This is a genomic window from Pseudomonas sp. C321 (assembly GCF_055407105.1).
Genome location: NZ_JBUZRB010000002.1, coordinates 394,208 through 506,814 on the forward strand (window position 1 = coordinate 394,208; position 112,607 = coordinate 506,814).

At 60.5% G+C, this 112,607-nt stretch carries 105 protein-coding genes and 3 pseudogenes (1 of these 108 cut by a window edge); 56 read left to right on the top strand and 52 right to left on the bottom strand.

Features of this window, described 5'->3' with window-relative positions:
- From rsd to ACZRJ6_RS07820, 5 genes are all read right to left on the bottom strand, one after another.
- Position 1: a 1-nt sliver of a sigma D regulator gene (gene rsd, locus ACZRJ6_RS07800; RefSeq protein ID WP_133100813.1), read on the bottom strand. 458 nt of this gene lie to the left of the window's left edge; just 1 of its 459 coding nucleotides falls inside the window; its start codon straddles the left edge of the window (only 1 of its three bases is visible, at position 1); its stop codon lies off the left edge, out of view.
- A gap of 208 nt (positions 2 to 209) precedes the next feature.
- A complete protein-coding gene (locus tag ACZRJ6_RS07805) occupies positions 210 to 731 on the bottom strand; it encodes a disulfide bond formation protein B (RefSeq protein WP_463967659.1) in 522 nt (173 codons plus the stop codon).
- Between the two features lie 236 nt (positions 732 to 967).
- Positions 968 to 2,209 carry a heme biosynthesis HemY N-terminal domain-containing protein gene (locus ACZRJ6_RS07810; protein WP_463967658.1) on the bottom strand — a complete coding sequence of 414 codons (1,242 nt, stop codon included), beginning with the start codon at positions 2,207 to 2,209 and terminating at the stop codon, positions 968 to 970.
- Positions 2,210 to 2,214: 5 nt separating this feature from the next.
- Complete coding sequence (locus tag ACZRJ6_RS07815; RefSeq protein WP_463967657.1) at positions 2,215 to 3,327, bottom strand: uroporphyrinogen-III C-methyltransferase; 1,113 nt, start codon at positions 3,325 to 3,327, stop codon at positions 2,215 to 2,217.
- A 17-nt stretch (positions 3,328 to 3,344) separates the two neighbouring features.
- Positions 3,345 to 4,094 carry a uroporphyrinogen-III synthase gene (locus ACZRJ6_RS07820; protein WP_463967924.1) on the bottom strand — a complete coding sequence of 250 codons (750 nt, stop codon included), beginning with the start codon at positions 4,092 to 4,094 and terminating at the stop codon, positions 3,345 to 3,347.
- On the opposite strand from ACZRJ6_RS07820, the pseudogene ACZRJ6_RS07825 reads away from it, so the two are divergent.
- Positions 4,033 to 4,161 (top strand): annotated as a pseudogene (locus tag ACZRJ6_RS07825) (hypothetical protein); the annotation flags it as partial. The gene ACZRJ6_RS07820 and the pseudogene ACZRJ6_RS07825 overlap by 62 nt on opposite strands.
- On the opposite strand, the gene hemC reads toward ACZRJ6_RS07825, so the two are convergent.
- Both hemC and ACZRJ6_RS07835 read right to left on the bottom strand, forming a co-directional pair.
- Positions 4,109 to 5,050: a hydroxymethylbilane synthase gene (gene hemC, locus ACZRJ6_RS07830; RefSeq protein WP_463967656.1), complete on the bottom strand. Its 942-nt coding sequence runs from the start codon at positions 5,048 to 5,050 to the stop codon at positions 4,109 to 4,111. The pseudogene ACZRJ6_RS07825 and the gene hemC overlap by 53 nt on opposite strands.
- 138 nt (positions 5,051 to 5,188) lie before the next feature.
- Positions 5,189 to 5,935: a LytR/AlgR family response regulator transcription factor gene (locus ACZRJ6_RS07835; RefSeq protein ID WP_463967655.1), complete on the bottom strand. Its 747-nt coding sequence runs from the start codon at positions 5,933 to 5,935 to the stop codon at positions 5,189 to 5,191.
- Between the two features lie 609 nt (positions 5,936 to 6,544).
- Between ACZRJ6_RS07835 and argH the strand changes: the two genes are divergently transcribed.
- The gene (gene argH / locus ACZRJ6_RS07840; RefSeq protein WP_149412341.1) at positions 6,545 to 7,939 is read left to right on the top strand and encodes an argininosuccinate lyase; all 1,395 of its coding nucleotides are present in this window, start codon (positions 6,545 to 6,547) and stop codon (positions 7,937 to 7,939) included.
- Between the two features lie 95 nt (positions 7,940 to 8,034).
- On the opposite strand, the gene ACZRJ6_RS07845 is transcribed toward argH, so the two are convergent.
- Positions 8,035 to 8,694 carry a glutathione S-transferase family protein gene (locus ACZRJ6_RS07845; protein WP_463967654.1) on the bottom strand — a complete coding sequence of 220 codons (660 nt, stop codon included), beginning with the start codon at positions 8,692 to 8,694 and terminating at the stop codon, positions 8,035 to 8,037.
- Between the two features lie 125 nt (positions 8,695 to 8,819).
- Between ACZRJ6_RS07845 and ACZRJ6_RS07850 the strand changes: the two genes are divergently transcribed.
- The 3 genes from ACZRJ6_RS07850 to ACZRJ6_RS07860 all read left to right on the top strand — a co-directional run bounded on the left by ACZRJ6_RS07850 (position 8,820) and on the right by ACZRJ6_RS07860 (position 12,510).
- A complete protein-coding gene (locus tag ACZRJ6_RS07850) occupies positions 8,820 to 9,104 on the top strand; it encodes a hypothetical protein (protein ID WP_003208814.1) in 285 nt (94 codons plus the stop codon).
- Positions 9,105 to 9,253: 149 nt separating this feature from the next.
- Positions 9,254 to 9,502, top strand: coding sequence for a TIGR02647 family protein (locus ACZRJ6_RS07855; RefSeq protein ID WP_133100804.1), 249 nt, complete (start codon positions 9,254 to 9,256; stop codon positions 9,500 to 9,502).
- Positions 9,503 to 9,669: 167 nt separating this feature from the next.
- Complete coding sequence (locus ACZRJ6_RS07860; RefSeq protein WP_463967653.1) at positions 9,670 to 12,510, top strand: class I adenylate cyclase; 2,841 nt, start codon at positions 9,670 to 9,672, stop codon at positions 12,508 to 12,510.
- On the opposite strand, the gene rnk is transcribed toward ACZRJ6_RS07860, so the two are convergent.
- From rnk to cyaY, 3 genes are all read right to left on the bottom strand, one after another.
- Positions 12,507 to 12,917, bottom strand: coding sequence for a nucleoside diphosphate kinase regulator (rnk, locus tag ACZRJ6_RS07865; protein ID WP_178114369.1), 411 nt, complete (start codon positions 12,915 to 12,917; stop codon positions 12,507 to 12,509). The two genes, ACZRJ6_RS07860 and rnk, sit on opposite strands and share 4 nt — an antisense overlap.
- Before the next feature lie 142 nt (positions 12,918 to 13,059).
- Positions 13,060 to 13,278: a DUF1289 domain-containing protein gene (locus ACZRJ6_RS07870; protein ID WP_149412344.1), complete on the bottom strand. Its 219-nt coding sequence runs from the start codon at positions 13,276 to 13,278 to the stop codon at positions 13,060 to 13,062.
- 2 nt (positions 13,279 to 13,280) lie between these two features.
- Positions 13,281 to 13,613, bottom strand: coding sequence for an iron donor protein CyaY (gene cyaY, locus ACZRJ6_RS07875; protein WP_463967652.1), 333 nt, complete (start codon positions 13,611 to 13,613; stop codon positions 13,281 to 13,283).
- A 239-nt stretch (positions 13,614 to 13,852) separates the two neighbouring features.
- Between cyaY and lptM the strand changes: the two genes are divergently transcribed.
- From lptM to ACZRJ6_RS07905, 6 genes are read left to right on the top strand one after another with little or no spacing between them, the layout of a single operon-like run.
- Positions 13,853 to 14,014 (top strand): LPS translocon maturation chaperone LptM, encoded by a 162-nt coding sequence (lptM, locus tag ACZRJ6_RS07880; RefSeq protein WP_003208801.1) that lies wholly within the window; start codon positions 13,853 to 13,855, stop codon positions 14,012 to 14,014.
- A 9-nt stretch (positions 14,015 to 14,023) separates the two neighbouring features.
- Positions 14,024 to 15,271, top strand: coding sequence for a diaminopimelate decarboxylase (gene lysA / locus ACZRJ6_RS07885; protein ID WP_463967651.1), 1,248 nt, complete (start codon positions 14,024 to 14,026; stop codon positions 15,269 to 15,271).
- 4 nt (positions 15,272 to 15,275) lie between these two features.
- Positions 15,276 to 16,106 carry a diaminopimelate epimerase gene (dapF, locus tag ACZRJ6_RS07890; protein WP_463967650.1) on the top strand — a complete coding sequence of 277 codons (831 nt, stop codon included), beginning with the start codon at positions 15,276 to 15,278 and terminating at the stop codon, positions 16,104 to 16,106.
- Positions 16,107 to 16,119: 13 nt separating this feature from the next.
- On the top strand, positions 16,120 to 16,845 hold the full coding sequence (locus ACZRJ6_RS07895) for a DUF484 family protein (protein ID WP_463967649.1): 726 nt from the start codon (positions 16,120 to 16,122) through the stop codon (positions 16,843 to 16,845).
- 2 nt (positions 16,846 to 16,847) lie between these two features.
- A complete protein-coding gene (gene xerC, locus ACZRJ6_RS07900) occupies positions 16,848 to 17,747 on the top strand; it encodes a tyrosine recombinase XerC (RefSeq protein ID WP_463967648.1) in 900 nt (299 codons plus the stop codon).
- On the top strand, positions 17,744 to 18,442 hold the full coding sequence (locus tag ACZRJ6_RS07905; protein WP_463967647.1) for an HAD family hydrolase: 699 nt from the start codon (positions 17,744 to 17,746) through the stop codon (positions 18,440 to 18,442). The genes xerC and ACZRJ6_RS07905 overlap by 4 nt, the downstream gene beginning before the upstream one ends.
- Positions 18,443 to 18,524: 82 nt before the next feature.
- On the opposite strand, the gene sutA is transcribed toward ACZRJ6_RS07905, so the two are convergent.
- From sutA to glnK, 4 genes are all read right to left on the bottom strand, one after another.
- Positions 18,525 to 18,851, bottom strand: coding sequence for a transcriptional regulator SutA (sutA, locus tag ACZRJ6_RS07910; protein ID WP_463967646.1), 327 nt, complete (start codon positions 18,849 to 18,851; stop codon positions 18,525 to 18,527).
- A 103-nt stretch (positions 18,852 to 18,954) separates the two neighbouring features.
- Positions 18,955 to 19,380 (bottom strand): secondary thiamine-phosphate synthase enzyme YjbQ, encoded by a 426-nt coding sequence (locus ACZRJ6_RS07915; RefSeq protein ID WP_463967645.1) that lies wholly within the window; start codon positions 19,378 to 19,380, stop codon positions 18,955 to 18,957.
- A 211-nt stretch (positions 19,381 to 19,591) separates the two neighbouring features.
- Positions 19,592 to 20,929, bottom strand: coding sequence for an ammonium transporter (locus ACZRJ6_RS07920; RefSeq protein ID WP_463967644.1), 1,338 nt, complete (start codon positions 20,927 to 20,929; stop codon positions 19,592 to 19,594).
- Between the two features lie 34 nt (positions 20,930 to 20,963).
- A complete protein-coding gene (gene glnK / locus ACZRJ6_RS07925) occupies positions 20,964 to 21,302 on the bottom strand; it encodes a P-II family nitrogen regulator (RefSeq protein ID WP_002555808.1) in 339 nt (112 codons plus the stop codon).
- Between the two features lie 421 nt (positions 21,303 to 21,723).
- Here glnK and ACZRJ6_RS07930 point away from each other — a divergent pair, with 421 nt between their 5' ends.
- Together ACZRJ6_RS07930 and ACZRJ6_RS07935 are read left to right on the top strand one after the other, a co-directional pair.
- Positions 21,724 to 21,984 (top strand): accessory factor UbiK family protein, encoded by a 261-nt coding sequence (locus ACZRJ6_RS07930; protein WP_463967643.1) that lies wholly within the window; start codon positions 21,724 to 21,726, stop codon positions 21,982 to 21,984.
- A gap of 209 nt (positions 21,985 to 22,193) precedes the next feature.
- On the top strand, positions 22,194 to 23,690 hold the full coding sequence (locus ACZRJ6_RS07935) for a YifB family Mg chelatase-like AAA ATPase (protein ID WP_463967642.1): 1,497 nt from the start codon (positions 22,194 to 22,196) through the stop codon (positions 23,688 to 23,690).
- 22 nt (positions 23,691 to 23,712) lie between these two features.
- On the opposite strand, the gene ACZRJ6_RS07940 is transcribed toward ACZRJ6_RS07935, so the two are convergent.
- Both ACZRJ6_RS07940 and ACZRJ6_RS07945 read right to left on the bottom strand, forming a co-directional pair.
- Complete coding sequence (locus ACZRJ6_RS07940; RefSeq protein WP_463993532.1) at positions 23,713 to 25,689, bottom strand: methyl-accepting chemotaxis protein; 1,977 nt, start codon at positions 25,687 to 25,689, stop codon at positions 23,713 to 23,715.
- A 189-nt stretch (positions 25,690 to 25,878) separates the two neighbouring features.
- Positions 25,879 to 26,799 (bottom strand): LysR substrate-binding domain-containing protein, encoded by a 921-nt coding sequence (locus tag ACZRJ6_RS07945; protein WP_463967640.1) that lies wholly within the window; start codon positions 26,797 to 26,799, stop codon positions 25,879 to 25,881.
- A gap of 152 nt (positions 26,800 to 26,951) precedes the next feature.
- Between ACZRJ6_RS07945 and ACZRJ6_RS07950 the strand changes: the two genes are divergently transcribed.
- Positions 26,952 to 28,364, top strand: a complete 1,413-nt coding sequence (locus ACZRJ6_RS07950; protein WP_463967639.1) for a NorM family multidrug efflux MATE transporter — start codon at positions 26,952 to 26,954, stop codon at positions 28,362 to 28,364.
- Here ACZRJ6_RS07950 and ACZRJ6_RS07955 read toward each other — a convergent pair.
- On the bottom strand, positions 28,361 to 30,034 hold the full coding sequence (locus tag ACZRJ6_RS07955) for a putative bifunctional diguanylate cyclase/phosphodiesterase (RefSeq protein ID WP_463967638.1): 1,674 nt from the start codon (positions 30,032 to 30,034) through the stop codon (positions 28,361 to 28,363). The genes ACZRJ6_RS07950 and ACZRJ6_RS07955 overlap by 4 nt on opposite strands.
- A gap of 268 nt (positions 30,035 to 30,302) precedes the next feature.
- Between ACZRJ6_RS07955 and rep the strand changes: the two genes are divergently transcribed.
- Both rep and ACZRJ6_RS07965 read left to right on the top strand, forming a co-directional pair.
- Positions 30,303 to 32,312: a DNA helicase Rep gene (gene rep, locus ACZRJ6_RS07960; RefSeq protein ID WP_350615157.1), complete on the top strand. Its 2,010-nt coding sequence runs from the start codon at positions 30,303 to 30,305 to the stop codon at positions 32,310 to 32,312.
- A gap of 57 nt (positions 32,313 to 32,369) precedes the next feature.
- Positions 32,370 to 32,942 (top strand): xanthine phosphoribosyltransferase, encoded by a 573-nt coding sequence (locus ACZRJ6_RS07965; protein ID WP_463967637.1) that lies wholly within the window; start codon positions 32,370 to 32,372, stop codon positions 32,940 to 32,942.
- Positions 32,943 to 32,982: 40 nt separating this feature from the next.
- Here ACZRJ6_RS07965 and ACZRJ6_RS07970 read toward each other — a convergent pair whose 3' ends face one another.
- From ACZRJ6_RS07970 to dadA, 6 genes are all read right to left on the bottom strand, one after another.
- Positions 32,983 to 34,905, bottom strand: a complete 1,923-nt coding sequence (locus ACZRJ6_RS07970) for an acetyl-CoA hydrolase/transferase C-terminal domain-containing protein (RefSeq protein ID WP_463967636.1) — start codon at positions 34,903 to 34,905, stop codon at positions 32,983 to 32,985.
- Between the two features lie 138 nt (positions 34,906 to 35,043).
- Complete coding sequence (locus ACZRJ6_RS07975) at positions 35,044 to 35,454, bottom strand: c-type cytochrome (RefSeq protein WP_463967635.1); 411 nt, start codon at positions 35,452 to 35,454, stop codon at positions 35,044 to 35,046.
- Between the two features lie 181 nt (positions 35,455 to 35,635).
- Positions 35,636 to 36,184, bottom strand: coding sequence for a cupin domain-containing protein (locus ACZRJ6_RS07980; protein WP_017135864.1), 549 nt, complete (start codon positions 36,182 to 36,184; stop codon positions 35,636 to 35,638).
- A gap of 115 nt (positions 36,185 to 36,299) precedes the next feature.
- Complete coding sequence (gene alr / locus ACZRJ6_RS07985; protein ID WP_463967634.1) at positions 36,300 to 37,373, bottom strand: alanine racemase; 1,074 nt, start codon at positions 37,371 to 37,373, stop codon at positions 36,300 to 36,302.
- A 78-nt stretch (positions 37,374 to 37,451) separates the two neighbouring features.
- Positions 37,452 to 37,805, bottom strand: coding sequence for a RidA family protein (locus tag ACZRJ6_RS07990; protein WP_463967633.1), 354 nt, complete (start codon positions 37,803 to 37,805; stop codon positions 37,452 to 37,454).
- On the bottom strand, positions 37,777 to 39,081 hold the full coding sequence (gene dadA / locus ACZRJ6_RS07995) for a D-amino acid dehydrogenase (protein WP_463967632.1): 1,305 nt from the start codon (positions 39,079 to 39,081) through the stop codon (positions 37,777 to 37,779). The genes ACZRJ6_RS07990 and dadA overlap by 29 nt, the downstream gene beginning before the upstream one ends.
- Before the next feature lie 156 nt (positions 39,082 to 39,237).
- Between dadA and ACZRJ6_RS08000 the strand changes: the two genes are divergently transcribed.
- Positions 39,238 to 39,726: an Lrp/AsnC ligand binding domain-containing protein gene (locus ACZRJ6_RS08000; protein WP_003177284.1), complete on the top strand. Its 489-nt coding sequence runs from the start codon at positions 39,238 to 39,240 to the stop codon at positions 39,724 to 39,726.
- Positions 39,727 to 39,734: 8 nt separating this feature from the next.
- On the opposite strand, the gene ACZRJ6_RS08005 is transcribed toward ACZRJ6_RS08000, so the two are convergent.
- Positions 39,735 to 40,088 (bottom strand): YkgJ family cysteine cluster protein, encoded by a 354-nt coding sequence (locus ACZRJ6_RS08005; RefSeq protein ID WP_149412596.1) that lies wholly within the window; start codon positions 40,086 to 40,088, stop codon positions 39,735 to 39,737.
- Between the two features lie 115 nt (positions 40,089 to 40,203).
- Between ACZRJ6_RS08005 and ACZRJ6_RS08010 the strand changes: the two genes are divergently transcribed.
- The gene (locus ACZRJ6_RS08010) at positions 40,204 to 41,496 is read left to right on the top strand and encodes an NAD(P)/FAD-dependent oxidoreductase (protein ID WP_463967631.1); all 1,293 of its coding nucleotides are present in this window, start codon (positions 40,204 to 40,206) and stop codon (positions 41,494 to 41,496) included.
- Positions 41,497 to 41,499: 3 nt separating this feature from the next.
- On the opposite strand, the gene ACZRJ6_RS08015 is transcribed toward ACZRJ6_RS08010, so the two are convergent.
- On the bottom strand, positions 41,500 to 41,745 hold the full coding sequence (locus ACZRJ6_RS08015; protein WP_463967630.1) for a DUF1127 domain-containing protein: 246 nt from the start codon (positions 41,743 to 41,745) through the stop codon (positions 41,500 to 41,502).
- A 166-nt stretch (positions 41,746 to 41,911) separates the two neighbouring features.
- On the opposite strand from ACZRJ6_RS08015, the gene ACZRJ6_RS08020 reads away from it, so the two are divergent.
- On the top strand, positions 41,912 to 43,345 hold the full coding sequence (locus tag ACZRJ6_RS08020) for an aminotransferase-like domain-containing protein (protein ID WP_463967629.1): 1,434 nt from the start codon (positions 41,912 to 41,914) through the stop codon (positions 43,343 to 43,345).
- 62 nt (positions 43,346 to 43,407) lie between these two features.
- Positions 43,408 to 44,973 (top strand): phospholipase D family protein, encoded by a 1,566-nt coding sequence (locus ACZRJ6_RS08025; protein ID WP_463967628.1) that lies wholly within the window; start codon positions 43,408 to 43,410, stop codon positions 44,971 to 44,973.
- A 90-nt stretch (positions 44,974 to 45,063) separates the two neighbouring features.
- Here the strand turns inward: ACZRJ6_RS08025 and ACZRJ6_RS08030 are convergent, their stop codons facing one another.
- The 3 genes and pseudogenes from ACZRJ6_RS08030 to ACZRJ6_RS08040 form a co-directional block, all read right to left on the bottom strand.
- Entirely contained in the window at positions 45,064 to 46,206 is a 1,143-nt protein-coding gene (locus ACZRJ6_RS08030; protein ID WP_463967627.1) for an MFS transporter, read from the bottom strand.
- A gap of 41 nt (positions 46,207 to 46,247) precedes the next feature.
- Positions 46,248 to 46,328: pseudogene (locus ACZRJ6_RS08035) on the bottom strand (outer membrane lipoprotein carrier protein LolA); the annotation flags it as partial.
- Positions 46,329 to 46,368: 40 nt separating this feature from the next.
- Positions 46,369 to 47,862 carry an aldehyde dehydrogenase gene (locus ACZRJ6_RS08040; protein ID WP_463967626.1) on the bottom strand — a complete coding sequence of 498 codons (1,494 nt, stop codon included), beginning with the start codon at positions 47,860 to 47,862 and terminating at the stop codon, positions 46,369 to 46,371.
- Between the two features lie 230 nt (positions 47,863 to 48,092).
- Here ACZRJ6_RS08040 and ACZRJ6_RS08045 point away from each other — a divergent pair, with 230 nt between their 5' ends.
- Positions 48,093 to 48,455 carry a cupin domain-containing protein gene (locus tag ACZRJ6_RS08045; RefSeq protein ID WP_463967625.1) on the top strand — a complete coding sequence of 121 codons (363 nt, stop codon included), beginning with the start codon at positions 48,093 to 48,095 and terminating at the stop codon, positions 48,453 to 48,455.
- Between the two features lie 168 nt (positions 48,456 to 48,623).
- Here ACZRJ6_RS08045 and rpmG read toward each other — a convergent pair whose 3' ends face one another.
- Both rpmG and rpmB read right to left on the bottom strand, forming a co-directional pair.
- Positions 48,624 to 48,779: a 50S ribosomal protein L33 gene (gene rpmG, locus ACZRJ6_RS08050; RefSeq protein WP_003176906.1), complete on the bottom strand. Its 156-nt coding sequence runs from the start codon at positions 48,777 to 48,779 to the stop codon at positions 48,624 to 48,626.
- Between the two features lie 11 nt (positions 48,780 to 48,790).
- Positions 48,791 to 49,024, bottom strand: a complete 234-nt coding sequence (rpmB, locus tag ACZRJ6_RS08055; protein ID WP_019410280.1) for a 50S ribosomal protein L28 — start codon at positions 49,022 to 49,024, stop codon at positions 48,791 to 48,793.
- Positions 49,025 to 49,482: 458 nt separating this feature from the next.
- Between rpmB and ACZRJ6_RS08060 the strand changes: the two genes are divergently transcribed.
- A complete protein-coding gene (locus tag ACZRJ6_RS08060) occupies positions 49,483 to 51,075 on the top strand; it encodes an ABC transporter substrate-binding protein (RefSeq protein ID WP_463967624.1) in 1,593 nt (530 codons plus the stop codon).
- Positions 51,076 to 51,123: 48 nt separating this feature from the next.
- On the opposite strand, the gene radC is transcribed toward ACZRJ6_RS08060, so the two are convergent.
- A complete protein-coding gene (gene radC / locus ACZRJ6_RS08065; RefSeq protein ID WP_149412571.1) occupies positions 51,124 to 51,798 on the bottom strand; it encodes a RadC family protein in 675 nt (224 codons plus the stop codon).
- Positions 51,799 to 51,928: 130 nt separating this feature from the next.
- On the opposite strand from radC, the gene coaBC reads away from it, so the two are divergent.
- The 5 genes and pseudogenes from coaBC (at position 51,929) to argB (ending at position 56,184) form a co-directional block, all read left to right on the top strand.
- Positions 51,929 to 53,137: a bifunctional phosphopantothenoylcysteine decarboxylase/phosphopantothenate--cysteine ligase CoaBC gene (coaBC, locus tag ACZRJ6_RS08070; protein WP_133100771.1), complete on the top strand. Its 1,209-nt coding sequence runs from the start codon at positions 51,929 to 51,931 to the stop codon at positions 53,135 to 53,137.
- Between the two features lie 5 nt (positions 53,138 to 53,142).
- A complete protein-coding gene (dut, locus tag ACZRJ6_RS08075) occupies positions 53,143 to 53,598 on the top strand; it encodes a dUTP diphosphatase (RefSeq protein WP_463967623.1) in 456 nt (151 codons plus the stop codon).
- Positions 53,599 to 53,663: 65 nt separating this feature from the next.
- On the top strand, positions 53,664 to 53,822 hold the full coding sequence (locus tag ACZRJ6_RS08080; protein WP_463967622.1) for a hypothetical protein: 159 nt from the start codon (positions 53,664 to 53,666) through the stop codon (positions 53,820 to 53,822).
- A gap of 30 nt (positions 53,823 to 53,852) precedes the next feature.
- Positions 53,853 to 55,256, top strand: a pseudogene (locus ACZRJ6_RS08085) (phosphomannomutase/phosphoglucomutase); the annotation flags it as partial.
- Between the two features lie 22 nt (positions 55,257 to 55,278).
- Complete coding sequence (argB, locus tag ACZRJ6_RS08090) at positions 55,279 to 56,184, top strand: acetylglutamate kinase (RefSeq protein ID WP_463967621.1); 906 nt, start codon at positions 55,279 to 55,281, stop codon at positions 56,182 to 56,184.
- A gap of 68 nt (positions 56,185 to 56,252) precedes the next feature.
- Here the strand turns inward: argB and pyrE are convergent, their stop codons facing one another.
- Positions 56,253 to 56,897, bottom strand: a complete 645-nt coding sequence (gene pyrE, locus ACZRJ6_RS08095) for an orotate phosphoribosyltransferase (RefSeq protein WP_133100767.1) — start codon at positions 56,895 to 56,897, stop codon at positions 56,253 to 56,255.
- An 82-nt stretch (positions 56,898 to 56,979) separates the two neighbouring features.
- On the opposite strand from pyrE, the gene ACZRJ6_RS08100 reads away from it, so the two are divergent.
- A complete protein-coding gene (locus tag ACZRJ6_RS08100) occupies positions 56,980 to 57,759 on the top strand; it encodes an exodeoxyribonuclease III (RefSeq protein ID WP_003176915.1) in 780 nt (259 codons plus the stop codon).
- 63 nt (positions 57,760 to 57,822) lie between these two features.
- Here the strand turns inward: ACZRJ6_RS08100 and ACZRJ6_RS08105 are convergent, their stop codons facing one another.
- Together ACZRJ6_RS08105 and rph are read right to left on the bottom strand one after the other, a co-directional pair.
- Positions 57,823 to 58,191, bottom strand: coding sequence for a DUF4870 domain-containing protein (locus ACZRJ6_RS08105; RefSeq protein ID WP_149412567.1), 369 nt, complete (start codon positions 58,189 to 58,191; stop codon positions 57,823 to 57,825).
- A 22-nt stretch (positions 58,192 to 58,213) separates the two neighbouring features.
- Complete coding sequence (rph, locus tag ACZRJ6_RS08110) at positions 58,214 to 58,936, bottom strand: ribonuclease PH (RefSeq protein WP_463967620.1); 723 nt, start codon at positions 58,934 to 58,936, stop codon at positions 58,214 to 58,216.
- Between the two features lie 252 nt (positions 58,937 to 59,188).
- Here rph and ACZRJ6_RS08115 point away from each other — a divergent pair, with 252 nt between their 5' ends.
- The 6 genes from ACZRJ6_RS08115 (at position 59,189) to ACZRJ6_RS08140 (ending at position 64,496) form a co-directional block, all read left to right on the top strand.
- Positions 59,189 to 60,052 carry a YicC/YloC family endoribonuclease gene (locus tag ACZRJ6_RS08115; protein ID WP_463967619.1) on the top strand — a complete coding sequence of 288 codons (864 nt, stop codon included), beginning with the start codon at positions 59,189 to 59,191 and terminating at the stop codon, positions 60,050 to 60,052.
- A 12-nt stretch (positions 60,053 to 60,064) separates the two neighbouring features.
- On the top strand, positions 60,065 to 60,685 hold the full coding sequence (gene gmk, locus ACZRJ6_RS08120) for a guanylate kinase (RefSeq protein ID WP_463967618.1): 621 nt from the start codon (positions 60,065 to 60,067) through the stop codon (positions 60,683 to 60,685).
- Positions 60,686 to 60,851: 166 nt separating this feature from the next.
- Entirely contained in the window at positions 60,852 to 61,112 is a 261-nt protein-coding gene (rpoZ, locus tag ACZRJ6_RS08125; RefSeq protein ID WP_133100762.1) for a DNA-directed RNA polymerase subunit omega, read from the top strand.
- A 60-nt stretch (positions 61,113 to 61,172) separates the two neighbouring features.
- Positions 61,173 to 63,278 carry a bifunctional GTP diphosphokinase/guanosine-3',5'-bis pyrophosphate 3'-pyrophosphohydrolase gene (spoT, locus tag ACZRJ6_RS08130; protein WP_149412564.1) on the top strand — a complete coding sequence of 702 codons (2,106 nt, stop codon included), beginning with the start codon at positions 61,173 to 61,175 and terminating at the stop codon, positions 63,276 to 63,278.
- A 24-nt stretch (positions 63,279 to 63,302) separates the two neighbouring features.
- Positions 63,303 to 63,683, top strand: a complete 381-nt coding sequence (locus ACZRJ6_RS08135) for a RidA family protein (protein WP_003176922.1) — start codon at positions 63,303 to 63,305, stop codon at positions 63,681 to 63,683.
- Positions 63,684 to 63,752: 69 nt separating this feature from the next.
- Positions 63,753 to 64,496 (top strand): hypothetical protein, encoded by a 744-nt coding sequence (locus tag ACZRJ6_RS08140; RefSeq protein WP_463967617.1) that lies wholly within the window; start codon positions 63,753 to 63,755, stop codon positions 64,494 to 64,496.
- Between the two features lie 40 nt (positions 64,497 to 64,536).
- Here the strand turns inward: ACZRJ6_RS08140 and ACZRJ6_RS08145 are convergent, their stop codons facing one another.
- Positions 64,537 to 65,394, bottom strand: coding sequence for an SDR family oxidoreductase (locus tag ACZRJ6_RS08145; protein WP_350615136.1), 858 nt, complete (start codon positions 65,392 to 65,394; stop codon positions 64,537 to 64,539).
- 188 nt (positions 65,395 to 65,582) lie between these two features.
- Here ACZRJ6_RS08145 and exbB point away from each other — a divergent pair, with 188 nt between their 5' ends.
- From exbB to ACZRJ6_RS08175, 6 genes are all read left to right on the top strand, one after another.
- Positions 65,583 to 66,590, top strand: coding sequence for a tonB-system energizer ExbB (gene exbB / locus ACZRJ6_RS08150; protein WP_463967616.1), 1,008 nt, complete (start codon positions 65,583 to 65,585; stop codon positions 66,588 to 66,590).
- 6 nt (positions 66,591 to 66,596) lie between these two features.
- Positions 66,597 to 67,022, top strand: a complete 426-nt coding sequence (exbD, locus tag ACZRJ6_RS08155; protein WP_133100757.1) for a TonB system transport protein ExbD — start codon at positions 66,597 to 66,599, stop codon at positions 67,020 to 67,022.
- Positions 67,019 to 67,765, top strand: coding sequence for an energy transducer TonB family protein (locus tag ACZRJ6_RS08160; RefSeq protein ID WP_133100756.1), 747 nt, complete (start codon positions 67,019 to 67,021; stop codon positions 67,763 to 67,765). Before exbD ends, ACZRJ6_RS08160 begins: the two co-directional genes overlap by 4 nt.
- A 127-nt stretch (positions 67,766 to 67,892) precedes the next feature.
- Positions 67,893 to 68,813: a hydrogen peroxide-inducible genes activator gene (locus ACZRJ6_RS08165; RefSeq protein ID WP_149412560.1), complete on the top strand. Its 921-nt coding sequence runs from the start codon at positions 67,893 to 67,895 to the stop codon at positions 68,811 to 68,813.
- Positions 68,814 to 68,820: 7 nt separating this feature from the next.
- On the top strand, positions 68,821 to 70,896 hold the full coding sequence (recG, locus tag ACZRJ6_RS08170; protein ID WP_463967615.1) for an ATP-dependent DNA helicase RecG: 2,076 nt from the start codon (positions 68,821 to 68,823) through the stop codon (positions 70,894 to 70,896).
- A 77-nt stretch (positions 70,897 to 70,973) separates the two neighbouring features.
- On the top strand, positions 70,974 to 72,374 hold the full coding sequence (locus ACZRJ6_RS08175; protein WP_463967614.1) for an aminoacyl-tRNA deacylase and HDOD domain-containing protein: 1,401 nt from the start codon (positions 70,974 to 70,976) through the stop codon (positions 72,372 to 72,374).
- Positions 72,375 to 72,449: 75 nt separating this feature from the next.
- Here the strand turns inward: ACZRJ6_RS08175 and ACZRJ6_RS08180 are convergent, their stop codons facing one another.
- The 13 genes from ACZRJ6_RS08180 to tagH form a co-directional block, all read right to left on the bottom strand.
- A complete protein-coding gene (locus ACZRJ6_RS08180) occupies positions 72,450 to 72,830 on the bottom strand; it encodes a helicase (protein ID WP_350615131.1) in 381 nt (126 codons plus the stop codon).
- A 125-nt stretch (positions 72,831 to 72,955) separates the two neighbouring features.
- Positions 72,956 to 73,882 (bottom strand): type VI secretion system-associated lipoprotein TagQ, encoded by a 927-nt coding sequence (tagQ, locus tag ACZRJ6_RS08185; RefSeq protein ID WP_463967613.1) that lies wholly within the window; start codon positions 73,880 to 73,882, stop codon positions 72,956 to 72,958.
- Positions 73,883 to 73,966: 84 nt separating this feature from the next.
- Positions 73,967 to 75,679 (bottom strand): formylglycine-generating enzyme family protein, encoded by a 1,713-nt coding sequence (locus ACZRJ6_RS08190; RefSeq protein WP_463967612.1) that lies wholly within the window; start codon positions 75,677 to 75,679, stop codon positions 73,967 to 73,969.
- The gene (locus ACZRJ6_RS08195; protein ID WP_463967611.1) at positions 75,672 to 76,859 is read right to left on the bottom strand and encodes an ABC transporter permease; all 1,188 of its coding nucleotides are present in this window, start codon (positions 76,857 to 76,859) and stop codon (positions 75,672 to 75,674) included. Before ACZRJ6_RS08195 ends, ACZRJ6_RS08190 begins: the two co-directional genes overlap by 8 nt.
- Positions 76,859 to 77,563, bottom strand: coding sequence for an ABC transporter ATP-binding protein (locus tag ACZRJ6_RS08200; RefSeq protein ID WP_463967610.1), 705 nt, complete (start codon positions 77,561 to 77,563; stop codon positions 76,859 to 76,861). The genes ACZRJ6_RS08195 and ACZRJ6_RS08200 overlap by 1 nt, the downstream gene beginning before the upstream one ends.
- The gene (locus ACZRJ6_RS08205) at positions 77,563 to 80,568 is read right to left on the bottom strand and encodes a serine/threonine-protein kinase (protein ID WP_463967609.1); all 3,006 of its coding nucleotides are present in this window, start codon (positions 80,566 to 80,568) and stop codon (positions 77,563 to 77,565) included. The genes ACZRJ6_RS08200 and ACZRJ6_RS08205 overlap by 1 nt, the downstream gene beginning before the upstream one ends.
- The gene (locus ACZRJ6_RS08210; RefSeq protein WP_463967608.1) at positions 80,565 to 81,296 is read right to left on the bottom strand and encodes a PP2C family protein-serine/threonine phosphatase; all 732 of its coding nucleotides are present in this window, start codon (positions 81,294 to 81,296) and stop codon (positions 80,565 to 80,567) included. The genes ACZRJ6_RS08205 and ACZRJ6_RS08210 overlap by 4 nt, the downstream gene beginning before the upstream one ends.
- Positions 81,297 to 81,950 carry a type VI secretion system-associated protein TagF gene (gene tagF, locus ACZRJ6_RS08215; RefSeq protein WP_463967607.1) on the bottom strand — a complete coding sequence of 218 codons (654 nt, stop codon included), beginning with the start codon at positions 81,948 to 81,950 and terminating at the stop codon, positions 81,297 to 81,299.
- The gene (gene tssM / locus ACZRJ6_RS08220; RefSeq protein WP_463967606.1) at positions 81,947 to 85,447 is read right to left on the bottom strand and encodes a type VI secretion system membrane subunit TssM; all 3,501 of its coding nucleotides are present in this window, start codon (positions 85,445 to 85,447) and stop codon (positions 81,947 to 81,949) included. Before tssM ends, tagF begins: the two co-directional genes overlap by 4 nt.
- The gene (locus tag ACZRJ6_RS08225; RefSeq protein ID WP_463967605.1) at positions 85,444 to 86,739 is read right to left on the bottom strand and encodes a DotU family type VI secretion system protein; all 1,296 of its coding nucleotides are present in this window, start codon (positions 86,737 to 86,739) and stop codon (positions 85,444 to 85,446) included. Before ACZRJ6_RS08225 ends, tssM begins: the two co-directional genes overlap by 4 nt.
- 6 nt (positions 86,740 to 86,745) lie before the next feature.
- On the bottom strand, positions 86,746 to 88,080 hold the full coding sequence (gene tssK, locus ACZRJ6_RS08230) for a type VI secretion system baseplate subunit TssK (protein WP_463967604.1): 1,335 nt from the start codon (positions 88,078 to 88,080) through the stop codon (positions 86,746 to 86,748).
- Between the two features lie 15 nt (positions 88,081 to 88,095).
- The gene (gene tssJ / locus ACZRJ6_RS08235) at positions 88,096 to 88,602 is read right to left on the bottom strand and encodes a type VI secretion system lipoprotein TssJ (protein WP_463967603.1); all 507 of its coding nucleotides are present in this window, start codon (positions 88,600 to 88,602) and stop codon (positions 88,096 to 88,098) included.
- Positions 88,603 to 88,666: 64 nt separating this feature from the next.
- Positions 88,667 to 90,025, bottom strand: a complete 1,359-nt coding sequence (tagH, locus tag ACZRJ6_RS08240; protein ID WP_463967602.1) for a type VI secretion system-associated FHA domain protein TagH — start codon at positions 90,023 to 90,025, stop codon at positions 88,667 to 88,669.
- Between the two features lie 402 nt (positions 90,026 to 90,427).
- On the opposite strand from tagH, the gene tssA reads away from it, so the two are divergent.
- The 14 genes from tssA (at position 90,428) to ACZRJ6_RS08310 (ending at position 108,760) form a co-directional block, all read left to right on the top strand.
- On the top strand, positions 90,428 to 91,438 hold the full coding sequence (gene tssA / locus ACZRJ6_RS08245; RefSeq protein WP_463967601.1) for a type VI secretion system protein TssA: 1,011 nt from the start codon (positions 90,428 to 90,430) through the stop codon (positions 91,436 to 91,438).
- A 54-nt stretch (positions 91,439 to 91,492) separates the two neighbouring features.
- Positions 91,493 to 92,017 (top strand): type VI secretion system contractile sheath small subunit, encoded by a 525-nt coding sequence (gene tssB, locus ACZRJ6_RS08250; RefSeq protein ID WP_133100738.1) that lies wholly within the window; start codon positions 91,493 to 91,495, stop codon positions 92,015 to 92,017.
- Positions 92,018 to 92,032: 15 nt separating this feature from the next.
- Complete coding sequence (tssC, locus tag ACZRJ6_RS08255; RefSeq protein WP_463967600.1) at positions 92,033 to 93,526, top strand: type VI secretion system contractile sheath large subunit; 1,494 nt, start codon at positions 92,033 to 92,035, stop codon at positions 93,524 to 93,526.
- A 175-nt stretch (positions 93,527 to 93,701) separates the two neighbouring features.
- A complete protein-coding gene (locus ACZRJ6_RS08260; RefSeq protein ID WP_463967599.1) occupies positions 93,702 to 94,190 on the top strand; it encodes an Hcp family type VI secretion system effector in 489 nt (162 codons plus the stop codon).
- Between the two features lie 79 nt (positions 94,191 to 94,269).
- Complete coding sequence (locus ACZRJ6_RS08265) at positions 94,270 to 94,719, top strand: type VI secretion system amidase effector protein Tae4 (protein ID WP_463967598.1); 450 nt, start codon at positions 94,270 to 94,272, stop codon at positions 94,717 to 94,719.
- Positions 94,716 to 95,156 (top strand): hypothetical protein, encoded by a 441-nt coding sequence (locus ACZRJ6_RS08270; protein ID WP_463967597.1) that lies wholly within the window; start codon positions 94,716 to 94,718, stop codon positions 95,154 to 95,156. The genes ACZRJ6_RS08265 and ACZRJ6_RS08270 overlap by 4 nt, the downstream gene beginning before the upstream one ends.
- On the top strand, positions 95,150 to 95,665 hold the full coding sequence (gene tssE, locus ACZRJ6_RS08275) for a type VI secretion system baseplate subunit TssE (protein WP_463967596.1): 516 nt from the start codon (positions 95,150 to 95,152) through the stop codon (positions 95,663 to 95,665). The genes ACZRJ6_RS08270 and tssE overlap by 7 nt, the downstream gene beginning before the upstream one ends.
- A complete protein-coding gene (gene tssF / locus ACZRJ6_RS08280) occupies positions 95,662 to 97,521 on the top strand; it encodes a type VI secretion system baseplate subunit TssF (RefSeq protein ID WP_463967595.1) in 1,860 nt (619 codons plus the stop codon). The genes tssE and tssF overlap by 4 nt, the downstream gene beginning before the upstream one ends.
- Complete coding sequence (gene tssG / locus ACZRJ6_RS08285; protein WP_463967594.1) at positions 97,485 to 98,528, top strand: type VI secretion system baseplate subunit TssG; 1,044 nt, start codon at positions 97,485 to 97,487, stop codon at positions 98,526 to 98,528. Before tssF ends, tssG begins: the two co-directional genes overlap by 37 nt.
- Complete coding sequence (tssH, locus tag ACZRJ6_RS08290) at positions 98,521 to 101,199, top strand: type VI secretion system ATPase TssH (RefSeq protein ID WP_463967593.1); 2,679 nt, start codon at positions 98,521 to 98,523, stop codon at positions 101,197 to 101,199. Before tssG ends, tssH begins: the two co-directional genes overlap by 8 nt.
- A gap of 132 nt (positions 101,200 to 101,331) precedes the next feature.
- A complete protein-coding gene (locus ACZRJ6_RS08295; protein ID WP_463967592.1) occupies positions 101,332 to 103,272 on the top strand; it encodes a type VI secretion system Vgr family protein in 1,941 nt (646 codons plus the stop codon).
- A 15-nt stretch (positions 103,273 to 103,287) separates the two neighbouring features.
- Complete coding sequence (locus ACZRJ6_RS08300) at positions 103,288 to 103,722, top strand: DcrB-related protein (RefSeq protein WP_463967591.1); 435 nt, start codon at positions 103,288 to 103,290, stop codon at positions 103,720 to 103,722.
- Between the two features lie 12 nt (positions 103,723 to 103,734).
- Positions 103,735 to 108,129, top strand: coding sequence for an RHS repeat-associated core domain-containing protein (locus ACZRJ6_RS08305; protein ID WP_463967590.1), 4,395 nt, complete (start codon positions 103,735 to 103,737; stop codon positions 108,127 to 108,129).
- A gap of 16 nt (positions 108,130 to 108,145) precedes the next feature.
- Positions 108,146 to 108,760: a DUF6707 family protein gene (locus tag ACZRJ6_RS08310; protein WP_463967589.1), complete on the top strand. Its 615-nt coding sequence runs from the start codon at positions 108,146 to 108,148 to the stop codon at positions 108,758 to 108,760.
- A 327-nt stretch (positions 108,761 to 109,087) separates the two neighbouring features.
- Here the strand turns inward: ACZRJ6_RS08310 and ACZRJ6_RS08315 are convergent, their stop codons facing one another.
- From ACZRJ6_RS08315 to ACZRJ6_RS08325, 3 genes are all read right to left on the bottom strand, one after another.
- Positions 109,088 to 109,363, bottom strand: coding sequence for an HU family DNA-binding protein (locus ACZRJ6_RS08315; RefSeq protein WP_003177201.1), 276 nt, complete (start codon positions 109,361 to 109,363; stop codon positions 109,088 to 109,090).
- Positions 109,364 to 109,554: 191 nt separating this feature from the next.
- The gene (locus ACZRJ6_RS08320; RefSeq protein WP_463967588.1) at positions 109,555 to 110,703 is read right to left on the bottom strand and encodes an NAD(P)/FAD-dependent oxidoreductase; all 1,149 of its coding nucleotides are present in this window, start codon (positions 110,701 to 110,703) and stop codon (positions 109,555 to 109,557) included.
- A 51-nt stretch (positions 110,704 to 110,754) separates the two neighbouring features.
- Positions 110,755 to 110,922 carry a rubredoxin gene (locus ACZRJ6_RS08325; protein WP_032856748.1) on the bottom strand — a complete coding sequence of 56 codons (168 nt, stop codon included), beginning with the start codon at positions 110,920 to 110,922 and terminating at the stop codon, positions 110,755 to 110,757.
- A gap of 196 nt (positions 110,923 to 111,118) precedes the next feature.
- On the opposite strand from ACZRJ6_RS08325, the gene ACZRJ6_RS08330 reads away from it, so the two are divergent.
- Both ACZRJ6_RS08330 and ubiA read left to right on the top strand, forming a co-directional pair.
- Entirely contained in the window at positions 111,119 to 111,682 is a 564-nt protein-coding gene (locus ACZRJ6_RS08330) for a chorismate--pyruvate lyase family protein (RefSeq protein WP_463967587.1), read from the top strand.
- The gene (gene ubiA, locus ACZRJ6_RS08335; protein WP_463967586.1) at positions 111,682 to 112,572 is read left to right on the top strand and encodes a 4-hydroxybenzoate octaprenyltransferase; all 891 of its coding nucleotides are present in this window, start codon (positions 111,682 to 111,684) and stop codon (positions 112,570 to 112,572) included. Before ACZRJ6_RS08330 ends, ubiA begins: the two co-directional genes overlap by 1 nt.
- The last annotated feature ends 35 nt before the right edge of the window (positions 112,573 to 112,607 follow it).

Genomic DNA, 112,607 nt, shown 5'->3' on the forward strand with positions numbered 1-112,607 from the left:
TGATGATCTCTCTTCCCTTATGGGCGGTGCCGTCCTTTGCCCGCGCAACACTTCAAGATTAAAGCGGCAACCGGACAAAGCCGCATCGAACAAACTGTTTCAATAACGCGTGCGGGCCAGATTATGCCCGCAAGACTATGGCTTCAAGGTACGCAGGAGAGAAAGTTCATACAAGTGTTTAATCCCGCCTACAGACCTATGGTGCTCAATCAGTGCTGCGCCATCCTTAGACGCAGACTGAATACCAGCCGGAAAAACTGCGTACTTCCCAGAATCAGCATCGCGACGAAGAACAACAGGCTCCACTCCGCAATGCTCAAGTCGAACAGCGTCCAGTTGATTTCCACGCAATCGACGGTGCCCTTGAATGTCAGCTTCAGCGCCTGCCAGAGCGACAGGTTTTCAATCATGTATTGCAGGCTGGGCCAGCAGTTGGGCAATTGCTCTGGAGGGGTGTTTTGCAACAGCACCTGACGCACCGCCGTGATGGCGCCCAGCAATGCACACCCCATGCTCGCCAACCAATACAGATAGATGCCGGAGCGCTTGGGGCCATGAATCGCAGCCACAAGGTTGATCAGCGTGAAAGCTGCCAGCGAAATTCGTTGGACCATGCACAAGAAACAAGGGCGCAAAAGAGCACCGTATTCCAGGTAAAAGGACGCGCCCAAGGTCAGCGAACCAGCCAAAAACGCCAGGAAGAACAAGGAGCGTGAGGGGGCCAAAGACATTGTTTATCCGCAACGCAAGAGATAGGTAGTTACGGTAGAGGAAAGGCCTTACCCCTTTCAATATGCGCTGGAGCAGACGATTCCGCGAGAACGTAGGGATATCCCATCAGCATCAGGGTGATTAAACGTAAGCCTGCGTAGGTATTTACCTGCAAGCCGTTTTATTCACACCTATCAGGCGGTATTGAGGGTTGGTCACCAGACAGTTCTGAGCCAACCCTGCGCTACTTCCTACTTCAAACCCGCGCGGGCACCGGTATCGGTGACGCCAGCAGGCGATTGTCCAACAGGCCCAGGCCTTCCTGAAATAATTGGTTGCTGCGCTCGGTGTCGCCCAGCTGCGCTAACAGCCGTGCCAATTCGGCGCAGGCCTCGGGATTGCGCTGAACCTGCAAACTGCTTTCCAGATAGTCCCGAGCCTTGCCCCACAGGCTGTTTTGCAAGCACAGGCGGCCCAGGGTCAGTAACAAGCTGGCATCTCCTGGATGGTCCTTGAGCCAGCCTTCGGCAAACTTCAATTGCCGCGCCGGATCACCGCCGCGCAACAAACCATAAAGCCTGATCAGATGACTGTCATAGGCGCGCTTGAGCGTCCCACGCAGCACCTCTTCGGCCTTTGCGTCAGCGCCCAGCTGGCGCAGTTGCTCGGCATAGGCCAGCACCAGTTGCGGTTCCTGGCGCTGCGCCGAGGTCAACTGCTGCCAGGCACGTTCGAGGGATTGCAGACTGGCCTCGCCTTGTTCTTCACGCTGGGCTGCCAGGGTCAGGTTCTCGCCCCATGCCCGACGCTCCAGGTCTGCCAGTTCAGCCGACGGCAACACCTTGTCCTTGCGCAACTGCGGCAACAACCGAATCACCGACGACCATTCACCACGCTGCTGGTAAAGCCGCTGCAACTGACGCAACACCTGAGCATTGTGGGGATGGCGTTCATGCATGGCCTGCAGAGTCACCAGGGCAGCTTCGGTGTCGCCACGGTCCACCTGCAATTGCGCGTGACTCAAGGCCACCGCCAGCTCGGCCTGGGGCTGACGCTCAAGCGCACGCTCCAGCAAGCCATCCGACTCTTCGTAGCGGCCCTGCTCATTGGCCGCCCGCGCGGCGCCGAGGTAGTAAAGCAGAGGTTGGCGCTCGGCCTCGGCGGCACGCTGCAAATGACGTTCGGCGCTGGCCCAGCGCCCTTCTGCCAAGTCCATCTGCCCCTGCTCGATGGCGATCTGAACCCGACGACTGCGGTTACGCCGCGACCACGGGTTGACCACCCCACCGGAGGTGGTCATCAGGCTCAGGAGCACCCTGATCAAATAGATCGCCAAACCGATGACGAACACCGCCACTAACGTCGACCACAGCCCGGACTCGTAATGCAGCACGTGGGGATAAGTAATCAGCACATAACCGGTGTGTTTCGAAATGCCCACAGCCAGCGCCAGGGCAACTGCAATCGCAAGCACCAGGATCACGTAGAAACGCTTCATCGGCTTTACTCCTGGGTCGCCGGCGTGCCAGCGGAAGCCTTGGCTTCATCGGCAGACAGATGACGACGTTCAAGGTAAGCCTGCACCGCAGACAGGCTCGCGGCCAAGTCCGGCGTCACTACCGAAACAGCTTTGGGCTCAAGCTCGGCAAGGCGTGCCAGCATTGCCTGGCTTTGCGGGTTGTTCTGATTGAAGTTGTCCTGCAAGACGCTTCGGGCCTCGCCCAACGAACGGGTGTAGACCGCCGGCTCGCCATTCAAGGCAGCCCATTGCGCCTGCTCCAGCGCCAGGCTAAGGGCCAGGCGAACCTGGTTCAGGCCTTGGCCGGCGAGCAGTGGACGAATGTTGTCATCAGGGTTGAAGTCGATACGGAAATAGCGGGATATCTGCTCCCACCATTGGCTCCAACGGTTTTCATCATCGGTGGTTGGGCGTCCTTGGGGGGCGTCCTGAAGCTGATATTCCGGAGAAGTGGCGGCCAGTTGCACTACTTGGTCACGCAGGGCCGCCAGTTGCAGATAGAGCCCGGTGCGATCCGGCTGCTCGACGCTGCGCAGGGCCGCCAGGCTCTTGGCCAACTGCTCACGGGCAGCATAGGAACCCGGATCGCTCTGTTCACGAAGGATTTCATCAGCGCCCTGGACCAGCGCCTGGGCACTGTTGATATCTTGCAAGGCGGACAGCCGCAGGCTGGCCAGGCGCAACAGATGCTCGGCCTCGGCCAGGCGCCAGTCCTTGCGGCTCGCGCCCAGCACGGTTTCCAGGCGCTGGCTCAAACGCTGCTGATCACCCTGCAGTTGCGCTACCAGACGGCGACGCTCTTCCAGCTCATCAGCTCCCGGCAACTGCGCCAAGCGTGCGGCCAACTGCTGCTGGCTCTGCTTAAGGCCTTGGGATTGTTCATCCAGGGTTTGCACCTGGCCCAGCTGTTGCTGGCTGCTCGCTTGCAGGGCCCGGACCTGCCAGATCCCCCAGCCACCGGCCGCAACGCCTGCGGCACCGAGCAACAAGGCCAGGATCGCCAGGCCGTTACCACGGCGGGGCGCAGTGACTGGGGTCTCAACAGGCGCATCAAGCGCGGGCTGAGCTTCATCTTTAGGCAAGGCTGTTTCGCTCACGTATCCATCCTTTGCGTTTAGAGAGTGGGAACGGGTTGGCTCCGTAGCGCCACTAGCAAAGCCGCGGCACTCGCACCGCGACAATCCACAACTTTTTCTGCACCAGCGGCACGGGCCATTTCGGCGACACGCGGGCTGGGCACGAACAACGGCATCTGTGCCACGCGCGGCCAGTCGGCGCCCGCCAGAGCTTGCAGATGTAAAAAACCCTGCCCACTGCTGACCACCAGGCCGTTCAAGCGTTCCGCGCCGATGCGTTGCGTCAGCACGCCAGTGTCGTAAGCCGCAAGGAAACGGCGATACAACTCCAGATAATCGACACTAGCACCTTGGTCACGTAAACGCTCAGCCAGTAGCTCGCGCCCACCCTCGCCCCGCAGGATCAACACGCGCGGATCGGGCCCTGCAATAGCCTCGCGCAACCTGGGCAATTCAAGCAAGGCCTCGCTGTCATCGCCGCTCTCGGGGTAGCTGACGTCCAGGCCATGGCCGGCCAATACTTGCGCCGTCGCGGCACCGACGCTGAACCAGGGTTGAGCCGGTGTCCGTGGCCCGTATTGGGCCAGCAATCCCAGTGCGAACCGTGCAGCCGGCTTGCTGACAACGATCACCGCACAATAGCGGTCAAGGTTGCGAAAAACTGTCTGTTGTTCGGCCGTGGTGGGTAGGCCTTCGATTTCCAGCAAGGGCAAGCTGCTGCTGAAGATCCCCTGCTCGGACAGTGTTGCAGCGAGGGCGACAGACTCATCTGCCGGCCGGGTCAGCAGCACACGCCAAGCTGTCACTGCGGACCGGCCTCGCCATAGACTGCTTGCAGAATGGCGCCGGCACCTTTTTCCAGCAGTTCCTCGGCCACTTTTACCCCCAGGCTGGCAGCCTCACTTTGCGGCCCGCGAATCTGGGCAGTCAGCAGCAAGCCGCCACTCGGATCACCCACTAGGCCTCGCAACCAGAGGTTTTCACCTTCCAGAACGGCGTAGCAGGCAATCGGCACTTGGCAGCCACCGTTAAGGTGCTTGTTCAGGGCACGCTCTGCAGTCACCCGGATCTCGGTATCGCGGTGATCCAGGGGCTTGAGCAACGCGTGAATTTCGCTGTCAGCCGTGCGGCATTCAATGCCCACGGCGCCCTGCCCGCCGGCTGGCAAGCTGTCTTCAACGCTGATGGCCGAGGTGATGCGGTTTTCGAAGCCCAAGCGAATCAGGCCGGCGGCGGCCAGGATGATTGCGTCATATTCACCAGCATCCAGCTTGGCCAGGCGGGTGTTGACGTTGCCACGCAGGAAGCGGATTTGCAGGTCTGGACGGCGGGTCAGCAACTGGGCCTGGCGGCGCAGGCTAGAGGTGCCGACGATGCTGCCCAATGGCAATTCATCAAGGGAGGCGTAGGTATTGGAAACAAAAGCATCGCGAGGATCTTCGCGCTCGCAGATGCAGAACAGGCCCAGGCCTTCGGGGAAGTCCATCGGCACGTCTTTCATCGAGTGCACGGCGATGTCGGCCTCGTTCTCCAGCAGAGCAGTTTCCAGCTCCTTGACGAACAGCCCCTTGCCACCGATTTTCGACAGCGGCGAGTCAAGCAGCTTGTCGCCGCGACTGACCATGGGCACCAGGGATACCTTCAGGTCGGGATGGGCCTGCTCAAGGCGTGCTTTGACGTATTCGGCCTGCCACAAGGCCAGGGCGCTTTTACGGGTGGCGATGCGGATTTCGCGAGAGGACATGGATCAATCCGTACTGAATAGATACGGCAGATAATAACAGCTCAGGCAGACTCGCCTTGATTTGAATCAGCAGGAGCGGGGCCTCCCTGGCCTCAACGCACCGGGATAGAGGATGTGAAGGTCGCCGCAACCCTCGGGTTAAAGCTGCTGCATCATCTTGCGCACACCCGCGACGTGGCGCCGGCTGACGATCAAGGCGTCGCCGTTAAGCCCCTTCAGAAATAACTGAAAGTGTCCCAGCGGCGTGCGTTGCAGGCGCTCGATGCGTTCGCGGGCTACCAGCGCATTGCGGTGGATACGCACGAAGCGCTCACCAAACTCGTCTTCCAGGGCCTTGAGCGGCTCATCGAGCAGCACTTCCCCGGCCTCGTGACGCAAGGTCACGTACTTATGATCGGCGATGAAGTAGACCACCTGGTCAAGGGGGATCAGTTCTATGCCCTTGCGGGTCCGTGCACTGATATGGCTGCGTGGCCCGTTGCCGCTTTGCGCTGCGGGCTGGGTCAGGGCGGCGAGCTGGACGCGACTGGGGCGCTCTGCCTTTTTCAAGGCTTTGAGCAGGTCTTCGGCGCGCACCGGCTTGGCCAGAAAACTCACCTCGCTGGTTTGTAGGGCCTCAAGGGGGAACTCATCCTCGGCCGCACAAAACACCACATTGGGCGCTGACTCGCGCTCGCTCAATCGGGCCGCAACCTGCAGGCCATCAAGGCCCGGCATGCGGATATCAAGCAAGACGACATCCGGTTTCAGGCTGTCAATCAAGACCAATGCCTCGTCGCCGTTGGAGGCGCTCGGCTCAAGGACACTGTATCCCTCGATCTCACTGACCATACGGCTCAGTCGCTCGCGGGCTTGGGGTTCGTCATCAACGATCAGGACATTCATATTGCGCTGGATTCCTGCGTGAGTCTCGCACAAGGATAGCGTAGACAGGTGCGGTGACTTCCGTCACGGCGATCCACGCTAAGACTAGCGGGAGCGGCAAAAAGTGCCCCAAGAGCGGCACCAATATTTACCCGGTCCTGTTCAATCGCGCCCAAAGCCTGCTGCCTTCGGGCATCGTCGTAGGGTTTGCTGATACACAATACGAACACCCCCCTCTCATTATGGATAGCTTGAACTTCGACCCCGCCGACCGTCATTGGTGCAAGATGGATCAAATCAACGCATAGGCGACGCCCCGGGCCCTGAGCGCCACGGATACGAATACTTGCTTCTTCACAGTCCAACTGTAGACGTTCGCAGAGACGATATTGCTCAATCGTCAAATATCGTCTCAATAAACACCCTTTGTTTACCTCAAGGTGCGGGCGGCTTTAAACCCTTGATTCAATCCTGCCTCCAGTCTCTTCCCGGACGAGGCCGGGGGCAAGGCACTTAGCCATCCTCCTCGTAAATAAAAATGCCGCCGCGCTGTATCAACGCCTCTAGGGCAACCCTGTTATTATCGGCGGAACACTTCATGCCCTCTTTCAGCAGATCACGAGCGAATCCATGAGCACCGACAAGACCAACCAGTCCTGGGGCGGCCGCTTCAGTGAACCCGTCGACGCCTTCGTCGCGCGCTTCACCGCCTCCGTCACGTTCGACCAGCGCCTCTACCGCCACGACATCATGGGTTCCATCGCCCACGCCACCATGCTGGCCAAGGTCGGCGTGCTGACCGACGCCGAGCGCGACAGCATCATCGATGGCCTGAACATCATCCGTGGTGAAATCGAAGCCGGCACCTTTGACTGGCGCGTCGACCTGGAAGACGTGCACATGAATATCGAGGCCCGCCTCACCGACCGCATCGGTGTGACCGGCAAGAAACTGCACACCGGTCGCAGCCGTAACGACCAGGTGGCCACCGATATTCGCCTGTGGCTGCGGGACGAGATCGACCTGATCCTCGCTGAAATCACCCGCCTGCAAAAAGGCCTGCTGGAGCAGGCCGAGCGTGAGTCCGACACCATCATGCCCGGCTTCACCCACTTGCAGACCGCGCAGCCTGTGACATTCGGTCACCACTTGCTGGCCTGGTTCGAAATGCTCAGCCGCGATTACGAGCGCCTGGTGGACTGCCGCAAGCGCGCCAACCGCATGCCCCTGGGCAGTGCCGCGCTGGCCGGCACCACCTACCCGATCGACCGCGAATACACTGCACAACTGCTGGGTTTCGACGCCGTCGGCGGCAACTCCCTGGACGGCGTGTCAGACCGTGACTTCGCCATCGAATTCTGCGCCGCGGCCAGCATCGCGATGATGCACCTGTCGCGTTTCTCCGAAGAACTGGTGCTGTGGACCAGCGCGCAATTTCAGTTCATCGACCTGCCGGATCGCTTCTGCACCGGCAGTTCGATCATGCCGCAAAAGAAAAACCCTGACGTTCCGGAACTGGTGCGTGGCAAGAGCGGCCGTGTATTCGGCGCGTTGATGGGCCTGTTGACCCTGATGAAAGGCCAGCCGTTGGCCTACAACAAGGACAACCAGGAAGACAAGGAACCGCTGTTCGACGCCGCCGACACCTTGCGCGACTCTCTGCGGGCCTTTGCCGACATGATCCCGGCGATCAAGCCCAAGCACGCCATCATGCGTGAAGCGGCGCTGCGCGGTTTCTCCACCGCCACTGACCTGGCCGACTATCTGGTACGCCGTGGCCTGCCGTTTCGCGACTGCCACGAAATCGTTGGCCATGCCGTGAAATACGGCGTGGAAAACAGCAAGGACCTGGCGGAAATGAGCCTGGAAGAGCTGCGCCGGTTCAGTGACCAGATCGAGCAGGACGTGTTTGCGGTATTGACCCTGGAAGGTTCGGTGAATGCCCGTAACCATATCGGCGGTACTGCACCGGCGCAGGTGAAGGCAGCGGTGGTACGCGGTCAAGCATTGCTCGCCAGCCGCTAACCCGAAACTGTGGCAAGGAGCTAGTTGTGGCGAGGGGGCTTGTCCCCTTGCCACAACAGCCCGCTCACCACAAAGTTACTCAACAGACTGATCCGCTACTTCTTGGCAGCAATCATCGCCATGAACGCCGGCATCGCCGCTTCCCTATCCGCCGCCACCCGCAAGGCATTGGGCAATGCGTGCAAACGCTCCAGCAACGCCTTGGCTGTGGGCAACTCAGCCAACAAGTCCAGGCCAAACAGCTTCTCGCCCACCGCACAGGCGAGGTTCACGCTGTACATGAAGTACAAATCCGCAATGCTGAAACTATCGCCCGCCACATAGGGCGCGAACTTTGCGTGCCGCCCCAACGCGGCGATCCCCAGCAACAACTCTGCCTTGGATTTTTCCTTGATCGCCTCCGCTACCGGCATGCCAAAGAAGGCTTCGGCAAAGCAGGCACGAGCCGGCAGCTCGATGTACAACTCGATTTCCCTACACAACGCCAGCACCTGGGCACGCTGGAACGGGTCGCTGGGCAGCAGCGAAGGCCCACCCTGGGTCTGTTCGATGTATTCGAGGATGACGCTGGTTTCGTTGATAAATCCTTGCTCGACACCCAGCACCGGCACCTTGCCCCTCGGGCTTATCCCTAGGGCTTGCGCGGTTTGCCCGGCGTAGAAAGGCACCTCTTCAAAGGGCAATCCTTTTTCCAGGAGCGCCAGTTTGACCATGTTGTAGTAGTTGCTGACCGAAAATCCGTAAAGCTTGAGCATCACAAAGCCTCCAGGCCATGCAGGGGGTTGGCTGCGTTGGTTATAGAACGTCATGCCTGATCTGACCAGCAGCATCACCTCCCTGAATGGGGGTAGACTGGCGCCCTTTCCTTCAGGAGCCTGCCATGAGCGAGCCAACCGATATCGACAACGACGAAGAAGAGTTCGCCGAGACCACCTTAATTGAAGCGATCGAAAACCAGATCGAAAGCGACAACCCGCCTGCCGCCAAAGCCACGTTCAACAAGCTGACCCTGGTGGGCTACGAGCGCGAAGACATCCTGCAAATGATGGCCCATGTACTCGCCATCGAAATCGACGCCTTGCTCGAAGAAGACCGCGCCTTCAATACCGAATGGTATGAAACTGCCTTGCGCGCGCTGCCAGAGTTGCCGCCAGAGAAGCAGTAAGCAGAACATCTTCCTGGCCAGCAAACTCTTGCTGGCCACAATCCTGTCCCATATCAAGACCTCACGACTTCTGACTGGACAGCTTGGCAAAGTACGTTCACCTTATGGACTGCTAACGCCTAAAAATTCCTAGAAAGTCTGGAGTCCTTATGTCGTATACCCCTGAGTTGGTTGCCGAACTGGAAATCCTTGCACTCTTCAACCTGGACAGCTCCCAGGAAGGTCTGAAAGTTCATCAAACTGCAGCACCTGCTGCTATCGCTGCTGCCCGGCGACTGTTTGAAAAAGACTTGATCGACCAGCCAGACGGCGGCTATCTGACTAGCCTCGGCCGGGACGCGGCTCAACATGCCCAAAGCCTTCTGACCATACTGACCACCGCCACAGAAGCAGCCTGACACATCGTATCGCCCACGGAATCCCTTCTGACGGATTCCGCGGGCACTTCTGCGCCCGGGATAAAATTCTGACGCCAAAAACAAATTCCCCTTAAGCCTCCTACGCTTCTGTCTGTAAACTCCTATACGGCTGCCCACGCCGGGCCCTGCGAGCCACCGAGTTCGACATGACCCGCACCCACGAAATCCGCCCCAACCTGGACGAAGGCATCGACCGCAAGGTGCTGGCCCAGTTGCGCACACGATTTCTGACCCTCAATGAAGGGCGCATGACCAGGGCCATGGAAGGTTTGACGCCGCGCCAGCAAAGCGTACTAACCCTGCTACCGCTGTTTTTTCACGTCAATCACCCGCTGTTGCCCGGCTATGTCTCGGGCAGCACTCCGGCCGGGCTGTCGAACTTCGAACCTGACGACCAGGCATTGGCCGAAGCCCAGCGCCTGACCCGCTCTTTTTCCTACAAGCCCCGTCACGGCAACCCTCCGCGCCCTATTCATGGTCTGTTTCTGATGGGCAGCCTCGGCACCCTGGCTCAGGCAGATCAGAGTGATATGGACGTTTGGGTCTGCCACGCCGCTGATTTAAGCGAGAGCGAGCTGACCGAACTGCGCAAGAAATGCCAGTTGCTGGAAGCCTGGGCCTTGACCATGGGCGCCGAAGCGCACTTCTTCCTTATCGAACCGAACCGCTTTGTCCAGGGTGAGCGCGACACCCAGCTCAGTTCCGACGATTGCGGGACGACCCAGCACTATCTGTTGCTGGACGAGTTCTACCGCACCGCCATCTGGCTGGCCGGACGTACGCCCATCTGGTGGCTGGTGCCGGTCTACGAAGAAACCCGCTATGCCCAATTCACTCACGCGCTGATCTCAAAACGCTTTATACGCGCCGATGAAACCCTCGACCTCGGCCACCTGGCGCACATCCCGCCCGGTGAGTTTATCGGCGCAGGCCTGTGGCAGCTGTTCAAGGGCATTGAGTCACCCTACAAATCGGTGCTCAAGCTGCTGTTGACCGAGGTCTACGCCAGCGAACACCCCAAGGTGCACTGCCTGAGCCTTCGCTTCAAACGTGCGGTGTTCGCCAACCAGGTCGATCTGGATGAGTTGGACCCGTACATCGTGGTCTATCGCCGCATCGAGGAATACCTCCAGGGCCGCAACGAACCGGAGCGCCTGGAACTGGTGCGGCGCAGCCTGTACCTGAAGGTCAATCGCAAACTCAGCAGTGGGCAGCGTACCTCTGGCTGGCAACGATTGCTGCTGGAGCGGCTGGCCAACGAATGGGGCTGGGATCAACGACAACTGGCCTTGCTCGATAGCCGCAGCCAGTGGAAAGTCCGCCAGGTTGCGTCCGAACGCCGGGCCCTGGTCAACGAACTCAATTACAGCTATCGCTTCCTGACCCAGTTCGCCCGCACCGAACAGACCGTCAGCCTGATCAACAAGCGCGACCTCAATGTGCTCGGCCGGCGCCTGTATGCCGCCTTCGAGCGCAAGGCCGGCAAGGTCGAGTTCATCAACCCTGGTATTGCCCCCGACTTGGCCGAAGACACCCTGACGCTGGTGCAGTCGCCCAACCGCAAGGAGCCGGGCCAGCACCATTGGGGACTGTACAACGGCAACCTGACGGCTCTGGAGTGGGAACACTTTGCGCCAATCAAGCGCAGCCGTGACCTGCTGGAAATACTCACCTGGTGCCACCGCAACGGGGTGATCGACAGCAGCACCCGCCTGGCGCTACATCCAGGCACCAGCGACCTGACCGAGTTCGAACTATTCAACCTGCTGGGCAGCCTGCAGCAGACCATAACCCTGCCTCTGGTCAGCGTTGATGAGGATCAGCTGCTGCGTACGGCGATACCCGATGAAGTGCTGTTGCTGGTCAATGTCGGCGTCGATCCGCTCAAGCATCACCGCGACCTGAATATCCTGATGACCACCGAGCGTACCGACTCCCTGAGCTACGCAGGAGTGCGGGAAAACCTGGTGCTGACCCTGGACCAGGTCACGCTCAACAGCTGGAACGAGGTGATGGTCAGCCGCTACGACGGCCCCCACGCCCTACTCGATTGCCTGCGCGACTACCTCAACCAACTGCCGCGCAATCATCTGCCGCGGCTGCGGGTGCGCTGTTTCTGTCACAACCGCGCGCAATTCATTGCCCAACGGGTGGAAGAGATTTTCGACACCGCGCAAAACCTGCTGCTCGGCCAGCTCAACCATCGCTACTTGATTCAGGTACAACAGCACTATCACGTGATGGAGTTGGCGCCAGGCCAGGCCAACCATGTGTCACTGGCTAGCCAGCAGGCGCTGGTCGACTACCTTAGCGAGGAATTGGCCAGCTACAGCCCGCTGCACCTGGACGCCATGGCCTTGGAAGACCACGACCTGGCGCTGCTGCTGCCCATGGGCCTGCCGGACTGTGTCCAGGTGTTCTACCGGATCAACGACACCTTCGCCGAGCTGTACGTGCTCGACGAGTTCAACGCGCTCTGGCAGCAACGCCTGCCGTTTCACGACGAGCAAAGCCTGTTGGTGCCCTTGCAGCGGTTCCTGCAATCGGTCATCTATCGCCGTGACGCGCTGTCACCGCTGGACCTCCAGCAACCGCTGGACGCGGTGCAGACTCTGTATTATCAGCTATCACCTTCGGGCAGCGGCCGCGCACGCAGGGCCGAGCCTCGTCCGGCGCCGCAAAACCCGACCAACAAGCCGTTCTACGACGTGCAGGCGATTATCGGCAAAGCCGCACCCGGCCAGGTCGGCATCACCTTGTACTGCAATCAACGGGAGTTTTCCGAGCTGGAATTTGGCGACCAACTGTTTGCAGTGGTCGCCCAGGAAATCGTCGGGCAACGCCGGGAGACCGAGCGTTACCGTTGCTACATCACCGATCTGGACCTGTCCGGCCTGCTCGGTGATGTTCAAAGCCCGAGCAATCTGTACCTGCGCTACAAGGCCGAGTTGGAACAGGCGCTCAACGAGGCACTGGGCCAGGTTTAGAGAGAAAAGGCGCCGCCGTCTTTGGGCTGAACTTCGACACTGAGCAATTCAAGCTTGAGGGTCTTGCCGCCCGGTGCAGGCCAATCAATGTGCTGGCCGACTTGCAAGCCCAGCAAGGCGCTGCCGACCGGAGCCAGGATCGAGATTTTGCCTTCGTCGGCATTCGCGTCCTTGGGGTACACCAGGGTCAGGTGATAGTCCTTGCCACTGCCTTGCTCACGGCAATGCACGCTGGAGTTCATGGTGACAACACCGGCAGGCACTTCATCGTGGCCAACCACTTCTTCGGCGCGGTCGAGCTCATGTTGCAGGGCCTCGACGCCCGGCGAGGCTTCGCCTACGCGGTCGATCAGTTGCTCAAGACGCTGCACGTCAAGACGGGTGAGGATGATGGAAGGTGCGGTCATGATTCAGGCAGACTCCTTTTTTCTGCACAAAAAAGCAAAACCCCGCCAGGAAAAGGCGGGGTTCTCACGGACCTCGATGAGTTGAGGTGTATCCGGACACTACCACAGCACAATAAATAAACAAGACAGGCTGACCTGAGGGTCAGGCGCCAGCCTTGCGCTGCTCGGCCTGGGCGACGATTACCCGTCGGCGCTGATCGTCAGCAGAGCGCCATTCACGGATGTCTTCCACATGCCGGAAGCAGCCGAGGCAGACTTTCTGCTCATCTAGCCGACATAAACTGATACAAGGTGACGGCACCGCCGGGCTGGCATTGCTGAACAGCGGCTTGGGCGGGCGTACCGAAACAGGCTGTGTCACGATCAGATCTCGTCGAAGTCCAGCTCGACGCCGGCTTGTTCCAGGGTGATGCGCGCGAGCATTTCGCTGAGCAGCTCATCGCTGGTGTCATGCGCCCAGCGCTTTTCCTCTTCATCGTAGTCAAAGTGAAAGCCACCGGAGCGCGCAGCCAGCCATAACTGACGCAGAGGCTCCTGACGACTGAAGATCAACTGGCTACCGTTCTCGAACTTGACGGTCAGTACGCCCGCCGAGTTCTCCAGATCCACGTCCAGGCCACTCTCGTCGAAAATATCTTCCAGCGCTTGCTGGGTGGCATCCACCAGATCGTGAAAACGGGCTTCGGTCAAACTCATTGTGGGAACCTCGAAAAGTGTCTACTCACGCTCAAGCGCCGCACGATACGGGCGAGCCCCGCCGATTGCAAAGGATACCGATTTCATTGCCGAGAGCTGCATGAAATATCCTCGCTTGAGGTAGGCCACTTCCCGAGAAACTCGGCAAAGCCCCGCCGGACGGGTGTCCCGGCGCATAGGCAAGCTGGCGGGTGGTCGGTATACTCGGGCGCAATTAATGCATATTCAAGGATTTCGCCATGAAGCGCCTGATCTCTTCCCTTGCTGCGCTCGTCGCGGTCGCTTGCCTCGTTAGTGCCTGTGGTCAAAAAGGCCCGCTGTATCTGCCCGATGACAGCAAAGACCCGAATGAACAGGCGCAATCATCGCAAACCAAAGCGCACAAGCACGACACCTACTAAGGGAACACCATGGACGCTTTTAACTACCGGGACGGCGAGCTGTTCGCGGAAGGCGTGGCGCTGTCTGCAATTGCCGAGCGCTTTGGCACCCCGACCTACGTTTATTCTCGTGCCCACATCGAAGCACAATACCGTACCTTCGCCGATGCGCTGGACGGTACGCCACACCTGGTGTGCTACGCGGTCAAGGCCAACTCCAACCTGGCCGTGCTCAATGTCCTGGCCCGCCTGGGCGCCGGTTTCGACATCGTGTCCCGAGGCGAGCTGGAGCGTGTGCTCGCGGCTGGCGGCAAGGCTGACAAGATCGTGTTCTCTGGCGTCGGCAAGTCCCGTGAAGACATGCGCCGCGCCCTGGAAGTGGGCGTGCATTGCTTCAACGTCGAATCCACCGACGAGTTGGAGCGCCTGCAAGTGATCGCCGCCGAGATGGGCGTTCGCGCGCCTATCTCCCTGCGGGTCAACCCGGATGTTGATGCAGGTACTCACCCATACATTTCTACCGGTCTTAAAGAAAACAAGTTTGGCATCGCCATTGCTGACGCGGAGGATGTGTACATCCGCGCCGCCCAACTGCCGAACCTGGAAGTACTGGGTGTCGACTGCCACATTGGCTCGCAACTGACCAGCCTGCCTCCCTTCCTCGATGCCCTCGACCGCCTGCTGGCGCTGATCGACCGCCTCGGCGAGTGCGGCATTTACCTGCACCACATCGACCTCGGTGGCGGTGTCGGCGTGCGTTATCGCGATGAAGAGCCGCCGCTGGTGGCCGACTACATCAAGGCCGTGCGTGAGCGCACCAAAGGCCGCGACCTGACACTGATGTTCGAGCCGGGCCGTTATATCGTCGCCAATGCCGGCGTACTGCTGACCCAGATCGAGTACCTCAAGCACACCGAACACAAGGACTTCGCCATCGTCGATGCGGCGATGAACGACCTGATCCGCCCCGCGCTGTACCAGGCCTGGATGAATGTCACTGCTGTTCGCCCACGCGATGGCGCAAGCCGCACCTATGACATCGTCGGCCCGATCTGCGAAACCGGCGACTTCCTGGCCAAGGAACGTCAGTTGGCCCTGGAAGAAGGCGATCTGCTGGCCGTGCATTCGGCCGGTGCCTACGGATTTGTCATGAGCTCCAACTACAACACCCGCGGGCGTACCGCCGAAGTGTTGGTGGACGGTGATCAAGCGTTTGAAGTGCGTCGCCGCGAGACGGTAGCCGAGTTGTTTGCTGGCGAAAGCCTGCTGCCGGAGTAAGACCATGCTGCTGCGTTTTACCAAGATGCACGGCCTGGGCAATGACTTCATGGTCCTCGACCTAGTCAGCCAGCACGCGCACATCCTGCCCAAGCATGCCAAGCAATGGGGCGACCGACACACCGGTGTCGGCTTCGACCAGTTGCTGCTCGTCGAGGCGCCGAGTAATCCGGACGTGGATTTCCGTTACCGGATCTTCAACTCCGACGGTTCCGAAGTAGAACAGTGTGGCAACGGCGCACGCTGTTTCGCCCGTTTTGTCCTGGACAAGCGCCTGACCGCCAAGCGGCAGATTCGCGTCGAGACTAAAAGCGGCATTATCGAGCTGGATATTCGCAGCGACGGCCAGATCAGCGTCGACATGGGCGCGCCTCGGCTGGTTCCGGCGGATATTCCGTTCCAGGCTGTCGAACAGGCCCTGAGCTATTGCGTCGATGTCGACGGCGAGAGCGTAGAACTGGCCGCCGTGTCCATGGGCAACCCCCATGCGGTACTGCGGGTCAACGACATCAACAGCGCGCCTGTCCATGAGCTGGGGCCGAAGATAGAACATCACCCGCGTTTTCCGGCACGGGTAAACGTCGGTTTCCTGCAGGTCATCGACCGCTCCCGCGCGCAATTACGCGTCTGGGAGCGCGGTGCCGGAGAAACCCAGGCCTGCGGCACCGGTGCTTGCGCCGCTGCCGTGGCCGCGATCAGCCAGGGGTGGATGGATTCGCCACTATTGATCGACCTGCCCGGCGGACGCCTGTCCATCGAATGGGCAGGCCCAGGCCTGCCGGTGAAGATGACCGGTCCGGCCATGCGTGTATACGAAGGACAGGTCCGTCTATGAGTGAGCCAATCCAATGACCGATAAGCCCCAGGTACCCGTTCAAGAATCCGAACCAACCCCTGATGAAAGTCTGGAGGCGGCGGCCGTCGCCGCTTACCTGGAGGCTAACCCGGACTTCTTCGTCGAGCATGAAGAGCTGCTGCCGGCCCTGCGCATTCCCCACCAACGCGGCGATACCGTGTCGCTGGTGGAGCGGCAGATGAAGATCCTGCGCGAGCGCAATATCGAAATGCGCCATCGGCTCTCGCAACTGATGGACGTGGCCCGCGACAACGACCGCCTGTTCGACAAGACCCGTCGACTGGTCCTGACCCTGATGGACGCCGCCAGCCTGGAAGACGCGGTCATTGCCGTCGAAGACAGCCTGCGCCAGGATTTCCAGGTACCTTTTGTCAGCCTGATCCTGTTCAGCGACAACCCGATACCGGTGGGCCGCTGGGTCAGCGGCAGCGATGCACAAACCGCCATTGGTGGCCTGCTGTCGGAAGGCAAAACCATCAGTGGCACTCTGCGCGAGCATGAGCTGGACTTCCTGTTTGGTGAAGAACAGCGCAAGCAGATCGGTTCCACGGCCGTGGTCGCCCTCAGCCATCAAGGCCTGCACGGTGTACTGGCCATCGCCAGCCGTGATCCACAGCATTACAAGAGTTCGGTGGGTACGCTGTTCTTGAGCTATATCGCCGAAGTGTTAGGCCGCGTCCTGCCGCGCTTCACCACCGCCCTGCGCGCGGTGCGCTAGCCATGGAACGACAACTGGACGCCTACTGCGCTCATCTGCGCAGCGAGCGCCAGGTGTCTCCCCATACGCTTGAAGCCTACCGACGGGACCTGAACAAGGTCCTGGCATTCTGCGAGAAACAACAGATCGGCAGTTGGAAAGCCCTGGATATCCAGAGCTTGCGTAGCCTGATCGCCCGCCTCCACCAGCAAGGCCAATCCTCTCGTAGCCTGGCGCGCTTGCTGTCGGCGGTGCGTGGCCTTTATCACTACCTGAACCGCGAAGGCCTCTGCGACCACGACCCGGCCAACGGCCTCGCGCCGCCCAAGGGCGAACGGCGCCTGCCCAAAACCCTCGACGCCGACCGTACCTTGCAACTGCTCGATGGCGCGGTAGAGGATGACTTCCTCGCCCGGCGCGACCAGGCGATCCTTGAGCTGTTCTACTCCTCGGGCCTGCGCCTGTCGGAGTTGACCGGCCTCAACCTCGATCAGTTGGACCTCGCGGATGGCCTGGTACAAGTGCTCGGCAAAGGCAGCAAGACCCGCGTGCTGCCGGTCGGCAAGAAAGCCCGGGAAGCCTTGCAACTGTGGTTGGGGTTGCGAGCCCTGAGCAATCCGGCGGATGACGCGGTGTTTGTCAGCCAGCAAGGCCGGCGCCTCGGGCCACGGGCGATCCAGTTGCGGGTCAAGGCCGCCGGCGAGCGCGAGCTGGGGCAAAACCTCCACCCGCACATGCTCCGACACTCGTTTGCCAGCCACATGCTGGAGTCTTCACAAGACTTGCGCGCGGTGCAGGAACTGCTCGGCCACTCCGACATCAAGACCACCCAGATCTACACCCACCTGGACTTCCAGCACCTGGCGACGGTGTACGACAGCGCCCATCCACGGGCCAAACGCATTAAAGGCAGCGACTCATGAGCATCAAGCTGATCACCTTCGACCTGGACGACACGCTCTGGGATAACGTGCCCGTCATCATCAGCGCCGAGGCGTCGATGCGCGAGTGGCTCGCCACTAATGCCTCATTGGTGGGCGAATTGCCCCTGGAAAAGTTCGCCGACCTGCGCCAACAGGTGCTGCAGCGCTATCCCGAGCTGAAATCCCGTATCAGTGTGTTGCGTCACCGCGTCCTGCTGCATGCCTTTGAAGAGGCTGGTTATCCACAGCCTGAGGCGACGGAGTTGGCGGATGCGTGTTTCGAAGCGTTTATCCACGCCCGGCACCAACTCACTATATTCCCCGAAGCAGAGCCCATGCTGCAGGCCCTGGGCCGCCAGTACATGCTGGGAGTGATCACCAATGGCAATGCCGATGTGCAGCGCGTTGGTCTGGCGGATTACTTTAAGTTTGCTCTGCGCGCCGAGGATATCGGCATCGCCAAGCCGGACGCACGACTGTTTCAGGAGGCGTTACAGCGCGGTGGCGTAGATGCGAGCGCCGCCGTACATATTGGTGACCACCCCGGCGATGACATTGCCGGCGCCCAGCAGGCGGGGCTTCGCGCCATCTGGTTCAACCCAGCGGGTAAAGCCTGGGAAACCGAGCAATTGCCAGATGCAGAGATTCGCAGCCTGACTGAACTGCCCGACTTGCTCGCCCGCTGGAGCGTATAACCTGGTGGTGAAAGGCTCTTTGTGTCACCCATGAAAAAGCCCGCAGCGACGGCGGGCTTTTTCAGCAAGCAAGTAACTGACCTTAGATAGGCCGGCTGCCGTACTTGTTATCAGGCTTTTTCGGTGGATCAGCCACCACGTTGGCCTCGACTTCCTGCACTTTGCCGCCTTTGGCGAGGAATTCATCCATCGCTCGGGCCAGCGCATCGCGCTCTTTGTTCTTGGCTTCAACGCTTGGCAGCTCGTCAACCGAAACAGCAGCCTTGGCCTTGCCCTTGGCAGCCGGAGCCGGTGCGTCTTCCCCGCCGTCGTCGTCGTCAGCAACGTCTGACGCAGCCGCTTCCAGACCTTCTTCGGCTTCGTCGTCACCTACTTCGAGGTCGTCGTTTTCCAGATCATCGTCGCTCATGTTCTACCTCATGACTTGCGAAAAGCAGATTAGTTATAGCCCAGCTTCGCCGTCTGTCGACGGCAGCTGGAAAAAAATCAACATCCACCGGATAACCAGCGGCTTATGCCCCATCACCGTGCAAGGTGGCGAGGACTTTACGAGCACCACCATGATCGCGGTGCTCGCCCAGATAAACACCTTGCCAGGTCCTCATCGCCAAGTGGCCGGCCTTGACCGGCAAACTCAACTGACAGCCCAGCAGTCTGCCCTTGAAGTACGCCGGCAGATCATCCGGGCCTTCGTCGTCATGTTCATACACCGCTCTACCTTGTGGCACCAGCGTGTTGAAAAAACGTTTGAAGTCACGGCGAACCGCCGGGTCGGCATTCTCGTTGACGGTCAACGAGGCCGAGGTGTGCTGCAGCCACAAATACAACAAGCCCATCCGACTAGCCTTCAATTCAGGCAAACCAACGAGCAACTCGTCCGTCACCAGATGAAAGCCCCGGGGCTTGGCCCGCAGGATAATCAGGGTCTGTTGCCACATACAGTTCTGCGCACATCGGCGCGCATTCTAGCGCGCTCAGGGAAAAAACAAAGTGCCGAATACGCCTACATGCATGTAAGACATTCGCACAGTGAAAAGTACCCTATGGATCCAATCACAAAGTCAGCACAAAAATACTCACAACCCTTCACCGCAGACAAATCCTAGACAAAAAAATGCCCGGCAAGCCGGGCATCTTTTTTAAGCGTACTTACAAGTTGTAGCCACGTTCGTTGTGTTCCGCCAGATCGAGGCCGACCGCCTCTTCCTCTTCAGTAACCCGCAGGCCCATGACCTTGTCCAGCACCTTGAGGATGACGAAGGTCACGATACCGGTGTAGATCACCGTGAAACCGACACCCTTGGCCTGAATCCAGACCTGTGCCGCAACATCAGTCACAGTGCCGAAGCCGCCCAGGGCCGGGGCTGCGAACACACCGGTGAGGATCGCACCGACGATACCGCCGATACCGTGAACACCGAAGGCGTCCAGGGAGTCGTCGTAGCCCAGCTTGCGCTTGAGGCTGGTAGCGCAGAAGAAGCAGATCACACCGGCAACCAGACCAATCACCAGGGCGCCCATCGGGCCCACGGTGCCAGCGGCTGGCGTAATGGCGACCAAACCGGCAACCACACCCGAAGCAATACCCAGGGCACTTGGCTTGCCGTGGGTGATCCACTCGGCGAACATCCAGCCCAGCGCCGCAGCAGCGGTAGCGATCTGGGTCACCAGCATCGCCATGCCGGCAGTGCCGTTGGCAGCAGCAGCGGAACCTGCGTTGAAGCCGAACCAGCCAATCCACAGCATCGCGGCGCCGATCAGGGTGTAACCCAGGTTGTGCGGAGCCATCGGCGTGGTCGGGTAGCCTTTACGCTTGCCGAGCACGATGCACGCCACCAGGCCAGCAATACCGGCGTTGATGTGCACCACGGTGCCGCCAGCGAAGTCCAGTACGCCCCAATCCCACAACAGGCCACCGTTGCCGCTCCAGACCATGTGCGCAATCGGCGCATAGACCAGGGTGAACCAGATGGCCATGAAGATCAGCATGGCGGAGAACTTCATGCGCTCAGCGAACGCACCGACGATCAGTGCCGGAGTGATGATGGCGAAGGTCATCTGGAAGGTGATGAACACCGCCTCAGGGAACAGCGCCGCAGGCCCGGTGATGCTGGCCGGAGTGACACCCGCCAGGAACGCCTTGCCCATGCCGCCGAAGAACGAGTTGAAGTTGACGACACCCTGCTCCATCCCGGTAGTGTCGAACGCAATGCTGTAGCCGTAGACGACCCACAGAATGCTGATCAGGCCGGTAATGGCGAAGCACTGCATCATCACGGAAAGAATGTTTTTGGAGCGGACCATGCCGCCGTAGAACAGCGCCAGACCGGGGATGGTCATGAACAACACCAATGCGGTAGCGGTCAGCATCCAGGCGGTGTCGCCGGAGTTGAGGACTGGAGCCGCCACTTCGTCTGCCGCCATAGCCAGGCTGGGCATTACGATGGACAACAGGGCTCCTAGCCCTGCGAATTTACGCAGAGTCATATTGTTTTCTCCTGGGGCGTTGGGGTTTGGCGGCTTAGATTGCGTCGGTATCGGTTTCGCCGGTACGGATGCGAATAGCCTGTTCCAGATTGACCACGAAGATTTTGCCGTCACCGATCTTGCCGGTGTTGGCGGCCTTGGTTATCGCCTCGATAACCCGATCAAGATCCTTGTCGTCAATGGCGACATCAATCTTCACCTTCGGCAGGAAATCGACCACGTATTCCGCGCCGCGATACAACTCCGTGTGCCCCTTCTGCCGACCGAAGCCTTTGACCTCAGTAACGGTAATGCCCTGCACGCCGATCTCGGACAACGACTCGCGTACATCGTCCAACTTGAACGGCTTGATGATGGCAGTGACTAGCTTCATGAAAACTCTCTCCCGAATTGGTGGACTTGCCCCAGGAAAACAAACCCGTCTCAAGTCTAAGCGCAGTGCCTGGCTTTGTAACGCTTCGTCGCCCTGACAAGTGCCATTGCGACGCGAGCTAACCACTGGTGACGAAACCTGTACCCCGCTCCGTCGGCGCACTGCATTCGTCACAGCGACTGCATCAGTGCATGGGTCATGATGGTCTAAGCAGAAACCTTGCCAGCTCCGTAAAAATCACTGAAATCAATCCTTTGCTCACTCGTGCCCACTTGCGGGGGCCTACAGCGGTGTGGATACGCACGAAAACAGTGCGCAGCTGCCCGACCCCATGCACGAAAAGCGTGCGCAGCGCCGCGTGGAAAAGACTATAGACGCTGCGTGATACACTGCCTGCCAACAGTTTTCCGGAATATTTCCCATGCTCGCTCCCAAAGACCTCCTCGACGCCCTGAGCGGCCACGCCTCCCGCCTGTTCAGCGGCGAAACCCCGCTGCCTCGCAACGAAATCGAAAGCCAGTTCAAGGCTTTGTTGCAGAGCGGCTTCAGCAAGCTGGACCTGGTCAGCCGGGAAGAGTTTGATAGCCAGATGGTTGTACTGGCCCGCACGCGTGCGCGGTTGGAGAGCCTGGAGGCGAAGGTGGCGGAGCTGGAAGCGCGGTTGCATCCACCCACCGAATAACGCCTGCCCTTGTAGGAGCGAGCTGTTCGCGAAGAGCCCGAGAGCGCCGCGTTCATTCAGAATGCCCGCGTTATCGTTAACTATTTTCGCGAGCAAGCTCGCTCCTACAGTTTGGTCACGTTCTGTAAAACCTCCCCGCCTCGCTCTTCCCCACCTCGTCTACTCTTGAAAAACCCGCAGGAAGCGGCCCTCCATCTCAAGGAACGAGCATGTCCCTCGCCATCGTCCACAGCCGCGCCCAGATTGGCGTCGAAGCCCCCGCCGTCACCGTCGAGGTGCATATGGCCAATGGTTTGCCGTCGCTTACGCTAGTGGGTTTGCCGGAAACGGCGGTCAAGGAAAGCAAGGACCGGGTGCGCAGCGCCATTCTCAACTCTGCCCTGCAATATCCCGCCCGCCGTATCACCCTCAACCTCGCGCCCGCCGACCTGCCCAAGGACGGCGGGCGTTTTGATTTGGCGATTGCCCTGGGAATTCTCGCCGCCAGCGTGCAGGTGCCATCACTGATGCTCGATGACGTGGAATGCCTCGGCGAACTGGCGCTGTCCGGCGAAGTACGCGCGGTAAAGGGTGTGTTGCCAGCAGCGCTCGCAGCACGCAAGGCCGGGCGCACCTTGATAGTGCCTCGGGCCAATGCCGAAGAGGCGTGCCTTGCCTCCGGCTTGAAGGTGATTGCGGTAGATCACCTGCTGCAAGTGGTGGCGCACCTGAATGGGCATGTGCCGATTGAGCCCTTCGTTTCCAGTGGCCTGATGTACCTGAACAAGCCCTACCCCGACCTGAGTGAAGTCCAGGGCCAGTTGGCGGCCAAGCGAGCGTTATTGATTGCCGCAGCAGGCGCCCACAATCTGTTGTTCAGCGGGCCACCAGGCACCGGCAAAACCTTGCTCGCCAGTCGCCTGCCAGGGTTGCTGCCTCCCTTGAGCGAGCAGGAAGCGCTCGAGGTAGCGGCGATTCAGTCGGTGGTCAGCCTGGCACCACTGAGCCATTGGCCGCACCGACCATTTCGCCAACCCCACCATTCGGCTTCAGGGCCGGCACTGGTGGGCGGCGGCTCAAAACCGCAGCCTGGAGAAATCACTCTCGCCCATCACGGCGTGCTGTTTCTCGACGAGTTGCCGGAGTTTGATCGCAAGGTATTGGAGGTACTGCGCGAGCCACTGGAGTCGGGCCTTATCGTCATCTCCCGCGCCCGCGACCGAGTGAGTTTCCCGGCGCGCTTTCAACTGGTGGCGGCGATGAACCCTTGCCCTTGCGGTTATATGGGCGAACCGAGCGGGAGATGCCGCTGCACACCGGAACTGATTCAGCGTTATCGCAACAAACTCTCCGGGCCCTTGCTGGACCGAATTGACCTGCACGTGACCGTTGCGCGGGAAAGCACCGCGCTGAACCCGGCCACACAAGCCGGAGACGACACGGCCAGCGCTTCAGTACGTGTCGCCGAGGCCCGCGACCGCCAGCAGCAGCGCCAGGGTTGTGCCAACGCCTTTCTCGACTTGCCGGGGCTACGCGAGCATTGCGCGCTGGCGAAAGTCGATGAAGGCTGGCTGGAGACCGCCTGCGAGCGGCTGACTTTGTCGCTGCGGGCGGCGCATCGATTGTTGAAGGTCGCCCGCACCTTGGCGGATCTGGAGCAGGTGGAAGCGATCGGTCGCCATCATTTGGCAGAAGCGTTGCAGTATCGGCCAGCAACGATCAGCTAATCCCTCGCCACAGTTTTGATGCTCACCTGAATCGGTCAACCTCATCGCGCAAGCCCGCCGCCAACGTCTCCAGTTCCTTGGCAGTAATCGCCAGGTTCGACACCACTTCCCGCTGCTCACTATTGGCCAGGGCAATGCTTTGCAAGTTGCTGCTGAGCAATGTGGCAGTGCTGCTCTGTTCCTGGGTTGCGGTAGTGATCGCGGCAAATTGCTGGCCGGCCGAGCGGCTTTGCTCGTCTATCCGCGCCAGAGCCGAAGCCACGTTGGCATTGCGTGACAGGCCTTCCTGCATCAACACGTTGCCTTGCTCCATGGTGCTGATGGCGTTGCCGGTTTCCTGCTGGATACTCTGGATCATCCCGGAAATCTCGTCGGTGGCCTGACGGGTGCGCGACGCCAGGTTGCGCACTTCATCGGCCACCACCGCAAAGCCACGACCCTGCTCGCCGGCCCGTGCTGCTTCGATGGCGGCGTTGAGGGCCAGCAGGTTGGTCTGTTCGGCAATCGAGGTGATCACCCCAACAATCCCGCCGATTTCCTGGGAGCGCTGCCCCAAGGTGTTGATCACCGTCGCCGTGCTGTTCAGTGAGGTGGCGATATGCTCCAGGGACGACGACGCCTCTTGCATCGAGGTACGGCCGATCCGGGTTTGCTGGGCGTTTTCCTGAGCCAGGCGTTCGGTACTGCCCATATTGTCGGCGATGTTCAGCGACGTGGCGCTGAATTCTTCCACTGCGCCGGCCATGCTGGTGATCTCGCCGGACTGCTGCTCCATGCCTTCATAGGCACCACCGGACAGACCGGATAGCGCCTGAGCGCGGCTGTTGACCTCTTCGGCGGCCTTGCGGATATGGGACACCATGTTCGACAGCGCTTCGCCCATCTGATTGAAGCTGCGGGCCAACTGACCGATTTCGTCGTGACTGGACACATTCAAGCGCGCACTCAAATCCCCGGCGCCCAAGGCCTCGGCCTGGCGCACCAGATCCCCAAGCGGTGCCAATTTGCTGCGCAGCAGCCAGACCGTCGCGCCCACCGCCAGCAACATAGCCAGCACACTGCCGATCACCAGGCGAATGCCCACCGACCAGGTCACCGCGCGGATTTCAGCTTTCGGCATACTTGCCATCACCGACCACGGGCCACCGTCGAACGACACCGAAACGCTGTAGAAGTCTTCGTTCTTGTCGCTCCAGAAACGGCCCTTACCCGGTTTCTTGGCCAGATCGAGCATTACCGGAACCGATTGATCCAATGCTTGCACGCCGGCCGGCGGCACCAGCCAACGCTGCTGCTCGTCCAGCAACGCCAGGGAGCCGGTCTGGCCAATACGGAAACGCTTGAGGTTGTCGAACTGGGTGTTCTGCGCATCGGTGTAGTCGAAACCGATAAACAATACGGCGATGACCTTGCCGGCCGTATCACGCACTGGACTGTATTGAGTCATGTAGGAGCGTTCGAACAACACCGCTCGGCCGATGTAACTCTGCCCGGCCAGCAGGCGCGAATAGGCCGGACCCTGGCGATCCAGTACCGTACCGATGGCGCGATTGCCATCCTGCTTGGTCAGGGAAGTACTGACCCGGATGAAGTCATCGCCGCTGCGCACAAACACCGTGGCCACGCCGCCGGACATCTGCTTGAACTCGTCGACTTCGTCGAAGTTATTGTTGAGCATCTCAGTACCGAGGTACAGGCTCGGCGTCTGCACGCCGGCCACTGTCACCGGCTGGTCTGCACGCACGCTCAAGCCGGCGCCGAAGCGTTTTTCGAACAACCCGCTCAAACGCTGGGTGCTCTCGCGCAAGGTGCTGTGGAAGGTATTGAGTTGGTCGGCGAGCAACCGCGCCTCGCTGGCCAGGTGTTCTTCCCGAGTGTCGAGGTTGGCCGAGTCCAGGGAACGCAGGGCGAAGACGGTACTGCCGCTGATGACGACAGCCAATATTACCGCTAAGGCAAGACCCAGCTGGGAGGCAATCCGGGCGCGTGGTTGAGACATGACAGCTCCTGGCCGAGGCCCGGATCATCCTGATCTCATAGCGCAGCTCGGCAAATTTTCTAATAGGGGGGCACGCTGAGCCGCTAAAGAATAACGGCTACGTCACACCTACTTCGGCGGGGCTGATCAATACTTGAGTGAGTCACAGAGGCGCCACTCAAACGCATTGTTTTGGGGCACTACACCGAGTCAGTCGAGCCGTTCGACCTGAGGCAACTCCATGGCCCGGACCTCGCCCTGAAGGAAGTCCGAGAGCCTGCGCAAGCGTTCACCACCGGGACGGGTTTTCGGCCAAACCAGATAGTAATTTTCCCCACTGGCCACAGCGGTCGGCCACGGCAGGCTCAACCGGCCTTGGGCCACGTCTTCGGCCACCATCAGCAAATCACCCATCGACACCCCATAACCTCGGGCAGCGGCGATCATGCCCAGCTCCAAGGTGTCGAACACTTGCCCACCCTTGAGCGATACCTGGGACGACAGCCCCATGCGCTCCAACCAATTGCGCCAATCCCGACGATCTGGCGTCGGGTGCAGTAGTTCGGCAGTGGCCAGGCGCACAGCGTCCCAGGGCCCGTCGCTGAGCAGGTTGGGCGCACCCACCGGGATCAGCAGTTCGGGAAACAGGTAACTGGCCTCCCAGTCTGGTGGAAAATGGCCATTGCTCAGCAGTACCGCGCAGTCGAAGGGCTCCTGATTGAAATCCACTTCATCGATGCTCATCCAGGCGCTAGTCAATTGCACTTCATTGCCTGGCTGCAAATGCCGGAAACGACTGAGCCGCGCCAGCAACCAGCGCATGGTCAGGGTGGACGGTGCCTTCATGCGCAGGATGTCATCTTCGGCGTTCAGGGTATGACAGGCACGCTCCAGGGCGGCAAAGCCCTCGCGCACACCGGGCAGCAACAATCGCGCCGCTTCGGTGAGCTGCAAGGTGCGGCCGCTACGCTGGAACAGGCGGCAGGCGAAATGCTCTTCCAAGGTGCGAATGTGCCTGCTGACCGCACTTTGGGTAATGGACAACTCCTCTGCCGCACGGGTGAAGGAGTTGTATCGCGACGCGGCTTCAAATGCCCGCAAGGCATAAAGCGGAGGAAGACGACGAGACATAGGGACAGCTCCGACAGCGCAATCTCGAAACCCTACCAGAATCTCTCAAGCATGAGTTTTAATCATGCGAACCATCGCATTTATCCCTTTGTGCAAAGTGCTGAGAGCGCCGAGAATCAACCCTTCCCCTTTCCTCCGTTTTTTTGAGTGTGATGAACATGCAGCATCCGGCACGTACCGAACTCTGGGCCATTCTGCGGCTGGCAGGGCCGTTGATTGCCTCACAGTTGGCGCACATGCTGATGGTGCTGACCGACACCCTGATGATGGCTCGCCTGAGCCCCGAAGCCCTGGCTGGCGGTGGCTTGGGCGCGGCGAGCTATTCGTTTGTATCGATCTTCTGCATCGGCGTGATCGCCGCCGTCGGCACGCTGGTCGCCATCCGCCAGGGCGCGGGCGACATTGAAGGCGCCACCCGGCTGACCCAGGCCGGGCTCTGGCTGGCGTGGCTGATGGCGCTGGTGGCCGGCTTACTGCTGTGGAACCTCAAGCCGGTGCTGCTGATGTTCGGCCAGACGGAAACCAACGTGCACTCGGCCGGGCAGTTCCTGATGATCCTGCCGTTCGCCCTGCCCGGCTACCTGACCTTCATGGCCCTGCGCGGATTTACCAGTGCCATCGGCAAGGCGACGCCGGTCATGGTGATCAGCCTGGCCGGTACGGTGATCAACTATTTGCTCAACCATGCCTTGATCGAAGGCATGTTCGGCCTGCCTAAGTTGGGCCTGATGGGCATTGGCCTGGTGACCGCCATAGTCGCCAACTGCATGGCCCTGGCGCTGATTTGGTACATCAAAATCAACCGGGCCTACGACGCTTATCCGCTGTGCGAGGGCCTGTTGCGTCCCAACCTTCAGTACCTGCGAGAACTGTGGCGCCTGGGCCTGCCAATTGGTGGCACCTATGCGGTGGAAGTCGGGTTGTTTGCATTCGCAGCGCTGTGCATGGGCACCATGGGCAGCACGCAATTGGCGGCGCACCAGATCGCCCTGCAAATCGTCTCGGTGGCGTTCATGGTGCCGGCGGGGTTGTCCTACGCAATCACCATGCGCATCGGCCAGCACTATGGCGCCGGGCAACTGCTGGATGCACGTCTGGCCGGGAGGGTCGGGATTGTCTTCGGGGCGGTGGCGATGCTCGGGTTTGCGATGATGTTCTGGCTGCTGTCGAACCAGTTGATCGGCCTGTTCCTCGACCACAATGACCCGGCGTTTCGCGATGTCATCAGCCTGGCGGTCAGCCTGTTGGCTGTTGCGGCCTGGTTTGAGCTGTTCGATGGCGTGCAGACCATCGCCATGGGCTGTATTCGCGGGCTCAAGGATGCCAAGACCACGTTCCTGGTGGGGCTGGGTTGCTACTGGTTGATCGGCGCACCAGCCGCCTGGTTGATGGCCTTCACGCTCGGCTGGGGGCCGACCGGCGTCTGGTGGGGCTTGGCCCTAGGCCTGGCGTGCGCAGCGGTAAGCCTGACGTGGGCGTTTGAAGCGAAGATGAAGCGGATGATTCGCCGGGAAGGAACGCTGCCTGAAACTCACAATGAATTTCAGGCAGCGCAGCCGGACTAGATCACTTCTCCCAGCAATGCCTGCTGACTGTCACCAAACCTCAGGTATTCCACCAACTCCGCCAACGGCAACGGCTTGCTGATCAGATACCCCTGGGCCTGATCACAGCCGAACAACCTCAGCAACGCCAACTGCTCGGGCGTTTCCACACCCTCGGCCACCACTTCCAGGTTTAGGTTGTGGGCCAGGTTGATCATGGCGTGGACCAGCTTGCGGTTTTCCTCGCGCTCTTCCATGCCGCCGACAAAGCTCTTGTCGATTTTCAGCAAGGCAATCGGCAGGCTGTTGAGGTGCACGAACGATGAGAACCCGGTGCCAAAGTCATCCAGGGAAAAACGCACCCCCAGGCGGCCGAGAGCGTCCATGGTCTGCTTGACTAGATCGCTGCGACGCATCACGGCGGTTTCCGTCAGTTCGAATTCCAGCCACTGCGCGTCCACTCCCCGCTCGGCAATCAGCCGGCTAAGGGTCGACAACAATTGGCTGTCCTGGAACTGACGGAACGACAGGTTGACCGCCATGTGCAGCGGCGCAATCCCGCGTTCGCGCAGGTCCTGCATGTCACGCAAGGCCCGGGAAATCACCCAGTAACCCAGCGGCACAATCAAGCCACTCTGCTCGGCCAGGGGCACGAACTCACTGGGCGGCAACAGGCCGCGCTCGCCATGGCGCCAGCGCACCAGGGCCTCCAGGCCGACGATATGCCCGTCGTCCAGGTCCAGCCGTGGCTGGTAATGCAACTCCAGCTCATCACGGCGCAGCGCCCGGCGCAGTTCGCTTTCCAGGTCGGCGAGGCTGCGGGCGTTGCGGTTGATGCGCTCGTTGAAAATATGGAAGGTGCAGCCCTGGGTACTTTTGGCTTGTTGCATGGCGATATGGGCATGCCACATCAGCGGGTCGGCGCCAGCCTTGGCGCGAGCGTGGGCTACCCCCAGGCTGCAACCGATCAGCAGGCTTTCGCCATCTACCCAATAGGGTTCGGCCATGGCTTCGGTGATGCGCTCGGCCATCCACTCGGCGCGTTGGGGCGCCCGGCGGGTGTCGATCAGCAGGGCGAATTCGTCACTGCCCAGGCGCGCCAGTTGATCCCCGGCCTCCAGCTGGCTCTTGAGCCGCGAGACCACTTGCAGAATCAGGCGGTCGCCGGCCTGGTGGCCGAGGGCGTCGTTGGCGTGACGAAAGTTGTCCAGGTCCAGGTGCCCGAGGGCCAGGCCACGTCCTTCGTTTTCAGCCAGGCGTGCGGTCAGCAGGGTCTGAAAGCCCTGGCGATTGGCGATGCCGGTCAGCGGGTCTTGTTCGGCCAGGCGCTGCAAGGTATTTTCCAGCAAGCCGCGCTCGCGGACATGGCGCAGGCACCGGCGCAAGGTATCGATATCCAATGCCGTGCGGACCAACCAGTCGCTGACGCCCAACGGCGCTACCAGCGGCTCCTGTTCCAACAACAACACGCAGGGCAGGCTGCAACGGCCGGGCCCGGGTTGGAGGCTGGGAGTGGTCAACAACACCGCCGTGCGGTCGTCATCGAACAGACTGCTCACAGACTCCCAATTTGGCGAGCTGATCAGCACAGCCCCATCGCCCATCGGCACCAGGCACTCGCGCAACAACGCTGCCCACGCTGGCTCATCGGCCAGTAGCAGCAAACGCAAGGGTTCGACAGGCGTAGACAAGCTAGCTCCCTAGACTCTGCAAAATTTCGTTGGCGGCGGGCATTATGACGTGCCGCCTGGTAATGACAAATGATATTGGTTATCAAATACAGCGCAGTGCGGTTCTAGATCAAACAATAGACTCTAATACCCCGCACATCCTGCGGCAAAGTAACAAAACCGGCAAATTTAGATCGAGTGGTACGTCACACTGTCGTTCAGAGGCAGCAGAATCTCGCCAGCCTGTTAAAATACCTGCCCTTTTGATCAATGACTCCCTGAACTCTGTATGTCCCGACTCAATCCCCGGCAGCAAGAAGCCGTGAACTACGTCGGCGGCCCTCTATTGGTGCTCGCCGGCGCAGGCTCCGGCAAGACCAGCGTGATCACCCGCAAGATCGCGCACCTGATCCAGAACTGCGGCATCCGCGCCCAGTACATCGTCGCCATGACCTTTACCAACAAGGCGGCGCGAGAAATGAAAGAGCGTGTCGGCACCCTGCTCAAGGGTGGCGAAGGCCGCGGCCTCACTGTGTGTACCTTCCACAACCTGGGGCTGAACATCATCCGCAAGGAGCATCTGCGGTTGGGCTACAAGCCGGGCTTCTCGATCTTCGACGAGACCGACGTCAAAGCCCTGATGACCGACATCATGCAGAAGGAATACGCGGGCGACGACGGCGTCGACGAGATCAAGAACATGATCGGCTCGTGGAAAAACGACCTGATCCTGCCGCCCGAAGCCCTGGAAAACGCACGCAACCCCAAGGAACAGACCGCTGCCATCGTCTACACCCATTACCAGCGCACGCTCAAGGCGTTCAACGCGGTGGACTTCGACGACCTGATCCTGATGCCGGTGAAGCTGTTCCAGGAACACGCCGACATCCTCGAAAAATGGCAGAACAAAGTCCGCTATCTGCTGGTGGATGAATATCAGGACACCAACGCCAGCCAGTACCTGCTGGTGAAGCTGCTGATCGGCATCCGCAACCAATTCACCGTGGTGGGCGACGATGACCAGTCGATCTACGCCTGGCGCGGCGCCCGCCCGGAAAACCTGATGCTGCTCAAGGACGACTATCCGTCCCTGAAAGTGGTGATGCTGGAGCAGAACTATCGCTCCACCAGCCGCATCCTGCGCTGCGCCAACGTGCTGATCTCCAACAACCCCCACGAGTTTGAAAAACAACTGTGGAGCGAGATGGGCCACGGCGACGAAATCCGCGTGATCCGCTGCCGCAACGAAGACGCCGAAGCCGAGCGCGTGGCCGTTGAATTGCTGACCTTGCACCTGCGCACCGATCGGCCGTACAGCGACTTTGCCATCCTGTATCGCGGCAACTACCAGGCCAAGCTGATCGAGCTGAAGCTGCAGCACCACCAGATCCCTTATCGTCTGTCCGGCGGCAACAGCTTTTTCGGACGCCAGGAAGTCAAAGACTTGATGGCCTACTTCCGGCTGATCGTAAACCCGGATGACGACAACGCCTTCCTGCGGGTGATCAACGTCCCTCGTCGGGAAATCGGCGCGACCACCCTGGAAAAGCTCGGCAACTACGCCACCGAACGCAAGATATCGATGTACGCCGCCACCGACGAAATCGGTCTGGGCGAGCATCTGGACACCCGCTTCACCGACCGCCTGTCGCGCTTCAAGCGCTTTATGGACAAGGTCCGTGAGCAGTGTTCCGGCGAAGACCCGATCAGCGCCCTGCGCAGCATGGTCATGGACATCGACTATGAGAACTGGCTGCGCACCAACAGCTCCAGCGACAAGGCCGCGGACTACCGCATGGGCAACGTCTGGTTTTTGATTGAAGCACTGAAAAACACCCTGGAAAAAGACGAAGACGGCGAAATGACCGTCGAGGACGCCATCGGCAAGCTGGTCCTGCGAGACATGCTCGAACGTCAGCAGGAAGAGGAAGACGGCGCCGAAGGCGTGCAAATGATGACCTTGCATGCGTCCAAGGGACTGGAATTTCCCTACGTCTTCATCATGGGCATGGAAGAGGAAATCCTCCCCCACCGCTCCAGCATCGAAGCCGACACCATCGAAGAAGAACGGCGCCTGGCCTACGTGGGCATTACCCGCGCCCGTCAGACCCTGGCCTTTACATTTGCCGCCAAGCGCAAGCAGTACGGCGAAATTATCGATTGCGCCCCTAGCCGCTTCCTTGATGAGCTGCCTCCGGACGACCTGGCCTGGGAAGGCAACGACGACACACCGACCGAAGTCAAAGCCGTTCGCGGCAACACCGCTCTGGCGGATATACGCGCAATGTTAAAGCGCTAGAATTGACTACTTTTTAATCTACTTTCGGCGCACAAGACGCCAGTTGAGGAAGCTTTCGTGGAAGCACTACACAAGAAAATTCGCGAAGAAGGCATCGTGCTTTCCGATCATGTACTCAAGGTCGACGCCTTTTTGAACCACCAGATCGACCCGGCCCTGATGAAGCTGATCGGCGACGAATTCGCCGCACGGTTCAAGGATTCGGGCATCACCAAGATCGTCACCATCGAAGCGTCGGGCATTGCCCCAGCGATCATGACAGGCCTGAACCTGGGCGTGCCGGTGATCTTCGCCCGCAAGCAGCAGTCCCTGACTCTCACCGAAAACCTGCTGTCGGCGACGGTGTACTCCTTCACCAAGAAGGTGGAAAGCACCGTGGCGATCTCGCCGCGCCACCTGGCCAGCAGCGACCGCGTGCTGATCATCGATGACTTCCTGGCCAATGGTAAGGCGTCCCAAGCGCTGATCTCAATCATCAAACAGGCCGGCGCGACCGTGGCCGGCTTGGGGATCGTGATCGAGAAGTCGTTCCAGGGTGGCCGTGCGGAACTGGATGCGCAGGGTTACCGGGTTGAATCGCTGGCTCGGGTGCAGTCGTTGGCGGGTGGCGTCGTAACCTTCATCGAATAATCGACGCCCCCACATACTGTAGGAGCGAGCTTGCTCGCTCCTACAGTGACGTCGCCTGAAGCCCTGCCAACAGTAGTCGCTGATACAGTTCCTCTTTCAACCCCTCCGGCTTGGCCAACCCCATCCGCTCCAGATGCAGGGGGAACGCCTTTGGCTCCGGTGCATCCAGCGCCGCCTTGCCCAGCTCCAGAATCTCCGTCAGCTTGAATTTGCTCTTGAGCCAGTTCAACGCCCGCAACAAATCCCGCTCCTCATCAGTGAAATCACTGCCCAACGGATACTCCGGAAATAACCGCGCATGTCGGGCCTGGACTGCCTGCAAACGCTCTGGCGTATTGTTGGCAAAACGCGGGGCCAGCTGGAAATCCTTGGGCAACTTGCCCGCTTTTTGCGCCCGGTCGATCAGGTCGGCCTGGAACCGCGAGTCGGTGATATTCAGCAGCGCCTCAATCACCTTGGCGTCAGTCTGACCACGCAAGTCGGCGATGCCATATTCGGTGATGACAATGTCCCGCAAGTGCCGGGGAATAGTGCAATGGCCATAGTCCCAGACGATGTTGGAGCTGACCTCGCCTGCCGATTCGCGCCAGCTACGCAGGATCAGGATCGAGCGCGCGCCCTCCAGCGCATGGCCTTGGGCGACAAAGTTGTATTGCCCGCCCACACCGCTGAGCACACGGCCATCTTCCAACTGGTCTGCCACACCCGCGCCCATCAGGGTCACGGTAAATGCGCTGTTGATAAACCGCGCATCCAGGCGCTGCAAACGCTTGAGTTGTTCCTGCCCGTACAGCTCGTTGATGTAGCTGATGCGGGTCATGTTGAACTCCAGGCGCTTGCTCTGGGGCAAGTCCCGCAACCGCGCATAAAAACTGCGCGGCCCCAGGAAGAAGCCGCCGTGCACCGAAATACCATCTGGCTGCGCCGCCTCATCCAGGGTGCCGGCATTGGCCTGCTCCTGAGTCGCAACGTCCGGATAGACCTTGCGCCGGACGATGCCCGCATCGGCCAGTACCAGCAAGCCATTGACGAACATTTCGCTGCAACCGTAGAGGCCCCGGGCAAACGGCTCGACCCCACCTTCGCGACTGATCAGCGGCGCCCATTGGTATACGTCCAGGTCGGTGAGCAATAGCCGATAGGCCTCGTTATCCGCCTGGCGCGCCAACAGTGCAGCGGTCAGCGCATCGCCCATGGAGCCGATGCCGATCTGCAAGGTACCGCCGTCACGCACCAGGGTGCTGGCGTGCAGGCCGATAAAGTGATCCTGGAACCCCACCGGCATGTTCGGGGTGGAAAACAGCGTGGTGCTGTCCTTCTCGTCGATCAGGAGATCGAACTGATCCATGCCCAGCTCTGCATCGCCGGGCATGTAGGGCAAGTCGTTGTGGACCTGGCCAACCACCAGGATGGTTTCCCCGGCCGCGCGCCGCTTGGCGATCATCGGCAGCAGGTCGAGGGTAATGTCGGGGTTGCAGCTCAGGCTCAAGCGATCCGGGTGTTCGCTGCTGCTGGCCACCAGTTGCGCCACCACGTTCAAGCCAGCGGCGTTGATGTCGCGGGCGGCATGGCTGTAGTTGCTGCTGACATAGTCCTGTTGGGCCGAAACGCTGTGGAGCAGGCTGCCGGGCTGCAGGAAGAACTGTTGCACATGAATGTTGGCCGGCAGGCTGTCCTTGTGCAGGTCGGCGAGAAAGTCCAGCTCGGGATAGTCACCGAAGACTCGCTCGATAAAGGGCTCGAGGAAGCGCTTTTGCAAACCGTCACCCAAGGTCGGGCGGCCCAGGCTCAGGGCGGTGTAGATCGTCAGTGCGCGATCGGGCAGCTTGGCGATGCGACGGTACAGCGCATTGGCAAACAGATTGGGTTTGCCCAGGCCCAAGGGCATACCCATGTGAATATGCGCTGGCAACCGCGCCAGTACGTCATCGACCGCTTGCTCGATTGAACACAACTGCACCATCGGACTTCTCCCGAACATTCCATGAATTGGGGTTGGACCGAGCTTGCCGGGTCTTTGCTGTAAAGAACAGCCTCGAAAGGTAAATCGCGCTCACAAAAAAGCCGCTCGCAAGCGGCTTTTTTGACGAAGATCGGTTTTTTACAAACCGGACATCTCCTTGATCGCACCCTTGAGGTCGTCATCCGAGCAATCGGAACATGTCCCTTTAGGTGGCATTGCGTTGATGCCGGTGATGGCTTTGGCCAGGATGCCATCAAGGCCGCCCTGATGGTCGGCGCGCTCTTTCCAGGCAGCTTTATCACCGACTTTCGGCGCGCCCAACAGGCCAGTGCCGTGGCAAGCATTACAATGCTTGGCAACGATATCCGCCGGCGTTTTTGCTCCGCCGCCGCCCGCAGCCACAGCAACTTCCATCCCCTTGCATTCTTCGCCCTGAACACAGACCTTCCCGACGGGTTCAAGACGCTTGGCAATATCATCATTGGTCGCAGCTTGAGCGCTGACAGCCCAAAGGGCCAGTACGGTTGCTGGTGCGGCCAGCATTTTCATAATTAGGTTCACGCGTTCACCCTCATGGTGGCTATTCACGCCTGCGGCCACGGTTTCGCAGGCGGCGAAAGTATAACGGTTAGCCCGCCCCACTGAAACAACCCTATTGTCGAAGGGGAGATTCACCACGACGGAATACTGCGTCGGGTATCGCTGCAATACAGGCAGGATGCCTCTTTTCTTAAAAGTTCGCGGGCGTGGCTGCGCTGATTAGTCGCGCCGGCACATCGAACGGATTACGAAAACGGTGTGGCTTGGTGCTTTCAAAGTAGTAGCTGTCGCCGGCTTCGAGCACAAAAGTTTCAAGACCGACCACCAGTTCCAGGCGTCCTTCTACCAGGATTCCGGTTTCCTCGCCCTCGTGGGTGAGCATTTCCTCGCCGGTGTCGGCGCCTGGCGGGTAAATCTCGTTGAGAAACGCAATTGCCCGGCTTGGGTGCGCTCGGCCCACCAGTTTCATGGTCACCGCGCCATCGGAGATGTCGATCAGCTCATTGGCTTTATAGACGATCTGGGTCGGTTTTTCCTGGAGGATCTCCTCGGAAAAGAACTCGACCATGGACATGGGAATGCCTCCCAACACCTTTCGCAAGGAGCTGATGGAAGGGCTGACACTGTTTTTCTCGATCATCGAAATAGTGCTGTTGGTAACGCCCGCGCGCTTGGCAAGCTCTCGCTGGGAAAGACCTTTCAGTTTACGGATGGATTGCAGTCGTTCGCCGACGTCCAATGCTGGAGCCTCCTAGATTCAGGCGTTATTGTAATTGAGCGTTATCATGGCGACAGCGTTCAGTATTTACAACACTTGGACCTAAATCCTGACCCCCTCAGTTCGTCGCCTACGGCTAAACGCCGCAATAGAGCCGTGGCACTCGACGCAGGTTGCAGAAAATCTGATACGGGATGGTGTCAGCAGCAGCAGCGACCTCACTGGCGAGGATGTTTTTGCCCCACAACTCGACGATGGAACCCAGACCGGCTTCAGCTACATCGGTCAGGTCGACACACAGCATGTCCATCGACACGCGACCGAGCAATTGGCTGCGCTGGCCAGCGACCAGCACGGGTGTGCCGGTCGGAGCGTGGCGTGGATAACCGTCTGCATAGCCCATGGCAACCACGCCGATGCGCATCGGCTTCTGAGTCACGAACCTGGCGCCATAGCCCACAGGTTCTCCGGCCGGCAGTTCGCGTACACAAATGACTTTCGATTCCAGGGTCATGACTGGCTGCAAACGCGCATCGATCGCCTGGTCTTCGCCAAACGGCGTGGCGCCATACAGCATGAGGCCCGGGCGAACCCAATCGCTGGAAACGTTCGGCCAGCCCATCACCGATGGCGAGTTGCGCAGGCTGACCTGGGCCGACAAGCCTTGGCTAGCCGCCGTGAATACCGCAACCTGCTCTTCACTGCTCGTACTGTCCAACTCGTCTGCACGGGCGAAATGGCTCATCAACACGATCTTCGCCACTTTGCCGCTGGCCAACAGACGCTGGTAAGCGTCGTGATAGTCCTTGGGATGCAGGCCAACCCGGTGCATGCCCGAGTCCAGCTTCAGCCAGACCGTGAGCGGTTTGCTCAAGGTCGCTTGCTCAATCGCCTCCAACTGCCACAACGAATGCACCACGCACCAGAAATCATGCTCGATGATCAGCGGCAGTTCATCGGCTTCGAAAAAACCTTCCAGCAGCAACACCGGCGCACGAATGCCGGCGGCCCGCAGCTCCAGCGCTTCCTCGATGCAGGCGACGGCAAAGCCATCCGCCTCGGCCTCCAGCGCCTGGGCACAGCGCACGGCGCCATGCCCGTAGGCATCAGCCTTGATCACGGCCAGGGCCTTGGCCCCGCTGATTTCACGAGCCAGTTGGTAGTTGTGGCGCAGGGCTTGAAGGTCGATCAGGGCACGGGCAGGACGCATGGCGGCAGGCTTCTAGGCAGCTAGGGGAAGAAAATCGGCACCGACTGACAGCGTCGGCACCGGGAGAGGGATCAAGTTTTAAGGCAGAGCGGCCACGACCGACAGCTCAACCAGGATTTCCGGTTCGCAGAGCTTCGACTCAACCGTCGCACGGGCCGGGGCAACACCTTTTGGCAGCCACTTGTCCCACACCGCGTTCATGCCGGCGAAATCGGCGTCGATGTCTTTCAGGTAGATCGTCACCGACAGCAACTTGCTTTTGTCGGTACCGGCCAGATCCAGCAAACGCTCAATGTTGGCGAGGGTTTCACGGGTCTGCTGCTCAATCCCGGCACTCATGTTGTCGCCGACTTGCCCTGCCAGGTACACGGTACCGCTGTGGACAACGATCTGGCTCATGCGCTCATTGGTGAGCTGGCGCTGGATTAACATGTTTTGCGGACTCCTGGTGGTGGTTGCCGTAACGGGAAATATCGAGGCCTTCGGCACTGATTTGCGGCGTTTTCTTCGCCATCAAATCGGCCAGCAGACGACCAGAGCCACAGGCCATGGTCCAGCCGAGGGTGCCATGGCCGGTATTCAGGAACAGGTTCTTGAACGGGGTAGCTCCGACAATCGGCGTACCGTCGGGAGTGGTTGGGCGCAGGCCGGTCCAGAATGTGGCTTCGGTCAAATCACCGCCCTGAGGATAAAGGTCGTTGACGATCATCTCCAGGGTTTCACGCCGGCGCGGGTTCAGCGACAGGTCAAAACCGGCAATTTCAGCCATGCCGCCGACGCGGATGCGGTTGTCGAAACGGGTGATCGCCACCTTGTAGGTTTCGTCGAGAATGGTCGAGGTCGGGGCCATTGCCGGGTTGGTGATCGGCACGGTCAGGGAGTAACCCTTGAGCGGATACACCGGAGCCTTAATCCCCAGCGGCTTGAGCAACTGCGGCGAGTAACTGCCCAGGGCCAGCACGTAGCGGTCAGCGGTTTCCAGCTTGCCGTCGATCCAGACGCCGTTGATGCGATCACCAGCCTGGTCCAGGCGCTGAATATCTTGTTCAAAGCGGAACTCGACGCCCAGCTGGATGGCCATTTCCGCCAGGCGGGTGGTGAACATCTGGCAGTCGCCGGTCTGGTCATTGGGCAAACGCAGGGCACCGGCCAGGATATCGGTGACGCCGGCCAGGGCTGGCTCGACGCGGGCGATACCGGCACGGTCCAGCAGCTCGAAAGGCACGCCAGACTCCTTCAAGACGGCGATATCCTTGGCGGCACCATCGAGCTGGGCCTGGGTGCGGAACAATTGCGTGGTACCCAGGCGGCGACCTTCGTAGGCAATGCCGGTTTCGGTGCGCAATTCGTCGAGGCAATCGCGGCTGTACTCAGACAGACGGACCATGCGCTCCTTGTTCACCGCATAACGGTTGGCGGTGCAGTTACGCAGCATCTGCGCCATCCACAGGTATTGATCGATATCGGCGGTGGCCTTGATCGCCAGTGGCGCGTGGCGTTGCAGCAGCCACTTGATGGCCTTGAGCGGCACACCCGGCGCGGCCCACGGCGAGGCGTAGCCAGGTGAGACCTGCCCGGCGTTGGCGAAACTGGTCTCCATGGCAACAGCCGGCTGACGGTCGACCACAACCACCTCGAAACCGGCCCGCGCCAAATAGTAGGCACTGGCCACACCAATGACACCGCTACCCAAGACCAGAACACGCATTTTTATATCCTCATCGCGGCTTGACCGCTGACGTTTATTGTTCAGCACAAAGATGTTCGCAGTATAAAAAGCATTCGCCAGTGCATTTCACTATATAACTGCCTATATTTGGCGAGAATTCTCGGCAAAAACCCTTTTCACGGAGGCGCATCCCCTATGCGTACCAACACCCAGACCAAACGGGAGCTGGACAAGATCGATCGCAACATCCTGCGTATCCTGCAAGCTGACGGGCGAATTTCCTTCACCGAGCTGGGAGAAAAGGTCGGACTGTCGACCACGCCCTGCACCGAGCGGGTTCGGCGCCTGGAGCGTGAAGGGATCATCATGGGCTACAACGCCCGGCTTAATCCCCAGCACTTGAAGGGTAGCCTGCTGGTGTTTGTCGAGATCAGCCTCGACTACAAATCAGGCGATACCTTCGAAGAATTCCGACGAGCCGTGCTGAAACTGCCTCATGTGCTGGAGTGCCACCTGGTGTCGGGGGATTTCGACTACCTGGTAAAGGCGCGGATTTCCGAGATGGCCTCGTACCGCAAACTGCTGGGCGACATCCTGCTCAAACTGCCCCATGTGCGGGAGTCCAAGAGCTATATCGTGATGGAAGAGGTGAAGGAGAGCTTGAGTTTACCCATCCCGGATTGAAGAGCGGACTAAACCAGCACTTGCCGCGTCGTCGCCATGTACTCATGAATCTGCTTCTCCACCCGTGGATGGATCATCTCCACCGGGCCGCGGCCATTGGGGCATGGCAGGGTCGGCGTAGTACCGAACAGTCGGCAGATCAACGGCCGTTCGCCGTATACGGTGCAGCCATTGGGCCCCAGGTGCACGCAGTTCAGTTCGTCCATCGCGGCATCCTGTTCGGCAGCCGTCTTACGGGGCAGACGGGACATTTCCTCGGTTGAGGTGGTCACCGGCCCACAGCAGTCGTGGCAACCCGGGACGCACTCAAACGAGGGAATTTGCTGGCGCAGCGTGCGAATTTTCTGACTGTTACAACTCATCGAAACAGGTACCAAACAGCGAATAGGCCTGAATTCTGCCTTAAAAACCCTCGGTGAGACAGCTTCGTCCGACCGCTGTATCCTGCGTCAAATTTTCCAAACACGGATGCCTCCCATGACAGCCAGTGCCCGGCACACCGCTTCCTACTATGCAGCCAGCAGCTTGCCGCAACCCGATCATCCGGCGCTTGCAGGAGAAGTGGTGGCCGATGTGTGCGTGGTTGGCGGCGGTTTTTCCGGGATAAACACCGCCCTGGAGCTGGCCGAACGAGGCTTGAGCGTGGTGCTGCTGGAAGCGCACAAGATCGGCTGGGGCGCCAGCGGTCGAAATGGCGGGCAGTTGATTCGCGGCGTCGGTCACGGCCTGGATCAGTTTTCCAATGTCATCGGCACCGACGGTGTGCGGCAGATGAAGCTGATGGGCCTGGAAGCCGTGGAGATCGTGCGCCAGCGGGTCGAGCGTTTTCAGATCGACTGCGACCTGACCTGGGGCTACTGCGACCTGGCCAACAAACCCCGCGACCTGGAAGGCCTGAGCGCCGATGCCGACGAACTGCGCAGCCTGGGCTATCGCCATGAGCTGCGCCTGCTGCAAGCCGGTGAGATGCGCAGCGTGGTGGGTTCCGACCGGTATGTCGGCGGGATGATCGACATGGGCTCCGGGCATCTGCATCCGCTTAACCTGGCCCTCGGCGAAGCTACTGTCGCCCAGCAACTGGGGGTGAAGCTGTTCGAACAATCGCAAGTGGTGCGTATCGACTATGGCCCGGAAGTCAAAGTCCACACCGCCCAAGGCTGCGTGCGGGCCAAGACCCTGGTGCTGGGCTGCAATGCCTATCTGAACGACCTCAATGCGCAACTGAGCGGCAAGGTGCTGCCCGCCGGCAGTTACATCATCGCCACCGAACCCTTGAGCGAAGCGCAAGCCGCTGACCTACTGCCGCAGAACATGGCGGTGTGTGACCAGCGGGTAACCGTGGATTACTTCCGGCTATCGGCGGACCGGCGCCTGCTGTTCGGCGGTGCCTGTCACTATTCTGGCCGCGACCCCCAGGACATCGGTGCCTATATGCGGCCGAAGATGCTGCAAGTGTTCCCGCAGCTGGCTGGCGTAAAAATCGATTACCAATGGGGCGGCATGATCGGCATCGGCGCCAACCGTTTGCCGCAGATCGGTCGGCTGGCTGATCAGCCTAACGTGTATTACGCCCAGGCCTACGCCGGCCATGGGCTCAACGCCACCCACTTGGCGGGCAAGCTGTTGGCCGAAGCCATCAGCGGCCAGCAAGGTGGAGGCTTTGATCTGTTTGCCAAGGTGCCGCACATGACCTTCCCCGGCGGCAAGCATTTGCGCTCGCCTCTGCTGGCGCTGGGGATGCTCTGGCACCGGCTCAAAGAGTTGGTGTAACCCTTACCCGCGCCAGAACGGCTTCAATCCTTCCAGACGCGCCTGCCCGGGGCTCAAGCCGATATCGCGCAATTGCTCCGCGGTCAGCTCCAACAGTGCCTTGCGCGTATGCCGACGGCGCCAGAAAAGGGCCCAGCGGCTGAGGAAGGAAGGTGCATTACGGCGGATGCACACGCCCGTCGCCCGCTCCTGCCCCGCTGCCAGTTCCTGACTGCGTAGCGCCAGCCGTACATCGCTCAAGCCGTTCATTTTGCTGCCCCTCATCTACCTGTTGCCATGAGTGCCCATGATGAGTCGAGCGTCGAAATCAATACAGATCCAAACAGGCGGTATTAAATCCATACAGATACTGCCTATCTTTGACTGAATCGTGTATTTTCGCTTCATCTGTACTGGTTAACCGGGAACAAACGTCATGACCCTCTATGTAAACCTCGCCGAACTGCTGGGCACTCGCATCGAACAGGGCTTCTACCGCCCCGGCGACCGGCTGCCCTCGGTACGGGCCTTGAGTGTCGAACATGGGGTCAGCCTGAGCACTGTGCAGCAGGCCTATCGGCTGCTGGAAGACAACGGCCTGGCGATGCCAAAGCCTAAATCCGGTTACTTCGTGCCCGTGGGTCGAGAGCTGCCGGCATTGCCAGCGGTGGGCCGACCGGCCCAGCGCCCGGTGGAAATATCTCAGTGGGACCAAGTGCTGGAACTGATCCGCGCCGTCCCGCGCAAAGACGTCATACAGATGGGCCGGGGCATGCCGGATGTCCTGTCACCCACCATGAAACCTCTGCTGCGCAGCCTGGCGCAGGTCAGCCGCCGACAGGACATGCCCGGCCTGTATTACGACAACATCTACGGCTACCTGGAGCTGCGCGAGCAGATTGCCCGCTTGCTGCTGGACTCCGGCTGCCAACTGAACGCCCAGGACCTGGTGATCACCACTGGCTGCCATGAGGCGCTGTCCACCAGCATCCGCGCCATTTGCGAGCCTGGCGATATCGTTGCAGTTGACTCGCCGAGCTTCCACGGTGCCATGCAGACTCTCAAGGGCGCGGGCATGAAAGCCCTGGAAATCCCTACCGACCCGTTGACCGGCATCAGCCTCGAAGCCCTGGAGCTGGCGTTGGAGCAGTGGCCGATCAAGGCCATACAGTTGACGCCCAACTGCAACAACCCGCTGGGCTACATCATGCCGGAGTCACGCAAACGGGCGCTGTTGACACTGGCCCAGCGCTTTGACGTGGCGATCATTGAGGACGATGTATATGGCGAACTGGCCTACAGCTACCCGCGACCGAGAACCATCAAATCCTTCGACGACGATGGCCGCGTCCTGCTGTGCAGTTCCTTCTCGAAAACCTTGGCGCCGGGCCTGCGGATCGGCTGGGTAGCGCCGGGCCGTTATCTGGAACGGGTGCTGCACATGAAATACATCAGCACCGGCTCCACCGCCACCCAACCGCAGATCGCCATTGCCGAATTTCTCAAAAATGGGCATTTCGAACCTCATTTGCGGCGGATGCGCACTCAATACCAACGTAATCGCGACCTGATGCTCGACTGGGTCAGCCGCTACTTCCCGACCGGCACCCGCGCCAGCCGCCCCCAAGGCAGCTTCCTGTTGTGGGTGGAGTTGCCGGAGGGGTTCGACACCCTAAAGCTCAATCGGGCGCTGATCGACCAAGGCGTGCAGATTGCTGTGGGAAGTATCTTTTCCGCCTCAGGCAAATACCGTAACTGCCTGCGGATGAACTACGCTGCCAAGCCAACGCCGCAGATTGAAGAGGCGGTGCGCAAGGTCGGTGCGGCGGCCATCAAGTTGCTGGCCGAAACGGAGCAAGGCCTGGACTGACCTTTCGCGGAAAATTACCGTCATATGGCGATAACCGCCCTGATTCGGAACCCACACCCTTGATGAGCCAACGGCTTTTAGCGCTTTTCCTGCTGGGATTCCTGGGCGTGGCCGGTTGCGCCACCGTGAATGTGCCGCGTACACCCAGCCAAGCCATGCCAGCGATGGGCTCCTCCTTCGGCCGCTCGATCCAGGCCCAGGCCGCGCCGTACCAGGGCCGCTCTGGATTTCGCCTGCTGCCCAACAGCAGCGAAGCGTTCATGGCCCGCGCCGAACTAATCCGCAACGCCCAGACCAGCATCGACCTGCAGTACTACATCGTTCATGACGGCATCAGCACGCGGATGCTGGTGGAGGAACTGCTCAAGGCCGCTGACCGTGGCGTGCGGGTGCGTATCCTGCTGGATGACACCACCAGCGATGGCCTGGACGAGATCATCGCCACCCTCGCCGCCCACCCGCAAATCCAGATTCGCCTGTTCAACCCGCTGCACCTGGGCCGCAGCACCGGCGTGACCCGGGCCATGGGCCGGCTGTTCAACCTGTCGCTGCAACACCGGCGCATGCACAACAAGCTGTGGCTGGCGGACAACAGCGTGGCCATCGTCGGTGGACGCAACTTGGGGGATGAGTATTTCGATGCCGAACCCAACCTGAACTTCACCGATATCGACATGCTCAGCGTCGGGCCGGTGGCCGAGCAACTTGGCCACAGCTTCGATCAGTATTGGAACAGCGCCCTGAGCAAACCGATTGACGAATTCATCTCCACTGCGCCTTCCTCACGCGACCTGGCCGCCGCCCGCTTGCGCCTGGAAGAATCCCTGGCCGAGTCCCGCCAGCAAAACCACGCACTCTATCGCCGCCTGATGGCCTACAAAACCCAACCGCGCATGAACATCTGGCGCCGCGAGCTGATCTGGGCATGGAACCAGGCTTTATGGGATGCGCCGAGCAAAGTCCTGGCCAAGGCCGATCCCGATCCACGGCTGCTGCTGACCACGCAACTGGCACCGGAACTGGAAGGCGTCAGTCACGAACTGATGATGATTTCAGCCTACTTCGTGCCCGGCCAGCCTGGTTTGCTGTACCTGACCGGCCGGGCCGACGCGGGTGTATCGGTAAGCCTGCTGACCAACGCCCTGGAAGCCACCGACGTGCCAGCGGTGCACGGTGGCTACGCGCCCTACCGCAAGGCCTTGCTGGAGCATGGAGTGAAGCTGTACGAGCTGCGCCGTCAACCGGGAGGAGGCGGCGGCAGTGGCCCGCATCTGTTGCGCAGCGGCTCATTCCACGGCTCGGATTCCAGCCTGCACAGCAAGGCGATCATCTTTGACCGGAAAAAATCGTTTATCGGCTCCTTCAACTTCGACCCGCGTTCAGTGCTGTGGAACACCGAAGTCGGCGTGTTAGTGGACAGCCCGGAGCTGGCCGAACACGTGCGCAACCTGGCGCTGGAAGGCATGGCGCCAGCTTTGAGTTATCAAGCCAAGCTGCAGGATGGGCAGGTGGTGTGGGTGACGGAAGACAACGGTCAGCTGCATACACTGCCCCGTGAGCCGGGGAGCTGGTGGCGCAGGTTCAATGCCTGGTTCGCGACTACTGTTGGCCTGGAGCGCATGCTGTAGGAGCGAGCTTGCTCGCGAAAAACCCGAGAGCGCCGCGTTCGTTCAGGCAGCAAACGTTATCGTTGACGACCATCGCGAGCAAGCTTGCTCCTACACGGACTGTGTAGCGCCAAATGCGCCTTGGCGCAGCAGCAAAATCACCAGCCCAAACGCCCCCGCCGCCATCAGCAATGGCAGCGAATGCCCGCTAATCCACTGGCTGCCTGCGCCGGCCACCAGTGGCCCGATCAAGCAGCCGATCCCCCACAACTGCGCGATATGGGCATTGGCGCGCACCAGCGCATCGTCGCGGTAGCGCTCGCCGATCAGGATCAACGATAAGGTGAACAGGCCACCAGCACTGGCACCAAACAGCACCCACACCGGCCAGATCAGCAACGTATCCAGCAGCAGCGGAATCGCCAGGCTCGACACCAGCAACAGCAGTGCGCAGCCCATAAACAGGGTGCGCCGGGGCAGGTAATCGGCCAGCGCACCAATCGGCAATTGCAGCAGTGCATCGCCCACTACCACCGTACTGACCATGGCCAGGGCAATCTCGGCCGTGAAACCTTGTTGCAGGCAATACACCGGTAGCAGCGTAAGAATCATCGCCTCGAAGGCAGCGAACAAGGCCACCGCCCAGGCAATCGCCGGCAAGCCCTGGCAGAAGCGCAGTAAGTCGCCCAAGGTCACACTGAGGGATTCGGCGGTCGGCGCCCCTGATCGACCCAAAAGCACTATCGGTGAGAAGGTCAGCAAGCCCACGCCGACCCAGAAGCCAATGTCGTTATCCGTGCCCAGCGCGCCCAGCAACAGCGGCCCCGACAGCTGGCTCAGGGCATAGCTGCAGCCATAAAGCGCCACCAGCCGCCCTCGCCATTGCTCCACCACCAGTTGGTTGATCCAACTTTCGCCGAGGATGAACACAATGGTCAGGATCACCCCGATCATCAGGCGCAGCACCAGCCACACCGGGTAGCTGGGCAATACCGCCAGCAAGCCGATGGAAATCGCACCGGCCCACAGACACAGACGCATCAGATTCGCCGTGCCCAACCGCGAGGCCAGACCACTGGACACCTTGGCCCCCAACAACACACCGAAGGCCGGCATCGCCGCCATGACACCGATAGCAAAGCTGCCGTAGCCCCAGCTTTCCAGGCGCAGGGACACCAGCGGCATGCTCATGCCCAGGGCGAGGCCGACGCTCAACACCGAGGCCAGGACGGCGAAGTAAGTCGCCCAACGCATTTCCATGCTCCTGTGGATAATTATTTTTCAGACCGTAAACGAACTGTAGGAGCGAGCTTGCTCGCGAAAAACCTGAGAGCGCTGCATGCATTCAGCATGCCCGCGTCATCGTTCAAGTCCATCGCGAGCAAGCTCGCTCCTACAGGGGATCGCCGGGGTTACTTACAACTTGATCCAGGTCGATTTCAGTTCGGTGTACTTGTCGAACGCGTGCAGCGACTTGTCGCGGCCGTTGCCCGATTGCTTGAAGCCACCAAATGGCGCGGTCATATCCCCGCCATCGTACTGGTTGACCCATACGCTACCGGCACGCAGTGCCTTGGCGGTCAGGTGCGCCTTGGAGATGTTGGCAGTCCACACCGCAGCGGCCAGGCCGTACGGGGTGTCGTTGGCGATCTCGATGGCTTCTTCAGCGCTGTCGAAGGTAATGACCGACAGCACCGGGCCGAAGATTTCTTCCTGGGCGATTTTCATCGCGTTGTTCACACCGTCGAAAATCGTTGGCTCAACGTAGGTGCCGCCGGTTTCCTGCAGGATGCGCTTGCCACCGGCCACCAGCTTGGCGCCATCGGCATGCCCGGACTCGATGTACGACAGCACGGTGTTCATCTGCTGGGTATCCACCAGCGCGCCGACGTTGGTCGCAGGGTCCAGTGGGTTGCCCGGCTTCCAGCCCTTGAGCGCTTCAATCACCAGCGGCAGGAAGGTGTCCTTGATCGAGCGTTCTACCAGCAAGCGGGAACCTGCAGTGCAGACTTCGCCCTGGTTGAAGGCAATGGCGCCAGCGGCGGATTCGGCAGCGGCTTGCAGGTCCGGGGCATCGGCAAACACGATGTTCGGGCTCTTGCCGCCGGCTTCCAGCCACACGCGTTTCATGTTCGATTCGCCGGAGTAGATCAGCAGTTGCTTGGCGATCTTGGTGGAACCGGTGAACACCAGGGTATCGACGTCCATGTGCAGCGCCAAAGCCTTGCCCACCGTGTGGCCGTAGCCCGGCAGCACGTTGAGCACGCCTTTGGGGATACCGGCTTCGACGGCCAGGGCGGCGATGCGGATGGCGGTCAGCGGCGATTTTTCGGACGGTTTGAGGATCACCGAGTTACCGGTGGACAGCGCCGGCCCCAGCTTCCAGCAGGCCATCATCAGTGGGAAGTTCCACGGCACGATGGCACCGACCACCCCGATCGGCTCACGGGTCACCAGGCCCAGTTGGTCATGGGGCGTGGCAGCAACTTCGTCGTAAATCTTGTCGATGGCTTCGCCGCTCCAGCTCAGGGCTTGCGCCGCGCCAGGGACGTCGATGCCCAGGGAATCGCTGATCGGCTTGCCCATGTCCAGGGTTTCCAGCAGCGCCAGCTCCTCGGCATTGGCCTTGAGCAGTGCTGCGAAACGGATCATGGTAGTTTTACGCTTGCTTGGCGCCAGGCGCGACCAGACGCCAGAATTGAAGGTGGCGCGGGCGTTTTCAACGGCGCGCTGGGCGTCGGCGACGTCACAGCTGGCGACGGTGGTCAGCAGGCGGCCATCGATCGGGCTGATGCACTCGAAGGTCTCGCTGGAGACGGCATCGGTGTATTCGCCATTGATGTAAGCGCGGCCTTCGATCTTCAGATCCTTGGCGCGTTGTTCCCAGTCGGCACGGGTCAGGGTGGTCATGCGAGTGTCCTCCTCTTATTGAATACAAGGGCCCGGCATGGTGCTCGGGTACCTTTGAAGAATGCTTGCCCGGCCAGCCAGCTGTTCGGCTCAAGGCACCCACCACCCTAAACCAGCCGCCGGGGATGTTTCAATATATTTGACACAACAGCGGTAAACACCCTTGCGATGTTCATTTTAATAAACATAGACTTTGAGTCCTCCATCCGCAGGCCAGACGGGATACGCACATGAACATTCAGAATATCGTCGACTTCAGCCAGGCCAAGACCGAGCCCGAGCGCTATCGCCCGGCCGCGGAAAAAATCCTCAAGGGCGATCCCGAGCAAACCGTCTACAACCACTACAACAGCCCATGCGGCCAGATGAACGCTGGGGTCTGGGAAGGTGACGTTGGGCAATGGAAGGTCAACTACAGCGAACATGAATACTGCGAAATCGTACAAGGTGTTTCCGTGCTGCGAGATGTCGACGGCAACGCCAAGACCCTGCGCGCCGGTGATCGCTTCGTGATTCCGGCAGGTTTTATCGGCACCTGGGAAGTGCTGGAGGCGTGCCGCAAGATCTATGTAGTGTTTGAACAAAAGGCCTGATTTATCTACCTTCCTGACATACACCTTCTACGAGATTTTGTTGCGATGCCTTAAGTCCAAGGCAAAGCGGCAGGGGCCTTTTTACTGCGGCTGCGCAGCGAGGGCTTTTCGAGCGCAAAAAAAAGCCCGCATCGTGAGATGCGGGCTTTTTTTCAGAAAGAAAACCAATTACTTGATTTTGCCTTCTTTGTAGATCACGTGCTTGCGAACGCGCGGGTCGAACATTTTCTTTTCGAGCTTGTCCGGGGTAGTACGCTTGTTCTTGTCGGTAGTGTAGAAGTGACCAGTACCGGCGCTAGAGATCATTCGAATCAATTCACGCATGATAGAGCTCCTTAAATCTTGCCAGCGCGGCGGATTTCGGCCAGCACGACAGTGATGCCACGCTTGTCGATGATGCGCATGCCTTTGGCAGATACGCGCAGACGAACAAAACGTTTCTCTTCTTCAACCCAGAAGCGGTGATGCTGCAGGTTAGGCAGGAAACGACGACGGGTTTTGTTATTTGCGTGGGAAATGTTATTCCCAGTCACCGGACCCTTACCGGTAACTTGACAGACTCTCGACATGCCTCAGCCCTCTAAAACCACATGCCCAACCCGGCATGGGTTGGCCGCTTAATCTCTCAGTCATTTGGCGCCAGGCGCCGCGTTTCTTTAGGGTCTTACCGGCTACACCTACTAGCGAAGGAACCGGGCCCCTAGAAAAGAGCGCTGCTTTATACCAGAAAGACCCAAGTGCAACAACAGTCCGTGTATTTTTACCGGTGTAAATCTCGCCCACAAACGCCTGAACCGTTGCCAGGGTGGGCCGCTGCACGAGTGAACCGCTCGTCGCACAGAATGATTTACAGCGATTGCGCACACCGTAAGATGTCCGGCAAAACGACCTGAGACGCCATCAAAACAGCATTTGAGGCAAAAGCACAGGCAAAAATGGGCTAGTCATTTATCAATCAGCCCACTACGGTAGGACTTTTCCAGACTGCACTCGCAGATGGGCCTTCGATCTGCAAAGGAAACCGACCATGCGCCTCGCTGCCCTGCCGCTATTGCTAGCCCCGCTTTTTCTTGCGCCACAGGCCTTTGCAGCCACCACCTTGAGCGTCTGTACCGAGGCCAGCCCCGAAGGGTTCGACGTGGTGCAATACAACTCGCTGACCACCACCAACGCCTCGGCAGACGTGCTGATGAATCGCCTGGTGGACTTCGACGCCGCCAGCGGTACGCTGATTCCCAGCCTGGCCGACAGCTGGGACGTCTCGCCTGACGGCCTGACCTACACCTTCAAACTGCACCCAAGCGTTAAATTCCACCGCACCGCGTATTTCAACCCAAGTCGAACCTTGACCGCTGAAGACGTGCGCTTCAGCTTCGAGCGCATGCTCGATCCAGCCAATCCGTGGCACAAGATCGCCCAGAGCGGTTTCCCTCATGCGCAATCCCTGCAACTGCCAGCGCTGATCAAGAAAATCGACGCTCTGGACCCACTGACCGTGCGCTTTACGCTGGACCATGCCGATTCAACGTTCCTGGCCGCACTGAGTATGGGTTTTGCCTCGATATACCCGGCTGAATACGCCGGTAAATTGCTCAAGGCTGGCACCCCGGAAAAGCTCAACAGCCAACCGATCGGTACCGGACCGTTCATTTTCGGGCGCTTCCAGAAAGACGCATCTATCCGCTACAAGGCCAACCCGGAGTACTTCGCCGGCAAACCTGCTGTGGATAACTTGATCTTTGCCATCACCCCGGACGCCAACGTCAGGCTGCAAAAGCTGCGGCGCAACGAGTGCCAGATCGCCCTGTCGCCCAAGCCACTGGATATTGGTGCTGCCCAGCAGGACGCCGCACTCAAGGTGGAAAAAACCGCCGCCTTTATGACCGCCTTCGTCGCTATCAACAGCCAGCATCCGCCTCTGGACAAGCCAGAAGTACGTCAGGCGATCAACTTGGCTTTCGACAAGGCCAGCTACCTCAAAGCGGTATTCGAAGACACTGCCGAAGCCGCTAATGGCCCTTTCCCACCCAATACCTGGAGCTACGCCAAGGAGTTACCAGGCTATCCCCAGGACGTCGCCAAGGCCAAGGTGCTGCTCGAAAGAGCCGGCCTCAAGGACGGTTTCAAAACCACTATCTGGACCCGACCTTCAGGCAGCTTGCTCAATCCCAACCCAAGCCTGGGCGCTCAGTTGTTGCAAGCGGACCTGGCTAAAGTTGGCATCCAGGCCGAAATACGCGTAATCGAGTGGGGCGAACTGATCCGCCGCGCGAAGGCCGGCGAACACGACTTGCTGTTCATGGGCTGGGCGGGCGACAACGGCGACCCGGATAACTTCCTGACCCCGCAATTCTCCTGCGCGGCGGTGAAATCCGGCACCAACTTCGCCCGTTATTGCGACCCTGCACTGGACAAGCTGATCAGCGCCGGCAAGACCACCAGCGAGCAAGGAGTGCGCAGCAAGCTGTATCAACAGGCACAGGCGCAGATCCAGCAACAGGCACTGTGGCTGCCCCTGGCACACCCCACGGCCTTTGCCCTGACGCGCAAAAATGTCGAGGGGTATCAGGTCAGCCCGTTCGGGCGTCAGGATTACTCGCGGGTGAGCGTCAAGCCATAAGCTGCAAGCTAACTTGAGGCTTGCAGCTTGCCCCTTGCAGCTGCCTTTCTACATCCACCCGTACTCGGCCATGGACAACGGATCCCCGTCGCCAACAATGATGTGGTCCAGTACTCGCACGTCGACCAACTCCAGGGTTTTTTGCAAAAGCTTCGTCAGCTTGCGGTCGGCAATGCTTGGCTCGGCGCTCCCGGAAGGATGGTTGTGACACAGGATCAGCGCAGCCGCGTTATAGGCCAGGGCACGCTTGACCACTTGCCTTGGGTACACCGTGGCATTGTCGATGGTGCCTTGAAACAACTTCTCGAAACCCAACACCCGATGCCTTGAATCGAGAAAAAGGCAGCCAAATACCTCGTGGGGTTCATGGCGCAACAGCGCCTTGAGGTAATCGCGCACTGCCATTGGGCTTTCCAACGCCGAATCGTGACGCAGCCGCTCGGCCAGATGGCGCTGGGCCATTTCCAGCACGGCCTGGAGCTGGGCGAACTTCGCCGGGCCCAGCCCCAGGTGCTGGCTGAATTGCGCCTGTTTGGCCTCCAGCAGAGCACGCAAACTGCCGAACTGCTTCAGCAGATGACGCGCCAGATCCACCGCACTTTTGCCCGCCACCCCGGTGCGCAGAAAAATCGCCAACAATTCGGCATCGGAAAGATTTGCCGCACCCAACTCCAAAAGTTTCTCCCGCGGGCGCTCCGCCGCGGGCCAATCGCGAATACTCATAGCACCTCCGTGTGCATGTGCGCCGCTGTTGCGTGGCGGTCGCTGTGTTATCTTAGCCCATCTTTTTGCGTGCGATTTCACCTGGGGAGGGGGCATCGCAACGCCATCACTGAACTGGAAAGGCAAGCCAATGCAGCGTCTGTATCGGAAACGCATCGTTCTCGGCGTCGGCGGCGGCATTGCCGCCTACAAGAGCGCAGAACTGGTTCGCCGGCTTCTGGACCAAGGCGCCGAAGTGCGCGTGGTCATGACCCGTGGCGGTAGCGAGTTCATCACCCCGTTGACCATGCAGGCCCTGTCCGGGCACCCGGTTCACCTGGACCTGCTGGACCCGGCGGCGGAAGCCGCCATGGGCCATATCGAACTGGCCAAGTGGGCCGACCTGGTGCTGATCGCACCCGCCACCGCCGACCTGATCGCCCGCCTGGCACAGGGCATTGCCAATGACTTGCTGACCACTCTGGTGCTGGCCACCGACGCTACCGTCGCCATAGCTCCCGCGATGAACCAGGCCATGTGGCACGACCCAGCCACCCAAGCCAACACCCAACTGCTGCAAAGCCGTGGCCTCAAGGTCTTCGGCCCGGCATCCGGCAGCCAGGCCTGCGGCGACGTGGGCATGGGCCGTATGCTCGAAGCCACTGACCTGGCGCTGTGTGCCGCCGAGTGTTTCCAGCACTTGGCCCTGACCGGCAAGCACGTGCTGATCACCGCAGGTCCGACCCAGGAAAACATCGACCCGGTGCGCTACATCACCAACCACAGCTCCGGGAAAATGGGCTTTGCCCTGGCTGAAGCAGCGGTAGAAGCCGGCGCCCGCGTCACCTTGATCACCGGCCCCGTGCACTTGCCAACGCCTGACCGTGTCACCCGCATCGACGTGGTCAGCGCCCGTGACATGCTCGCGGCCTGCGAAGCGGCAATCCCTTGCGACCTGTTTATCGCCTCGGCAGCGGTCGCGGACTACCGCCCGGAAGTCATTGCTCCACAAAAACTCAAGAAAGACCCTACGAGCGGCGACGGCCTGCTCCTGCAAATGGTCCGCAACCCGGATATTCTGGCAACCATCGCCACTCGCCCGGATCGCCCGTTCAGTGTCGGCTTCGCCGCCGAAACCGAGCACCTGCTGGACTATGCCGCTCGCAAATTGAAAGACAAAAACCTCGATTTGATCGTTGCCAATGATGTCGCCAACCCGAGCATCGGCTTCAACAGCGAGGAAAACGCCTGCAGCGTGATCGACCGCGAACTGCACGCCACCCTTTTCGCCCAGACCAGCAAAGGCAAGATTGCCCGCCAACTGATCTCTTTTATCGCCCAACGGCTGAACCAGGTTTAATTTCCATGCACGCTTTGCAAGCCAAGATCCTCGACCCCCGCATCGGCAACGAATTCCCGCTGCCGGCCTACGCCACACCGGGCTCCGCCGGCCTCGACCTACGCGCCATGCTCAAGCAGGACACCGTTCTTGAGCCTGGCCAGACCCTACTGATCCCTACCGGCCTGTCGATTTATGTGGGCGATCCCGGCTTGGCTGCACTGATCCTGCCGCGCTCCGGCCTGGGCCACAAACACGGCATCGTCCTCGGTAACCTGGTGGGCCTGATCGACTCGGACTATCAGGGCGAACTGATGGTGTCTTGCTGGAATCGTGGCCAGACTGCTTTCAACATCGCGGTCGGCGAGCGCATTGCCCAGTTGGTGCTGGTTCCGGTCGTGCAGGCACACTTTGAACTGGTTGAAGAGTTCGACGAAACCCAACGCGGCGCAGGTGGTTTCGGGCATTCCGGCAACCACTGACCACGCTGATCCAGGCCGGGCACCCTGCCCGGCCCGCAGCCAACGCATGGCTTTCAGGATGAATAATGCGCAGCGCCTATCAAGAAGATTTGCCTTGTGAAATCAAGGTATTAAGCAGTAAGGGAAGTGGTTCTGCGGCGCAGGTGGCACTTTTGCACCACGAACTCTATGCCAAAAATGCCGTCATACCCTTCAGTCTGAGCCTGCCGGTCAGCAACATTTAGGCCTGTCCAGCCCCGTATCGATGGAGTTTCCCAGTGATGAGCAACGCAGCCCACGTCGCACCGACATTTCCCGACAGCATCTTCCGCGCCTACGACATCCGTGGCGTCGTGCCCAAGACCCTGACCGCCGAAACCGCCTACTGGATCGGCCGCGCCATTGGCTCCCAGAGCCTGGCCCAGGGCGAGCCCAACGTTTGCGTGGGGCGTGACGGGCGCCTGTCCGGCCCTGAGCTGGTGGAGCGACTGATCCAGGGCGTGGCCGACAGCGGCTGCCATGTCAGCGATGTCGGCCTGGTGCCAACCCCGGCGCTGTACTACGCCGCCAATGTGCTGGCTGGCAAGTCGGGCGTGATGCTCACCGGCAGCCACAACCCGTCGGACTACAACGGCTTCAAGATCGTGATTGCCGGCGACACCCTGGCCAACGAACAGATCCAGGCCCTGCACACCCGCCTCAAGACCAACAACCTGACCAGCGGCAAGGGCAGTATCACCAAGGTCGATATTCTTCAGCGCTACTCGGACGAAATCACCCGCGACATCAAGCTCGACCGACGCCTCAAAGTGGTGGTGGACTGCGGCAACGGTGCAGCTGGCGTGATCGCCCCGCAACTGCTCGAAGCCCTGAACTGCGAAATAATCCCGCTGTTCTGCGACGTCGATGGCAGTTTCCCCAACCATCACCCGGACCCGGGCAAACCTGAAAACCTGGTGGACTTGATCGCCAAGGTCAAGGAAACCGGTGCTGACCTGGGCCTGGCGTTCGATGGCGACGGCGACCGCGTTGGCGTGGTGACCAACACCGGCAATATTGTGTTCCCGGACCGCTTGCTGATGCTGTTCGCCCGCGACGTGGTGGCACGCAATCCTGGCGCCGAGATCATCTTCGACGTCAAATGCACCCGCCGCCTGACACCGCTGATCAAGGAATACGGTGGTCGCCCGCTAATGTGGAAGACCGGTCATTCGTTGATCAAAAAGAAAATGAAGGAAACCGGCGCCCTGTTGGCTGGCGAAATGAGCGGGCACGTGTTCTTCAAGGAGCGCTGGTTCGGCTTTGACGACGGCATTTACAGCGCCGCGCGCCTGCTGGAGATCCTCAGTAAGGAGAAATCCACTGCCGAAGACCTGTTTGCGACCTTCCCGGACGATATTTCTACGCCGGAAATCAATATCCATGTGACCGAAGAGAGCAAATTCAGCATCATTGACGCACTGCACGATGCGCAATGGGGCGAAGGCGCCAACCTGACCACCATTGATGGCGTGCGAGTCGATTACGCCAAAGGCTGGGGCCTGGTTCGCGCGTCCAACACCACCCCGGTGCTGGTGCTGCGTTTCGAGGCGGATACCGAGGCTGAGTTGCAGCGCATCAAGGATGTGTTCCACGCCCAGTTGAAACGTGTTGCCCCTGATCTCCAACTACCGTTCTGATTTTTTTGCCCCGGAGCCCTGAATGACCCTCGAACGCGAAGCCGCCGCCAACACCGCCAAGGTCCTTTCCGAAGCGTTGCCTTACATTCGACGCTACGTCGGCAAGACGTTGGTGATCAAGTACGGCGGCAATGCCATGGAAAGCGAAGAGCTGAAAACCGGCTTTGCCCGCGACATCGTGTTGATGAAAGCCGTCGGGATCAACCCGGTGGTAGTTCACGGTGGCGGCCCGCAAATCGGCGACCTGCTCAAGCGCCTGTCCATCGAGAGTCACTTCATCGATGGCATGCGCGTGACTGACTCGCAGACCATGGACGTGGTGGAGATGGTTCTCGGCGGCCAGGTGAACAAGGACATCGTCAACCTGATCAACCGTCACGGCGGCAGCGCAATCGGCCTGACCGGCAAGGACGCCGAGCTGATCCGGGCGAAAAAGCTCACCGTCACCCGCCAGACGCCGGAAATGACCCAGCCGGAAATCATCGATATCGGCCAAGTGGGTGAAGTGATCGGGATCAATACCGACCTGCTGAACCTGCTGGTCAAGAGCGACTTCATCCCGGTGATCGCGCCGATTGGCGTGGGTGCCAACGGCGAGTCCTACAACATCAACGCCGACCTGGTGGCCGGCAAGGTGGCCGAGGCGCTGAAGGCCGAGAAGCTGATGCTGCTGACCAACATCGCCGGCTTGATGGACAAGTCGGGAGCGGTCCTGACCGGCTTGACCACCCAACAGGTGGACGACCTGATCGCCGACGGCACCATCTACGGCGGCATGCTGCCGAAGATTCGTTGCGCGCTGGAAGCGGTGCAAGGCGGCGTCGGCAGCTCGCTGATTCTCGATGGCCGGGTTCCAAACGCGATTTTGCTGGAAATCTTCACCGACACCGGTGTGGGTACGCTGATCAGTAATCGCAAGCGCCCTTAAACAGCGCTGAAACAAAAAGACCCCGCTCAACCTTGTTGGGCGGGGTCTTTTTTATTGCCCGGGGAAAATCAGACGCCGAACTGCTCGCGATACGCCTGCACTGCCGGCAAATGCTGCTTGAGCTGCGGATCATCTGCCAGGAACTGCAACACCTGATTCAGCGACACGATGCTGACTACTGGAATCGCGAAGTCACGCTCCACTTCCTGGATCGCCGACAACTCACCGTTGCCTCGCTCCTGGCGGTTCAAGGCGATCAACACCCCGGCGGCCTTGGCGCCATCCTGGGATGCGATGATCTGCATCACTTCACGAATCGCCGTACCAGCGGTGATCACGTCATCGATAATCAGCACATCGCCAGTCAGCGGAGCACCTACGAGACTGCCACCTTCACCATGGGCCTTGGCTTCCTTACGGTTGAAGCACCACGGCAAATCCCGGCCGTGATGTTCAGCCAGGGCCACAGCGGTCGCGGCGGCCAGCGGGATGCCTTTGTAGGCCGGACCGAACAGCACGTCGAAGGAAATACCGCTTTCCACGATGGCCGCCGCATAGAAACGACCCAACTGCGCCAGGGCAGAACCCGAGTTGAACAGGCCCGCGTTGAAGAAGTACGGGCTGGTGCGCCCGGACTTGAGGGTGAACTCACCGAAGCGCAAAACACCGCGATCGATGGCAAAACGAATGAAATCGCGTTGATACGCCTGCATGAAAAAAGCCTCAGATACCACGGATTTAGCTAATTAGGTAGACGGCGTGTATCATACACGCACGCGATTTTTGGGGCCATTTATGCGGATCATCAGTGTGAACGTCAATGGTATTCAGGCTGCAGTCGAGCGTGGTTTGCTCAGTTGGCTGCAAGCCCAGAATGCCGACGTCATCTGCCTGCAGGACACCCGCGCCTCCGCCTTTGAACTGGACGACCCAGCCTTCCAACTGGATGGCTACTTCCTTTATGCCTGTGATGCCGAAGTTCCCGCCCAAGGTGGCGTGGCTTTGTATTCGCGGTTGCAACCCAAGGCGGTCATCAGCGGCCTCGGCTTCGAGACAGCCGACCGCTACGGGCGCTACCTGCAAGCCGATTTCGACAAGGTCAGCATCGCGACCTTGCTGCTTCCATCAGGGCAGAACGGCGATGAAGACTTGAACCAGAAGTTCAAGCTAATGGACGATTTCGCCCGTTATCTGGATAAACAGCGACGCAAACGTCGCGAGTACATTTACTGTGGCTCGCTGTACGTGGCGCAACAAAAGCTGGATATCAAGAACTGGCGCGACAGCCAGCAATCCCCGGGATTCCTGGCGCCGGAACGGGCCTGGATGGACGAGATTGTCGGCAACATGGGCTATGTTGATGCCCTGCGCGAAGTCAGCCGCGAAGGCGACCAGTACAGCTGGTGGCCGGACAACGAACAGGCTGAGATGCTCAACCTGGGCTGGCGTTTTGACTACCAGTTGTTGACCCCTGGCCTGCGCCGCTTTGTTCGCAGTGCACGCTTGCCGCGTCAACCACGGTTCTCGCAGCACGCGCCGCTGATCGTGGACTACGACTGGACCTTGACCATCTAAGGTCGATTCCAGGATGCAAAAAAGCCGACATCGCTGTCGGCTTTTTTGTTTTTTGTGGGGCGCCTATTTAACGATCCGCCAGGTAAACGGATACCGATAGGGAATCCCCTGGTTGGCCTTGATCCCACCAATAATGGTCAGTACCAGCGCACCGATCAATACCAACGCCAGTAGCGCAAAGCCAATCAGCACGAACATCAGCAGGTAGCAAATCGCCGAAGCAATGGCCACGGTGATCTGGAAGTTCAACGCTTCCTTGCCCTGGGCGTCGATGAACGGGTCCATCTCACGCTTGACCTGCCACAGGATCAACGGTCCCAGCAGGTTACCGAACGGAAACCACATCCCCAGAAACGCCGCGAAGTGACAGAACATCGCCCACTGGCGAACTTCCTGGCTCGGCGTTGGCTGTGGAAGCTGACTGTCACTCATGGCCTTGCTCCTTGGGCGTGGCTTAGTCAGCCAGCGCGGCGTTCTGCAGTTCGAACAGTTCGGTCATGCCTTTCTGGGCCAATGCCAGCATGGCGTTCAACTCGGCTGGCTGGAATGGCGCGCCTTCGGCCGTGCCCTGGACTTCGATGAAACCACCGGAGCTGGTCATCACCACGTTGAGGTCGGTTTCGGCAGCCGAATCTTCAAGATAGTCCAGGTCCAGCACAGGCTCGCCCTGGTACATGCCTACAGAAACTGCAGCGATCATCTGCTTGAGTGGATCGCCGCCTTTCAGGCCGCCGCGCTTCTTGATCACTTTCAAGGCATCGACCAGAGCAACCATCGCACCGGTGATGGACGCGGTACGGGTGCCGCCGTCGGCCTGGATCACGTCGCAATCGACGTACAGGGTGACGTCGCCCAGCTTGGTCATGTCCAGCGCCGCACGCAGGGAACGGCCGATCAGGCGCTGAATTTCCAGGGTGCGGCCGCCTTGCTTGCCGCGGCTGGCTTCACGCTGGTTACGCTCGCCAGTGGCGCGCGGCAGCATGCCGTATTCGGCGGTCAACCAACCCTGGCCCTGGCCCTTGAGGAAGCGCGGCACGCCATTTTCGACGCTGACGGTGCAGATAACCTTGGTATCGCCAAACTCGACCAGTACAGATCCCTCGGCGTGTTTGGTGTAGTTGCGGGTGATGCGGATCGAGCGGAGCTGATCGGCAGCGCGACCACTTGGACGTTTCATAGGGGAACACCTGTACGGAGGACGAAAAACTGCCGAGCATTATAGAGCCGCCAGCCGCGCCTGGGCAGTTCTAAAAAATCCGGTTACCAAGAAGCGCTCTGAAGCGTGCCTTCAACTCTTTGTCACAGCCAGCGTTTGGGGCCGCTCGTTGCGTTGCGCTACAATCCTGCGCCTTCGCAGCCTGTCGGCTTCAATTCACCCATCAGCCCGCCCTACCCCACGGTTTGCGGGACTGCATCGCGAGGTACCTCCATGGTGCACAGCATGACCGCCTTTGCCCGCGTCGAAAAAGCCGGCGTCCAGGGCACCCTGAGCTGGGAGCTGCGCTCGGTCAACAGCCGCTACCTGGAACCGCACCTGCGCCTGCCGGAGTCCTTTCGCGATCTCGAAGGAGCGGTTCGCGAAGCGCTGCGCCAGGGCCTGTCCCGTGGCAAGCTCGAATGCACCCTGCACTTTACCGAGGAGACTACCGGCAAGCCGCTGCAGGTCGACCGCGAACGGGCTGCACAACTGGTAGCCGCCGCCGAAACCATCGCCAGCCTGATCAAGCAACCCGCCGCGTTGAACCCCCTGGAAGTCCTGGCCTGGCCCGGCGTGCTGGTGGCCGACGCCACCGACCCACAAGCCCTGAACGCTGAAGCCCTGGCCCTATTCACCCAAGGCCTTAAGGAACTCAAGGCCGGCCGCGAGCGCGAAGGCACCGAACTGGCCCGGCTGATCAACGAGCGCCTGACCTCCATAGAAGAAGACGTAATCATTCTGCGCGAGCTAGTGCCGCAGATGCTTGCCACCCAGCGCCAGAAGGTCCTCGACCGCTTCGCCGACATGCAGGCCGAACTTGATCCGGTGCGCCTGGAGCAGGAAATGGTCCTGCTGGCGCAAAAGAGCGACGTCGCCGAAGAGCTCGACCGCCTGAGCACCCACATCGTGGAAGTTCGCCGCGTGCTCAAGTCCGCTGGTGCCGCTGGTCGGCGCCTGGACTTCCTGATGCAGGAACTCAACCGCGAAGCCAATACACTAGGCTCCAAGGCCTTCGATCCGCGCAGCACCACCGCTGCGGTCAACCTCAAAGTGTTGATCGAGCAAATGCGCGAACAAGTACAGAATATTGAGTAAGGCTACCCCGACATGACCCACAGCACCGGCACCCTGTACATCATTTCCGCCCCTTCGGGCGCGGGCAAGAGCAGCCTGGTCAAGGCTCTGACCGACACTGATCAGGAGATCCGTGTCTCGGTCTCCCACACCACCCGCGCCATGCGCCCTGGCGAGGCAAACGGGGTGAACTATCACTTCGTCGAACGCAGCGAGTTCGTGAAGATGATCGAACACGGTGACTTCCTGGAGCGTGCCGAAGTATTCGGCAACCTCTATGGCACCTCGCAAAGCCACTTGCAGCAAACCCTGGACGAAGGCCACGACCTGATCCTGGAAATCGATTGGCAGGGTGCCGAGCAAGTGCGTCAACTGATGCCCAAAGCCCGCTCGATCTTCATTTTGCCGCCGTCTCTTGAAGCCTTGCACCAGCGCCTGACCAATCGCGGCCAGGACAGCGACGAGATCATCGAGGGCCGCATGCGCGAAGCCGTCAGCGAAATGAGCCACTACGTCGACTACGACTACCTGATCATCAACGACGATTTTTCCCACGCACTGGAGGACCTGAAGTCGATTTTTCGTGCCAATCAGCTCCAGCAAAAACGCCAGCAACAACGTTTTGGCAAATTATTGGCCGAATTGCTCGGCTGACAGGCTCTTCCTAAAACCGCTGTAAGGGCCTTACATTGGCACTTGCAGCGCGTTTGCGATGGCCGGTGAAAATCAGCGCTTCCCTAAACGCTGGTGATTTTTTAAACTGTTCAGTCCGCTCGCCCAACCGGGCAGCGCGCATATTGCATTCGCTCCGAGGAATACCATGGCCCGCGTAACCGTTGAAGACTGCCTAGACCACGTGGAAAACCGCTTTGAACTGGTCATGCTCTCTACCAAGCGTGCCCGTCAACTGGCCACTGGTGGCAAAGAGCCCCTAGTGCAGTGGGAAAACGACAAGCCTACCGTTGTGGCCCTGCGCGAAATCGCGGCAGGCCTGATGAGCTACGAGTTCATCGCCAACGCCGAAATCGTTGAAGACGAACCACTGTTCGCGTTCGAGGACGAGTCCAACGAGGCCGTCTAAGCCTATGCCAGGTCGACGCAGCACGGCGCGGGGTCAACGCTTGCGGCAGGAGTCATTCCTTTGCCGAGCATAGACGCCCTCGCCGATCGCTTATCGACCTACCTCGGCCCAGACCAGGTCAACCTGGTCCGCCGAGCGTATTTCTACGCCGAACAAGCCCACGACGGCCAACGCCGGCGCAGCGGCGAGGCGTATGTCACCCATCCTCTTGCGGTGGCCAATATTCTTGCCGACATGCACATGGACCATCAGAGCCTGATGGCCGCGATGCTGCATGACGTGATTGAAGACACCGGTATTGCCAAGGAAGCGCTCAGTGCGCAATTTGGCGAAACCGTGGCCGAACTGGTCGACGGGGTCAGCAAACTGACCCAGATGAATTTCGAGACCAAGGCCGAAGCCCAGGCGGAAAATTTCCAGAAGATGGCCATGGCCATGGCTCGGGATATCCGGGTAATCCTGGTCAAGCTGGCCGACCGGCTGCACAACATGCGCACGCTGGAAGTGCTGTCCGGTGAAAAGCGCCGGCGCATCGCCAAGGAAACCCTGGAAATCTACGCGCCCATCGCCAACCGGCTGGGCATGCATGCCATTCGTATCGAATTCGAAGACCTCGGCTTCAAGGCGATGTACCCAATGCGTTCCGCGCGCATCTACCAGGCAGTCAAGCGCGCCAGGGGCAATCGCAAGGAAATCGTCAACAAGATCGAAGAGTCCCTGAGCCATTGCCTGGCGATCGACGAGATCGAAGGCGAAGTCAGCGGCCGGCAGAAACACATCTACGGCATCTACAAGAAGATGCGCGGCAAGCGTCGAGCCTTCAACGAGATCATGGACGTCTATGCGTTTCGGATCATCGTCGACAAGGTCGATACCTGCTACCGCGTACTGGGCGCTGTACATAATTTGTACAAACCCCTGCCGGGACGCTTCAAGGATTACATCGCCATTCCCAAGGCCAACGGCTATCAGTCGCTGCATACCACGCTGTTCGGCATGCACGGGGTTCCGATCGAGATCCAGATCCGCACTCGGGAAATGGAAGAGATGGCCAACAACGGCATCGCCGCCCATTGGCTGTACAAATCCAGCGGCGACGAGCAGCCCAAGGGCACTCATGCCCGAGCCCGCCAGTGGGTCAAGGGCGTACTGGAAATGCAGCAACGCGCCGGCAACTCCCTGGAATTTATCGAAAGCGTGAAGATCGACCTGTTCCCGGACGAGGTCTACGTCTTCACGCCCAAAGGCCGGATCATGGAGCTGCCAAAAGGCTCCACTGCGGTCGACTTTGCCTATGCGGTGCACACGGACGTGGGCAACAGCTGCATCGCCTGCCGGATCAACCGCCGCCTGGCCCCGCTGTCAGAACCGCTGCAAAGTGGCTCTACGGTGGAGATCGTCAGCGCACCGGGCGCACGCCCGAACCCGGCCTGGCTCAACTTCGTGGTCACCGGCAAAGCGCGCACCCATATTCGCCATGCCCTGAAGCTGCAGCGTCGTTCCGAGTCCATCAGCCTGGGCGAGCGCCTGCTGAACAAGGTGCTCAACGGCTTTGGCAGCTCCCTGGAAAAAATCCCGGCAGAGCGCATACAGGCGATGCTCCACGAGTACCGCCAGGAACTGATCGAAGACCTGCTTGAAGATATCGGCCTGGGCAATCGCATGGCCTATGTAGTCGCCCGCCGCCTGCTGGGCGAAGGCGAACAACTGCCAAGCCCCGAAGGCCCACTGGCGATTCGCGGCACCGAAGGCCTGGTGCTCAGCTACGCCAAGTGCTGCACGCCGATTCCAGGGGATCCGATTGTCGGCCACTTGTCCGCGGGTAAAGGCATGGTCGTGCACTTGGACAACTGCCGCAATATCAGCGAAATCCGCCACAACCCGGAAAAATGCATCCAGCTGTCCTGGGCCAAGGATGTCACCGGCGAATTCAACGTCGAACTGCGGGTCGAGCTGGAACACCAGCGCGGCCTGATCGCCCTGCTGGCCAGCAGCGTCAACGCGGCCGACGGCAATATCGAGAAAATCAGCATGGACGAGCGCGATGGTCGCATCAGCGTGGTCCAACTGGTGGTCAGCGTGCACGACCGCGTGCACCTGGCCCGCGTGATCAAGAAACTGCGTGCCCTGACCGGAGTCATCCGCATCACTCGCATGCGTGCGTAGCCCACCCATTACAAGGAGTCATTCATGACCAAGACAGTAATCACCAGCGACAAGGCACCTGCAGCCATCGGCACTTACTCCCAGGCGATCAAGGCGGGCAACACCGTTTACATGTCCGGCCAGATTCCCCTGGACCCAAAAACCATGGAACTGGTTGAAGGCTTCGAAGCCCAGACGGTACAAGTCTTCGAAAACCTCAAGTCGGTCGCCGAAGCCGCTGGCGGTTCGTTCAAGGACATCGTCAAGCTGAACATCTTCCTCACCGACCTGAGCCACTTCGCCAAGGTCAACGAGATCATGGGCAAGTACTTCGAACAACCGTACCCAGCCCGCGCCGCCATTGGCGTTGCCGCTCTGCCAAAGGGCGCACAGGTTGAGATGGACGCGATTCTGGTCATCGAGTAAAACACCCGGCGCAGCTCTTCTTCTCTATAAAAAACGGCTGCGCCGACTTCGTTTTGAAAGGATTTTGTAATGCGCAAAGCGCTCGTTGCCTCTTCATTGCTTGCCCTGCTGCTCAGCGGTTGCGCCAGCAATCCTGCCGACCTTGATGTCAGCGGCACCTGGATCAATCAAGTCGCCATTGATACAGCGTCCAAGGGTGGGCCTTTGCGTGAAGCCTTGCAGGCCTATGGTCCGAACCTCGAATGGGAGGTCAACACCAAGGCCAACCAGGCGCGCTACTTCAATGGTTTTGAACGCCCTGAAGGCAAGCTGCTGGGCGAAAAGTCCGGCGCCTGGAGTGTTGATTTTTATGGCAGCTCCACCACCGAGCTCAAGCGCGATGGCAAACAACTGTTGCAAGTCGCCAACGACAACGAGCCGGAGCAACTCTTCGATCGCTCCAAGGACCCCGCACCCGAAGGTGCACCCTTGGGCGCCAACTTTGAACGAGCCTTGTACTCGGCCTATATGGGCGGCACCTGGAAAATCACCAGTGGCAACGGCCAAGGCGCCACCGTGCAATTTCAAGCCAACGGCCAAGTGACCGGTTTGCCAGGAGCAGACCAGTACTCGCTGTGCCTGGCTGGCGATTGCGCCTCCATGAGCGGCGGCTACGACAGCATCTGGCTGCAACAAGGCGGCCAGGGCAACCCATGGATTTTTGCCCGTAAAGGTGCGCAACTGGAGATCTTCCAAGCCATCAATACCTCCCAGGCTGACGAAGTGCCTTCGTTTACTCCAGGGTCGCGGCAGTGGTTGCTGGAAAAACAGTGAAAAAAAAGGAGCCCGAGGCTCCTTTTTCTTTGGCTGACACTCAGCGCCCGCCCTCAAGAATCGCCGCATACCCTTCGCGATAACTTGGATAAGTCGGCACCCAGCCCAACGCCTTGGCCCGTGCGTTGCTGCACTGCTTGCTGCCGGCGCGACGTACGCTGGCATCCTCGGCCCATTCGGTCACCCCGAGGTACTCACGCAACCAGCCCACCACTTCAGCTAATGGCGCAGGCGCATCGTCGACGCCGATATAGCAGTCATCCAGCGAACCACCCTGCTCCACATGCCTTAACAGAAAGGCCAACAGGCCCGCCGCGTCATCGACGTGTATCCGGTTGCCGTACAAGGGTGGATCAATCGCCACGCGGTAACCCTGGCGCACCTGGCTTAACAACCATTCGCGACCTGGGCCGTAAATGCCGGTCAAACGCACCACACTGGCCGGGACGCCGCTCTTCAGTGCGACCTGTTCAGCCTCCAGCATGACCTGACCCGAGTAGCCACCTGCCTGAGTCTGCGAGTTTTCATCGACCCACTCACCGTTCTGCTGCCCGTAGACACTGCTGCTGGAGACGAACAACAGATGCTTGGGCTCCTGGCCATAATCTTTCAGCCAATCGAGCACATGTTGCAACCCTTGAACATAAGCGGCGCGATAGCCTGCCTCATCGTGATCGGTAGCAGCCGCGCAATACACCAGGTAATCCACCCCGCCCACTGGCCAGGTGTCCGGGCAGTCTTCAATGAACAGATCACCGGCAATGCCGATCACCCCTTCAGGCAGGCGTGAAATATCACGCCGCAGGCCATGAACCTCCCACCCCGAGGCCAGCAATTGGGTGGCCAGGCGGCTACCAACATCGCCACAACCGGCAATCACAACAGAAGGCGCAGACATCACAAAACTCCATTCTTAAAGGTCAAGATTAGCCTTCACAGACGACCAGCGGCTAGCAAACTGAGAAATAAAGTAACTGTATTACTTTTGTTAACAAGAATTACTTGCAATAATAACCACCCATTTGTCCTCGACCCGTTCCGGTCTGGCAGGACAGCCACTCATTTTTTTTCTCAGGTCCGGCCAGCATGACGCGCAATAAAATCCCCGCTTCGCCAACCAAGCCTCACAGTCCATCCCGCTTCTCGCGTGCGATCGCTGCGGTGCTGTTCAGCGTTCTGCTGGCACCGACCGCTGCGTTCGCCGATGTAACGGCCCCGGCTACACAGCCAGCCACCACCGCACCAGCGGCGGCTCCAGCGCCAGAACACAACGCAGCAGCGCCTGGCGCTCCGGCTGCCGCACCCGCGGCCACCGACCCGGTCGCAGCCGACGGCGTTACTCCAGATGAAGAAACCGGCGTTGTGCTGGAAGAAGACAACACCCTGGGCATGGCCCACGACCTGTCGCCCTGGGGCATGTACCAGAACGCCGACATCATCGTAAAGATCGTGATGATCGGCCTGGCCATCGCCTCGATCATCACCTGGACCATCTGGATCGCCAAGGGCTTCGAGCTGCTGGGCGCCAAACGCCGCCTGCGCACTGAAATCGTCAACCTGAAGAAAGCCAACACCCTTAAGGAAGCCAGCGAAAGCGCGGCGAAAAAGGGCACCCTGGCACACCTGCTGGTCCACGACGCGCTGGAAGAAATGCGCCTGTCGGCCAACAGCCGCGAAAAAGAAGGCATCAAGGAGCGTGTGAGCTTCCGTCTTGAGCGCCTGGTTGCAGCTTGCGGTCGCAACATGAGCAACGGTACTGGCGTACTCGCCACCATCGGTTCCACCGCGCCTTTCGTCGGCCTGTTCGGTACCGTGTGGGGCATCATGAACAGCTTTATCGGCATCGCCAAAACCCAGACCACCAACCTCGCCGTAGTTGCTCCCGGCATCGCCGAAGCCCTGCTGGCAACGGCCCTGGGCCTGGTGGCGGCGATTCCTGCGGTGGTGATCTACAACGTCTTCGCCCGCTCGATCGCCGGCTACAAGGCTCAGGTGTCGGATGCGTCGGCAGAAGTCCTGTTGCTGGTAAGCCGTGACCTCGATCACCAGCCTACCGAGCGCAGCTCGCAACCGCACATGGTGAAAGTGGGGTAATCGGCCATGGGCCTGCATTTGAATCAAGGCGACGACGAACTCGTCGAGAACCACGAAATCAACGTCACGCCTTTTATCGACGTGATGCTGGTGCTGCTGATCATCTTCATGGTGGCAGCACCCTTGGCCACGGTGGACATCAAGGTTGACCTCCCCGCCTCCAGCGCGAAACCTGCGCCACGGCCAGAGAAACCGGTGTTCCTCAGCGTCAAGGCCGACCAGCGCCTGTTCCTGGGCGAAGAAGAAGTCAAATCCGAAACCCTGGGCGCTGTGCTCGACGCCAAGACCCAGGGCAAGAAAGACACGACCATCTTCTTCCAGGCCGACAAAGGCGTGGACTATGGCGACCTGATGCACGTGATGGATGCCCTGCGGGCAGCCGGCTACCTCAAGGTAGGCCTGGTCGGACTTGAGACGGCAGCCAAGAAATGATCACGACGCGCCACAAACTGACGCGTTATGGCACAAGCCTCGCCGTCGTGCTGGGCGTCCACGCCGTCGCGATTATCATCGCGCTCCAGTGGTCGGCGCCACATACGGTCCAGCTGCCACCGGCCGCCATGGTCATCGACCTGGCGCCGATGCCGGCGCCACCGCCTCCGGCCCCGCCGAAAGTGGTGACGCCGCCGCAACCGCCTGCGCCGGTGGAAGAGCTGCTATTGCCGAAACTGGCCGAAGCACCGAAACCAACGATTTCGGTACCCAAGCCGGTCAAGCCCAAGCCAAAACCACAGCCGCCCAAGCCTGAGAAGAAGCCCGAGCCGCCCAAGGAAAAACCTTCCGAAGACCCGCCGAGCGAGAGCCCTCAGAACAACGCGCCTACGGAAAAATCGGCTCAACCTCAACCCGGTCCGTCGCCGCAGCAGACTGCTGCCAAGGCCACCTGGGAAAGCACCTTGCTCGGCCACTTGGCGAAGTACAAGAAGTACCCGCCAGGCGCCCAGTCACGAGGCAAGGAAGGCTTGAACCGCTTGCGTTTCGTGGTCGATGCCGAAGGCAAGGTGTTGTCCTATGAGCTGGTGGGCCGCTCCGGCAACGCCGACCTGGACCGCGCGACCCTGGACATGATCCGTCGTGCCCAGCCGCTGCCCAAGCCACCGGCCGACATGTTGAAAAACGGCAGCATCGAGATCGTTGCTCCGTTTGTCTACAACATCGAGAAACGTCGCCGGTAACAACAACGCGGGGTATCTGCTACCCCGCGGTGTTATTACGTTCTTCGCGAGCAAGCTCGCTACTACATAACGTGCGTCTATCGATTGCAGCCGGTATGCTTGGCCTGCAACCTTATGGACGCCCGCTATGACTCTTACAGAATTACGCTACATCGTGACCCTCGCCCAAGAGCAGCACTTCGGCCACGCGGCCGAGCGTTGCCATGTCAGCCAGCCGACCTTGTCGGTGGGTGTGAAAAAGCTTGAAGACGAACTCGGTGTGCTGATTTTCGAGCGCAGCAAAAGCGCCGTGCGCCTAACCCCGGTCGGCGAAGGCATCGTCGCCCAGGCCCAGAAGGTTCTGGAGCAAGCCCAAAGCATTCGCGAACTGGCACAGGCCGGCAAAAACCAGCTGACAGCACCGCTGAAAGTCGGCGCAATCTATACTGTCGGCCCCTACCTATTCCCGCACCTGATTCCGCAACTGCACCGCGTCGCGCCGCAGATGCCTTTATACATCGAAGAAAACTTCACCCACGTGCTGCGCGACAAACTGCGTAACGGCGAACTGGACGCGATTATTATTGCCCTGCCGTTCAACGAGTCGGACGTGCTGACCCTGCCGCTCTACGATGAGCCGTTCTACGTGCTGATGCCGGCGTCCCACCCGTGGACGCAAAAAGACACCATCGACGCCGCCCTGCTCAACGACAAGAGCCTGCTGCTGTTGGGCGAAGGCCATTGCTTCCGCGACCAGGTACTGGAAGCCTGCCCGACCCTGACCAAAGGCAACGACGGCGCCAAGCACACCACCGTGGAATCCAGCTCCCTGGAAACCATCCGCCATATGGTGGCGTCCGGCCTGGGCATTTCGATCCTGCCGCTGTCAGCGGTGGACAGCCATCACTACGCCCCCGGCGTGATCGCCGTGCGCCCACTGACGCCGCCGGTGCCGTTCCGCACCGTGGCGATTGCCTGGCGCGCCAGCTTCCCGCGCCCGAAAGCCATTGAAATCCTCGCCGACTCGATCCGCCTGTGTTCGGTGGCCAAGCCGCCCGCTGCGAGCTAAGGGCCGTATGACCGAGTTGTCGCAGGTGTCGGTGACGGCACTCAAGGGTGTCGGTGAAGCCATGGCCGAAAAACTGGCCAAGGTCGGCCTGGAAAACCTCCAGGACGTACTGTTCCACCTGCCCCTGCGCTATCAGGATCGTACCCGCGTGGTGCCCATCGGCCAGTTGCGCCCTGGGCAGGACGCGGTCATCGAAGGCACCGTCAGCGGTGCCGATGTGGTGATGGGCAAGCGCCGTAGCTTGGTGGTGCGCCTGCAAGATGGCACCGGCGGCCTGAGCCTGCGCTTCTACCATTTCAGCAACGCCCAGAAAGAAGGCCTCAAGCGCGGCACCCGCGTGCGCTGCTACGGCGAAGCCCGCCCTGGTGCCTCGGGGCTGGAAATCTACCACCCGGAATACCGCGCCATTACTGGCGACGAACCACCGCCGGTGGACCAGACTCTTACCCCGATCTACCCGCTCACCGAAGGCCTGACCCAACAGCGGCTGCGCCAGCTGTGCCAGCAAACCCTGACCCTGCTCGGTCCCAAAAGCTTGCCCGACTGGCTGCCCGAGGAACTGGCGCGGGATTACCAATTGGCGCCGCTGGATGACGCCATTCGTTACCTGCACCATCCGCCGGCCGACGCTGACGTCGACGAACTGGCCCTCGGTCATCACTGGGCCCAGCATCGCCTGGCGTTCGAAGAGCTGCTGACTCACCAACTGTCCCAGCAACGCCTGCGCGAGAGCATGCGCTCGCTGCGCGCGCCAGCAATGCCAAAAGCCACCCGGCTGCCGGCGCAATACCTGGCCAACCTGGGCTTTGCGCCCACCGGTGCCCAACATCGGGTCGGCAATGAAATCGCCTACGACCTCAGCCAGAAAGAACCGATGCTGCGCCTGATCCAGGGTGACGTGGGCTCCGGCAAGACCGTGGTCGCCGCCCTCGCTGCACTACAAGCCCTGGAAGCCGGTTATCAGGTGGCGCTGATGGCGCCCACCGAGATCCTTGCCGAGCAGCACTTCATCACCTTCAAGCGCTGGCTCGAGCCCCTGGGTCTGGAAGTGGCGTGGCTAGCGGGCAAGCTCAAAGGCAAGAACCGTGCAACGGCTCTGGAGCAGATCGCAGCCGGCGCACCCATGGTGGTCGGTACCCACGCGCTGTTCCAGGATGAGGTGAAATTCAAGAACCTGGCCCTGGTGATCATCGACGAACAACACCGCTTCGGCGTGCAGCAGCGCCTGGCGCTGCGCCAAAAGGGCGCGGGTGGACGGATGAGCCCGCACCAGTTGATCATGACCGCCACGCCGATCCCGCGCACCCTGGCCATGAGCGCCTATGCCGACCTCGACACCTCGATTCTCGACGAACTGCCGCCAGGCCGAACTCCAGTCAATACGGTGCTGATCACCGACAGCCGCCGCGTCGAAGTCATCGAACGGGTACGCGACGCCTGCGCGCAAGGGCGTCAGGCCTATTGGGTGTGCACACTGATCGAGGAGTCGGAAGAGCTAACCTGCCAGGCCGCCGAAACCACCTACGCAGACCTCACCAGCGCCTTGGGCGAGCTCAAGGTCGGGCTGATTCACGGGCGCATGAAGCCGGTGGAAAAAGCCGCGGTGATGGCCGAATTCAAGGCTGGAAACCTGCAGTTGCTGGTGGCGACCACCGTGATTGAAGTCGGTGTCGACGTGCCCAACGCCAGCCTGATGATCATCGAAAATCCCGAGCGCCTGGGCCTGGCGCAGTTGCACCAGTTGCGCGGTCGCGTCGGCCGGGGCAGCGCCGCTAGCCACTGCGTGCTGCTGTACCACCCGCCGTTATCGCAGATCGGCCGCCAACGCCTGGGGATCATGCGCGAAACCAACGACGGCTTCGTGATCGCCGAAAAAGACCTCGAACTGCGCGGCCCCGGCGAGATGCTCGGCACCCGCCAGACCGGCCTGCTGCAATTTAAGGTCGCCGACCTGATGCGCGATGCCGACTTGCTGCCTGCCGTACGGGACGCCGCCCAGGCGCTGCTGGAGCGCTGGCCGCAACACGTCAGCCCATTGCTGGATCGCTGGTTAAGGCATGGGCAGCAATACGGCCAAGTGTGACGGCACAATCACTTAGTCGACCCTCATCCGCATCAAGCTGGTTATACTCCGATGACTGTAGGAAATTGGATCAGGCCATGCCAGAAGTTGCCCTCGCCACAGCCCCGCCGACCGCACCTTCGGTCATTCGGGCTCTGCTCGCAAAACTCGCCATCAGCTACACGGAAGTCGCCGAACAGCCTGGACTGAACCCTGCACGAAAGGTTCAAGCAGTGCTGCTCGATGATGCCGTGGGCGCGCTGATGGTGCTGTTTCCCCAGAGCCAGTTGCTGGACCTCAATCGCCTCACTGAATTGACAGGTCGCAGACTCACCGCTGTGTCTCAGGAACGCCTTGAGCGCATGCTCGGCAAGCACAGCCTGAGCCTGTTACCTGGCCTGCCGCCGCTGACCAGCTCGCCGTGCCTGTATGAAGAAAGCCTGCTGCGCGAACCGACCTTGCTGGTTCACTCGGGCGAGGCCGGTGTGTTACTGGAAATCTCCAGCGAAGCCTTCAAGAGCATGTTGACCAAAGCCAGCGCCGCCAACTTCGGCGAGCCCCTGAGCAGCATCCGGCCTAACCTTGACCGGCCGAACGACGACCGCGAAGAAATCACCCAGGCGGTACAGGCCTTCACCGCCCGGCGCATCCAGCAACGCCTGGAAGAGACCATCGAGATTCCACCCCTGGCCGACACGGCGCAGAAGATCATCAAGCTGCGGGTAGACCCCAACGCCACCATCGACGACATCACCGGCGTAGTGGAAACCGATCCGGCCCTGGCCGCGCAAGTAGTGAGCTGGGCGGCGTCGCCGTACTATGCCTCGCCGGGCAAGATTCGCTCGGTGGAAGACGCCATCGTCCGCGTGCTGGGCTTTGATCTGGTAATCAACCTGGCCCTCGGCCTGGCCTTGGGCAAGACCTTGAGCCTACCCAAAGACCACCCGCAACACGCAACTCCGTACTGGCATCAGTCGATCTACACCGCTGCGGTAATCGAAGGCCTGACCCGCGCCATTCCCCGCGCCCAACGCCCGGAAGCAGGCCTGACTTACCTGGCGGGCCTGCTGCACAACTTCGGTTACCTGTTGCTGGCCCACGTCTTCCCGCCGCACTTCTCGCTGATCTGCCGGCACCTGGAGGTCAACCCGCACCTGTGCCACAGCTACATCGAGCAGCATCTGCTGGGGATCAGCCGCGAACAGATCGGTGCCTGGCTGATGCGCTACTGGGATATGCCGGACGAGTTATCCACAGCCCTGCGCTTCCAGCACGATCCGACCTACGACGGCCAATACGCCGAATACCCGAACCTGGTGTGCCTGGCCGTGCGCCTGCTGCGCAGCCGAGGCATCGGGTCCGGGCCGGATGAAGAAATCCCGGACGAACTGCTGGAACGCCTGGGCCTGACCCGGGATAAGGCAGAGGATGTGGTGAGCAAGGTGCTGGATGCGGAAGTGTTGTTGCGCGAATTGGCTTCACAGTTCAGCCAGGGCTAAACAGCCTCTTGGGCAAAGAGCTTGTTGTGACGAGCGGGCTTGCCCGCTCGCCACATGGAGCTGCTCCGACTCTGTTTAAGCCTTCGGCTTTTTCTTCGGCTTCAAATACTTGGTCAACCCCTGGAACCACATCACCAGTGCCGGGTTGCCCTTGATCTGGATCGACTTGTCCTGAATGCCCGTCATGAACGCCAGTTGCTTGTTCTTCGCCTGCATCGTGGCGAAGCCATAGGCGGCATCTTTAAAGACGATAGCGAACGCAGGCTCGGGGTGAACACCCGAACGGCTAGTGATGCGCTGGTTCTTGACGATGAAGTGACGGGCAACCTTGCCGTCGAGGGTCTGCAGCTGAAACGCCAGGTCCTTGTCACCCAGCTGTTGCTGGAACGCAGGATTATTGCGGCTGGCTTTGCCCATCAACAGGCCCAGCATCCACAGAAGAAAACGAAATTTCATGCACACGGCCTCAGTGTAATTATTGGGTGGCCGCAGCAGTTTAACGATTTGTGCCCAGAACGCTACCGATCTCCCGCGTTAGCAGGAGATCGGCTTGTGTTTACCGCTTATAGCAACAACTTTGCTCAGACGTTAGGGCAAGGAACCGGTGCCCAGTCGCCCAGGTCAGGGTTTTTGCACATGCTATTGACCTGGGTGGTGCCGGCGCTGGCGACCTGCTTGCTTTCAGCTTGCTTGGTCTTGACGCCCTGAATGGTCTTCTCGGTAGCTACCGCTTCTTTGGGCACAACAGGCAGTGGTGGACGCTTGGTGATTTTCGCGGTTGATTTGCCTTTTTTCGCAGGCGTGACGACCGGGGTAACGTCGGCAGTGGCCACGGTTACCACGTCATTACGCTGAACACCCACCTGTTGCAGGTCTTTCTCGTAGGCCTGGGTGTAGTTGTTCAGGTCTTCGCTGGCCTTGCCGTTGACGGCGACGATCAGGTCGTTGGACTCTTTGAGGCCGGCAACGATTTCCGCCAGACGCTTGCGACCTTCGGTGTCGTTGACGGTCTTGGCCTTTCTATCAGCTACAAGCTTGGTGAACGCACCCTGGTAGCACTGCTGGGACGCCTTGGCGTAAGAGGTGCTGCGATCGATGTCCGAGGCACTCTTGTTGAAGTCGGTGGCGTAGGAGGCGATGCGCTGGTTGTCATCGCTGACCTGCTTCTGGCGCTCGGTGTAGTAACCCGCCGCACCGCCTGCCAGTGCGCCGCCCGCTGCGCCAATGGCGGCATTGCGACCGCGCTTGTCGGAGTCGCCGGTCAGCGCGCCCAGCAGTGCACCGCCGGCAGCGCCGATGGCTGCACCGGTGACGACCGACTTGGTCATGTCCGAATCAGTGGCACGCAGGTGTTGCACCGGCTCGTAGCAGCTCGGGTAGTACTCGACCTTGGTGGTCGACGCCACTTTGGAGGAAGGTGAAGTCGCGCAACCAGTCAGCACAGTGCTGAAGCCAGCGGCGATCAGCAGCAGATGACGCTTGGAAACCGTCTTACGGGAAAAAAGCATAGTTGTGTTCTCGTTTAAGTTTGACCAGCCCAGCACGGCCCACCGCCGCCTGAGTCCCTTCCAAGCTCGCCGTACAACCAGCGATCAAGACCGCTGACCGCTTGCTGCGAGCAATTCCTTCAATATCGCCGCCGGGTCGGCCCGCTGTTGCTTGCGGTAGTTGCCGACATGACGAACGAATAACGTCGCACGCGTCACCAGGCTCTTGCCCAGTACTGGCTTGCGATCCAACTCTTCCTTGATCCTTTGAAACTGCGCCTGAATCACTGCATCGGTGTAGCGCGTGCCGGTGGCCAGGTTGTCGATATAGATCGCCACCGCGCCGTCCAGCGCGCTGCGTCCATTGTCGATAGCCGTGGCAAACAGCTGCGCGCTGGCCTCGTCCTTGGCGTCCAGGGACTGTTGCCGACTCTTCTGCAGATTGGTCAGGCGAATGTTGTAGTTGTTGATGGTTTCGGCCACCAGGGCGGCGGACTGAATCAGGTTGCCGGCCGCTTCCTCGCGCTGCTGGGCGATCAGCGAAACGTTGCGCTTGAGCTCTTCGTTAACCAGACCCAGCTCGGCTTGCAGGCGTGGGTCGACGCTGGCGGCGATGATGCTGTCCAGGCGCTTGGTCGGGTCCTGGGCGTCATCGATGGCATCGGTCAGCGAAGCCAGCCGACCTTCTTTCTGCCACTGGGCGAACAGCTCCTTGTAGCGCGAACGGGGTGCCGACAATGCGCCAATGGCCACGCGAAAACCGGTGGTTTCGTTGCTTTGCTCGGTGCCATCAACCGCGAACAACGGGTACTCGCGGCGCATGCCGGTGAACAGCGTGCCCTCACCTTCCAGGTAATTACCGCCCTTGACCACAAAGCCGCCGTAGGTGCCCTGGCGGCGCCCGGCGTGGACCAATTGAAAGGATTCCTGGACCATTTCGGCAGCGTTGCCAATCACGTCGAACATGCCGATCGGGTTGGGTAGCTTGGTGCCAATAGGCATCAAGCGCGCGGCCTGGCCGGTGCCGCCAGCGACCTGGTTGAACACCGCCCAATCCGCCAACGGGCCGTCGCTTTCGCTGCCTTCAATTCGGCGCGGAAACAGCCGGCCCTCCAGATCCTGGCGGCTCGCGGCTTGACCGCCCCGCGCAGCGAATTCCCACTCCACTTCGGTGGGCAGGCGCACAAAGCCCAAGCCGCCATCGTCTGCCGAAGAACCCCGGCCGCTGACCGGCAGCAACTCGCGGTGGTGCTTCATCAGCCACGCGCTGTACACCGCCGAGAAGCGCTCTGCTTCAAAGCGCGACAGCTTGACCTTGGGCAAGCGCCCGGCCATGCCGGAGGGTGCGTCGCAGGCCGGGGCCGGTTCGCCACTGGCTAGCGATTGCGCCTGGGACATGACCTGGGCGTATTGGCGGGCAGTGACTTCGTACTTGCCGATGAAGTACAGCATCGGCTTGAGCGGAGTCTTGGCGTCGGTCTTGGGCATCAACGGCGCGATGACCTTGTTCCAGCCCTTGGGCAAATCCTTGAGGGTGAACTGACCGTTAATAAAGTCCCGACGATAACCGGAGATAAACGACTGCTGATAGCCCGCCTCGCCTTCGCTGAACGGGTAGCCGAGGCTGATCTCGCGGTCGTCCAGGGTGCCTTGCGCCAGCACGTAGGCATAACGGAACACCATATTGCCTTCGCACGGCAGCGGCAGGCTGACGTCATCGGCCAACGGCTTGGGGTTGTCCAGCTTGTCGCTCGCCTCATCGGCCCAAGCCATCGAGGCCAGGCTCAGCGCCACGGCGGCGCCCAGTAACTTATACATCTCTGATTCCTTCAGAAGCCTGGATACGTGCCACTCGCCAACCGCCACAGGCTGCCGCCACGGCGCTGACGCCGAGGATTGCAACCAGGGCCAGGGCGTAATGACGCGCCAGCAGGTGGCTGGCGTATTCGCCCGGCACCTGCACAAATAATTGGTTCAAGGCCGACTCGGCCAAACCGTACAAGGCACCGCCGAGCAACGCGGCAAAACCTGCGCTGTACAGCGCCTGCAACACCACAAACAGCAGCAACGCGCCGGTGGAAAAACCCAACAAACGCAACACCGACAACTCCCGCCGCTTGCGCTCGACTGCCGCCAGCGCGCCCGCAAAAATCGCGGCAAACGCACCGGCCAGAGCCAGTCCGCAAATGATCCAGAACACAACCGACAGGTTGCGGCTCAACGACTGCACCTGGGCGATGGTCTGGGCCTGGGTCGACACCAATAGGTTCTGCCCGGCGAAATACACCCGTAACGGCTCGACATCCGTCAGGCTGCGGGCATATAGGCGGAACGCCGGGTACACCCGTTGCTCGCTCACGCCGACTGCCTCGCCGTCCCAGCCCAACGCCGGTACCGCACGGCCATCGCGGTAATCTTCCGCCGCTTCCAGCAAGCCCAACGTCGCGAAGATTGCGTCTCGGGCGAACGCTTGCAGCGGTAATACGCTCAGCACCTGAACGCGAGTGCGCTGCGCCTCAACCCGACCCGCCACCTGGCGACCAAAACTCGCTTGCAGCCAATCCCCGTCCTTCGCCCCCAGCTTCTCGGCAGCCGTATGGCTCAGCACGATCTGATCCAGACCCTGAGGCATGGGCATCCCTGCCAACAACGGATCACCTTCGGTCGTCGGCAGCATCTCCACCGTCACCACGCCAGCCAACAGTGCCGTCGCCGCAATCTGCCGGGTACGCGGCAAGGCAAATGCCACATCGCTGCGCTGGCTGAGCTGCTCGACAAATGCACTGCTGAATCGACCACCGCCCAACGGAATAATTTCCCGGGTGGCCGGGTCATTCTCCAATCGTTCGGTCAAACTGCTAACCAGCCCAAACTTCAGGCCAAATAACACCAGCAACGGCGCGATCACCGCCACCAGCGCCAACACCGAACAGGCCGACAGCCAGGCGTCGTTGCGGTAATCCTGCCAGGCCAGGGAAGCCACTAGCGCGCCGCGCATCAGCAGGCCTCCCCAAGGGTGGCGGTGACGCCGCCGTCGGCGTCACGACGGCAACTGATGCGCCGCACCTGCAAGCCACTGGCGCGAACCAAAGGTTCGTCGTGGGTAGCGATTACGCAGCACACGCCGCTTTCTCGGGTCTGGGCCAACAGCGCCTGCATCACCCTCTCGGCGTTCAGCGGATCGAGCGCCGCGGTCGGTTCATCGGCCAGCAACAACTGCGGAGCATGAGCCAACGCCCGCGCGCAGCTCACGCGCTGGCGTTGGCCCACGGACAAGGCCGCCGGTTTCTTGCCCAATTGATCGGTGATTTCCAGTTGCTCGGCGAGTCGTGCCACGCTGCCGTCGTCCTTCAAACCCAACAACTTTCGGGATAGGGCAATGTTGCCGCGCACATCGAGAAAGCCCAACAGGCCGCCGGTTTGCAGCACATAGCCGAGGTGCCGGCTACGCAGATCTGCCAAGGCACTTTGCTGATCGGCACGCCATAGCTCGGCGATGTCGACATGGTTGAAGTCAAACTGCCCCGCCTGATCCGGCGCTAACACCAAGGCCAGCAAATCCAGCAGCGTGCTTTTGCCGCAACCGCTTGGCCCGACAATCGCCAGTTGCTCACCGGCACCCAGTTGCAGCGCCTCAATCACCAGGCTATAGCGCTGGCTACCGACGCCCCGACTCTTGTGCACCGCGCTCAAGTTCAGCATTACGGCAACGTCGACAACGGCACGCGGTACAACGCGTCACCCGGTTCGGCATCGCCGAAACGGACCCAGTTGGCCACATCGTTGTGGAAGGTTTCGTAGAGACGGATTTTCGAATCCAGCTCATCGATAAAGTCTTCCTGCTCAGCCACACTCAAGGACAGCCACAAGTCCTGGGTCATGTTCAGCGATTTGCTGCGATACGGCAGGCCTTCCAGGTATTCACCAAGAATGCCGCCGTCGGCCAGGTTGCCGCCCTTGCGCAACGCCGACGGATCGCGGCTCATGTAGGCGCTGGCGCTGGCGATCTCCTGGAAGAAATCTTTCGGCGAGGTTTGGGTTTTACGTGCCGCATCGACGATCAGTTTCAGCGACTGCTGCAAATCGTTGAGTTGCAGTTTGGTCAACATCACACACACCTGAAACGCCGGCAGCGCCGGGTTGGTCAGGTCACGGTCGGCGGTCCAGGCGCTGACCAGTTGCGGCGCCTGACTGGCGGTTTTTCGACCGAGAAAATCCATGTGCATGGCATAGCCGACGGCGGCGGACTTGTCCGCCAGGCTCGGCGCAGCACTGAGCAGCGGCACCGGCTGCGGCGTGTTGCTGCGCACTTGATGCACCAGATTGGCGAACACGGTACCGATCTCATCGACGCGCTCGCCGAACTTGCGCACGTCGCCACCGAGCACCGGCGTGTACAGATCGCCGATCTGTGGGTTGGCGTCGGCAGTCAGGATGCGGTACTGGGTTTCAGCACCGCTGTGGGTTTTCTTGCCGGCGTCGGTGCGCAGGTGCAAGGCGTAGATTTTGATCTGCTTGCCCAGCGCCGCCTGACGCACTTCGGCTTCGTTCATTTGGGTGGCGGCGAACGGGTCGTTCTTGCGCAAGGCGCCTGCGTCGGTGACCAACAGGATCAAGCGCCCGCCATAGCCGGACCAGTCCATGCCTTCCACCGCCTGCATCACCCCGGCGAACGCATCTTCGTTGAACGAGTGGCTGGAGACCGTCGAGGCCTTGACCTGCCGCGCCATGTCGAGGAAGCGTTGCGGGTCGCGGCCCTGATCCAGGGTGATGAGGGTCTTGGCCACGTATTCCAGGCCGGGGGTTTTCTTGATGCTGCTGCGAAAGCCGACCATGCCGAAGCTGACGCTGCCCAGCTCGCCCCGCTCGGCGATGCGGGTTTGCAGCTCGTGGACCACGTCGCGCACCTGGTCGATATAGGGTTGCATCGATACGGTGGTGTCCACCACCAACACCACGGCGGTGCGGAAGGCATCGGCGTTGGCGCTGATCACGGGCGTGGCGGGTTTGGCCACGGTTTGTGGCGTGCTGCCGGGGTCGATGGAGGCAACATTGAGCAACTGCACCGGCTGGCCGTTCTCGTCGAAGCTCTCCTTGGAGTCGAAGATCGGCAGCAGGTAGAACTGATTTTGCGGGACGGCACTGGCAGTAGGCTCCAGGGCCAGGACCTGCTGGTTGTCCTCACTGTTTTTCTGCGCCTTAAGCAGCAGGCTTTTCGCCGCGGCAGGATCGGCCAACAATTTTTCCACTTCGCCGGATTGGCGCAGGAACATCACGGGCGCGCGGCCCGAGCGCTCGGTGAACTTGAGTACCAGGCTCTGCTTCCAGTCACTGACCTGGGCGGCTGGCAACCAGCCGTCGCTGCGCCCGTCGGTGGCGGCGCCAATGCGCAGCCAAGGGCTGCCATCGATGTCCTTGCGCTGATAAACGTAGAGCACGGAAAACGCCGGCAAGGCCCTGCCCGGAGTGCCGCCTGCCTCAACGGAGAGCTTGGCGCCGGGCTTGCTGAGCACGCGCTGGAACAAGGTTTTTTTGCCGGCCATAAGCAATGGGCGCTGGCCGCCGTCGACATCGGCCACTAGCGGCTTAACCGCAGTCGGTGTGTTGACGGGCGGCGTCGTGACCACTGATGCAGCCGGTGGAGCGGCTGGCGTATCGTCACTCATCCACCAATAACTCGCCCCGCCAATGGCCAACGCGACCGCCACCGCAACGGCGGCGAGTGCCAGCACCGGACCACGGTGCTGTTCGGAAACGGCGCGGTGTTGCGTCGGCGTCACCACCGGCTGGCGCACAGGCTGTGGCTGTGGCTTGTCGGTGGGAATCTCGATGGACACCGGGGTCAGTCCCGCCAGATCTGTGCTGACCGGAATCGGCATGACCACTGGCCGAATCAACGTCGCCTCCACCGCTTCCTTCGGCAGGTGATCCAGCGCCCATAGCAACGCCGCCGCATCCGCAAAGCGCTCCGCCGGGTCCTTGGCCAACAACTTGCGCAACACATCCTGGTAACGACCATGGTGCACCGGCAATTCCGGCAAGGGCTCGGTCAAGTGCGCCAGCGCGGTGGAAAGCGCATCGTTGCCGGTGTAAGGCAACTTGCCGACGAGGATTTCGTAAAGCACCACGCCCAGCGCATAGAGGTCGGCGCGACCATCGATGTCCTGGCCCCGAGCCTGCTCCGGGCTCATGTAGCTCGGCGTACCGACAGCAAAACCGGCCTGGGTGAATTGGGTGCGGTCGTCCAGGGACTTGGCGATGCCAAAATCGGACAGCACAGCGGTGCCATCGGCGCGAAACAGAATATTCGCCGGTTTGACATCCCGGTGGACCAACCCTTGGGCATGGGCATAACCCAATGCCGAGGCTATCTGGCGGATGTAGATCAGCCCCTGCTCCGGCGTCAGGCCAGCGGCGATGCGCTCCTTGAGCGTGCCGTTGGGCAGGTATTCCATGGCCATGTAATACAGCTCACCGACATTGCCAATGTCATGGATAGTCACGGTGTGGGGGTGGGACAGCCGCGCCAGGGTCTTGCCTTCGCGCAAGAAGCGCTCGCAGAAACTCGGGTCGGCGGCCAGCGCGGCGGCCATGATCTTCAGCGCCACCTTGCGCTCCAGGGAACGCTGGGTCGCCAGGTAGACGCTGGCCATGGCGCCTTCGCCGATTTCGCCTTCGATGTCGTAACCGGGAATGACGATGTTCATGGCGAAACCTTCACGACGATGGCGGTGATGTTGTCGGGCGCGCCACGGTTGAGCCCCAGGTGTACCAGGCTGCGGACAATTTCGTCCGGTTCGTCATGGCTCAGCACCTCGTGGATCTCATGGTCCTCGACGGTCTTGTTCAGGCCATCGCTGCACAGCAGGTAGCTGTCGCCGGGCGCGATCAGCAGGTCGACCACCGACAACTCCAGTTGTGCCTCGACGCCAATGGCGCGGGTGACGATATTGGCCCGAGGGTGCACCCGCGCATCGGCTTCGCTGAGCAGGCCACTGTCTTGCAGGTCCTGCACGTAGCTGTGGTCGCGGGAAATGCGTTCCAACTCACCGTCTCGCAGACGATACAGGCGGCTGTCACCGGCCCATAGGCACACGCCACGCAAGCCTCGCGCAGCCAGCACCACCACGGTGCTGCCCATCATCGTCACGCCACGGTTGGCGGTTTCTTCACGCACCGCCGCGTTGACTCGATTCAAGTCACTGCGCAACGCCGAAGCATATTCATCCAGGGAGCGGCCCACGGGAATGCTGCGCAGGCTGTCGACAATCAAGCTGCTGACATAATCGCCGGCCGCATGACCGCCCATTCCATCAGCAACCACCCACAAGCCGTTTTCCGGCAGGTCCAGGCACGCGTCCTCGTTGACCTGGCGGACCATGCCGACGTGGCTCTTGCTCGCGGATTTAAAGGTGACGCCTAGGGTGGACCGCATCTACACAACACCTTCTTGTCCGAGCAAAAATTGCGCAAAATCAGCAGCGGGCGGCAGGCCCTGACACCGCATCAAACCTGGGGAAATTCGTTCCGAACCACGTCCCCACCACAGGCTCGCGCCTTCGCAGGCCTGTTCGGCGAGCACCGTCATCCGTGCTTGCGGATCAATGGCAGTAAACCGTTGCAGGCCGGCAAAGCGACTGCCCAACGTGCGCGGCCGAGTCGCCGGGCCACCCAGGGCCTCAAGCCCCTCGCTGAAACCTTCAAAGCTGGCATCCACGTCAAGGGTGCTCAACAGCAACTCCTCTACCTGTTCAAACCAGGCGTCAGGGCCGCCGATGACCGAAGCAGGATCGGTGTCGTGACCCAGCAATGTCGCGACCGTCAGCGGGAAATAACGCCCGACCCGGTCGATGCTCGGCATCACCACACCGACGGCGGCGTCCGGCCCGCACACACCCGGCGCCAGCACAAAGCGCCACAACGGGCTGACCAGATACGTATTCAACCAATCACCGCCGAGGCTGCCTTGACTGGCGAGCAAACCTGCCGCCAGCCAGCTGTCCCAGGGGCCGATAAAACTTTGCGGCAGAGCGCGGCTGACAAAGTCCCCGCGACTGGCCAACTTGCCGTAGAAACCCAGCGTTTTCATAACCGCTCCGGCAGGCTGAAGCCACTGAGCACGCGGCTCTTGAACGGGTTGAAGGCACTGTTGGCCCGCAGCTCGTAGGAAATGCTCGCGCCGTCGACCCGCAGCCGCAGGTTGAAGCGGTCCGGCGAATTGCCGGCAGTCAGGTCCGACTGCTCCAGCAAACGGAACCACGCCCACGGACCGTCCAGAGTGACGCCAGAGCGACCGCTGGCCGACGGCGGCATGATGGAAATCCGCACCACGCCGATGCTGCCAGGGTTGGGCCATTGCATGGCGACCGGACGGCTGGGACCGTGGTCGTAGCTCAGTTGCTGGCCGTCCAGGTCAAGCAGGAACTGAGTGATCGTCGCGTCCATCGCCACTGGCTTGAGTTCGAAACGTACAATCGGCTGAGTACCTCCAGCGCGGAAAAACGCATCGCGAATGGTCGCTGCGCGTTGGAAGGTTTGCAGCACACCCGGCGCAATTCCGAGCTTCTGCGCCGCGCCCGGCTGCCAGCGCCAGGTCTGCGTCGAGGTGTCGACATAAGGCTGCAGGTATTTGCGGAAGTAGTTATCCATTACCCCGCCCACACCGAAGAACTGGCCGAAGTCATCCAACGTCGCATCGCGGGCGCTGCCGGGGGACATCGGATAACGCCCCGCCAGGGACTGGCGGTAGACGTTGACCACTTCGCTGACCCAGGCTGCGTTCAGTTGATTGCGCACCCCGCCCATCATGCTGTTGGTGGTGGAGTTGACCACCGACTTGACCAAGCCTTGCACCAGCGGCGGCTGGCGTTCGGCGTTAAGGCTGACCCGCGTGGCCGCAGCCGCTGCCTGGTTCTTGGCCTCGCCGAGCAAGGCGTCGCCACTGGCACCGACCATGGCACTGACCTGCACATACAGCGCATTCATATCCGCCAGCAGGCCGTCGATGGCGGCTGGGTCACCTTCGCTCTTGCTGACGATGCTGTTGAGTTCGGCGAAGTGCGTGGTCACCGGGTCTTCGCTGGTCGCCGGAGTGTTTGCCGCGGGTTGCTCCTGGCCGAGCAAACTGCCCAGGCGCTCCTTGAGCTTGTCGACACCGCCTTCCACCGGCGCCCCCTTGGCGGCCAGCAAGCGCTCTTCCTGTTGCAGGTCGGTTTCCTTGGCCACCGCCACCAGCAGCTTTTTCAGCGGCGAGGTCGGGCCGGAAATCACCCGCAAAACGTCGGCCGCCTGGGCCACGCTGGTGATCGGCACAAAGTCGATATCCGCCAGCAAGGCATCCCACTGGCGTTGATAGTCCTGGAAATACAGGCGGCGCACATCGGCAGCAAGGCTGACAACGTTCTGCTGATCGGCCGGCTCATGGCCCAGCACCCACTGCTCTTCAGCGAGGGTGCCGGCCTGGTTCAGGCTGGTGAGCAAAAAGCCTTGGCGATAACCCTTGGCGGTGAAGAGGCCGCTCAACGGGTCGCCCAACGGCTTGCCGCTCTTGCGACTGAACACCAGCGCGGCATCACGCCCGGCAGCTTCGTTGATGCGAAAGTCCAGCACGCCATCCGGCAGTTTCTGGCGTTTGACCCGGTCATAGACGCGCTGGGCCACGGGCAGTTGTTGCAGCTGCCGACGCAAGTCGTCGATCAGGCGCGGGTCAAGGCGTGCGTTCGGCGGGTGACGTTCGAACAACGCCTGCAAATGCCCGATCAGTGCCTGGCGCTGATCGGCAGGCAGGTCGCGCGGCAGGTTGCGGTCCCAGTCCAGGGCGATCCAGGCCTTGATGAAGTCCGGGTCGTAATGCTCGTTATCGGCGAGCATCAGGTAGGCCTTCAAGCCTTCGTAGAGGAAGTCGGAGTTGCCGCCGCCGTGCAGTTGCTCTTCGATGCGCGTCACCAGCCGTGGCGAAAACACCGCGATCAACAACTTGCGATAGACGCTACCAGACTCGGCTTCGAGCATGTCGCCCTGATACAGGCCCAGGCCTTCAGCCCAGCTTGGGGAGTCACCGGCAAGGTTCTTCACCGCGTTGAGCAACGGCAGCACCGCGAGGACATCCCGTTGCGCCGGGCTGAGGTTTTGTACGGTCTGGCCCAGCGGTGCAAGCTTCTGATCGACCTGGGCGATATAGGCCTGGTTGGCGCGGTAGCTGATCCACCATACGGTGCTGACCACCAACACCAATGCCACGGTCGCGGCCAGGACGCCACGGGCGATCCATTTGCGTCGCCGCTCGACCTTGGGGTTGACCCCGACCAATCCGCGCTCGGCAAAGGCCACGGCGGTAAAGAGTTTTTCGATGAAGTAACTGCGCCCTGTGCCGCTCTGGCGCGCCAGGTGCTGGCGGTCCAGGTTCATGCTTTGGGCCATGGCGCCGATCAGCCGGTCAATCGGGCTGCCTTCCTGGGTACCGCTGGTGAAATACACACCGCGCAGCAATACACGCTCTTCAAAGGCGTTGGGTTTGAACACGCCTTCGAGGAAGTTTTGCAGGCAATCCTTCAGCGCACCGAACTGCTGTGGGAAGCCGTAGATCAGGTCACGACGTGCCGGGTCACGCTCCTGTTGCAGGCGCTCCACCAGGCGATCATTGAGGCGTTGCTCCAGGCCAGCGAACTCGCTTTGCAGATGAGCCAGCGGGCTGTCGCTATTCTTGCCGTCGTCCAGGGCAAAGGTCATGCCCCACACCTGGGCCCGCTCTTCCTTGCTCAGGTTGTCGAAGAACTCCATGAAGCCTGGCACCAGATCAAGCTTGGTCAGCATCAGGTAGATCGGGAAGCGTACGCCCAATTGGGTGTACAGCTCCTGGATGCGCAAGCGAATCGCCGCAGCATGGGCGGCACGCTCAGCATCGCTGCCCAGCAGCAGATCCGACAGGCTAATGGCGATGAACGCGCCGTCAATCGGACGACGGGAGCGCTGCTTTTTCAGCAGGTCGAGGAAGCCCAGCCACGCGGCTTTATCCACCGTGGCGTCGCTGTCCTGGGTGGTGTAACGGCCGGCGGTGTCCAGCAATACGGCTTGGTCGGTGAACCACCAATCGCAGTTGCGGGTGCCGCCCACGCCACGCACCGCACCAGCGCCCAGTTGCGCCGCCAGCGGGAAGTGCAGCCCGGAGTTGACCAGCGCGGTGGTCTTGCCCGAACCCGGCGGGCCGATAATCACATACCACGGCAGCTCGTACAGGTTGCGGCGTTCGTCACCGCCCAGCTTGGCTTTCTTCAACAGCACCAAGGCTTCGTCCATACGCTGGCGCAGGGTCGCCAGTTCTTCGGCAGTGGCGACGCTGGCGGGGTCCGGCGGGGTCTCTGCCGCAAGGCTGCGCATCACTTCGGCGGCCTGACGGCGCGCCTGGATAATCCGGAAAACGCGATAGGCGATCCATACCGCGAATACCAGGATGATCAGCGCCCAACGCCGCCCTTCCGGCACCAGCATTTCGAGCAGCGGCCCGACAAACCAAATGATCAGGCTCAAGGCGATCAGGCCCAGCAGCGGGATCACCCAGCGAATCACAAAACTGAAAAACGCCTTCACTCGACCCCCTCCGCCAATACGGTGATTTCAACCCGGCGATTGCGCGCACGGCCTTCAGCTGTGTTGTTCGACGCCAACGGCTCGGTGTCGCTGCGACCCTCGGCGCTGAAGCGGTCCGGCTGGCCGGTCTTGGCCGCGAGAATCTCCAGCACCGACTTGGCCCGCGCCTCGGACAGCGCCCAGTTGGACGGGAAACGCAGGGTGGCAATCGGACGGTTATCGCTGTGCCCAGTGACACGCACCTGGCCCTTGACCTTGCGGATGGCATCGGCGATGCGCAGCATCAGCGGCTGGAAGTCATCGACGATGCTGGAGCTGGCCGAGGCGAAAAGCTCATCGCCACGGATAGTCACCACGGAACGGTCAACGGCATCTTCCACCGCCACACGACCGGCCTTGATGTCTTCGGCGAGGAAGCCCGCCAAGCGTGGCCGCTCGATGATTTTCGGCTGCACCACGGGGCGGTCAATGGCCTGCACCGGGATTTCCCCCAAGGTATGAATATTTTTGAACACCGGCTCGGCGTCCGACGCCAGCTTCATCCGCAGGCCGAACAGCAGTGCCAGCAACAGTGCGAGACCGATGGCCACGGCGATCCACGGAGGCATGAATTGCGCCAGGCGATCACGGGCCACGGAAACGCCGCGCCAATGGGGCGATAGCTCTCGCTCATGCTCACCGCGCGCACTGCGAATGGCCGCAGCGGTACGTTCGCGCAAGGCTTCCAATTGGCTACGACCATCGTTCATTACCCGGTAGCGGCCTTCGAAACCCAGGCACATGCACAGGTACAACAGTTCCAGCAGGTACAGGCGTTCGCGCGGGCTTTGCAGGCAGTGATCCAGCAACTGGAACACCTTCTCGCCGCCCCAGGCTTCGTTGTGCACGGTGATCAACAGGCTCTGTTTGCCCCAGTCACTGGCACTGCCCCACGGCGTGCTGAGCACGGCTTCATCGAGGGCGGTGCACAGCGCGTAACGGGCCAGCAGCACATCGTTGCGGGCTACGCCGGCGGCCTCGGCGCGCTCTTCGAACTGGCGCAGGTAGGCCAGCAATTGCGCCCGCAGGCTCGACGGCGCCGGGTGGGAAATGGTGTTTCGCAGGCGCGTCAGTAACGCCAACAGCGGGCCAGCGGCGCTTTCCAGCGGGTTAAGGCCACAGGCGGTGCCGGTCAGGACCGGTGCAGCCGGCATCGACAGCGGTGCAGCAGTCGGTTCTGCGCGAGCAGGTTCCGGGGAACGACCACCCGGACGCGGCATGAACTGGGTGCGGTCATCATCATTGGGATGCATCGCGGATTATCCTCGGATGGCCCAGAAAGCCAGGTTCAAACCCGGGAACTGCCCGGCAATGTGGAACGCAAAGCCGCCGGAATGGATCAGTTGCTGCCAGTGCTCGCTGCCCCGGTCCAGCTCGTAATAAGTGGAGCCGGCGTGGTACGGAATCTGCCGTGGCGCCACCGGCAGCGGCAGCAGGCCGATGCCCGGCAGTTGCAGGTTGACCAGGTCGCGGATGTGTTCCACCGAACCGACCTTGCTCTGCTGGGCAAAGCGACCGCGCAAGGTTTCACCGGGCACGTCAGCGCGCACCACGAGAATGAAACTGGCGGTATCGATCAAGGTTTTATCGGCCAGCATCGCCACGTGCACGCCGTAAGCTTTCTCGACAATCGGGATCGGCGTGGCCTTGCTGTCGATCAGCATCGACAGCGCTTCGCGCAGGGCCTGCATCACCGGCGTGAAGCTCAGGGCCAAGTCGTCGTGCTGGTATTGCGGGAACTCCAGAGGGCGGCGGCCGGAGGTTGAAAATGTGGAGAATTCCCCCGCCAGGCTCACCAGTTCGCTGAAGAACCGCTCCGGGTGCAGCGGGCTCAACTGGCTCAGGTGCTGGATCAGCGGCTGGGCGCGGTTGACCAGTTGCAACAGCATGAAGTCGGCGATCTCCGAAGCGCCACCGGCGCCGGATGCGACCACCCGACCGGCCAGGGCTTCGCCGCGCTGGTGCAGCAGGCCCAGCAGTTCGCTGCGAAACGCCGTCAGCGGTTTGCTGGCGGCCACGTCCAGCACAGGTGGGATGTAGCTGTCGTCCAGCACCAGGGCGCGGTCGGCGCGTTTTTCCTTGATGCGCACCAGGCCAATGGCGGCGTAATCGCTGACGCCATCCTGGGCAGTCAACAAGCGCAAGGCCCGGGAGCCAACAGCCACTGGCGCACGGTTTTCGAAGGGGGCGTTGTCGTCCCGCACTTCCCGCACCTGGCTTACATAACGAGCAGCGCCGAGGGCTTCACCTTCGTCGACAGTATCGCGGGCGCCGGCACGCTTGAGGGGCAAGGCCAGGTACACCAGGCCATCGCGCAGGTTGTCGTCGATGTTCAGCGGGCTCGGCGCCAGGTCATCCTGGGGAATATTGAACGGTGTGCCATCGGGCAACAGGCCACGGGCCGAGACAATGGCCAACTTGCCCTGGGCCAGCAGGCCCTGGTCGATCAGCAATTCGGAAAAGCCCCAGGCACCGGCCGACAACGGGCGGCTGCGGGCGTCGATCAGGTTTTCCAGGTAACGGTCATGCTGCTGAAAGTGCTGCGTTCCGATGAACATGCCTTCCGACCAGACCACTCGATTGTTCCAGGACATGGGGGCTCCGATTGCTTATTGGGCAGGGCTGGATGGGGGAACCACGACGTCAGCGCGCACGGCACGAACATCAAGGCTGATCTGGTATTCGGTGTATTGGCGGGGCGGCACGCTGATCACCGTGCGCCACAGCGCCTGGTCCAGATCGCGATAGCCCACCAGCAGGCCGATCTGGCGGGTGGCCGGGTCGAGGTCGCGCTGGATGCTCAGCTGTTGGCCGGGCAAGATCTGCACTTCGTCCTGGTCGATCAGGTCCAGGCCGAGGGTCGCCTGGGCGCGGTCGGCCAAGGCGAAATAATCGGAGCGGCTGAAAGTGGCGGCGTTTTTCAGTTCGAAAATCCGCACCCTAACCGGGGCCGGTTGGCCGCTGGCGCCGGGGTTGAGCCCGGCAATGGCATGGAAGTGCAACTCGACGGCAGCAGTGTTGGCTTGCTCCTCGGGAGCCTCGGGCTGGGCTGCATCCTTGGCACACGCCGTCAGCAGAAGCATTGTGGCAACTGCGAGTAAAAACCTGGGAATCATCCTGCGCCCTCAATGACGTACTTAGCTGTCCGTTGTTCCATTTGTTGTTATGCGACTACGACCCTCAGGGGCGACGCTGTCGTGCGCTGTGCTCTTCGTAGGCACGGCTGAATTCACGCCCGAACAAGTCCTGGAAATCTTCCTGGGCCTCACGGGAAATATTGCTGTAGAGCTCGGTGAACTGTTGCCAGTACTGGGCCTGGCGCGAACCGTTGAAAAGGCTCGACAGGCCGCCGGGCTTGCCCATGCGCTCTTCCAGCTGCGCCGGCTCAAAGCGTGTCAGCAGGTGTTTGATCGCGGCTTCGACACCGGCCATCACCGCCAACTGGTGGGCGCGCAAGTCATCAAAACTGTCACGCACTGCCAGGTCTGGCGCCATAAACGCATGGTTGCCGTGGCGCAGCAGCAGCAGTAACGCTTCATCAGCATTGGGGGCGAATTTCAACGGATTGTTTTCCACCGGCTGAATCATCGTCTGCTGCATGCGGAACTCGCCCTTGAGGCTGCTGCGAGCACGCAACACATCGATCAGGCCTTCGACCATCAGCCGGTAACTGCGGCCGATGCTTTCCATCTGGGCTTCGGCTTGGGCCTTGTCCAGACGCAACTGGTCCAGGCCGGCGCCGCGCAGGAAGGCTTGTAGAAGGTCGGGCTGGTTAACGTCCACCACCGGAAGCGGGGCCTCGACCACAGGCGGCTCAGCAATCGGCGCCGGTGGTTCAGGGATCGCCACCGGCGTTGGGACGCTGATCATTGGCGCTGGCGTATCACCGAACAAGTCCCAGTCTTCGGGAATCACCGATCCCGATAAAACGGGCGCAGGAGGCTCAACTACTACCAGTGGTAGCTGCGGCGTTGGCGGGCGAAAGTCGTGTTGCTCGGCCGGCACATGGTCGGGCTGGGTAGGCGGCGGTACGGCAGTTGGCGTGAGGAAGTCGAACAGATCAGGCAGGGTGTCCATCGACGACGCGCCCTGAAAGTGCGGCGCGATCACAGGGGTTGGCATCGGAGTATTCACGACGGCGCCCTGACGCCCCATCAGGGCCTCAAAACTGTTGGACGAATCCCCGGCAAAAGGATGGTTATCGGTGACCTGCAGATTGAAATCGATGCGCGCCTGGATTTCATAATCGCCGATACGGATCAGTTCACCGTCCTGTAGCGGCTCGCTGTTGCCACGGCGCAGCCGAATACCGGCCTTGACCAACTCCACACCATTAGTGCTGTTATCGGTTAAATAATAACGGCCATCTTTGTACTGAATAACACAATGTTGCGAGGAAACCAGGCGCTCTGGATCAGGCAATATCCAGTCATTTTCCGAACTGCGCCCAATAGCCATCACACCCTGATCCATAGACTTCTCAGGGCACTGGCCAGGGGTAATCTTGTGATAACTAGTGATAGTCAAACACAGCGACATCTTGCCTCCTTGCTGATACTTCGCGCGCGGTTGACCCAAGGGAAAATGGCTCCCGAGAAATCGCCGACAACTCGTGCAAATATCCTTTAAAAGCCGTTTTTCCAGCGTAATTGCTGATCTTACCTGGCTCTTGTGACAAAAATCCTCTAACGGTACTGGCTTCGACTCAGCGGTCGCGCAGCTTGTTAAGCACCGCACATCTGTCACACGGGGCGAATAGCTTACCTTGACAAGGCCTAACTACTACACCAAAAATGCACAACTTCTTGAATGTCAGTGATGGCACTTTGAAATCAAATAGACTTCAAAGCGCGTATATGACCAAGAAAACATGCAAAGTTTCTCGCGCAACTAACGCATGAATCGCCCGAGACTAACGGGCGGATAGGGAGATCAAATTTAGTGGATGTGCCTTTACTGCTCACCGCCGTTTCCACGACTTCGCCCTGTGGCGAAGACCTGGAATATGATGCGGATTATCTGCATCTGGAACGTGCCGCCCAGGGTCAACCTGAGCGCAGCATGGGCGACTCGATCCTGCCCGCCGAACCTCCGCAATGGCGCGGCGTCCAGCAACAAAGCCTGGACCTTCTGCAACGCAGCAAAGACCTGCGCATCACTCATTTTCTGCTGCAAAGTTCCCTCGCCCTGCAAGGCGTTGCCGGACTGGCCACGGTCCTGACGCTGATCAGCGAACTGCTCAAGCAGTACTGGGCCGACCTGCATCCACGCCTGGATGCCGATGACGACAACGACCCCACCGTACGTATCAACGCCCTCGCCGGCCTGACCTCGGACGCGACCATCCGCCTGCTGCGCGAAAGCATCCTGACCCGCTCGCGGACCTTCGGCCCCGTCAGCCTGCGCGCCGCCGCCAACGCCAGCGGCCTGCAAGGTTTCCCAGGGGAAACCCTGGGCGCCGAACAACTGGCCGGGGCATTCCTCGACAGCGATGCCAAGCAGTTGGACGCCACCCGCGCCGCCCTCAACGAAGCCCGCGCGGCCTGCGAAGCCATCGAACAACAGGTCAGCGACCAGGTCGGCTCCGCCCAAGGCGTGGACCTCGGGCCCTTGAAGCAACCGCTCAAGCAGGCCTTGCAGATCCTCAGTCAATTCGCCCCACACAGCGGCGAGCCCGAGGTTGTCAGTGAAGATAGCGCCCCCTCGGTTGAATACGCCGTAGCCCCCGCAGCACCGCGTAACAACGGCGACATCGCCAACCGCGATGAAGTGCTGCGCAGCCTGGACCGAATCCTCGCGTACTACACCCGCCACGAGCCTTCCAGCCCGCTGCCGGTGCTGTTGAACCGGGCAAAGAACCTGGTGCACGCAGACTTCGCGGCCATCGTGCGCAATCTGATTCCCGACGGCATGTCCCAATTTGAAAACCTGCGCGGACCGGACGGCGAATAAGCGTCTGGACCTCGCAGTTACAACACCGTCGCTCAAGCGACCAGGAGCAGCAACGTGGCGAAGCAAAGTTCTCAGAAATTCATCGCGCGCAACCGCGCGCCTCGGGTGCAGATCGAGTACGACGTCGAGCTCTACGGCGCCGAGAAAAAGGTCCAGCTGCCCTTCGTCATGGGCGTCATGGCCGATCTCGCCGGCAAGCCGGCCGAGCCTCTGGCGCCGGTGGCCGACCGCAAGTTCCTTGAAGTGGACGTCGACAACTTCGACTCCCGCCTCAAGGCCATGCAGCCACGTGTGGCTTTCCACGTGCCCAATGAGCTGACAGGCGAAGGCAACCTGAGCCTGGATATCACCTTTGAAAGCATGGACGACTTCAGCCCCGCCGCCGTGGCGCGAAAGGTCGACTCGCTGAACAAGCTGCTCGAAGCGCGGACCCAACTGGCCAACCTGCTGACCTACATGGACGGCAAGACCGGCGCCGAAGAAATCATCATGAAGGCCATCAAGGACCCGGCACTGCTGCAGGCGCTCGCTAGTGCACCAAAGCCCAGCGCCCCAAAGCCAGCCGAGCCCCAGGCTTAATCAGGACGAATGATCATGACCGATACAGCCCGTGAAGGCGCGCACAACCTGGGCGCCACCGAAGAAACCAGCGAGTTCGCCTCGCTGTTGCTGCAAGAATTCAAACCCAAGACCGAACGTGCCCGCGAAGCGGTAGAAACCGCCGTGCGCACCCTGGCCGAACAGGCGTTGGCGCAGACCGACCTGGTGTCCAACGACGCCATCAAATCGATCGAATCGATCATCGCCGCCATCGACGCCAAGCTCACCGCCCAGGTCAACCAGATCATCCACCACCCAGACTTCCAGCAGTTGGAAAGTGCCTGGCGTGGCCTGCACTACCTGGTCAACAACACCGAGAGCGACGAGCAGCTGAAGATTCGCGTGCTCAACATCTCCAAGACCGACCTGCACAAGACCCTGAAGAAATTCAAGGGCACCGCGTGGGACCAGAGCCCGATCTTCAAGAAGATGTACGAAGAAGAATACGGCCAGTTCGGCGGCGAACCTTACGGTTGCCTGGTGGGCGATTACTACTTCGACCAGTCGCCTCCGGACGTTGAACTGCTGGGCGAGCTGTCGAAAGTCTGCGCCGCCATGCACGCGCCGTTCATTGCTGCGGCCTCGCCGACCGTGATGGGCATGGGCTCGTGGCAAGAACTGTCGAACCCGCGCGACCTGACCAAGATCTTCACCACGCCGGAATACGCCGGCTGGCGTTCCCTGCGTGAATCGGAAGACTCACGCTACATCGGCCTGACCATGCCGCGCTTCCTGGCGCGCCTGCCATACGGCGCCAAGACCGACCCGGTGGAAGCCTTCGCCTTCGAAGAAAACACCGACGGCGCCGACAGCTCCAAGTACACCTGGGCCAACGCCGCGTATGCGATGGCGGTGAACATCAACCGTTCGTTCAAACACTTCGGCTGGTGCTCGCGCATCCGTGGCGTGGAGTCCGGCGGTGAAGTGGAAAACCTGCCTGCCCACACCTTCCCGACTGATGACGGCGGCGTGGACATGAAGTGCCCAACCGAAATCGCCATCAGCGACCGCCGCGAAGCGGAACTGGCGAAGAACGGTTTCATGCCGCTGCTGCACAAGAAAAACACCGACTTCGCCGCGTTCATCGGCGCCCAGTCGTTGCAGAAACCGGCCGAATACGACGACCCGGACGCCACTGCCAACGCCAACCTGGCCGCACGCCTGCCGTACCTGTTCGCCACCTGCCGTTTCGCCCACTACTTGAAGTGCATCGTGCGCGACAAGATCGGTTCCTTCAAAGAGAAGGACGAGATGCAGCGCTGGTTGCAGGACTGGATCCTCAACTACGTCGACGGTGACCCGGCGCACTCCACCGAAACCACCAAGGCCCAGCATCCGTTGGCGGCTGCCGAAGTGATCGTGGAAGACGTCGAAGGCAACCCGGGGTACTACAACTCCAAGTTCTACCTGCGCCCGCACTATCAGCTCGAAGGGCTGACGGTGTCGCTGCGCCTGGTATCGAAACTGCCTTCGGCGAAAGGCGCGTAAAAAATCGGGACTGGCTCGCTCCCTGTAGGAGCGAGCTTGCTCGCGAAAAACTTGAAGGCACTGCGTTCATCCAGGATGCCAGCGTCATCGTTGACGACCTTCGCGAGCACGCTCGCTTCTACAGGGGTCGGCGGCGTTAACAAATTCTGTGGCTAAGACCACACAGGGAGAAAACATGGCTGTTGATATTTTCATCAAGATTGGCGACATCAAGGGCGAGTCCATGGACAAGGCCCACAAGGACGAAATCGACGTCCTGAACTGGAGCTGGGGCATGTCCCAGTCCGGCAACATGCACGTCGGCGGTGGCGGTGGCGCGGGTAAGGTGAACATCCAGGACCTGTCGCTGACCAAGTACGTCGACAAGGCCTCGCCAAACCTGATGATGCTGTGCTCCAGCGGCAAGCACATCGACAAGGTTCGCTTGACCGTGCGCAAGGCCGGCGGCGAAAGCCAGGTCGAGTACTTCATCATCGACCTGGAAGAAGTGCTCATTACTTCCCTGAGCACCGGCGGCTCGGGCAGCGATGATCGCCTGACTGAAAACGTCACGCTGAACTTCGCTCAGGTACTGGTCGAGTATCAGCCACAGAAAGCCGACGGCAGCAAGGACGGCGGCGCGATCAAGTACGGCTGGAATATTCGTTCTAACACCAAACGCTGATAAAACACCCCCCCGACGTCATGCGCCGGGGGTTTGGCGCTTGCTCGAACTCGACCTCTCCCCCTTCGGTATTTGAGTCATGGCCAAACCTTCGTTTATTAATTTGTGGAACAGCTATCCGCCCTATTCTCCTGTAGATCCTCCTGCCTGTGATGGCCCCTGGATCAACCAGTGCGCGATCCGTGTCAGCATTGCCCTGTGTGGCGAACGAACACTTGCGGTCAATTCATCGACCTACTCGGAACCCCGCTGCGCGCATGGTCATGCGCGAGGTGCAGAGTCATTAGCCAACTGGCTGTGGAAAAGAACACAAATCGGCCCTCCAAAGATCTACACCAACAGCGTGGAGGACCGTACGAAACTGATGAGCAAAAAAGGCATTATCTTTTTCAAAGACTGCTACGAGCAAAGCAGTGACACCGCTGGAAGACCGACCGGCGACCATATCGACTTATGGAACCGCGGTCAGACCCGCAGTGGTGATCTCTTTTTCAGGTCCAAAGCCATCTGGTTCTGGGAGCTCTTATGATTCGCAAATTGTTGCTTGCCACATTATTGGCAACAAGCCTGAGCGCATGCGCCGGAGAGAAAACAGGAACCTCTGCGAGCCCGCTAACGCTAACCGAGGCAGTTTTTGTGGGTCAGCCCCTGAGCCTGATAAACGACCAAGGTCAGTGCACGCTCGTCAAACCCGATCAAACCCATATGACACTTGATATGGAATGGCCTTGCCAATTCAGTCTGGACAGGGCTCTACAGTTGCGCGTCGAGATGTTTCGCGAAGTGCCGGTTTTTATGGTTGAACGCAGCGAGCACTTACCAGCACCCAGTAGGGATTGTCTGACCACTCTCCAGGCAGTGCGCCAGATCAAAGGTGCTCTGGAAGCATCCGAGGCTAACCGCATTGCCTCGTGTGGTCCTGGGCAATGGGATCAAAAAATGTATGTAGCTTTCTTTTCGTGGTAACCGAAATCGCCTCCCGCGACCGCCTGCAACCGTCTCTCCTCGACCGGTTGACCGACGACGACCCGAGCAACCCCAAGGAAAGCGCCGACAAACGCGTGCTGTCCCTGACCCAGCTGAAAACCTCGGTGCTGCGGGACCTGACGTGGTTGCTTAACACCACCTCGTTGCTCAACGCAGATGCCACGTTGCACACCCCGGCAGGTACTTCAGTGATCAATTACGGGCTGCCGGCATTGGCGGGCAACAGTGTGTCCAGCATCGACATCAGCGCCCTGGAAGCCTTGATTTACCAGGCCATCGCCACCTTTGAACCACGCATCCTGCGCAACACTTTGCGGGTGAAAGCGCGCATCGGCCACGGCGAGATGAACCACAACGCCCTGAGTTTCGAGATCGAAGGCGACCTGTGGGCACAGCCGGTGCCGTTGCGCTTGTTGCTGCAAACTGACCTGGACCTGGAGTCCGGTCATGTACGCGTGGTCAATGCCGACCAGCGGAGACGTTCATGAACCCGCGCCTGCTGGAGCTGTACAACCAGGAACTGCACCACGTTCGCGAGAGCGCGGCGGAGTTCGCCAAGGAATACCCGAAGATCGCCAGTCGGCTGACCCTGTCCGGCATGGACTGCGCCGACCCGTACGTCGAACGTTTGCTGGAAGGCTTTGCCTACCTCACCGCCCGAGTGCAGCTTAAGCTCGACGCCGAGTACCCGACCTTCACCAATAATTTGCTGGAGATCGCCTACCCGCACTACCTGGCACCGACGCCGTCGATGACCGTGGTGCAATTGCAGGCTGATCCCGATGAAGGTTCCCTGACCAACGGTTTTCCTCTGCCGCGGGACACGGTCCTGCGCGCCACCCTTGGCCGCGAAACCCAGACCTGTTGCGAGTACCGCACCGCTCACCCTGTGACGCTGTGGCCGTTGCTGGTCAGCCAGGCCGAGTACTTCGGCAACCCATCCGCCGTACTCGGGCGCCTGGCCGCCAGTGAACCCAAGGCCAAGGCCGGCTTGCGCCTGACCCTGCGCACCGGTGCCGAGTTGCCGTTCAGCAGCCTGGCTTTGGACAACTTGCCGCTGTACCTCAGCGGTGCCGACGAGCAACCATTCCGCCTGTACGAACAACTGCTGGGCAACGCCTGCGCGGTGTTCGCCCGCCAGCCTGGCGGTGATTGGGTCGAACGCCTGCCGCAAGACGCGCTGCGCTCCCGTGGCTTTGACGACGCCGATGCAGCCATGCCGGTGGTGCCGCGTGCTTTCCAGGGCTATCGGCTGCTGCAGGAATACTTCGCCCTGCCTCACCGTTTCCTGTTCGTCGAATTCGCCGAACTGAGCCGTGCGGTAAAACGCTGCGACGGCCAGGAGCTGGAGCTGATCGTGCTGTTCGACCGTCACGATCCGAGCCTGGAAGGCAGTGTCGGCGCCGCACAGTTCGTGCCGTTCTGCACCCCGGCGATCAATCTGTTCCCCAAGCGGGTAGACCGCATTCACTTGTCCGAGCGCGTCAACGAACACCATGTGATCGCCGACCGCACTCGGCCGATGGATTTCGAGATTCATTCCCTGAGCGGTATCGCGGGCCACGGTACCGGGCCGGAGCAGCCGTTCTTGCCGTTCTACGCGGTACGCGATCCGTCGCGTTACGGTCGTGATCAGGCCTATTACACGGTGCGCCGAGAGCCGCGCGTGCTGTCCAGCGACCAGCGTCGCAACGGGCCGCGCTCCACCTATGTGGGCAGCGAAACCTTCGTCAGCCTGGTGGACAGCCAGCAAGCGCCGTACCGCCACGACCTGCGCCAATTGGGCGTAACAGCCCTGTGTACCAACCGCGATTTGCCGCTGTTCATGAGCGTTGGCAACGGCAAGACCGACTTCACCCTGGCCGACAGCGCCCCGGTGCTGGCGGTTCGCTGCGTCGCAGGCCCCAGCCGCCCGCGCGCCAGCCATGCCCATGATGCCAAGGCATGGCGTCTGATCAGCCAGTTGTCGCTCAACTACCTGTCCCTGAGCGAAGAAGGCCAGGGCGCCGCCGCACTGCGGGAATTGCTGCGCCTGTACGGCGACAACAACGACGCCGCCCTGCAATTGCAGATCGAAGGCTTGCGCAAGGTCAGCAGCAAAGCGGTGACCCGCCGCCTGCCGATGCCAGGGCCTATCGTATTTGGTCGTGGGTTGGAAATTACTCTGGATTTTGATGAAAACGCGTTCCGCGGTACCGGCGTGTTTCTGCTCGGTGCCGTGTTCGAACGCTTCCTGGCGCGTTACGTGTCGATCAACAGTTTTACCGAGACGGTGATCCGTACCACCGAACGCGGCGAGATCATGCGATGGAAAGCCAAGCCCGGACGCCGTCCGACCCTGTGAGTACTCTGGACGCGATGCACCAGGAGCCCTGGGAATATGACTTCTTCCAGGCGCTGCGCCGTATCGAGTGCGAATCGCCGGATTTGCCGCGCCTGGGCCATTCCCTGCGACTGGCAGATGACCCGTTGCGCCTTGGCCAGCAGGCTGATTGCACCTTTGCCCCGGCCACGCTGGCCTCGGTCGATCCCGGCGGAGACGGCAAGCCTGCGCGGCTGGAGCAGTTCTTCTTCGGCCTCGGCGGCCCCAATGGCCCGCTGCCGCTGCACATCACCGAATACGTGCGCGAACGCCAGCGCAACAATGCCGACAGCACCAGCAAACGCTTTCTCGATGTGTTCCACCACCGTCTGCTGACTCTGTTTTACCGGGCCTGGGCCGAGGCGCGGCCGACGGTCAGCCATGATCGGCCGGATGATGATTACTGGTCCGCACGCCTGGCCGCCTTGAGCGGTCGCGGCATGCCAAGCCTGCTCAAACAAGGCCTGATTCCTGACACGGCGAAGCTGCATTACAGCGGCCACCTGTCGGCGCAGACCCGCTACCCGGACGGTTTGAAGGCGATTCTTGGCGAGTATTTTGGCCTGCCGGTGGAGATCGAAGAGTACATCGGCCAATGGCTGGAACTGCCGGAACGCAGCCGCGTCAGTGTTAGCGCCAACCAGTTGGGCGTGGACTTTTGCCTGGGCAGCCATGTCTGGGACCGCCAGCACAAGTTCCGCATCCGCTTGGGGCCGCTCAAGCTCGACGACTACATGGGCATGCTGCCCGGCAGCCAGCCGTTCAACGAACTGGTGGCCTGGGTCGCCGAGTACCTGGGCCATGAGCTGGACTGGGACCTGAACCTGATTCTTCAACAACCGCAAGTTCCGGCGTTGCAACTCAATGGCCAATTCCGTTTGGGCTTCAACACCTGGCTCGGCCAACCCGAGCACGACGCCAACGACCTAATCCTGGCCCGGCATTACGCCGAACACGCCAACACCTCAAGGAATCCAGAGCATGGGTGAAATCAGTCGCGCCGCACTGTTCGGCAAACTCAACAGCGTGGCCTACAAGGCCATCGAAGCCGCCACCGTGTTCTGCAAATTGCGGGGCAATCCGTATGTGGAACTGGCCCACTGGTTCCACCAGTTGCTGCAACTACAAGACTCGGACCTGCACCGCATCATCCGTCAGTTCAACGTAGAGCCAGCGCGCCTGGCCCGTGACCTGACCGAGGCCCTGGACCGCCTGCCCCGTGGCTCAACGTCGATCACCGATTTGTCGTCCCACGTCGAAGAAGCCGTGGAACGTGGCTGGGTCTACGGCAGCTTGATGTTCGGCGAAAGCCAGGTGCGCACCGGTTACCTGGTGCTGGGCATTCTCAAGACACCAAGCCTGCGCCATGCACTGCTGGGTTTGTCCTCGGAGTTCGACAAGATCAAGGCCGAAGCCCTGAGCGAGCGCTTTGACGAATACGTCGGCGACTCGCCGGAAAACGCCCTCAGCGCCAGCGACGGTTTCAACGCCGGCGCCGTGCCCGGCGAAGCCAGTGGTGCGATGGCCCCGAGCGCCATGGGCAAACAGGAAGCCCTCAAGCGTTTCACCGTCGACCTGACCGAACAGGCCCGTAGCGGCAAGCTCGACCCTATCGTTGGGCGTGACGAAGAGATCCGCCAATTGGTGGACATCCTCATGCGTCGCCGGCAGAACAACCCGATGCTCACCGGTGAAGCCGGCGTGGGCAAGACCGCCGTGGTCGAAGGCTTCGCCCTGCGCATCGTCGCCGGTGACGTACCGCCGGCCCTGAAAGACGTGGAACTGCGCAGCCTCGATGTCGGCCTGTTGCAAGCGGGGGCGAGCATGAAAGGCGAGTTCGAACAGCGCCTGCGCCAGGTCATCGAAGACGTTCAGGCCTCGCCCAAACCGATCATCCTGTTTATCGACGAAGCCCACACTCTGGTAGGTGCCGGAGGCGCTGCCGGTACTGGCGATGCAGCCAACCTGCTCAAACCCGCCTTGGCCCGCGGCACCCTGCGTACCGTGGCGGCCACCACCTGGGCCGAGTACAAGAAGCACATCGAGAAAGACCCGGCCCTGACCCGCCGCTTCCAGGTGGTGCAAGTGGCCGAGCCGTCGGAAGACAAGGCGCTGCTGATGATGCGAGGCGTGGCCTCGACCATGGAAAAACACCATCAGGTGCAGATCCTCGACGAAGCGCTGGAAGCTTCAGTCAAGCTGTCCCACCGCTACATTCCTGCGCGCCAGTTGCCAGACAAATCCGTGAGTCTGCTGGACACAGCTTGTGCCCGCGTCGCCATCAGCCTGCACGCGGTACCGGCGGAAGTGGACGACAGCCGTCGCCGTATCGAAGCCCTGGAAACCGAGCTGCAAATCATCGCCCGCGAGCATGCGATTGGCATCGCCATCGGCGCGCGCCAGACCAACAGCGAAGCCTTGCTGAGCGCCGAGCGCGAACGCCTCGCCACCCTGGAAAGCCGCTGGGCCGAAGAGAAAACCCTGGTGGACGAACTGCTCGCCACCCGCGCTACCTTGCGGGAAAAGGCCGGCGTGGTGGACAGCGATGTCGACAGCGACGACAGCCACGCCCTGCGGGAAAAACTGGTGGACCTGCAACAGCGCCTGAGCGCCCTGCAAGGTGAGACGCCGTTGATCCTGCCAACCGTGGATTACCAGGCAGTGGCCTCGGTGGTCGCCGACTGGACTGGCATTCCGGTGGGCCGCATGGCCCGCAACGAGCTGGAAATCGTGCTCAACCTCGACCAGCACCTGAAAAAACGCATCATCGGCCAGGACCACGCCTTGCAGATGATCGCCAAGCGCATCCAGACCTCCCGTGCCGGCCTCGACAACCCGAGCAAGCCGATTGGCGTGTTCATGCTCGCCGGCACCTCTGGCGTGGGCAAGACCGAAACCGCCCTGGCCCTGGCCGAAGCCATGTACGGCGGCGAACAGAATGTCATCACCATCAACATGAGCGAGTTCCAGGAAGCCCACACGGTATCGACCCTCAAGGGCGCACCACCGGGCTACATCGGTTATGGCGAAGGCGGTGTGCTGACCGAAGCCGTACGGCGCAAGCCTTACAGCGTGGTGCTGCTGGACGAGGTAGAAAAAGCCCACCCGGACGTGCACGAGATTTTCTTCCAGGTATTCGACAAGGGCGTGATGGAAGACGGCGAAGGCCGGGTGATCGACTTCAAGAACACCTTGATCCTGCTCACCACCAACGCCGGTACCGAGCTGATTTCCCGGGTCTGCAAGGACCCGGCAAACATCCCTGAACCCGAAGAGATCGCCAAGGCCCTGCGCCAGCCGCTGCTGGAGATTTTCCCGCCGGCCTTGCTCGGGCGCCTGGTGACCATTCCGTACTACCCGCTGAGCGATGAGATGCTCAAGGCGATCACCCGCCTGCAACTCAACCGCATCAAGAAGCGTGTGGAGAACACCCACAAAGTGGCCTTTGACTACGACGACGAGGTGATCGACTTGATCGTCTCCCGCTGCACCGAAACCGAAAGCGGCGGGCGGATGATCGACACCATCCTCACCAACAGCCTGCTGCCGGACATGAGTCGCGAGTTCCTCACCCGCATGCTGGAAGGCAAGGCGTTGGCGGGGGTGCGGATCAGCGCGCGGGATAATGAATTGCACTACGACTTCAGCGACGCGGCCTAAACGCCGCAGTACCTGTAGGAGCCGAGCTTGCTCGCGAAGAACTCGAACACGCCTCGCTGATTCAGAATGCCAGCGTCATCGTTAACGACCATCGCGAGCAAGCTCGGCTCCTACAATGAAACGGGTTAGCCAATGTTATTCAACCAAGCCTCACGCCTGGCCAAGGTCACCAGCCCCCTCGGGCCGGATGTGCTGTTGCTCAATGAAATGGGTGGCGGCGAAGAGCTGGGGCGGCTGTTCAACTTCGAGTTGCAGCTGACCTCCCTGGACTCGGCCATCGACCTCAACCAGTTGCTGGGCAAGCCTATGTGCCTGAGCCTGCAACTGGCGGACGGTGGCGAGCGCTATTTTCACGGCCTCGTCGCCCGCTGCAGCCAGAACATCGACCAGGGCCAGTTCGCCAGTTACCAGGTGACGCTGCGCCCATGGCTGTGGATGCTGAGTCGCACCTCCGACTGCCGGATTTTCCAGAACCTGAGCATCCCGCAGATCATCAAGCAGGTGTTCCGCGACCTGGGTTTTTCCGACTTCGAAGACGCCCTGAGCCGCCCGTACCGCGAGTGGGAATACTGCGTGCAGTACCGCGAGACGAGCTTTGATTTCGTCAGCCGGTTGATGGAACAGGAAGGTATCTACTACTTCTTCCGCCATGAGCAGGACCGCCATGTGCTGGTGCTGGCCGATGCCTATGGCGCCCATACCGGCGTGGTCGGTTACGGCTCGGTGCCCTACTACCCCAAGGACGAGCAGCAGCGCGAGCGCGACCATATGCACAACTGGCACCTGGCCCAGCAAGTGCAACCCGGTTCCCTTGAACTCAACGACTATGACTTCCAGCGCCCCAGCGCCAGCATCGACGTGCGTTCGGCCATGCCGCGCCCACACGCCGCCGGCGACTACCCGCTGTACGACTATCCCGGCACCTATGTGCAAAGCGCCGACGGCGAACACTACGCCCGCACCCGAATCGAGGCGCTGCAAACCCTGCACGAACAAGTAGAGTTCAGCGGCAACGCCCGAGGCCTGGGCTCGGGCAACCTGTTCAGCCTCACTGGCTTCAGCCGCCAGGACCAGAACCGCGAATACCTGATCGTCGGCGCCCGCTACTTTATTACCCAGGAAAGCCTGGAGAGCGGTGGCAGCGCGGCCTCGGCGCAGTTCGAAAGCAGCATGACCTGCATCGACGCACAGCAGAGCTTCCGCCCCCTGGCCAACACTCACCGGCCCATCGTCAAAGGCCCGCAAACGGCGCTGGTGGTGGGCCCCAAGGGGGAGGAAATCTGGACCGACCAGTACGGGCGCGTGAAGGTGCATTTCCATTGGGACCGGCATGATCAGTCCAATGAAAACAGCTCGTGCTGGATTCGTGTGTCGCAATCCTGGGCAGGTAAAAACTGGGGCTCGATGCAGATTCCACGGATTGGCCAGGAGGTAATTGTCAGCTTCCTGGAAGGCGATCCGGACCGGCCAATCGTCACCGGGAGGGTATATAACGCCGAGCAGACCGTGCCTTACGACTTGCCGGAAAATGCCACCCAAAGCGGGATGAAAAGCCGCTCCAGCAAAGGCGGCACGCCAGCCAACTTCAATGAAATCCGCATGGAGGACAAGAAGGGGTTGGAGCAGTTGTACATCCATGCCGAGCGTAATCAGGACATTGTGGTTGAGGTGGATGAAAGCCACTCCGTCGGGCATGACCGAAACAAGAGCATCGGCCATAACGAGACGGTGACCATCGGTAATAACCGCACGCGCATCGTCAAGCAGGAGGATGTCCTCTTGGTGGGCCAGCGCAAGACCGACAGCATCAGCCAGAGCTACGTCATCGAAGTGGGTGAGAACCTGCGCCTGGTCTGCGGCGAAAGCATCCTGGAGCTCAATGCCAGCGGGCAGATCAACCTCACCGGCGTGCAAATCAGCTTCTACGCCAGCGGCGATGCCCAGTTCAACACTGGCGGTGTGCTGCACCTGAACAACGGCCTGGGCCCCGGTGCCGAACCCGAAGGCCAAGGTTGCAAAAAGAGCATCGACGCCAACGTGAAAGCCGCGTTCCCACCGCCTAAAAGCTCCTGACGAGATCTGTTTTCCATGACGTACCGAATCAACGAATTCCAGTTCCAACTGCCGGCCGGCGAGCTGCAGGACGCAACGATCAACATCCTCAAGTTCCCGGAGTTGGGCACGTCGCTGATCGTCAGCCGCAGCTTCCTTGCCGAGGGTGAAACCTTGCAGAGCAACTTCGACGACCAGCTCAAACGCCTGGAAAAACAGGTGCAGGATCTGCGCTACCAACCGGGTGTTGCCGTGCGTTTGGGCGCGGCCCAGGAAGTGGAAGGTATCGAGTTGCGCAGCCAGTTCAACAAGGGCAACGACAAGGTATTCCAGTACCAGTTGGCGCTGGTGTTGCCCGGCACGCGCAAGATGCTTGCCTTGAGTTATGTGAAGGCGGACAAGCTTGGGGATGCCGAGGCGGCGCACTGGGCGACGATTAAAAACTCGTTGTCGTTCGACGCTATTTCTTGATGAGCCGCTTGTATGTCTGACGCATTATGGGCTGCCCGCATGGGCGACGCGCTGTCCCACACCTCGATGATGGCGGACATCCTCGGCGGTGTGCTGGAAGTGGCGGCCAACGTGGCGATTACTGCGCTGGCAACGGCGGCGGTCGCGGCGGCTGTGGGCGTGACCATTGCCACCGCAGGCGTGGGCGGCTGCATCCTCGGCGCGGTGGTGGGCATCGTCGTCGGCATGGCAATGAGCAAGACCGGGGCCGACAAGGGCCTGAGCAAGATGTGCGAGAGTTTCAGCAACGCACTGTTCCCGCCCACGGTGCAGGCCAACATCGCGATTGGCTCCACCGACACCTTCGTCAACAGCATTCCGGCGGCGCGGGCGGCGGGAAGTATTCCCTCGCATGTAGCACCTGCGGGGACTGAGCTTGAGCCGGGGCCAGAACCCGCAGGTGCGCCAGCGCCTGAGCCTGGTTTCCTGGACATGGCTGAGGGGTTTTTCTCGCAACTGTGGCGGCCCACCGTTGCCACACCGGCACCCGGCGCCGTGCCCCTGCCCACCGACTTTGTGCTGTGCGCCCTGCACCCACCGATGCCACCGCAGTTTCTGGCCGAGGGTTCGGAAAAGGTCACCATCAATGGTCAACCCGCTGTGCGCAGCGGCGATCGCAGTGTCTGTGAAGCGACTGTTGTTTCATCCGGGCTGATCTCCAACAACGTCACCATCGGCGGCGGCTCGGTGGTGGTGCGCGAAATTCGCAGCGGCAAGACACCGGGCGTGGGGTTGGCGATTGAAGCGTTGATGATGCTCAAGGGGGCAAAGGGCAAGACGCTGAGTAATTTGCCGTGCATGTTGCTCAACGGGGTTGGCTCCTATGCAGTGAGCCAGGCCATTGGCGCGATGAGCAACGCGGCGATGGGCTCGATGAACCCGGTGCATGCGGCAACGGGTGCCAAGGTGCTGGGCGCAGATACCGAGCTGGATTTTGTATTGCCGGGCGTGCTGCCGATTGATTGGCAGCGGTTCTATAACAGCCGGGATGAACGCCAAGGCGGAATGTTTGGTGCAGGCTGGAGCTTATCTTACGAGATCAGCGTCGAGGTGTTGTCGCACCCGGATGGCGGAGAAGAGCTGGTCTACACCGATGAGCAAGGGCGGCGGATCAACCTGGGGGCGGTAGCGTTGGGCGGTGCGATATTTAGTCCCGGCGAGGGCTTGAGCATTCGGCGACACCGCAATGGGCAACTGTTGATCGAAAGTGATGACGGGTTGTATCGGCTGTTTGATACAACGCCCGGCGCTGCTTCGTTGTTGCGATTAAGCCAATTGGGTGATCGCAACGACAACCGTATCTACCTCGACTATGACGCCGCAGGCCAGTTGGTGCGACTGCGCGATACCTTCGAGCTGGTGCAGGTGGAACTGATACGCGAGATGGGTCGTGTCAGCCGGGTTGAGCGTTTGTATCCTGATCAGCGTCGGGAAACGCTCGTCAGTTATGCCTTTGACGTTGTCGGTGATCTGGCCGAGGTTCGCGATGCCACCGGCCAGATTCAGCGGCGCTTTGCCTATGACGCCGGGCGGCGGATGGTGGAGCATCAACTGCCCACAGGGCTGCGGTGTTTCTATGAATGGGGATTGGTCGAAGGCCTTGAGTGGCGAGTGGTGCGGCATTGGACTGGTGAGGGAGATGAGTACCGTTTCGACTATGACTTGTACGCGGGTATCACGCGCATTACCGATGGGTTGCAGCGCGTAAGTACACGCCTGTGGGACACTCAACACCAGATCATTTCGTACACCGACAACCTCGACCAGACCTGGCTGTTTGAATGGAATGATGAGCGCCAGTTGCTCAGTGCTACCGACCCGCAAAGCGGTCGATACGAATACAGCTACGACGAATCCGGCAACTTGATTGGCGAGCTTGACCCGTTGGGGCACAGCGACTCGACCGTATGGCTGGCGCATTGGGCATTACCGCTGATCCGTACCGACGCCGCCGGAAACAGTTGGCAGTACCGCTATGACCCCCGTGGTAATTGCATCAGCGAATCCGACCCATTGGCCCATGTCACCCAGTACCGCTATGACGCCTATGGGCAAGTCGTGGAAATTATCGACGCCACCGGCAAAAGTAAAAGGCTGTCCTGGAACGCCCTTGGCCAACTGGTTGAACACGTTGACTGCTCGGGTTACCCGACACGCTTCAGCTACGACGACCAGGGCTATTTGCAGGTCATCACCGACGCCCTGGGCGAACGCACACAGTTCAGCTACGACGCTCAGGGGCGCTTGCTCAACAGCCAGTTGCCTGATGGACGCACAGAACATTTTCAACGTGATGCAAGCGGCCAGCTGGTGGCTTACACCGACCCGGCCGGACACACCACCCTCTATCAGCACAATGCCCGAGGCCAAGTCAGCCAGCGGACAGACGCCCATGGTCGGCATGTACAGTTCGGTTACGACCGATACGGACGGTTGCAGGCACTGACTAATCAAAACGGAGAGATTTATCGATTTGCCTGGGACGAAGGCGACCGGCTGATTGAACAGCAAGACCTTGACGGTAGTGCCAAGCGTTATTCCTACAACAAGCTGGATAACGTCTGCGTCGTCAGTGCTATTGCAGCGCCATTCGGTAATGGATTGGCGGTGGTGCCCTCCGTACCTGTCGAACCAATCATCCACCACCTGGAGCGGGATGCCGTTGGACGCCTGATTGCCAAGGTGACTACCGATGGGCGCACAGAATATGCCTACGACCCGTTGAACAGGTTGGTTGCGGTGAGTTTTGTCGACACGGTGGGAAACGAACAGAGTCTTGGGTTCACCTATGACCCCCTGGGCCAGCTACTCGAGGAGCAGAGTGCTGCTGGCAGCCTGCAGCATCACTACGACGAACTGGGCAACTTGATCCAAACGCTATTACCTGACGGGCGCTGGATCAATCGCCTGCACTACGGCAGCGGCCACTTGCACCAGATCAATCTGGATGGACAAGTCATCAGTGACTTCGAGCGTGATCGCCTGCACCGCGAGGTGTTACGTACCCAAGGGCAGATCAGCACTCGCAGCGAATATGACCGCAGCGGCAGGTTGCGAGCACGTCAGCGCCGTCAAAACGGGCAACCGTCATTACTCCCGCCAGCAGCACAGAAAACATTCGAATACGACCCGGCTGATAACCTGATCGGCAAGTTCAATCAGCAACCTGCCGCCCAGCATCGTCAGTTGCTGCACTACGATGCCAGCGGGCGGATCATCGCCAGTCAGGACAATCTGCAGGGTCAGACAGAGACGTTCTCCTATGACGCGGCTGCCAACTTACTGGATGCCTCCCTGCCGCCCCAGGGGCTGGTAGTCCATAACAAACTGCTGACCTACCAGGACAAACGCTATCGCTACGATGCCTTTGGCCGAATGATTGAAAAGCGCAGTGCGGTATGGGGCCTACAGCGCTTTACGTACGACGCCGAACATCGGCTGGTCGAAGTACGTAGCCAAAAAGGCCAGCAGGAAACCGTCGTAACAATGACCTACGACCCCTTGGGCCGACGCATCGCCAAAACTGACCATGGCAGCAGTGGCTATCCGTTGGGTGAAACCCGCTTCACCTGGGAAGGCCTGCGGCTGCTGCAAGAGCAGAAAAACAACCAGAGCAGCCTGTACCTTTACGAAGGCGACGGTTATGAACCTCTCGCCCGGGTCGATGGCACGGGTGAGCATCAAAGCGTGCGTTATTACCATAACGATCTGAACGGCTTGCCTGAGCAACTGACTGAGTCGGATGGCCGTGTGCTTTGGCAAACCCGCTATCAGGTTTGGGGTAATACGGTTGAGGAAGTTCGCGAGCCGTATTACATAGAAGAGCAGAACCTGCGATTCCAGGGGCAGTATCTGGATCGAGAAACGGGACTGCACTACAACACCTTCCGCTTTTATGATCCGGATGTAGGCCGGTTCACGACCCCGGACCCTATTGGATTGGCCGGAGGAATCAACCTCTACCAATACGCTCCAAACCCCATTGGCTGGACCGACCCACTAGGTTACAAGGGATGCAACGTCAAGGCGGGCGACGGCAAGACCCACGATATCGTCCTCGAATTGACCAAAAAGCAGTACAAACAGACCTTTGGCCACATCGCCGACGTGATCAAGGCTCGTGGCAAAAGCATCTTTACCATCGACCGCCTCGGCGCGACGGATAACCGAAAAGCCTCCTTGGCCGGTCACCCGTCAGTCAAAGCAAAAGACCGGGACGAATTCCCGATGGCGATGTTCAAGGAAGGCGGCAAGGGCGCGAGTGTCAGGTACATCGACCCTAGCGACAACCGGGGAGCGGGGTCCTCGATTGCTCATGCCCTGAGCGGCTACGACGACGGCACCCGAGTCAAAATAGTTGTGAAATAACCGATTGGAGATCCGCATGCTGATTACCGAAGCGCTTGACTCATTTTCATCTGCCAGCGGCCCGCTGGCGGATTACCTGGCAAAGGTCCCGGCCAAGTACAGCAAAACCAACAAGCTGCGCATTGAATCGCTAACCCGCCTGGCGTACCTGTTGTATGTCATTAACGAAAAAGACCTTGCGGGGCAGATCACCGCGCCGCTCTCCCGAATTCCTTTCGAGAACAACTACGACTACTGGGTATGGGTGGAGGCAGCACTGGTGCTGGATGGCACGCTGGCCAAGGAGCAGGGCAATACCGAGGTTTATGAGCCGGCATTGACGCGTGTGCTGGAGGCACTGTCTTCAGGGAATGAGCTGCAGATAACGGTAAAGCGCAATACACATGAGCGCTTTATAAAGGGTGAAACGTTAAGCCTGGAAAAAATACAGGATGCTGCCGAGGAAAAGGACTTCGTCACAGAGGGAAATCAACGCATTACTTATTTGATAAGCCTGCTGAAGATCAAGTTTTTCGACAAGCCCGAATATTATCCAAGCGAGAAAATCAACGCTGACATTAACGATAATTTAAAAAGAATAAAGGAGATTATTGGTTCGATCGGCCTGCAAAAACTCACACCATTTAAGTGATCGTCAAGCTAACAGCTACAGCGCACGGGGCCTATTGAACATTTCTAGTAATAGATCCATCGTCGTTCCTCAGTGATGCGGTTAAAGGGGACGAATCTATTTAATAACTGGGCCTCTTTACCGCCCAGTAAATAGATCTGAGAATCATCTGGCCGGCCTCCCCACCTCACAGAGGTGGCGCAAAATTCAAGGTGCGAACTTAGACTTTTGCAAAGGAGGCCAAGGGCAATAAGTAACTCGCGACCCACAAAAAATGGGCACCCGACCCAGTCGGCGTGCCCATTTTTCATTCCACGCTCGCTATGTGCGGCGCGCGTACTTCGCTACTTAAGGATTGACGCTGTCTTTCAAGAATTTACCTGGCTTGAACGCCACGGTATTGCTCGCCTTGATTTTCACCGGCTCGCCGGTTTGCGGGTTTTTGCCGGTACGGGCGCCGCGGTGGCGCTGCAGGAAGGTGCCGAAGCCGACCAGGGTGACGCTGTCCTTGCGATGCAGGGCGCCAGTGATTTCTTCAAGAACGGCGTTGAGTACGCGGTTGGCTTGTTCTTTGGTGAGATCAGCTTTTTCAGCAATAGCGGCTGCAAGTTCTGGTTTACGCATAAGTGAAGCCTCTTTGACGGTTTTTTGTTGTTATGTCCGTGCCGCTCTCTGACGGAGCAGCGCCCAAGGCGCCGCAGGCTCTACTCTGCGGCAGACGCGAGTGAGAATGGCATGCCATCGGAGCCTGCGCCAGTCTCGCGGCGACCTTTCTACGGGCAAAAGAGTGCTTATTCCGACAGAACGACCGGTATTTACGCCAGCAACGGCGGAAGCTCCTTGTTCAGCGCCAGTTTTTCCATAACGGCAGTACCGGTCAGGGCGTAGCCGAGCAAGCGACCACTGGCATCGCGGCACAATGCCTTGATATCGGCGCCCTGCCCCTCGACGCTCCAGACGCCTTCGGTGCCCCGTGGTGGTGGCGATACCACCAGCGGGCAGGCCGGGGTTTTCACGGTGACCGGCATCGGGCCGTAATTGACTGCCGTGGCGTTGCCCGCCAGCGTTTGGGCCAGGGCACGGGCACAGCTCATCAGCGGCATCACGTAGAGCAAGTTCAGGCCATCGACCTCGGCGCAGTCGCCCAGGGCGTAGATATTGGCGTGGGAGGTCTTGAGATGACGGTCGACCATGATCCCACGGTTGATCTGCAAGCCGGCGGCGGCGGCCAGGTCTACACGCGGGCGCAGGCCGATGGCGGACACAACCAAGTCACACTGGATCACTTCGCCATCGGACAGGTGGGCTTCCAGGCCTTCAGCGTTGCGTTGCAGGCGATTGAGCACCGGCCCCAGGTGGAAACGCGCACCGAGGCCTTCCAGCCCAGCCTGGACCGCTGCAGCTGCCGCCGGGTGCAGCAGCGTCGGCATGACCTGCTCGCAGGGTGCCACCAGGTCGATTTCGTAACCGCCGAGGATCAGGTCGTTGGCAAATTCGCAGCCGATCAGGCCGGCACCCAGCAGCAAGACCCGGCGCTTGCCGGCTGCCGCCGCGCGAAAACGGGCGTAGTCTTCAAGGTCGTTGATCGGGAAAATCAGCTCCGAGGCGTCGCCTTGTACCGGCACCCGCACGGTTTGCGCACCCCAAGCGAGGATCAGGTCGCGATAGGCCACCGCTTCCTCACCGATCCACAGGCGCTTGTGGCCGGGGTCGATGCCGCTGATGCGCGTATGGGTGCGTACTTGGGCCTTGAGTTGCTCGGCCATGGCCCCTGGTTCGGCCATGCTCAGGCCATCGGCTTCCTTGTTCTTGCCAAAGCCGGTGGAGAGCATGGGCTTGGAGTAGGAACGCCCGTCGTCGGCGGTAATCAGCAACAGCGGGGTTTCGCTATCGAGCTTGCGAAACTCCCGGGCCAGGTTGTAACCAGCCAAACCCGTACCGACGATGACGACAGGTGCGCTCATTCCTTTCTCCTTGTAATACGTTTTTTAAAATCGCTTCTTAAATTCAAAGAGTTAGCCGATTTCGATCATTTCAAAATCCATTTTGCCGACGCCGCAGTCCGGGCACAGCCAGTCTTCGGGCACATCCTGCCACAGGGTGCCAGGGGCGATTCCGTCATCCGGCCAACCGTCCGCTTCGTTGTAGATCAGGCCGCAGACTACACATTGCCACTTCTTCATTACTCGCTTCCTCAGGGTCCAGGCTTGTTGGCCGACAGTCTATAGATCCAGCCTTGCCGTGCGGCTCAGGGCGTTTTGTACTGATCGGGACGCACAGATGCAAGCATGTTCGACGCGCGGCCCCGGCGGCGCCCGGCAAAAGTCCGGGGCGACATGGTAAGCTCGCCGCCTCTTTTGCTGCCAATACTGACCCACTGTGCCGCACTCAATCGCCCTTCCCGATGCTTGCCAATGGCTGACCCAGAGCCTTCTAAGCCCCCTGCCCGCACCGCCCGCCCTCGACTGGCTGTTCGATGAAGGCTCGCTGACACGACGCCTGACACGCCTGTCCAATGACGCTTTCAGCGTGACGCCGTTGCTCGAAGGCTGGCAGCCGCTGCGAGACGACGAATGCGCCGCCCTCGACCTGCCTCCCTCAAGCATTGGCTGGGTGCGCGAGGTGTATTTGCGCGGCCACGGCCAGGCCTGGGTGTTCGCCCGCAGCGTGGCGGCCCGCAGCGCCTTGCAGGATGGCGGTTTGAACATGGATGCGTTGGGCAGCCGCTCGCTGGGGGAATTGCTGTTCTGTGACCAGGCGTTTACGCGCCAGGCCATTGAGGTCTGCCAGTACCCACGGGAATGGCTGCCGCAGGCCGCGCAAGCCAGTGCACTGTGGGCGCGCCGCTCGCGCTTTGATCGCGGGCCGCTGAGTGTGCTGGTGGCCGAAATTTTCCTGCCGAGCCTGTGGCAGGCGGTGCACCAACACCCGGAGAATTGCTGATGTACCAGCGTCTGCTCAAATCCTTGAACCGCCTGAACCCCAGGGCCTGGGACTTTGTTCAACTGACCCGGATGGACAAGCCTATCGGCATCTACCTACTGCTGTGGCCGACCCTTTGGGCGCTATGGATTGCCGGCAAGGGTTCGCCGTCCCTGACCAATATCATGATTTTCGTCCTCGGCGTGGGGCTGACCAGGGCCGGCGGTTGCGTAATCAATGACTGGGCCGACCGCAAGGTCGACGGCCATGTGAAACGTACCGAACAACGGCCACTGGTGAGCGGCAAGATCAGTTCGAAAGAGGCGCTGGTGTTCTTTGCGGTACTGATGACCCTCAGTTTCCTGCTGGTGCTGCTGACCAACTCCATGACCATCTGGCTGTCGTTGGGCGGCCTGGCGTTGGCCGCCAGTTACCCCTTCATGAAGCGCTACACCTATTACCCGCAAGTGGTGCTGGGCGCGGCATTTTCCTGGGGCATGCCAATGGCGTTCACCGCCGAGACCGGCAGCCTGCCGGCCACCGCCTGGTTGCTGTACATCGCCAACCTGTTGTGGACCGTGGGTTACGACACCTACTACGCCATGACCGATCGTGAAGACGACTTGAAAATCGGGGTCAAATCCACAGCCATTCTGTTTGGGGACGCCGACCGGGTGATCATCCTGACCTTGCAGGGACTGGCGCTGGCTTGCCTGCTGCTGGCGGGGTCGTGCTTTGAGTTGGGTGGCTGGTTCCACTTGGGGCTGGTGGCGGCGGCGGCGTGCTTTGCCTGGGAATTTTGGTACACCCGTGACCGGGACCGGCTGAAGTGCTTCAAGGCGTTTTTGCACAACCATTGGGCGGGGTTGGCGATTTTTGTCGGGATTGTGGCGGATTACGGATTTCGTTGAACCCGCTGGATGTGTGGTATCCGGGCCGACGCCAT

Excerpts from the sequence above, each read along its gene's own strand:
- ACZRJ6_RS07805 (WP_463967659.1), bottom strand. The coding sequence starts at position 731 with ATGTCTTTGGCCCCCTCACGCTCCTTGTTCTTCCTGGCGTTTTTGGCT.
- ACZRJ6_RS07810 (WP_463967658.1), bottom strand. The coding sequence starts at position 2,209 with ATGAAGCGTTTCTACGTGATCCTGGTGCTTGCGATTGCAGTTGCCCTG.
- hemC (WP_463967656.1), bottom strand. The coding sequence starts at position 5,050 with ATGTCCTCTCGCGAAATCCGCATCGCCACCCGTAAAAGCGCCCTGGCC.
- ACZRJ6_RS07835 (WP_463967655.1), bottom strand. The coding sequence starts at position 5,935 with ATGAATGTCCTGATCGTTGATGACGAACCCCAAGCCCGCGAGCGACTG.
- argH (WP_149412341.1), top strand. The coding sequence starts at position 6,545 with ATGAGCACCGACAAGACCAACCAGTCCTGGGGCGGCCGCTTCAGTGAA.
- ACZRJ6_RS07845 (WP_463967654.1), bottom strand. The coding sequence starts at position 8,694 with ATGCTCAAGCTTTACGGATTTTCGGTCAGCAACTACTACAACATGGTC.
- ACZRJ6_RS07850 (WP_003208814.1), top strand. The coding sequence starts at position 8,820 with ATGAGCGAGCCAACCGATATCGACAACGACGAAGAAGAGTTCGCCGAG.
- ACZRJ6_RS07855 (WP_133100804.1), top strand. The coding sequence starts at position 9,254 with ATGTCGTATACCCCTGAGTTGGTTGCCGAACTGGAAATCCTTGCACTC.
- ACZRJ6_RS07860 (WP_463967653.1), top strand. The coding sequence starts at position 9,670 with ATGACCCGCACCCACGAAATCCGCCCCAACCTGGACGAAGGCATCGAC.
- rnk (WP_178114369.1), bottom strand. The coding sequence starts at position 12,917 with ATGACCGCACCTTCCATCATCCTCACCCGTCTTGACGTGCAGCGTCTT.
- cyaY (WP_463967652.1), bottom strand. The coding sequence starts at position 13,613 with ATGAGTTTGACCGAAGCCCGTTTTCACGATCTGGTGGATGCCACCCAG.
- lptM (WP_003208801.1), top strand. The coding sequence starts at position 13,853 with ATGAAGCGCCTGATCTCTTCCCTTGCTGCGCTCGTCGCGGTCGCTTGC.
- lysA (WP_463967651.1), top strand. The coding sequence starts at position 14,024 with ATGGACGCTTTTAACTACCGGGACGGCGAGCTGTTCGCGGAAGGCGTG.
- dapF (WP_463967650.1), top strand. The coding sequence starts at position 15,276 with ATGCTGCTGCGTTTTACCAAGATGCACGGCCTGGGCAATGACTTCATG.
- ACZRJ6_RS07895 (WP_463967649.1), top strand. The coding sequence starts at position 16,120 with ATGACCGATAAGCCCCAGGTACCCGTTCAAGAATCCGAACCAACCCCT.
- xerC (WP_463967648.1), top strand. The coding sequence starts at position 16,848 with ATGGAACGACAACTGGACGCCTACTGCGCTCATCTGCGCAGCGAGCGC.
- ACZRJ6_RS07905 (WP_463967647.1), top strand. The coding sequence starts at position 17,744 with ATGAGCATCAAGCTGATCACCTTCGACCTGGACGACACGCTCTGGGAT.
- sutA (WP_463967646.1), bottom strand. The coding sequence starts at position 18,851 with ATGAGCGACGATGATCTGGAAAACGACGACCTCGAAGTAGGTGACGAC.
- ACZRJ6_RS07915 (WP_463967645.1), bottom strand. The coding sequence starts at position 19,380 with ATGTGGCAACAGACCCTGATTATCCTGCGGGCCAAGCCCCGGGGCTTT.
- ACZRJ6_RS07920 (WP_463967644.1), bottom strand. The coding sequence starts at position 20,929 with ATGACTCTGCGTAAATTCGCAGGGCTAGGAGCCCTGTTGTCCATCGTA.
- glnK (WP_002555808.1), bottom strand. The coding sequence starts at position 21,302 with ATGAAGCTAGTCACTGCCATCATCAAGCCGTTCAAGTTGGACGATGTA.
- ACZRJ6_RS07930 (WP_463967643.1), top strand. The coding sequence starts at position 21,724 with ATGCTCGCTCCCAAAGACCTCCTCGACGCCCTGAGCGGCCACGCCTCC.
- ACZRJ6_RS07935 (WP_463967642.1), top strand. The coding sequence starts at position 22,194 with ATGTCCCTCGCCATCGTCCACAGCCGCGCCCAGATTGGCGTCGAAGCC.
- ACZRJ6_RS07940 (WP_463993532.1), bottom strand. The coding sequence starts at position 25,689 with ATGTCTCAACCACGCGCCCGGATTGCCTCCCAGCTGGGTCTTGCCTTA.
- ACZRJ6_RS07945 (WP_463967640.1), bottom strand. The coding sequence starts at position 26,799 with ATGTCTCGTCGTCTTCCTCCGCTTTATGCCTTGCGGGCATTTGAAGCC.
- ACZRJ6_RS07950 (WP_463967639.1), top strand. The coding sequence starts at position 26,952 with ATGAACATGCAGCATCCGGCACGTACCGAACTCTGGGCCATTCTGCGG.
- rep (WP_350615157.1), top strand. The coding sequence starts at position 30,303 with ATGTCCCGACTCAATCCCCGGCAGCAAGAAGCCGTGAACTACGTCGGC.
- ACZRJ6_RS07970 (WP_463967636.1), bottom strand. The coding sequence starts at position 34,905 with ATGGTGCAGTTGTGTTCAATCGAGCAAGCGGTCGATGACGTACTGGCG.
- ACZRJ6_RS07975 (WP_463967635.1), bottom strand. The coding sequence starts at position 35,454 with ATGAAAATGCTGGCCGCACCAGCAACCGTACTGGCCCTTTGGGCTGTC.
- alr (WP_463967634.1), bottom strand. The coding sequence starts at position 37,373 with ATGCGTCCTGCCCGTGCCCTGATCGACCTTCAAGCCCTGCGCCACAAC.
- ACZRJ6_RS07990 (WP_463967633.1), bottom strand. The coding sequence starts at position 37,805 with ATGTTAATCCAGCGCCAGCTCACCAATGAGCGCATGAGCCAGATCGTT.
- dadA (WP_463967632.1), bottom strand. The coding sequence starts at position 39,081 with ATGCGTGTTCTGGTCTTGGGTAGCGGTGTCATTGGTGTGGCCAGTGCC.
- ACZRJ6_RS08000 (WP_003177284.1), top strand. The coding sequence starts at position 39,238 with ATGCGTACCAACACCCAGACCAAACGGGAGCTGGACAAGATCGATCGC.
- ACZRJ6_RS08005 (WP_149412596.1), bottom strand. The coding sequence starts at position 40,088 with ATGAGTTGTAACAGTCAGAAAATTCGCACGCTGCGCCAGCAAATTCCC.
- ACZRJ6_RS08010 (WP_463967631.1), top strand. The coding sequence starts at position 40,204 with ATGACAGCCAGTGCCCGGCACACCGCTTCCTACTATGCAGCCAGCAGC.
- ACZRJ6_RS08015 (WP_463967630.1), bottom strand. The coding sequence starts at position 41,745 with ATGAACGGCTTGAGCGATGTACGGCTGGCGCTACGCAGTCAGGAACTG.
- ACZRJ6_RS08020 (WP_463967629.1), top strand. The coding sequence starts at position 41,912 with ATGACCCTCTATGTAAACCTCGCCGAACTGCTGGGCACTCGCATCGAA.
- ACZRJ6_RS08025 (WP_463967628.1), top strand. The coding sequence starts at position 43,408 with ATGAGCCAACGGCTTTTAGCGCTTTTCCTGCTGGGATTCCTGGGCGTG.
- ACZRJ6_RS08030 (WP_463967627.1), bottom strand. The coding sequence starts at position 46,206 with ATGCGTTGGGCGACTTACTTCGCCGTCCTGGCCTCGGTGTTGAGCGTC.
- ACZRJ6_RS08040 (WP_463967626.1), bottom strand. The coding sequence starts at position 47,862 with ATGACCACCCTGACCCGTGCCGACTGGGAACAACGCGCCAAGGATCTG.
- ACZRJ6_RS08045 (WP_463967625.1), top strand. The coding sequence starts at position 48,093 with ATGAACATTCAGAATATCGTCGACTTCAGCCAGGCCAAGACCGAGCCC.
- rpmG (WP_003176906.1), bottom strand. The coding sequence starts at position 48,779 with ATGCGTGAATTGATTCGAATGATCTCTAGCGCCGGTACTGGTCACTTC.
- rpmB (WP_019410280.1), bottom strand. The coding sequence starts at position 49,024 with ATGTCGAGAGTCTGTCAAGTTACCGGTAAGGGTCCGGTGACTGGGAAT.
- ACZRJ6_RS08060 (WP_463967624.1), top strand. The coding sequence starts at position 49,483 with ATGCGCCTCGCTGCCCTGCCGCTATTGCTAGCCCCGCTTTTTCTTGCG.
- radC (WP_149412571.1), bottom strand. The coding sequence starts at position 51,798 with ATGAGTATTCGCGATTGGCCCGCGGCGGAGCGCCCGCGGGAGAAACTT.
- coaBC (WP_133100771.1), top strand. The coding sequence starts at position 51,929 with ATGCAGCGTCTGTATCGGAAACGCATCGTTCTCGGCGTCGGCGGCGGC.
- dut (WP_463967623.1), top strand. The coding sequence starts at position 53,143 with ATGCACGCTTTGCAAGCCAAGATCCTCGACCCCCGCATCGGCAACGAA.
- ACZRJ6_RS08080 (WP_463967622.1), top strand. The coding sequence starts at position 53,664 with ATGCGCAGCGCCTATCAAGAAGATTTGCCTTGTGAAATCAAGGTATTA.
- argB (WP_463967621.1), top strand. The coding sequence starts at position 55,279 with ATGACCCTCGAACGCGAAGCCGCCGCCAACACCGCCAAGGTCCTTTCC.
- pyrE (WP_133100767.1), bottom strand. The coding sequence starts at position 56,897 with ATGCAGGCGTATCAACGCGATTTCATTCGTTTTGCCATCGATCGCGGT.
- ACZRJ6_RS08100 (WP_003176915.1), top strand. The coding sequence starts at position 56,980 with ATGCGGATCATCAGTGTGAACGTCAATGGTATTCAGGCTGCAGTCGAG.
- ACZRJ6_RS08105 (WP_149412567.1), bottom strand. The coding sequence starts at position 58,191 with ATGAGTGACAGTCAGCTTCCACAGCCAACGCCGAGCCAGGAAGTTCGC.
- rph (WP_463967620.1), bottom strand. The coding sequence starts at position 58,936 with ATGAAACGTCCAAGTGGTCGCGCTGCCGATCAGCTCCGCTCGATCCGC.
- ACZRJ6_RS08115 (WP_463967619.1), top strand. The coding sequence starts at position 59,189 with ATGGTGCACAGCATGACCGCCTTTGCCCGCGTCGAAAAAGCCGGCGTC.
- gmk (WP_463967618.1), top strand. The coding sequence starts at position 60,065 with ATGACCCACAGCACCGGCACCCTGTACATCATTTCCGCCCCTTCGGGC.
- rpoZ (WP_133100762.1), top strand. The coding sequence starts at position 60,852 with ATGGCCCGCGTAACCGTTGAAGACTGCCTAGACCACGTGGAAAACCGC.
- ACZRJ6_RS08135 (WP_003176922.1), top strand. The coding sequence starts at position 63,303 with ATGACCAAGACAGTAATCACCAGCGACAAGGCACCTGCAGCCATCGGC.
- ACZRJ6_RS08140 (WP_463967617.1), top strand. The coding sequence starts at position 63,753 with ATGCGCAAAGCGCTCGTTGCCTCTTCATTGCTTGCCCTGCTGCTCAGC.
- ACZRJ6_RS08145 (WP_350615136.1), bottom strand. The coding sequence starts at position 65,394 with ATGTCTGCGCCTTCTGTTGTGATTGCCGGTTGTGGCGATGTTGGTAGC.
- exbB (WP_463967616.1), top strand. The coding sequence starts at position 65,583 with ATGACGCGCAATAAAATCCCCGCTTCGCCAACCAAGCCTCACAGTCCA.
- exbD (WP_133100757.1), top strand. The coding sequence starts at position 66,597 with ATGGGCCTGCATTTGAATCAAGGCGACGACGAACTCGTCGAGAACCAC.
- ACZRJ6_RS08160 (WP_133100756.1), top strand. The coding sequence starts at position 67,019 with ATGATCACGACGCGCCACAAACTGACGCGTTATGGCACAAGCCTCGCC.
- ACZRJ6_RS08165 (WP_149412560.1), top strand. The coding sequence starts at position 67,893 with ATGACTCTTACAGAATTACGCTACATCGTGACCCTCGCCCAAGAGCAG.
- recG (WP_463967615.1), top strand. The coding sequence starts at position 68,821 with ATGACCGAGTTGTCGCAGGTGTCGGTGACGGCACTCAAGGGTGTCGGT.
- ACZRJ6_RS08175 (WP_463967614.1), top strand. The coding sequence starts at position 70,974 with ATGCCAGAAGTTGCCCTCGCCACAGCCCCGCCGACCGCACCTTCGGTC.
- ACZRJ6_RS08180 (WP_350615131.1), bottom strand. The coding sequence starts at position 72,830 with ATGAAATTTCGTTTTCTTCTGTGGATGCTGGGCCTGTTGATGGGCAAA.
- tagQ (WP_463967613.1), bottom strand. The coding sequence starts at position 73,882 with ATGCTTTTTTCCCGTAAGACGGTTTCCAAGCGTCATCTGCTGCTGATC.
- ACZRJ6_RS08190 (WP_463967612.1), bottom strand. The coding sequence starts at position 75,679 with ATGTATAAGTTACTGGGCGCCGCCGTGGCGCTGAGCCTGGCCTCGATG.
- ACZRJ6_RS08195 (WP_463967611.1), bottom strand. The coding sequence starts at position 76,859 with ATGCGCGGCGCGCTAGTGGCTTCCCTGGCCTGGCAGGATTACCGCAAC.
- ACZRJ6_RS08200 (WP_463967610.1), bottom strand. The coding sequence starts at position 77,563 with ATGCTGAACTTGAGCGCGGTGCACAAGAGTCGGGGCGTCGGTAGCCAG.
- ACZRJ6_RS08205 (WP_463967609.1), bottom strand. The coding sequence starts at position 80,568 with ATGAACATCGTCATTCCCGGTTACGACATCGAAGGCGAAATCGGCGAA.
- ACZRJ6_RS08210 (WP_463967608.1), bottom strand. The coding sequence starts at position 81,296 with ATGCGGTCCACCCTAGGCGTCACCTTTAAATCCGCGAGCAAGAGCCAC.
- tagF (WP_463967607.1), bottom strand. The coding sequence starts at position 81,950 with ATGAAAACGCTGGGTTTCTACGGCAAGTTGGCCAGTCGCGGGGACTTT.
- ACZRJ6_RS08225 (WP_463967605.1), bottom strand. The coding sequence starts at position 86,739 with ATGCATCCCAATGATGATGACCGCACCCAGTTCATGCCGCGTCCGGGT.
- tssK (WP_463967604.1), bottom strand. The coding sequence starts at position 88,080 with ATGTCCTGGAACAATCGAGTGGTCTGGTCGGAAGGCATGTTCATCGGA.
- tssJ (WP_463967603.1), bottom strand. The coding sequence starts at position 88,602 with ATGATTCCCAGGTTTTTACTCGCAGTTGCCACAATGCTTCTGCTGACG.
- tagH (WP_463967602.1), bottom strand. The coding sequence starts at position 90,025 with ATGTCGCTGTGTTTGACTATCACTAGTTATCACAAGATTACCCCTGGC.
- tssC (WP_463967600.1), top strand. The coding sequence starts at position 92,033 with ATGACCGATACAGCCCGTGAAGGCGCGCACAACCTGGGCGCCACCGAA.
- ACZRJ6_RS08260 (WP_463967599.1), top strand. The coding sequence starts at position 93,702 with ATGGCTGTTGATATTTTCATCAAGATTGGCGACATCAAGGGCGAGTCC.
- ACZRJ6_RS08265 (WP_463967598.1), top strand. The coding sequence starts at position 94,270 with ATGGCCAAACCTTCGTTTATTAATTTGTGGAACAGCTATCCGCCCTAT.
- ACZRJ6_RS08270 (WP_463967597.1), top strand. The coding sequence starts at position 94,716 with ATGATTCGCAAATTGTTGCTTGCCACATTATTGGCAACAAGCCTGAGC.
- tssF (WP_463967595.1), top strand. The coding sequence starts at position 95,662 with ATGAACCCGCGCCTGCTGGAGCTGTACAACCAGGAACTGCACCACGTT.
- tssG (WP_463967594.1), top strand. The coding sequence starts at position 97,485 with ATGGAAAGCCAAGCCCGGACGCCGTCCGACCCTGTGAGTACTCTGGAC.
- tssH (WP_463967593.1), top strand. The coding sequence starts at position 98,521 with ATGGGTGAAATCAGTCGCGCCGCACTGTTCGGCAAACTCAACAGCGTG.
- ACZRJ6_RS08295 (WP_463967592.1), top strand. The coding sequence starts at position 101,332 with ATGTTATTCAACCAAGCCTCACGCCTGGCCAAGGTCACCAGCCCCCTC.
- ACZRJ6_RS08300 (WP_463967591.1), top strand. The coding sequence starts at position 103,288 with ATGACGTACCGAATCAACGAATTCCAGTTCCAACTGCCGGCCGGCGAG.
- ACZRJ6_RS08305 (WP_463967590.1), top strand. The coding sequence starts at position 103,735 with ATGTCTGACGCATTATGGGCTGCCCGCATGGGCGACGCGCTGTCCCAC.
- ACZRJ6_RS08310 (WP_463967589.1), top strand. The coding sequence starts at position 108,146 with ATGCTGATTACCGAAGCGCTTGACTCATTTTCATCTGCCAGCGGCCCG.
- ACZRJ6_RS08315 (WP_003177201.1), bottom strand. The coding sequence starts at position 109,363 with ATGCGTAAACCAGAACTTGCAGCCGCTATTGCTGAAAAAGCTGATCTC.
- ACZRJ6_RS08320 (WP_463967588.1), bottom strand. The coding sequence starts at position 110,703 with ATGAGCGCACCTGTCGTCATCGTCGGTACGGGTTTGGCTGGTTACAAC.
- ACZRJ6_RS08325 (WP_032856748.1), bottom strand. The coding sequence starts at position 110,922 with ATGAAGAAGTGGCAATGTGTAGTCTGCGGCCTGATCTACAACGAAGCG.
- ubiA (WP_463967586.1), top strand. The coding sequence starts at position 111,682 with ATGTACCAGCGTCTGCTCAAATCCTTGAACCGCCTGAACCCCAGGGCC.